Origin of the sequence: Bradyrhizobium sp. NC92 (assembly GCF_025200865.1) — a bacterium.
Taxonomy (GTDB): domain Bacteria; phylum Pseudomonadota; class Alphaproteobacteria; order Rhizobiales; family Xanthobacteraceae; genus Bradyrhizobium.
Window position 1 is genome coordinate 8,120,231 of the sequence record NZ_CP104171.1, and the last position, 115,343, is coordinate 8,235,573.

Annotated in this window: 98 protein-coding genes (2 of these 98 running past the window's edge); 50 read left to right on the plus strand and 48 right to left on the minus strand. The window is 65.0% G+C overall.

Annotation, left to right across the window (positions count from 1 at the left end):
• On the minus strand, positions 1 to 132 hold the start of the coding sequence (locus N2602_RS37765) for a (2Fe-2S)-binding protein (RefSeq protein WP_260381244.1). Its footprint begins 192 nt before the window's first position; only the first 132 of its 324 coding nucleotides appear in the window; its start codon is at positions 130 to 132; the stop codon falls past the left edge of the window.
• Positions 133 to 144: 12 nt separating this feature from the next.
• Positions 145 to 1,353, minus strand: a complete 1,209-nt coding sequence (locus tag N2602_RS37770; protein ID WP_260381245.1) for a cytochrome P450 — start codon at positions 1,351 to 1,353, stop codon at positions 145 to 147.
• Positions 1,354 to 1,436: 83 nt separating this feature from the next.
• Here N2602_RS37770 and N2602_RS37775 point away from each other — a divergent pair, with 83 nt between their 5' ends.
• A complete protein-coding gene (locus N2602_RS37775) occupies positions 1,437 to 1,943 on the plus strand; it encodes a MarR family winged helix-turn-helix transcriptional regulator (RefSeq protein ID WP_260381246.1) in 507 nt (168 codons plus the stop codon).
• 351 nt (positions 1,944 to 2,294) lie between these two features.
• Here N2602_RS37775 and N2602_RS37780 read toward each other — a convergent pair whose 3' ends face one another.
• Complete coding sequence (locus tag N2602_RS37780) at positions 2,295 to 4,142, minus strand: feruloyl-CoA synthase (RefSeq protein WP_260381247.1); 1,848 nt, start codon at positions 4,140 to 4,142, stop codon at positions 2,295 to 2,297.
• A 156-nt stretch (positions 4,143 to 4,298) separates the two neighbouring features.
• On the opposite strand from N2602_RS37780, the gene N2602_RS37785 reads away from it, so the two are divergent.
• Together N2602_RS37785 and atzF are read left to right on the plus strand one after the other, a co-directional pair.
• The gene (locus N2602_RS37785) at positions 4,299 to 4,805 is read left to right on the plus strand and encodes a MarR family winged helix-turn-helix transcriptional regulator (protein ID WP_260381248.1); all 507 of its coding nucleotides are present in this window, start codon (positions 4,299 to 4,301) and stop codon (positions 4,803 to 4,805) included.
• 194 nt (positions 4,806 to 4,999) lie between these two features.
• Complete coding sequence (gene atzF / locus N2602_RS37790; protein ID WP_260381249.1) at positions 5,000 to 6,817, plus strand: allophanate hydrolase; 1,818 nt, start codon at positions 5,000 to 5,002, stop codon at positions 6,815 to 6,817.
• 94 nt (positions 6,818 to 6,911) lie between these two features.
• Here atzF and N2602_RS37795 read toward each other — a convergent pair whose 3' ends face one another.
• From N2602_RS37795 to N2602_RS37835, 9 genes are all read right to left on the minus strand, one after another.
• Positions 6,912 to 7,634: a GntR family transcriptional regulator gene (locus N2602_RS37795; protein WP_260381250.1), complete on the minus strand. Its 723-nt coding sequence runs from the start codon at positions 7,632 to 7,634 to the stop codon at positions 6,912 to 6,914.
• On the minus strand, positions 7,631 to 8,026 hold the full coding sequence (gene hpxZ, locus N2602_RS37800; RefSeq protein WP_260381251.1) for an oxalurate catabolism protein HpxZ: 396 nt from the start codon (positions 8,024 to 8,026) through the stop codon (positions 7,631 to 7,633). Before hpxZ ends, N2602_RS37795 begins: the two co-directional genes overlap by 4 nt.
• A 1-nt stretch (position 8,027) precedes the next feature.
• Entirely contained in the window at positions 8,028 to 9,422 is a 1,395-nt protein-coding gene (locus N2602_RS37805) for an AtzE family amidohydrolase (RefSeq protein ID WP_260381252.1), read from the minus strand.
• Between the two features lie 4 nt (positions 9,423 to 9,426).
• Complete coding sequence (locus tag N2602_RS37810; protein WP_172786172.1) at positions 9,427 to 9,606, minus strand: DUF4089 domain-containing protein; 180 nt, start codon at positions 9,604 to 9,606, stop codon at positions 9,427 to 9,429.
• A 26-nt stretch (positions 9,607 to 9,632) separates the two neighbouring features.
• A complete protein-coding gene (locus N2602_RS37815) occupies positions 9,633 to 11,369 on the minus strand; it encodes an ABC transporter ATP-binding protein (RefSeq protein ID WP_260381253.1) in 1,737 nt (578 codons plus the stop codon).
• Between the two features lie 94 nt (positions 11,370 to 11,463).
• Complete coding sequence (locus tag N2602_RS37820) at positions 11,464 to 12,363, minus strand: ABC transporter permease (RefSeq protein WP_172786174.1); 900 nt, start codon at positions 12,361 to 12,363, stop codon at positions 11,464 to 11,466.
• A gap of 167 nt (positions 12,364 to 12,530) precedes the next feature.
• Entirely contained in the window at positions 12,531 to 13,544 is a 1,014-nt protein-coding gene (locus N2602_RS37825; RefSeq protein ID WP_260381254.1) for an ABC transporter permease, read from the minus strand.
• 236 nt (positions 13,545 to 13,780) lie between these two features.
• The gene (locus N2602_RS37830) at positions 13,781 to 15,400 is read right to left on the minus strand and encodes an ABC transporter substrate-binding protein (protein ID WP_260381255.1); all 1,620 of its coding nucleotides are present in this window, start codon (positions 15,398 to 15,400) and stop codon (positions 13,781 to 13,783) included.
• A 218-nt stretch (positions 15,401 to 15,618) separates the two neighbouring features.
• Entirely contained in the window at positions 15,619 to 17,019 is a 1,401-nt protein-coding gene (locus tag N2602_RS37835) for a caspase family protein (RefSeq protein ID WP_260381256.1), read from the minus strand.
• Positions 17,020 to 17,304: 285 nt separating this feature from the next.
• On the opposite strand from N2602_RS37835, the gene N2602_RS37840 reads away from it, so the two are divergent.
• From N2602_RS37840 to N2602_RS37850, 3 genes are all read left to right on the plus strand, one after another.
• The gene (locus N2602_RS37840) at positions 17,305 to 17,844 is read left to right on the plus strand and encodes a hypothetical protein (protein WP_260381257.1); all 540 of its coding nucleotides are present in this window, start codon (positions 17,305 to 17,307) and stop codon (positions 17,842 to 17,844) included.
• Between the two features lie 65 nt (positions 17,845 to 17,909).
• Complete coding sequence (locus N2602_RS37845; RefSeq protein ID WP_172786180.1) at positions 17,910 to 18,344, plus strand: hypothetical protein; 435 nt, start codon at positions 17,910 to 17,912, stop codon at positions 18,342 to 18,344.
• A 45-nt stretch (positions 18,345 to 18,389) separates the two neighbouring features.
• A complete protein-coding gene (locus N2602_RS37850) occupies positions 18,390 to 18,806 on the plus strand; it encodes a hypothetical protein (RefSeq protein WP_260381258.1) in 417 nt (138 codons plus the stop codon).
• A gap of 75 nt (positions 18,807 to 18,881) precedes the next feature.
• On the opposite strand, the gene N2602_RS37855 is transcribed toward N2602_RS37850, so the two are convergent.
• Positions 18,882 to 19,841, minus strand: a complete 960-nt coding sequence (locus N2602_RS37855) for a phosphotransferase (RefSeq protein ID WP_260381259.1) — start codon at positions 19,839 to 19,841, stop codon at positions 18,882 to 18,884.
• A gap of 225 nt (positions 19,842 to 20,066) precedes the next feature.
• Positions 20,067 to 21,449 carry a sn-glycerol-3-phosphate ABC transporter substrate-binding protein UgpB gene (ugpB, locus tag N2602_RS37860; RefSeq protein ID WP_260381260.1) on the minus strand — a complete coding sequence of 461 codons (1,383 nt, stop codon included), beginning with the start codon at positions 21,447 to 21,449 and terminating at the stop codon, positions 20,067 to 20,069.
• 235 nt (positions 21,450 to 21,684) lie between these two features.
• Between ugpB and N2602_RS37865 the strand changes: the two genes are divergently transcribed.
• From N2602_RS37865 to N2602_RS37880, 4 genes are read left to right on the plus strand one after another with little or no spacing between them, the layout of a single operon-like run.
• Entirely contained in the window at positions 21,685 to 22,695 is a 1,011-nt protein-coding gene (locus tag N2602_RS37865; RefSeq protein ID WP_212255976.1) for a TRAP transporter substrate-binding protein, read from the plus strand.
• A 6-nt stretch (positions 22,696 to 22,701) separates the two neighbouring features.
• Positions 22,702 to 24,780 (plus strand): ATP-binding protein, encoded by a 2,079-nt coding sequence (locus tag N2602_RS37870; RefSeq protein ID WP_260381262.1) that lies wholly within the window; start codon positions 22,702 to 22,704, stop codon positions 24,778 to 24,780.
• On the plus strand, positions 24,750 to 26,495 hold the full coding sequence (locus N2602_RS37875; RefSeq protein WP_172786184.1) for a DUF3369 domain-containing protein: 1,746 nt from the start codon (positions 24,750 to 24,752) through the stop codon (positions 26,493 to 26,495). The genes N2602_RS37870 and N2602_RS37875 overlap by 31 nt, the downstream gene beginning before the upstream one ends.
• 10 nt (positions 26,496 to 26,505) lie before the next feature.
• Entirely contained in the window at positions 26,506 to 27,237 is a 732-nt protein-coding gene (locus N2602_RS37880; protein WP_036020286.1) for a response regulator, read from the plus strand.
• A 219-nt stretch (positions 27,238 to 27,456) separates the two neighbouring features.
• Here N2602_RS37880 and N2602_RS39145 read toward each other — a convergent pair whose 3' ends face one another.
• Both N2602_RS39145 and N2602_RS37885 read right to left on the minus strand, forming a co-directional pair.
• Positions 27,457 to 27,858 (minus strand): transposase, encoded by a 402-nt coding sequence (locus N2602_RS39145; protein WP_409241879.1) that lies wholly within the window; start codon positions 27,856 to 27,858, stop codon positions 27,457 to 27,459.
• The gene (locus tag N2602_RS37885; RefSeq protein WP_260379402.1) at positions 27,855 to 28,709 is read right to left on the minus strand and encodes an IS110 family transposase; all 855 of its coding nucleotides are present in this window, start codon (positions 28,707 to 28,709) and stop codon (positions 27,855 to 27,857) included. Before N2602_RS37885 ends, N2602_RS39145 begins: the two co-directional genes overlap by 4 nt.
• A gap of 618 nt (positions 28,710 to 29,327) precedes the next feature.
• Between N2602_RS37885 and N2602_RS37890 the strand changes: the two genes are divergently transcribed.
• The 6 genes from N2602_RS37890 to N2602_RS37915 all read left to right on the plus strand — a co-directional run bounded on the left by N2602_RS37890 (position 29,328) and on the right by N2602_RS37915 (position 34,890).
• A complete protein-coding gene (locus N2602_RS37890) occupies positions 29,328 to 29,939 on the plus strand; it encodes a sigma-70 family RNA polymerase sigma factor (protein ID WP_172786185.1) in 612 nt (203 codons plus the stop codon).
• A gap of 499 nt (positions 29,940 to 30,438) precedes the next feature.
• Positions 30,439 to 31,137 carry a cytochrome c biogenesis CcdA family protein gene (locus N2602_RS37895; protein ID WP_260381263.1) on the plus strand — a complete coding sequence of 233 codons (699 nt, stop codon included), beginning with the start codon at positions 30,439 to 30,441 and terminating at the stop codon, positions 31,135 to 31,137.
• 32 nt (positions 31,138 to 31,169) lie between these two features.
• Entirely contained in the window at positions 31,170 to 31,733 is a 564-nt protein-coding gene (locus tag N2602_RS37900) for a thioredoxin family protein (RefSeq protein ID WP_172786187.1), read from the plus strand.
• A 105-nt stretch (positions 31,734 to 31,838) separates the two neighbouring features.
• Positions 31,839 to 32,810 carry a hypothetical protein gene (locus N2602_RS37905; RefSeq protein WP_260381264.1) on the plus strand — a complete coding sequence of 324 codons (972 nt, stop codon included), beginning with the start codon at positions 31,839 to 31,841 and terminating at the stop codon, positions 32,808 to 32,810.
• Between the two features lie 360 nt (positions 32,811 to 33,170).
• Positions 33,171 to 33,764: a L,D-transpeptidase gene (locus tag N2602_RS37910; RefSeq protein ID WP_260381265.1), complete on the plus strand. Its 594-nt coding sequence runs from the start codon at positions 33,171 to 33,173 to the stop codon at positions 33,762 to 33,764.
• Between the two features lie 88 nt (positions 33,765 to 33,852).
• Positions 33,853 to 34,890 carry an amino acid ABC transporter substrate-binding protein gene (locus tag N2602_RS37915; protein ID WP_172786190.1) on the plus strand — a complete coding sequence of 346 codons (1,038 nt, stop codon included), beginning with the start codon at positions 33,853 to 33,855 and terminating at the stop codon, positions 34,888 to 34,890.
• A gap of 272 nt (positions 34,891 to 35,162) precedes the next feature.
• Here the strand turns inward: N2602_RS37915 and N2602_RS37920 are convergent, their stop codons facing one another.
• Positions 35,163 to 36,302, minus strand: coding sequence for an acyl-CoA dehydrogenase family protein (locus N2602_RS37920; RefSeq protein WP_260381266.1), 1,140 nt, complete (start codon positions 36,300 to 36,302; stop codon positions 35,163 to 35,165).
• A gap of 149 nt (positions 36,303 to 36,451) precedes the next feature.
• Positions 36,452 to 37,666, minus strand: coding sequence for an acyl-CoA dehydrogenase family protein (locus N2602_RS37925; protein ID WP_260381267.1), 1,215 nt, complete (start codon positions 37,664 to 37,666; stop codon positions 36,452 to 36,454).
• Between the two features lie 126 nt (positions 37,667 to 37,792).
• Here N2602_RS37925 and N2602_RS37930 point away from each other — a divergent pair, with 126 nt between their 5' ends.
• Positions 37,793 to 38,338, plus strand: coding sequence for a carboxymuconolactone decarboxylase family protein (locus N2602_RS37930; protein ID WP_260381268.1), 546 nt, complete (start codon positions 37,793 to 37,795; stop codon positions 38,336 to 38,338).
• 89 nt (positions 38,339 to 38,427) lie between these two features.
• A complete protein-coding gene (locus N2602_RS37935; protein ID WP_172786194.1) occupies positions 38,428 to 38,922 on the plus strand; it encodes a VOC family protein in 495 nt (164 codons plus the stop codon).
• Positions 38,923 to 39,216: 294 nt separating this feature from the next.
• Here the strand turns inward: N2602_RS37935 and N2602_RS37940 are convergent, their stop codons facing one another.
• Complete coding sequence (locus N2602_RS37940; RefSeq protein WP_172786195.1) at positions 39,217 to 40,545, minus strand: MFS transporter; 1,329 nt, start codon at positions 40,543 to 40,545, stop codon at positions 39,217 to 39,219.
• Positions 40,546 to 40,727: 182 nt separating this feature from the next.
• On the opposite strand from N2602_RS37940, the gene cyoA reads away from it, so the two are divergent.
• From cyoA to N2602_RS37975, 7 genes are read left to right on the plus strand one after another with little or no spacing between them, the layout of a single operon-like run.
• Positions 40,728 to 41,888 (plus strand): ubiquinol oxidase subunit II, encoded by a 1,161-nt coding sequence (cyoA, locus tag N2602_RS37945; RefSeq protein ID WP_260381269.1) that lies wholly within the window; start codon positions 40,728 to 40,730, stop codon positions 41,886 to 41,888.
• Between the two features lie 11 nt (positions 41,889 to 41,899).
• Positions 41,900 to 43,897 (plus strand): cytochrome o ubiquinol oxidase subunit I, encoded by a 1,998-nt coding sequence (cyoB, locus tag N2602_RS37950; RefSeq protein ID WP_260381270.1) that lies wholly within the window; start codon positions 41,900 to 41,902, stop codon positions 43,895 to 43,897.
• Complete coding sequence (gene cyoC / locus N2602_RS37955; RefSeq protein WP_260381271.1) at positions 43,898 to 44,527, plus strand: cytochrome o ubiquinol oxidase subunit III; 630 nt, start codon at positions 43,898 to 43,900, stop codon at positions 44,525 to 44,527.
• Positions 44,524 to 44,904, plus strand: a complete 381-nt coding sequence (cyoD, locus tag N2602_RS37960; protein WP_172786199.1) for a cytochrome o ubiquinol oxidase subunit IV — start codon at positions 44,524 to 44,526, stop codon at positions 44,902 to 44,904. Before cyoC ends, cyoD begins: the two co-directional genes overlap by 4 nt.
• Positions 44,901 to 45,752 carry an SURF1 family protein gene (locus tag N2602_RS37965; protein WP_260381272.1) on the plus strand — a complete coding sequence of 284 codons (852 nt, stop codon included), beginning with the start codon at positions 44,901 to 44,903 and terminating at the stop codon, positions 45,750 to 45,752. Before cyoD ends, N2602_RS37965 begins: the two co-directional genes overlap by 4 nt.
• On the plus strand, positions 45,724 to 47,127 hold the full coding sequence (locus N2602_RS37970; protein ID WP_260381273.1) for an ATP-binding protein: 1,404 nt from the start codon (positions 45,724 to 45,726) through the stop codon (positions 47,125 to 47,127). Before N2602_RS37965 ends, N2602_RS37970 begins: the two co-directional genes overlap by 29 nt.
• Positions 47,117 to 47,650: a response regulator transcription factor gene (locus N2602_RS37975; RefSeq protein WP_025033366.1), complete on the plus strand. Its 534-nt coding sequence runs from the start codon at positions 47,117 to 47,119 to the stop codon at positions 47,648 to 47,650. Before N2602_RS37970 ends, N2602_RS37975 begins: the two co-directional genes overlap by 11 nt.
• Before the next feature lie 181 nt (positions 47,651 to 47,831).
• On the opposite strand, the gene N2602_RS37980 is transcribed toward N2602_RS37975, so the two are convergent.
• A complete protein-coding gene (locus tag N2602_RS37980) occupies positions 47,832 to 48,536 on the minus strand; it encodes a glutathione S-transferase family protein (RefSeq protein WP_172786202.1) in 705 nt (234 codons plus the stop codon).
• 108 nt (positions 48,537 to 48,644) lie between these two features.
• On the opposite strand from N2602_RS37980, the gene N2602_RS37985 reads away from it, so the two are divergent.
• The gene (locus tag N2602_RS37985; RefSeq protein ID WP_172786203.1) at positions 48,645 to 49,016 is read left to right on the plus strand and encodes a helix-turn-helix domain-containing protein; all 372 of its coding nucleotides are present in this window, start codon (positions 48,645 to 48,647) and stop codon (positions 49,014 to 49,016) included.
• A gap of 30 nt (positions 49,017 to 49,046) precedes the next feature.
• On the plus strand, positions 49,047 to 50,435 hold the full coding sequence (locus N2602_RS37990; protein WP_246570952.1) for an adenylate/guanylate cyclase domain-containing protein: 1,389 nt from the start codon (positions 49,047 to 49,049) through the stop codon (positions 50,433 to 50,435).
• 86 nt (positions 50,436 to 50,521) lie between these two features.
• On the opposite strand, the gene N2602_RS37995 is transcribed toward N2602_RS37990, so the two are convergent.
• The 5 genes from N2602_RS37995 to N2602_RS38015 form a co-directional block, all read right to left on the minus strand.
• The gene (locus N2602_RS37995; RefSeq protein WP_260381274.1) at positions 50,522 to 51,334 is read right to left on the minus strand and encodes a CarD family transcriptional regulator; all 813 of its coding nucleotides are present in this window, start codon (positions 51,332 to 51,334) and stop codon (positions 50,522 to 50,524) included.
• Positions 51,335 to 51,677: 343 nt separating this feature from the next.
• Positions 51,678 to 52,016, minus strand: coding sequence for a ferredoxin FdxA (fdxA, locus tag N2602_RS38000; protein WP_018643465.1), 339 nt, complete (start codon positions 52,014 to 52,016; stop codon positions 51,678 to 51,680).
• Positions 52,017 to 52,146: 130 nt separating this feature from the next.
• Positions 52,147 to 52,371, minus strand: coding sequence for a S4 domain-containing protein (locus N2602_RS38005; protein WP_260381275.1), 225 nt, complete (start codon positions 52,369 to 52,371; stop codon positions 52,147 to 52,149).
• 49 nt (positions 52,372 to 52,420) lie between these two features.
• Positions 52,421 to 55,834 (minus strand): helicase-related protein, encoded by a 3,414-nt coding sequence (locus N2602_RS38010; RefSeq protein ID WP_260381276.1) that lies wholly within the window; start codon positions 55,832 to 55,834, stop codon positions 52,421 to 52,423.
• Between the two features lie 683 nt (positions 55,835 to 56,517).
• Positions 56,518 to 57,330: a DUF3108 domain-containing protein gene (locus N2602_RS38015; RefSeq protein WP_260383807.1), complete on the minus strand. Its 813-nt coding sequence runs from the start codon at positions 57,328 to 57,330 to the stop codon at positions 56,518 to 56,520.
• A gap of 506 nt (positions 57,331 to 57,836) precedes the next feature.
• Here N2602_RS38015 and rpmB point away from each other — a divergent pair.
• Positions 57,837 to 58,145: a 50S ribosomal protein L28 gene (gene rpmB, locus N2602_RS38020; protein WP_260381277.1), complete on the plus strand. Its 309-nt coding sequence runs from the start codon at positions 57,837 to 57,839 to the stop codon at positions 58,143 to 58,145.
• A 105-nt stretch (positions 58,146 to 58,250) separates the two neighbouring features.
• On the opposite strand, the gene N2602_RS38025 is transcribed toward rpmB, so the two are convergent.
• The gene (locus tag N2602_RS38025) at positions 58,251 to 58,562 is read right to left on the minus strand and encodes a DCL family protein (protein ID WP_260381278.1); all 312 of its coding nucleotides are present in this window, start codon (positions 58,560 to 58,562) and stop codon (positions 58,251 to 58,253) included.
• A gap of 458 nt (positions 58,563 to 59,020) precedes the next feature.
• Between N2602_RS38025 and N2602_RS38030 the strand changes: the two genes are divergently transcribed.
• The 3 genes from N2602_RS38030 (at position 59,021) to ftsZ (ending at position 61,141) form a co-directional block, all read left to right on the plus strand.
• Positions 59,021 to 59,227, plus strand: coding sequence for a phospholipase effector Tle1 domain-containing protein (locus N2602_RS38030; protein WP_409241880.1), 207 nt, complete (start codon positions 59,021 to 59,023; stop codon positions 59,225 to 59,227).
• 92 nt (positions 59,228 to 59,319) lie between these two features.
• Positions 59,320 to 59,832, plus strand: a complete 513-nt coding sequence (locus tag N2602_RS38035; protein WP_260381279.1) for a hypothetical protein — start codon at positions 59,320 to 59,322, stop codon at positions 59,830 to 59,832.
• A gap of 52 nt (positions 59,833 to 59,884) precedes the next feature.
• Positions 59,885 to 61,141 (plus strand): cell division protein FtsZ, encoded by a 1,257-nt coding sequence (gene ftsZ / locus N2602_RS38040; RefSeq protein ID WP_260381280.1) that lies wholly within the window; start codon positions 59,885 to 59,887, stop codon positions 61,139 to 61,141.
• Positions 61,142 to 61,339: 198 nt separating this feature from the next.
• Here the strand turns inward: ftsZ and N2602_RS38045 are convergent, their stop codons facing one another.
• Entirely contained in the window at positions 61,340 to 61,888 is a 549-nt protein-coding gene (locus N2602_RS38045) for a hypothetical protein (RefSeq protein ID WP_260381281.1), read from the minus strand.
• Positions 61,889 to 62,247: 359 nt separating this feature from the next.
• Between N2602_RS38045 and N2602_RS38050 the strand changes: the two genes are divergently transcribed.
• The 9 genes from N2602_RS38050 to N2602_RS38090 all read left to right on the plus strand — a co-directional run bounded on the left by N2602_RS38050 (position 62,248) and on the right by N2602_RS38090 (position 73,066).
• Positions 62,248 to 63,588 carry a DUF2235 domain-containing protein gene (locus N2602_RS38050; RefSeq protein ID WP_260381282.1) on the plus strand — a complete coding sequence of 447 codons (1,341 nt, stop codon included), beginning with the start codon at positions 62,248 to 62,250 and terminating at the stop codon, positions 63,586 to 63,588.
• 329 nt (positions 63,589 to 63,917) lie between these two features.
• Complete coding sequence (locus N2602_RS38055) at positions 63,918 to 64,163, plus strand: PilZ domain-containing protein (protein WP_027565029.1); 246 nt, start codon at positions 63,918 to 63,920, stop codon at positions 64,161 to 64,163.
• Between the two features lie 330 nt (positions 64,164 to 64,493).
• Positions 64,494 to 65,648, plus strand: a complete 1,155-nt coding sequence (locus N2602_RS38060; RefSeq protein ID WP_260381283.1) for an iron-containing alcohol dehydrogenase — start codon at positions 64,494 to 64,496, stop codon at positions 65,646 to 65,648.
• 18 nt (positions 65,649 to 65,666) lie between these two features.
• Positions 65,667 to 67,217: an AMP-binding protein gene (locus N2602_RS38065; protein ID WP_260381284.1), complete on the plus strand. Its 1,551-nt coding sequence runs from the start codon at positions 65,667 to 65,669 to the stop codon at positions 67,215 to 67,217.
• Positions 67,218 to 67,397: 180 nt separating this feature from the next.
• Complete coding sequence (locus N2602_RS38070; protein WP_172789682.1) at positions 67,398 to 68,996, plus strand: ABC transporter substrate-binding protein; 1,599 nt, start codon at positions 67,398 to 67,400, stop codon at positions 68,994 to 68,996.
• A gap of 32 nt (positions 68,997 to 69,028) precedes the next feature.
• Positions 69,029 to 69,976 (plus strand): ABC transporter permease, encoded by a 948-nt coding sequence (locus tag N2602_RS38075; protein WP_212255917.1) that lies wholly within the window; start codon positions 69,029 to 69,031, stop codon positions 69,974 to 69,976.
• A 191-nt stretch (positions 69,977 to 70,167) separates the two neighbouring features.
• Positions 70,168 to 71,061 carry an ABC transporter permease gene (locus N2602_RS38080; protein ID WP_260381285.1) on the plus strand — a complete coding sequence of 298 codons (894 nt, stop codon included), beginning with the start codon at positions 70,168 to 70,170 and terminating at the stop codon, positions 71,059 to 71,061.
• Positions 71,061 to 72,068, plus strand: a complete 1,008-nt coding sequence (locus tag N2602_RS38085; protein WP_172789679.1) for an ABC transporter ATP-binding protein — start codon at positions 71,061 to 71,063, stop codon at positions 72,066 to 72,068. Before N2602_RS38080 ends, N2602_RS38085 begins: the two co-directional genes overlap by 1 nt.
• A complete protein-coding gene (locus N2602_RS38090; RefSeq protein ID WP_260381286.1) occupies positions 72,065 to 73,066 on the plus strand; it encodes an ABC transporter ATP-binding protein in 1,002 nt (333 codons plus the stop codon). The genes N2602_RS38085 and N2602_RS38090 overlap by 4 nt, the downstream gene beginning before the upstream one ends.
• Positions 73,067 to 73,574: 508 nt before the next feature.
• On the opposite strand, the gene N2602_RS38095 is transcribed toward N2602_RS38090, so the two are convergent.
• Complete coding sequence (locus tag N2602_RS38095; protein WP_260381287.1) at positions 73,575 to 74,639, minus strand: IS110 family transposase; 1,065 nt, start codon at positions 74,637 to 74,639, stop codon at positions 73,575 to 73,577.
• Positions 74,640 to 74,829: 190 nt separating this feature from the next.
• On the opposite strand from N2602_RS38095, the gene N2602_RS38100 reads away from it, so the two are divergent.
• A complete protein-coding gene (locus N2602_RS38100) occupies positions 74,830 to 75,807 on the plus strand; it encodes an ABC transporter substrate-binding protein (protein ID WP_260381288.1) in 978 nt (325 codons plus the stop codon).
• Positions 75,808 to 75,890: 83 nt separating this feature from the next.
• On the opposite strand, the gene N2602_RS38105 is transcribed toward N2602_RS38100, so the two are convergent.
• The gene (locus tag N2602_RS38105) at positions 75,891 to 76,694 is read right to left on the minus strand and encodes a hypothetical protein (protein WP_260381289.1); all 804 of its coding nucleotides are present in this window, start codon (positions 76,692 to 76,694) and stop codon (positions 75,891 to 75,893) included.
• 299 nt (positions 76,695 to 76,993) lie between these two features.
• Here N2602_RS38105 and N2602_RS38110 point away from each other — a divergent pair, with 299 nt between their 5' ends.
• A complete protein-coding gene (locus tag N2602_RS38110; RefSeq protein ID WP_212257604.1) occupies positions 76,994 to 78,322 on the plus strand; it encodes an IS1182 family transposase in 1,329 nt (442 codons plus the stop codon).
• Between the two features lie 122 nt (positions 78,323 to 78,444).
• Here N2602_RS38110 and N2602_RS38115 read toward each other — a convergent pair whose 3' ends face one another.
• The 7 genes from N2602_RS38115 to N2602_RS38145 all read right to left on the minus strand — a co-directional run bounded on the left by N2602_RS38115 (position 78,445) and on the right by N2602_RS38145 (position 87,277).
• Positions 78,445 to 80,418, minus strand: coding sequence for an acetyl-CoA carboxylase biotin carboxylase subunit (locus tag N2602_RS38115; protein ID WP_260381290.1), 1,974 nt, complete (start codon positions 80,416 to 80,418; stop codon positions 78,445 to 78,447).
• Complete coding sequence (locus N2602_RS38120) at positions 80,415 to 82,031, minus strand: acyl-CoA carboxylase subunit beta (RefSeq protein ID WP_260381291.1); 1,617 nt, start codon at positions 82,029 to 82,031, stop codon at positions 80,415 to 80,417. The genes N2602_RS38115 and N2602_RS38120 overlap by 4 nt, the downstream gene beginning before the upstream one ends.
• A gap of 114 nt (positions 82,032 to 82,145) precedes the next feature.
• Positions 82,146 to 83,015, minus strand: a complete 870-nt coding sequence (locus N2602_RS38125; RefSeq protein WP_260381292.1) for a 3-keto-5-aminohexanoate cleavage protein — start codon at positions 83,013 to 83,015, stop codon at positions 82,146 to 82,148.
• Between the two features lie 189 nt (positions 83,016 to 83,204).
• Complete coding sequence (locus N2602_RS38130; RefSeq protein WP_260381293.1) at positions 83,205 to 84,005, minus strand: helix-turn-helix domain-containing protein; 801 nt, start codon at positions 84,003 to 84,005, stop codon at positions 83,205 to 83,207.
• A 194-nt stretch (positions 84,006 to 84,199) separates the two neighbouring features.
• Complete coding sequence (locus tag N2602_RS38135; protein ID WP_212255900.1) at positions 84,200 to 84,856, minus strand: glutathione S-transferase family protein; 657 nt, start codon at positions 84,854 to 84,856, stop codon at positions 84,200 to 84,202.
• Positions 84,856 to 86,019, minus strand: coding sequence for an acyl-CoA dehydrogenase family protein (locus N2602_RS38140; RefSeq protein ID WP_260381294.1), 1,164 nt, complete (start codon positions 86,017 to 86,019; stop codon positions 84,856 to 84,858). The genes N2602_RS38135 and N2602_RS38140 overlap by 1 nt, the downstream gene beginning before the upstream one ends.
• 121 nt (positions 86,020 to 86,140) lie before the next feature.
• The gene (locus N2602_RS38145; protein WP_260383808.1) at positions 86,141 to 87,277 is read right to left on the minus strand and encodes an acyl-CoA dehydrogenase family protein; all 1,137 of its coding nucleotides are present in this window, start codon (positions 87,275 to 87,277) and stop codon (positions 86,141 to 86,143) included.
• 266 nt (positions 87,278 to 87,543) lie between these two features.
• On the opposite strand from N2602_RS38145, the gene N2602_RS38150 reads away from it, so the two are divergent.
• A complete protein-coding gene (locus N2602_RS38150; RefSeq protein ID WP_260381295.1) occupies positions 87,544 to 89,094 on the plus strand; it encodes a long-chain fatty acid--CoA ligase in 1,551 nt (516 codons plus the stop codon).
• Between the two features lie 119 nt (positions 89,095 to 89,213).
• On the opposite strand, the gene N2602_RS38155 is transcribed toward N2602_RS38150, so the two are convergent.
• On the minus strand, positions 89,214 to 89,984 hold the full coding sequence (locus N2602_RS38155) for a helix-turn-helix transcriptional regulator (RefSeq protein WP_172788914.1): 771 nt from the start codon (positions 89,982 to 89,984) through the stop codon (positions 89,214 to 89,216).
• A 187-nt stretch (positions 89,985 to 90,171) separates the two neighbouring features.
• On the opposite strand from N2602_RS38155, the gene N2602_RS38160 reads away from it, so the two are divergent.
• From N2602_RS38160 to N2602_RS38175, 4 genes are all read left to right on the plus strand, one after another.
• On the plus strand, positions 90,172 to 92,436 hold the full coding sequence (locus N2602_RS38160) for a marine proteobacterial sortase target protein (RefSeq protein ID WP_260381296.1): 2,265 nt from the start codon (positions 90,172 to 90,174) through the stop codon (positions 92,434 to 92,436).
• A 172-nt stretch (positions 92,437 to 92,608) separates the two neighbouring features.
• A complete protein-coding gene (locus N2602_RS38165) occupies positions 92,609 to 93,178 on the plus strand; it encodes a class GN sortase (protein ID WP_260383809.1) in 570 nt (189 codons plus the stop codon).
• A gap of 127 nt (positions 93,179 to 93,305) precedes the next feature.
• A complete protein-coding gene (locus tag N2602_RS38170) occupies positions 93,306 to 95,522 on the plus strand; it encodes an acetate--CoA ligase family protein (RefSeq protein WP_260381297.1) in 2,217 nt (738 codons plus the stop codon).
• Between the two features lie 146 nt (positions 95,523 to 95,668).
• Entirely contained in the window at positions 95,669 to 96,499 is an 831-nt protein-coding gene (locus N2602_RS38175) for an MlaD family protein (protein ID WP_260381298.1), read from the plus strand.
• 188 nt (positions 96,500 to 96,687) lie between these two features.
• Here the strand turns inward: N2602_RS38175 and N2602_RS38180 are convergent, their stop codons facing one another.
• From N2602_RS38180 to urtA, 9 genes are all read right to left on the minus strand, one after another.
• Positions 96,688 to 99,684, minus strand: a complete 2,997-nt coding sequence (locus N2602_RS38180; RefSeq protein ID WP_260381299.1) for an autotransporter domain-containing protein — start codon at positions 99,682 to 99,684, stop codon at positions 96,688 to 96,690.
• A gap of 320 nt (positions 99,685 to 100,004) precedes the next feature.
• Positions 100,005 to 101,045 (minus strand): aliphatic amidase, encoded by a 1,041-nt coding sequence (locus N2602_RS38185; RefSeq protein ID WP_172788866.1) that lies wholly within the window; start codon positions 101,043 to 101,045, stop codon positions 100,005 to 100,007.
• Positions 101,046 to 101,083: 38 nt separating this feature from the next.
• Positions 101,084 to 101,461, minus strand: a complete 378-nt coding sequence (locus N2602_RS38190; RefSeq protein WP_260381300.1) for a zinc ribbon domain-containing protein — start codon at positions 101,459 to 101,461, stop codon at positions 101,084 to 101,086.
• A 109-nt stretch (positions 101,462 to 101,570) separates the two neighbouring features.
• Complete coding sequence (gene fmdA / locus N2602_RS38195; RefSeq protein WP_260381301.1) at positions 101,571 to 102,800, minus strand: formamidase; 1,230 nt, start codon at positions 102,798 to 102,800, stop codon at positions 101,571 to 101,573.
• Between the two features lie 27 nt (positions 102,801 to 102,827).
• Positions 102,828 to 103,517, minus strand: coding sequence for an urea ABC transporter ATP-binding subunit UrtE (urtE, locus tag N2602_RS38200; protein WP_172788869.1), 690 nt, complete (start codon positions 103,515 to 103,517; stop codon positions 102,828 to 102,830).
• 190 nt (positions 103,518 to 103,707) lie between these two features.
• Positions 103,708 to 104,463 (minus strand): urea ABC transporter ATP-binding protein UrtD, encoded by a 756-nt coding sequence (urtD, locus tag N2602_RS38205; protein WP_172788870.1) that lies wholly within the window; start codon positions 104,461 to 104,463, stop codon positions 103,708 to 103,710.
• An 11-nt stretch (positions 104,464 to 104,474) separates the two neighbouring features.
• A complete protein-coding gene (gene urtC, locus N2602_RS38210) occupies positions 104,475 to 105,617 on the minus strand; it encodes an urea ABC transporter permease subunit UrtC (protein ID WP_172788871.1) in 1,143 nt (380 codons plus the stop codon).
• A 17-nt stretch (positions 105,618 to 105,634) separates the two neighbouring features.
• Complete coding sequence (urtB, locus tag N2602_RS38215) at positions 105,635 to 106,561, minus strand: urea ABC transporter permease subunit UrtB (protein WP_172788872.1); 927 nt, start codon at positions 106,559 to 106,561, stop codon at positions 105,635 to 105,637.
• A 125-nt stretch (positions 106,562 to 106,686) separates the two neighbouring features.
• Positions 106,687 to 107,946, minus strand: a complete 1,260-nt coding sequence (gene urtA, locus N2602_RS38220; protein ID WP_260381302.1) for an urea ABC transporter substrate-binding protein — start codon at positions 107,944 to 107,946, stop codon at positions 106,687 to 106,689.
• A gap of 169 nt (positions 107,947 to 108,115) precedes the next feature.
• Between urtA and N2602_RS38225 the strand changes: the two genes are divergently transcribed.
• A complete protein-coding gene (locus N2602_RS38225; RefSeq protein WP_260381303.1) occupies positions 108,116 to 111,487 on the plus strand; it encodes an ATP-binding protein in 3,372 nt (1,123 codons plus the stop codon).
• On the plus strand, positions 111,471 to 112,397 hold the full coding sequence (locus N2602_RS38230; RefSeq protein ID WP_260381304.1) for a response regulator: 927 nt from the start codon (positions 111,471 to 111,473) through the stop codon (positions 112,395 to 112,397). The genes N2602_RS38225 and N2602_RS38230 overlap by 17 nt, the downstream gene beginning before the upstream one ends.
• Positions 112,398 to 112,636: 239 nt before the next feature.
• On the opposite strand, the gene N2602_RS38235 is transcribed toward N2602_RS38230, so the two are convergent.
• Both N2602_RS38235 and N2602_RS38240 read right to left on the minus strand, forming a co-directional pair.
• Positions 112,637 to 114,139, minus strand: a complete 1,503-nt coding sequence (locus tag N2602_RS38235) for an NAD(P)/FAD-dependent oxidoreductase (RefSeq protein ID WP_260381305.1) — start codon at positions 114,137 to 114,139, stop codon at positions 112,637 to 112,639.
• A gap of 125 nt (positions 114,140 to 114,264) precedes the next feature.
• On the minus strand, positions 114,265 to 115,023 hold the full coding sequence (locus tag N2602_RS38240) for a trypsin-like serine protease (RefSeq protein WP_260381306.1): 759 nt from the start codon (positions 115,021 to 115,023) through the stop codon (positions 114,265 to 114,267).
• A 103-nt stretch (positions 115,024 to 115,126) separates the two neighbouring features.
• Here N2602_RS38240 and N2602_RS38245 point away from each other — a divergent pair, with 103 nt between their 5' ends.
• A protein-coding gene (locus N2602_RS38245; protein WP_172788878.1) for an HAD-IA family hydrolase crosses the window boundary here: on the plus strand, positions 115,127 to 115,343 show its start. It continues 419 nt past the right edge of the window; 217 of the gene's 636 nt are visible here — the first part of the coding sequence; the start codon lies at positions 115,127 to 115,129; its stop codon lies beyond the right edge, outside the window.

The window sequence follows — 115,343 nt, forward strand, 5'->3', positions numbered from 1 at the left end:
CGCATTGCCGCCGCATTCGGCCAAAATGCCCTCGACTCCGTGACGGGTCGCAGCCTGCATGGCGCTCTCGCCGCCAGAGGTCTCGACGCGGTCGGGCTTGCCGTCGGCATGGATAAAGATGATGGCAGGCATCAAGACTCCTCGTCAGGCCGGGGTGATGGTGACAGGCAGGCTGTCGAGCCCGCGCAGCGTGTTGTTGAAGCGGCGCTTCGGCTCGCCGGTGATCTCGATCTTCGCGATGCGGCGCGCCAGCGCCGTCAGCATCACCTCGCCCTCGAGGCGGGCGACGAGCTGGCCGACGCACATGTGGATGCCGGAGCCGAAGCCGACATGGCCGGAGGTGCGGCGGGTGATGTCGTAGCGGTCGGGGTCGTCCCAGCGCCTGGGATCGCGATTGGCGGCGGCGAGGAACATCAGCACCTTCTCGCCCTCGCCGATCTTCGCGCCGGACAGCTCGACCTCCCGCGTCGTGGTGCGGAAGAAGGTCTGCACCGGGCTCTCGAAACGCACCGCCTCCTCGAAGGCCCCACGGGCCAGCGAGAGATCCTCGCGTAGGCGCTGCCACTGATCGGGGAAGCGCGCGAGGCAGTAGACGGCCGCGCCAATGCCGTTGACGGTGGTGTCGAGTCCGGCCGACAGCAGCGAGCGCACCAGCAGCGGCGCTTCGGTGGGCGTGATAGCACCCTCGTCGACCTGCGCATGAATGCAGGCCCCGAAGCCGCCGGGTGTCAGATTCTCGCGCTGGCACTGCTCGGCGACATAGGCCTGGTGCGGCATCGAACGTTCGATCGCCTCCTGGCGCAACTGGTTGGGTGGACCAAAGGCGTTGAACACGACGCTGGCATAGGGAATCAGATGCTCGCGCCCCTCCGGCTTCAGGCCGAGCGCATCGGGGAAAATCGACAGCGGATAGGCTTCGGCAAGATCGGTGATCGCATCGAAGCTGCGCTTGTCGAGCAGCGCGTCGACCCGTTCTTCCGCCGCCGCGGCAAAACGATCGCGCACCTGCTTCATCACCGTCGGCGACAGCACCTTGGACAGCACGGCGCGGGTGCGGGTGTGCGCGGGCGGATCGGCCTCCAGGATCAGGCTCGGCGGCCGCCACGGCGTTTCCTTCTTGAAGTCGGACAGCCCGACGCCGCGGCTGGAGCAGAACGTCGCCGGATCGTTCAGCACCGCGTGGACCTCGGCATAGCGCGCCACGCCATAGACCTTCCATTTGTCGAGATGAACCACCGGACCGGCCTCCCGCAGCAGCTCATGGGCGGGATAGGGATCGGCAAAGAACGTCATGTCGAAGGGATCGACGTCGAGATGCGGGACGCCCGATCCCGCGGAGCCGGATGCGGTCATGGAAGACCTCCCTCATTTTGATCTTGTGAAAGGGCAGCGCATGCCCTTAGGTCTTTGGGCCCGCCGCGAGTCAGAAGCCCGATATGCCGCCGTCCTCGACCAGAGCCCGCCAAAAGCCCGCGCCCAATGATGCGGGACCGACGCTCGATCTCGACCGTTACGTCCCGGCGTTCATCACCTTCATCGCCAACAAGCTCTCGAACAGCGCGACCGCATTCTATCAGCGCGAGTTCGGCGTCAACGTCACCGAATGGCGCATCATGTCGCTGCTGGCAATCGAACCCGGCATTCCCGCCTCGCGCATTTGCCATGTCATCGGCTTCGACAAGGGGCCGGTGAGCCGGACCCTGGCCGGCCTCGAAAAGCGAGGGCTGGTGTCGATCCGCACCGACCCGAATGACGGCCGCACCCATTCGATCTCGCTGACGGCAAAGGGCCGCGCTACGCATGACAAGGTGATCGTGGCGGCGTTCGAGCGCGAGCGGCGACTGTTGTCCTGCCTCAGCAAGGACGAGCGCGAGCTGCTGATCGACCTCCTCCGCCGGCTGCACGAAAATCTCGGCGCGGTGACCGACAGCAGCCACAGCTGACGTGCCGCGTGGCGGACACGCCCTGTGTTCCGGCATGCGTCGGCACTTGCCGACGGCACCATTCCTGCCGCGCATTGTTTCCTCCAGAAAATAACGCAGCGGTTCGTCCGCCGTCATCTTCGTCGGGAATGGTTTGCACAAACTAGTTGCCAAGGCAACAAAAGAATCGGCAAGATAATGCGGCAGGGTTGCTGGCCCGGTTTGCGAACGCCCCACTTTTCCCGTCATTGCGAGCGCAGCGACGCAATCCAGATTCCTTCCGCGGGAACGGTCTGGATTGCTTCGTCGCAAGGGCTCCTCGCAATGACGACGTGGACAGAGCGCGCCTGACGTCGCCTTGTCTGTCGCCAGCTACAACCCGATCCACTCCCCCGACGCATCGTCGTTCAGCCGTGCCACCGCCTCTGCGCGGCGCGTCAGCACGGCGCGCTGGTTGATGTAGCCCTTGTCGGTGATCTCGCCGCCGTCGACCGACGGCGGCTCGGCGAGCAGCAGCGCGCGGGTGGCGTGACCGGAGGAGTTGGCGCTCTGCTGTTTCAGCTTCGCCAGACCCTGCGCGATGGCACTGCGGACCTTGTCCTGCGCCAGCACCTCGCTCACGTCCGCCGTCTCGGGCAGGCCGGCATGGGCGCGGCAGGCCGCAAGATTCGGGAATACCAGGAAGCGCACCTCGTCACCGCCGTGACCGGCGACGACGATGTCCTGAGCCAGCGGCGCCAGCGCGGCGATGCCGGCAACGCGCAAGCCGCCGACGCTGACCCATGTGCCTGAGTTGAGCTTGAAGTCTTCGGCAACGCGGCCGTCGAAGAACAGGCCGCGCTCGGGCCGCGCGCTGTCGGCAAGCTTCACGGCATCGCCGATCAAATAGAAGCCCTCCGCGTCGAACGCCTGCTTCGTCAGATCCGGCGCCTTCCAATAGCCGGGCGTGACGTTGGGTCCGCGCACCCGCACCTCGAGCTTGTCGCCGGAGGTGACGAGCTTCAGCTCGGTGCCGGGAATGGGCACGCCGATGTTGCCGGAGCGTTCGGCAAGGAAATGACAGTCGGTGGCGAGCGGTGAGGTTTCCGTCGAGCCCCAGGCCGAGACCATTGGCAGCGCGCGGCCGACCGTCTGATGCGAGAGCTCTTCGAGAGCATCCCACAAATTCTGCGGCAGCGCGGCACCGGCGTAGAAGGCGAATTTCACCTCGCCGAAGAAGCGGCGGCGCAACTCCTCGTCGCTGCGCAGCGCCGCGATCAGCATGTCGAAGCCGCGCGGCACGTTGAAATAGACCGTCGGCATCACGCTTTTCAGATTGGCGAGCGAGGTCGCGAACAGGCCGGGCGCTGGCTTGCCGCCGTCGATGTAGAGCGAGCCGCCGTTGCGCAGCACGAGATTGAAATTGTGGTTGGCGCCGAAGGTGTGGCTCCAGGGCAGCCAATCGAGAATGACGAGATCGCGGCTTTGTTCGACGAAGGTCCAGGTCTGCGCCTTGGCCTGCTGGCTCGACGTCAGCATGCGCTGGGTGTTGATGACCGCCTTGGGCGTGCCGGTCGAGCCCGAGGTGAACAGGAATTTTGCAATCGTGTCCGGCGTGAGTGCAGCGAAGGCTCTTGCGACGTCGGGCGTCTCGGGCGTTGCCGCAATGGCGCGGAACGCCAGCGCGTCGGCATCATCGGCGTTGCCGCTGATGATCTGCGCGTTGTGCAGCGGCTTGATGGCGGCCAGCGCTGGTGCAAACGGCTGGAGCGCAGAGACGTAGATTGCGCCGGGATCGAGCAGCGCAACCATGCTCTTGAGCTTGTCGAAATCTTTCGACATCAGCGAATAGGCCGGCGAGATCGCCGCCGAGGGCACGCCGACATGCTGGGCGGCGAGCGCGAGCAGCGCATGATCGATGCTGTTGTCGGAGAGGATCGCGAGCGGGCGGTCCACGCTGAGCCCTTGTGCCAGGATCCAGGACGCGGCGGCGCGCACCTTCCGCAGCGCCTGCGCATAGGTAACGGTGGTCCATGGCATTTCGACCTTGCCGCGTTCGGCCAGGAAGATCGTATCCGGCCTTTGCTGCGCCCATTGCTCCAGCCAATCGCCGGTGCAGCGCGCAAACTCGCCGAGAGGCTCGGGCGAGCGCAGAACGATGCTGCCGTCGGGCCGATGCTCTGCGACGGTCCTGGGCGTTGCGAACAGGCCTGCAACGTCACCATGTGAGGCGACTGTCATGTGCTTCCTCCTCCATCCCGGTTTTCAGGATCGGCCGCAGCCTCGTTCCGGGCCGCTTTGGCCTATAATGTTGGGCACGCCAATTGTTGTCGTCAACAACAATCTTTCGCTTGTGACCGAGGGGCGCTAGGGTTGCGCGCGACAGGAGACACCGACGTGACAACCACAGCAGCCCGGTCCGACAGCCGCCACTCCCCACGCAAGCGCGCCGGCAACGGCGCAGCACCGCGCGATGTCGCCGACGACGTTGGTCTCGACGCATTGGTCGGCCACGCCGGCTATGCGGTGCGGCGCTTCCAGATCTGGATCTTTCAGGACTTCATCAAGACGCTCGGCAAAGTCGATATCAGGCCGACGCAATATTCGGTGCTGACCGTGATCGGCGCCAATCCGGGCCTGTCGCAGATGGCGGTGGCAAAACGCCTCGGCATCGAGCGCGCCCGGCTGGTGCACCTGCTCGATGCCCTCGAACAGCGCAAGCTGGTGAAGCGGATCAAGTCGAAGGAGGACCGGCGCTCGCATGCACTGCACCTCACCGCGCAGGGCGAGACGGCGCTCGAGAAGTTCAAGCGGCTCGCGGCCGAGCACGAGCGAAACGTCGAGGCGAAGATCGGCAAGGAGAACCGGGCGCAGCTGCTCCGGATCCTCTCCGGCTTCACCTGATCTCGACTGCCCATCATTTGGGCAGATGCACGCAAGAGGTCGCCGGAGCGAGCGGCCGCACGCCGACCGAAATATCCCGCAAGCCACTGATCGCACGATAAGATCCGGCACAATCATCCTGCCCGGATTCTGTACACAATGGCACATCGCTTGCTTCACTCCGGGTGAGGACGAATTGCCGGAGTTTTGCCGCCATGGGGGCCGAGCAGCCTGAAACGATCGCCGCGATTGTGGCCGCGCACTGCGCGGGCACGCTGACGCCGGCAGAGACGGTCGCGCGGACCTATCAGCGCATCCGCGATCACGACGATCCCGCCGTGTTCATCAGCCTGCGCGACGAGAAGGACGCGATCGCGGAGGCCGGCAAGCTCGCGGCCCGGGCGGATGCAGCCAGCCTGCCGCTTTACGGCGTGCCGGTCGCGGTGAAGGACAATATCGACGCGCTGGGCTTTCCGACCACCGCGGCCTGCCCGGCTTTCTCCACCACGCCGACACACGACTCGACCGCCGTCGAGCGCCTGCGCGCGGCCGGCGCGATCATCATCGGCAAGACCAATCTCGACCAGTTCGCGACCGGCCTCGTCGGCGTCCGTTCACCTTACGGCATTCCCCGAAATCCGATCCGCGAGGATCTCATTCCCGGCGGCTCGAGCTCGGGCTCGGCCACCGCGGTCGGCGCCGGGCTGGTGCCGCTGTCGCTCGGCACCGACACCGCCGGCTCGGGCCGCGTGCCGGCGATGCTCAACAACATCGTCGGGCTGAAGCCGAGTTTCGGCATGATCTCGACCGCCGGCCTGGTGCCGGCCTGCCGCACGCTCGACTGCATCTCGGTGTTCGCACTCACGGTGGACGATGCCGCACTCGCGCTGTCGGTGATGGCCGGCCCCGACCAGGCCGATCCATTCTCGCGCGACCGGCCGCTCGGCGCGATCACGCCGATACCGGCAAAGCTGCGGCTGGGCGTGCCGCGCAACGGGCAGCTGATCTTTTTCGGCGACAGGAAAGCGGAAGCCGCCTACAGCGATGCGCTGAAGCGATGGACCGCGCTGGGGGCAACACTGGTCGAGTTCGACCTCGAGCCATTCTACGAGACGGCGCGGCTGCTCTATGAGGGGCCCTGGGTTGCCGAGCGTTACCTCGTGATCAAGAACCTGCTGGCGTCCGCGCCAGACACGATCCACCCCGTCACGCGGGAGATCACCGCGGCCGGCGCGCGGCTCACCGCGGCGGAAACCTTCTCGGCGCTCTATCGCCTGCAGGGCCTGCGCAAGATCGCCGAGCGCACGTTCGCCAACATCGACGCGCTGGTGCTGCCGACGGCGCCGACGGCCTATACGACCGCGCAGGTGCTGGCCAATCCGATCGAGCTCAACAGCCGGCTCGGCACCTACACCAACTTCGTCAACCTGCTCGATCTCTGCGGCCTCGCCGTGCCGGCTTCGATGCGCAGCGACGGCATTCCGTTCGGCATCACGCTGCTGGCGCCTGCAGGGCGCGACGCGCTGCTCGCGAGCATCGGCCGGGTGTTCCATGCCGACACGAAGCTGACGGTCGGTGCGAAGGGGGTGGCGCAGGCCCCGCTCGCGCCACTCCCGACCAGCAGCGACGACGAGATTCCCATCGCCGTGGTCGGCGCGCATCTCTCCGGCATGGCGCTGAACGGCGAGCTGACGGCGCTGAACGCATGCTTGGTCGAGGCCACCAGGACGGCCGCCGACTACAAGCTCTATGCGCTTCAGACCACGCCGCCGAAGCCGGGCATGCTGCGAGTCGAGACCGGCAAGGGCGCTGCGATCGAGCTGGAGATCTGGTCGTTGTCGTCGTCCGCCTTCGGCAAGTTCGTCAACGCGATTCCTGCACCGATGGCGATCGGCACCGTGCGGCTTGCGGATGGACGGAGCGTGAAGGGATTTTTGGTCGAGCCGGAAGTGCTGGGCGATGCGCGGGATATCACCGCCTACGGCGGCTGGCGCGCGTATATGAAGGAAGCTGCGGCAAAGCAGGTCTCGTAGGGTGGGCAAAGGCGCGCTCTTCGCGCGCCGTGCCCACCATCACCATAACGTGGGCACGCTTCGCTTTGCCCACCCTACGGCACCGCGTGCGCGTCTACACCGACACCGCGTAGATCTCGTACTCCCCGCGCACCAGCTCGATGTGCGCGCGCATGGCGGCGGCGGCGCCCTGCTTGTCGCCGCGCATGATGGCGACGACGACGCGGTCGTGCTCGGCTTGCGACTTGGCGAGGCGGCCGAGATTGCGGAACTGGGCGCGGCGGAACGGCTGCACGCGGACGCGGGTCGCGAGCGTGATCTCGGCGATGTAGCCGTTCTGCGAACCGGCATAGATCGCGTTGTGGAAGCGCTCGTTGACCTCGTGGAAACGCTCGGGATTGCCGGCGTAGCTCAGCACTCGCAGCTCCTCGTGGACTGCCTCCAGGCCATGACGCTCGGCCGCCGACATGCGTTCGGCGGCAAGGCCCGCGCACAGGGCCTCGAGCTCCGCCATCGCCTCGAACATGCCTTTCAGCCGCTCGATCGATGGCTGCGCCACCACCGCGCCGCGATGCGGCCGCGCCTCGACGAGGCCGCTCGCCACCAGCTGGCGCAGCGCCTCGCGCACCGGCGTGCGCGAGACGTTGAAGCGCCGCGCGATGTCGGTCTCGTCCAGTGGCGAGCCCGGCGCCAGGGTTCCCCGCACGATCTCGTCGGCAAGCTGCAGCCGCAGCTCCTCGGCGCGCGTGACCTTCAGCAGCGACGGCGATGCACGGTCGACGCGCGGCACCACCGGCTCGGCCGGCAATGTGCCCTGCGGAAGATCATCAAGCGTCATACGGTCTCTTTCGGCTCGTCGATGATGCTGACATGAGCAGCGACGACGCGCCAGCCCTCCGGGAAACGTATCCACGTCTGCATCTGCCGGCCGACCTTGCCGGGAGCCGTATCGCGATAGAACAAGGTGGACGCCACGGCCGTGTCGCGGCCGTAGCTGGTGATCACGGTCTTGGCGGTGCGGCGGTTGAGGCCGACCGGGGAACGGCCGGCGCGGAAGCCGGAGATTGCCTCGTAGCCATAGAGGTTCTCGCCGATGCCGTAGCGCAAGGTGCGGGGATCGTTGCGGAACAGCTCGCCGAGCACGGCAACGTCGTTGTTGACGAGGGCCTGCTCATAGCGCTCGAACGCGGCTTTGACTTCCGCGATCACCTCGGGGAGATCGATCTGCATCTTAAAACCCTCTCGGCGCGGGCGCGGCGACGACGCCCATCTTTTCCAATGCGTGCGCAACGCGTAGCGCGATGTCCTCGCGCCAGGGCGCACAAATGATCTGAACGCCGATCGGCAGCGGCTCGAGCGGCACGGGGACCGCGACCACCGGCAGGCCGATGAAGGAGATCGGCTGGGTGTGGATGCCGATATTGGCGCGCACCGGCAGCTCGACGCCGTCGAGATTGAATTTGACCTGGCCGAGCTTTGGCGCGGTGCAGGGCGTCGCCGGCGCCAGCAGAACGTCGACCGATCCAAAGATCCCGGCAAGCTGCGCGCGATACCAGCGGCGGAATTTTTGCGCGCGATCGACCAGCGCGGCCGGGACCATGGCGCCCGCGATCAGCCGGTCGCGCACCGCCGGGTCAAAGTCGTTCGGGCGCTTGCGCAGGCGATCGAGATGCAGCGAAGCGCCTTCGGTGGTGGTGATGACATAGGCGGCGGCGCGGGCGCGCGATGCTTCGGGGATATCGACCACTTGCGTTGCGCCCAGCGCCTTGGCGATGCGGCTGACGGCTTCGACCGCTTCCGGAAACACGTTCTTCTGGAAGTGCCCGCCGGCGATCGCAAAGCGCAGACCAGAGATGGACTCATCGAGCAGCGGCGTCACGGGCTCCAACCCGCGCGTGGTGCAGGCGCCGTCGTCTGCGTCCGGACCCTGCATCGCGTCGTAGGCGAGCGCGAGATCGGCGACCGAGCGCGCGAACGGGCCGAGATGATCGAGGCTCGCCACGAACGGGAACGAGCGCGCGCGCGACAGCCGGCCGTAGGTCGGCTTCAGGCCGAAGATGCCGCAGAAGGACGACGGCACGCGGATCGAGCCGTTGGTGTCGGAGCCGAGCGCGATCGGCACCAGCGCGCCGCCGACGGCGCTGCCCGAGCCGCCCGAGGAGCCGCCGCTCATCCGCGTGGTGTCGTGCGGATTGCGCGAGGGGCCATCATGGATGTTCTCGCCCGTAAAATCGTAGGCGTATTCGCCCATGTTGAGCGCGCCGACGAGAACGGCGCCGGCCGCTTCCATCCGCTCGATCAGCGTCGCGTCGCGCCTGGCCGGCGCGAGGTCCCGGTTGATCTTCGAGCCGGCACGCGTTGGCAGGCCCGCGACATCGAACAGGTTCTTGACGGCGAAGGGTACGCCGGCGAGCGGGCCGACTTTCTTGCCCGCAGCGATGTCGGCATCGATCGCGCGCGCTTTCGCGCGGGCGCGTTCGGCGGTGACGTCGGTGAAGGAATTGAGGATGCCATCATGCTGCTCGATGCGCGCGAGCGCAGCTTCGGTGGCGGCGAGTGCGGACATCTCGCCGCCCGCAACCGCACTTGCGATGTCGGAGGCCGTCATCTCTGGCTTAGCGGACATGGTGTCAGGCCGTGAAGATCGGTGCCGGCTCGGTCTCGTCCGGCAGCGCGAAGTCGTCGACCAGACGGCCAAGCCGCAGCGAGACCTCGAGGTTGGCGCGCACGGCGGGCCGCCAGCCCTCCTCGATCGGCAGCGCCAGCGCCTTCGATACGGCGTCGATATAGTCGTCCAGGGGTTCGGCCATCACGCTCTCAAGCAATCAGTGCAGTCTTAGTGTATCGGCAACGGCGGATGCGGGATCGCCGTCAGCAGCTCCTTGGTGTAGTCGTCCTTGGGATCGCCGAGCACCTGCTCGGAAGAGCCCTCCTCGACGATCCGTCCCGTCCGCATCACAATGACACGATCGCACAACAAGCGCACCACATTCAAATCATGCGAGACGAACAGATAGCTCATACCTAGCCGCGCCTTGAGGTCCTGCAGCAGGTTGAGGACGACGGCCTGCACGGAGACGTCCAGCGCGGCGGTCGGCTCGTCCAGGATGACGAGCTTGGGATGCAGGGCGATCGCCCGGGCGATGCCGACGCGGGCCTTCTGGCCGCCGGACAATTGGTGCGGGAAGCGGTCGAGCAGATTGTGCGGCAGGCCGACCATGGTGGCGAACTCCTCGCAGCGGGCGCGCAGCGCGTCGCGTCCCCGGATGTCGCCAAAGTGCATGATCGGGTCGGCGATGGCGCGCGCGGCGGTGAAGCGCGGATTGAGGCTGTCGGTGGGGTCCTGGAACACCATCTGGATGCGGCTGCGCTGCGGCAGCCGGGCGAAGGCGGCAGGAGCAATGCCGCCGATGTCCTCGCCGTCGAACTGGATCAGGCCGGAGGTCTGGTCGAGCAGACGCATCACCATCATCGACGTGGTCGATTTGCCGCAGCCGGATTCGCCGACGAGACCGACGCTCTCGCCATGGCCGATCGCAAAACTGATGCCGTCGACGGCGCGGAACACGTCCGGCTCCACCGGCGGCTTGCGGCCGAACAGTTTGCCGAGCGTGGCGGTCGCGCCCTGGCGGGGATATTCCTTGACGAGTTTTTCGATGCGGAGGAGGGGCTGGTCGCTCTTCCCCTCCCTTTGAGAAACGTGCTGGTCAGGCGCGGCGACAACGGATGCAGATGAGGTTGCGCCCTCCTCTTCCGGCAGCAGATCCCGCAAGCTCACTCCGAGCCGCGGCGTCGCGCGCATCAGCTTCTTCGTATACGGGTGCTGCGGGTTCGCAAAAATATCGGCGGCCGTAGCGGTCTCGACGACGCGGCCCTTCTCCATCACGACGACGCGGTCGCAATAGGCGGCGGCCAAGCCGAGATCGTGCGTGATCAGGATGGTCGACATCGCGCGGCGTTTCGTCAACTCGACGATCAGGTCCATCACCGCCTTCTGCGTGGTGACATCCAATCCAGTCGTGGGCTCGTCCGCGATGAGGAGCTGCGGATTGCAGGCGAGCGCGAGCGCGATGACGACGCGCTGGCACATGCCGCCCGAGAGCTCGAACGGATAGGCGTGATAGCGCTCGCGCGGGCGGGCGATCTTGACCTGCTCCAGCGCCTCGATCGCCTTCTCGCCGTGATCGGCAACCTGGGCCTGCTGCACATGGGTGCGCAGCACGTCCTCGATCTGGTCGCCGACTTTCCGGATCGGATTGAGCGCAGCACGCGGGTTCTGGAAGATCATCGAGACTTCGCGGCCGCGCAAATCGCGCATCTGGTCTTCGGTCGCTGCCTTGACGTCGATGCCGGAGAACATCACCGAGCCCTCGGCGATCTTTCCGGCGCGATCGAGGATGCGCATCACCGCGTAGGACGTCACCGACTTGCCGGAACCGGACTCGCCGACGATGGCCAGCGTCTCGCCCTTGGCCACGGAGATGTTGACGTTCTGCACCGCCTTGACGATGCCGCGGCGGGTGGTGAATTCGACCGTGAGGTCCTGGACGTCGAGCAGCGGCTGGGAGGTCATGGACGGCTCCCGTCACTCAAACAATCGAAAACAACCCCATGCACAGTAGAAGCACCATTGGAATCATTGGAGAATTTTGCCCGGAGGTTGGGCATCACGTCCTCCGCTGGGGATCGACGATGTCGCGCAGGCCGTCGCCGAGGAGGTTGAAGCAGAACACGGCAATCATCAGCGCAAGGCCGGGGAAGAGCGCGATCCACCATTCGCCCGACACCATGAAGCCGGCGCCTTCGGCGACCATGATGCCCCATTCGGCGGTCGGCGGGCGGACGCCGAGGCCGATGAAGGAGAGGCCGGCGGCGTTGAGGATGGCGTAGCCCATGGTCAGCGACATCTGCACGATCATGATCGGCATGATGTTCGGCAGGATGTGCACCAGGAGGATGCGGAACTCGCCGTTGCCGGAGAGACGCGCAGCCTGCACGAAGCCGGCGTTGCGACGGACATTGGCCTCGGCGCGCGCGACGCGGGCATAGAGCGGGAAGTTCACGATCGCTGTCGCCAGGATGATGTTCTGCACGGTGTTGCCGAGCGCGGCGACGATGCCCATCGCGAGCACGAACAGCGGGAACGCCATGATGGTGTCGGCGATGCGGCCGACGATGCGGTCGGTCCAGCCTCCGAAATAGCCGGCCGCGATGCCGGCAAGGCCGCCCATCAGGAACACCAGCGCCACCGAGGCGATCGCGATGAAGAAGTCGAGGCGCGTGGCGACGATGACGCGGCTGAAAATGTCGCGCCCGAGCTGGTCGGTGCCGAACCAGTGCGCTGCCGACGGTGCCTTCAGTGCGGCGGCGGTGTCGGAGGCGAGCGGATCGTAGGGCACGACATAGGGACCGAACAGCGCGGCGAACACGATGATCAGGAGCAGCGCAAAGGCGAAGCCCGTGACCTTGTTCTCGCCGAGGACGTAACGGGTCTGCTCGAGGATGGCGACGAGGCCTGACGTACGGGCGGGGCCGACAGGTTCAACAGCAGGCGCAACGGAGCTCATTGTTCGACGCCCTCTTTTCGCGTGATCGTGTTCGGAAGCCGTCTCTCCGTCGTCATTGCGAGCGAAGCGAAGCAATCCAGGCTGCGCATCGCGGCGATAGCCTGGATTGCTTCGTCGCTTCGCTCCTCGCAATGACGAGCTGGGGCACCGATATTCCGGATCATGCGCTAGCCCTCCAACCTGACGCGCGGATCGATCACGCCGTAGAGAATGTCGATGATCAGATTGAGCAGCACGTACATCACGGCCATGGTCAGCACGAAACCCTGCACCGGCGCGAAATCCGAGGAGATCAGCGCTTCCACCGCGTAGGAGCCGATGCCGGGCCAGGCGAACACCTTCTCGACCAGCACGTTGGCGCCCAACAGGAACGAGAACACCATGCTGAGCGTGGTGATGACAGGCAGCATCGCGTTGCGGAACGCGTAGGTGACGATCACGGTCGCCGGCGACAGGCCGCTGGCGCGCGCAGTGCGGACGAATTCGGATGCGAGCACCGCCAGCATCGAGGCACGGGTCATGCGCGCGATCGGCGCCAGCGAGAAGATCGCGAGCGTCGTTGCGGGCAGGATGAGCTGGCTCAGCGCCGAGCGGAACGCCTCGACATCGCGCGCGATCAGCGTGTCGACCAGATAGAAGCCGGTGACCGTCGGCGGCGCGCTGTAGAACACGTCGAGACGGCCGAGGGGCGCCGGTGACCAGCCGAGCCGAAAATAGAAGACATAGACCAGCACGAGGCCGGTGAAGAACACCGGCAGCGACACGCCGGCCGTGGTCGTGACGCGACAAAGATGGTCGATCCATGATCCCGGCCGCGTCGCCGCCAGGACGCCGAGCGGAATGGCGATCGCGATGGACACGAAGAGGCCGAGCAGCGTCAGCTCGGCCGAGGCCGGCAGGCGGTTGCGGATCTCGGTGGCAACCGGCTGGCCCGTCGTCAGCGAGTTGCCGAAATCGCCGTGCGCGAGATCGTTGGCATAGCGGAAGAACTGCTCGATCAGCGGCTTGTCGAAGCCGAGCTTTTTGCGGATCTGCTCGACGGCTTCCTTGGTCGCGGCGGGACCTGCGAAGTAGGCCGCGGGATCACCCGGCAGCGCGCGCGTCAGCAGGAAGGTGACGATGACGACGCCGATCAGCGAGGGGATCGCGAACATCAGGCGCTTGCCGATCATGGTCAGCATGGGATGCTCCGCGGGCTTGCTTCGCCTCTCCCGCTTGCGGGAGAGGCCGACGCGCCCCGGGCGATGCGACAGCATCGTCCCGCGCGCGGCGGGTGAGGGCTCTCGCCGCGCGGGGACACCCTCCGCAATCCCTGCCAACCCCAAAGCGGAGACACCCTCTCCCCAACCCTCTCCCGCAAGCGGGAGAGGGAGCCCAGAGCCGATGCCGATGCGTCGCCGACGATCAGCATGACCTTTTACCCCTTCGCCATCGCGCGATAGTCGAGCCGCCGGTGGAACCAGTATTGATAGCCCGAGATGTTCTTCTGCATCGCGACGTTGACGAAGGGCTGGTACAGCGGGATGCGCGGCACGTCGGCGAAGGCGAGATCGACGAAGCCTTTCACGTCCTTGTCGTAGGCCGCAGTGTCGCCGGTTGCAGCCGCCGTGCGCGCGCCGTCGATGAACTTGTCCATCTCCGCCGACTTGTAGCTCATGGTGTTGAAGACGGAATTGTTGCCGTGATAGCACCAATAGAAGAAGTACTCGGGGTAATCGAGCCAGCCCGAGAACACGTTGGTGAACAGCGGCATCTCCTTCTTGTTGAGCTCGGTGCGCCAGTTGGCGCCGGGCACCTTGTTGATGGTGGTCTTGATGCCGAGCTGGGCGAGGCTCTCTTGCACCAGCACGCACAGCGGCTCGTTGACGCCGGCGAAGTTGAGGTCGAACGAGATCGTGGTCTCGAAGCCGCCTGCGTAACCGGCCTCAGCCAGCAGCGCCTTCGCCTTTTCCATGTCGGTGTTGTATTTGTGCGGCTGCGGCCAAGCGACTTCGGTCGCCTTGTCCTTTGCGCCGAACATGGGATTGCCGAGGCCGAACAGCACCGCGTCCATGATCTTCTGATACGGCAGCGCATAGGCGATGGCCTGCCGCACCTTCACATTGTCGAACGGCGGCTTGGTGACGTTCATGCCGATGTACTGAATGCCGTTGGAGAACGGCAGCGACACCACGTTGAGCTTGCCGTTCGCCTTCATCTCCTGGAAATCCTTGAACGGCAGCTCATAGGAGATGTCGGCGTCGCCGCGCTCGAGCAGCGCGCGGCGGTTGCCGGCCTGCGGCACCATGCGCCAGATCACGCGCTTGATCTTGGGCAGCGGGCCGCCGACCCAATCCTCGTTGCGCTCCATGATGACTTCGGTGCCCGCGGTCCACTTCGTCACCTTGTAGGCGCCGGAGCCCGCGGTCTGCTGTTTTGTAAACTCGAGACCCCACGGATCCTTTTCGCTCGCGTTCTTCTTCACGAGCTCGGAATTGACGATGCAGGGCACGATCACCGCGAGGTCCGGGATCGTCAGCCGATCCTTCTTGGCGAAATCAACGCGCACGGTGGCATCGTCGACCACGACGAACTGCTCGGCCTTGGTCAGCGAGCCCGCGCTCATCTGGAAGGTCGGGAAGCCGCCGACGCTGACGGCGCGATCGAGCGACCATTTCACGTCTTTCGCCGTGACCGGCGCGCCGTCGTGGAATTTGGCGTTCTTCTTCAGCTTGAAGGTGACCGACATGTCGTCGATCTTCATGTCGTCGGCGAGCTCACCCTTGAACTTGTCGCGGTCGTAATAGGGCACGCCGCCGGGGCCGCTCTTCATCTCGTGGCTGATCAGGCGATCGTAGCAATTCCAGGAGACTTCATAGCCGGGCACGTTGGTGCCGACGCCATGAATGTCGAGATTGTTGGGGCCGCCTTCCGAGACGATCAGCAGCGTCTCCGACCGGGCATCGGCCTTGGCCGAGGAGATCACAGACGGCATGGCCGGAAGCGCCGCACCCGCGGCCAACCCGGAAACGGATTTGAGGAAATCGCGGCGCTTCATGAAATCGCTCCAACATAAAAGTTTTTCGTTGGAGCTGGATTCGCAAGGTTCGTGCCAAGGCTTAACGGGAGCTTGCCTTATGCATAAGCGATTGAGATTACGAATGAAAAATTGATGCCAGGGACCAAACGACCGCCGTGGAGACCGCCGACATTGCATACAAAGAGGCGTATTTGCCCAATAAATAGATCATACTCGATGAGAGCTCATTCGATGAGCTACTGGCAAAAATCCTCATTATTGACCCGCAGGCAGCGTGGCGCCGCGACCGCCTTCCGTCCGGCGCAGCCGTCCTTGCCATCCACCTTCTTGAGTGCGCGCAGCGCGGCCATGGTTGGCCGATACCAAAGGAAGTGCTCGTCGGAGAGTTGCGAGGCTCGGCGCAGGCCCTGGATCGTCGCGGCGTCGAATATCCCGCCCTGCTCACCGCCGAAGCAATCAAGCCGCACCAGTTGGGCCTGGATCAGCTGCACCAGCTCGCGGCCTTCATAGGTCGGCCCCGCGCTGTCGAGCACGGTGATCTCGCGCAGGCGCGAGGCCGCGGCCCGCGCCTCATCTGCCTCTGGTGTATCCGGAAATAGCGCGGCGACGAGATCATAGGCCTCGGGCGTCCGCGTCTGCCGCGCGCGATCGAGCACCAGCGAGGCAGAGGATGCAGCCGCGGGGGCCTTGGCGGCAGTACCCTTCCTCAGCTCGGCGGCTGCGGCGCGCGCATCGTTGGCCTCGGGGCTTGCCGGAAAGCGATCGATCAGGAGATCATAGAGCGCGACATTGCCGGTCTCCTTCGCCGCGGCGAGCAATTGCGCGGCCTGGCTCGGCGGAGGCGGCGGCGGCACGAAGAAGAAGTCGAGCTCGAGCGAGGTGGATTCCCAGGGGATCTGCTGCTCGCCGGTCGAAAGCCGCACCTGGCGGCGCACGCTCTTGAACACGTCTTCCAGACGCTCGCCGGGCACGGTTATCGCGTCCGCCAAGGCCTTCGTATAAGGGCTGTGACCGTCCTCGCCGTCGAAGGCGACCTTTCCCGAGCCGGTCGCCGAGGCGATGAATACTCCAAATACCGCGCCCATCGGCACCAGGCCGAGCGTCGCGCTGCCGGAAACGCCAGGCGGAAAAGGATTGTCGCGGCAGGCATCGACGATGAGGATGTTGAGCGCATTGCCGGAAGCGGCGAGGCGATCGGCAAGGCGTTTGACAGGAAGCGATTGCGACACGATGTCGGCGCGTCGCTTGATGTCGGCATTGACGGGCACGAGGTAGTTGACGCCGTCACTCTCGACGCCATGACCGGCGTAATAGAGCACGGCAACGGTCGAAGGGCCGCGGGCCTTCACCTTCTGCGCAAACTCCTCGACGTCCTGCGAAAGGCTCTTCAGGTCGCGGTCGGCGACCAAGGTGACATCGAAGCCGGTCTGCCGCAATCGCTCCGCCATCAACTGCGCATCGTTTACGGGATTGGCAAGCGTGCCGAGTTTTGCGTAACGGGCGTTGCCGATCACCAGCGCGATCCGCGGCGCCGAATCGGCGACCGGTTTTCGCGTCTGTGGCGCGGCGCAGACGGCACTTGCGACCGGGACAATGATCGTCGCAGCCAGGATTATCGCTAGAGCAGTTATTCGCATTACCAGCACACCTGCATGTCCCATCAACGTTACGCAATTGATGTCACGCTGTCATGCCGGGCGCGTGGGATGGCCACCGCTCCTTCACTCCCCGCTACCCCTCCCCGACGGGGTGACCGGCGCGCAGCGGAGACGTGAGGAGATTTGCACCGACAATCGGGAGGGCTGCTCTCGACGAGGAGGCCGTGTCTATCTAGAATTGAACTTTTCAGGAAGCATTTTTTGCCGTCCATGCCGCGCCCAAATCCCCTCTCCCGATCCACCCTGCGATTCATCGCGGCCGGGGTGCTGTTCACCCTTCAAGTGCTGCCGGGATCGGCCGGCGTGCTGAGCGGACGCGAATTCCAGAACCTGATCGCGGGCGGACCCGAAGGCACAACCATCGTGTTTCAGGGCGGCACCGACAAGCTCTTCTACTCGCCGAGTCTGAAGAACCGGCTGCGCCAGAGCAACGAACTCGGCCCCGAATTCCTCAAGCAGAAAATCCTGCAGAACACCGTGACCGAAGGCACGTTCATCGGTGCGACCACCGAGGGCGGCAAATGGCGCACCATCTCGGGAATCGCCGGCATCGCGGCCGATGCCGACAGCGGCCATGGCGTGCTGACGCTGCTGCAAACCTTTCCCGAAGACACCAGCATCAAGGCGTTCCAGAAGCGCGACCGGCTCTATGCCGTCGTGATCGTCGAGGACGCGCCGGGCGGTGTCGTGTGCCGCAGATCACAGTGGGAGCATTTGTTCGCGCTTAAGGGTGAACCGAGACTGACGACGGTGCCGTGCGAATTCACGGTCGGCAACGCGGTGACCCCAACGACACCGCGATAAGGGGGACTTTCATGACGACACTGATTTCCGGAGCCCGCAGGGGCCTCCGACAGACCGGTACGCGCATGCTGGCGCTGGTCATGCTGGCGATTCTGGCCGTGCTGATCCCTAACCGGGACGCATCCGCTTCCACCGTGCTGAATGCTGCGGCGACCACCGCCAATTCCAGCCTCTCGGCCTGCAACGCCAGCCAAGGCAAGGCTCTCTACAATTGCGTCGCTGACGTGCTCGAGCGCATGGCCAACGACGTCAATTCGATCAGAGTCGGGGAGACTCAACGTGCGCTCTTGACGGCCGCCAGCCAGTTGCGCGCTGCGAGCAGCAAGGCGCAGGCGCTCTCCGCCATCACGCAATGCCAGGCCGCCATCGCAGGCGCGCTGCGGCAGGTGAAAGCGACGCCCGGCGGTAAGATGATGGTGCCCGGATGGGGCGACCATGGGCTTGCGTCGATAGCGGGCGTGTTGGCGCGAGCGGCGCGAATGATCCAGGCAAAGGGATAGGACTGACAGGATAGGACAAGGGATAGAACACAGAGAAGGACCACAATGATGGCCAGCGGCCATGACCTGATCAGTTCGACGAAGGCACGCCTTCGCACCATCTTGGTATTGCTGTTGGTTGGAGCTGCCGTGCCGGCGGCAGGCCCTGCCTACGCCGGAGGTGGAGCCTCCGCGGCCGCCGCCGTCGGCAGTGCCGGCCTGCAATCGTGCAGCGCCACCGCCGGCAAGGTGCTCTACGACTGCGTGGCAGGTGTCCTGGATCGCATGAGCGGGACGCTCAACAAGTGGGATCCTCCGGAGGCACGCAGCGCGCTCCAGACCGCGGCCTCGCAGCTGCGCGCCGCGAGCAACAAGGCTCAGGCGCTCTCAGCAATCTCTCAGTGTCGCTCCGTCTTCGCCAGTCTGGTCAAGCAGGCCACCGCTGGTCACGGCTCCGGACTCAGCGCCATTGTCGGGTCTTGACCAAGGCGGTCCAGCTGATCCAGTCCAAGGGCTAGCGGCGGACGCGCCAGGGGAGCCGTGCGGCGCCCCGCGGACTCACTCCGCCCAAATCAATTCCTGCAGCTCGACCAAATCATCCGCCCGCTCCTGCCAGTCCTCGATGCAGATGTGGCTGTTGAGGTCGCTGGCGCGGTGCAGCAGCATCAGGGCCATCAGGCGGCGCTTGAGGGTGAAATCCAGCGTCGTATAGCCAAAGCCTTCGAGCAGGCTCTTCACCCGTCCCGGCCGGCCCGCCGCCATGAAGGCGCTGGGGCCGAGCAGATCGTAGTCGCGCCATCCCGCGAGCACGTCGCCGAAATCGAACAGACCTGCGAGCGACCATTGGCCGTCATCGCAGGCGAGCAGAACATTCTCGGGGATGTATTCGCCGATCAGGGTCACCGGCGGTGCGACCATCGGGATCAGCTTCGCGGCATCGCGCAGGAGGTCGTCGAGACCGGCGAGGAATTTTGGTGCGAGGCCGAGACGCTCGTGCCTGGCGCGGCAACCCTGCATCTGGGCGTGCATGAATGCGTCCCAGCGCGGCCCGATGGACGCGAGCTCTCCGAGCGGAACGCGCTGCACGGAAGCGATGGTTTCGCCGATCTGGCGCAGCAGGCGCTCCTTCTGCGGCTCCGACAGTGAAGGCCAGACCTCCGAGCCGAGCGTGCCGGCGAGGCGCGTCATGACGAGATAGGGCCAGCCGTCGCGCATCCCCTCCGCGACAATCTCGGGAATCGGCAGACCGAGACGGCCGGCGAGCTGCGTCAGCGAGGCGCGCTCCGAGACGAATTGGGCTGCGAGCAGCGGCGGGAAGATCTTCAGGATCAGCTTGTCGCCGAGGCCCACCACGAGATTGGTGCCGGTCGCAAATACATGCGGTGAGCCGGCATCGAGCCCATGGCCGCGCGCGATGTCGAGGGCGATGGGTAGCCAACGTGGGGACGCGGAGCGGAAGGTGCGGAAGCTTGCGGCGTCGACGAGGTGAGGCAGCTGTTGCAATGAGGCGGTGGTCATCTGCACTCGGTCATCGATACAAGTTTGATGGATTCGGTGCGAACCAAGCAGGCGGTGCAACCTCTCCCGCTTGCGGGGGAGGTCGACGCGAAGCGTCGGGTGGGAGCTCTCTCCTCTAGGGGATTGTCCCGTTGTGGAGACACCCTCTCCCCAGCCCTCCCTCGCAAGCGGGGGAGGGAGCGCATCTCGCTTGCGGCTATAGCGATATCCAATCGCGACACACCCCTACCGCTCGGGGCTCGCCCGCTCGAACTGGCGGAGCAGCTTGTTGCCGCGCTCGACGGCGGAATCGAGCGCTGATTGCGCGCTCTTTTGGCCGGCGAAGGCCTGCTCGAGCTCGTCCTCGATCACGCCGCGGATCAGGACGAAGGAGCCGAGCCGGATGCCCTTGGAGTTCTCGGTCGGCGGATTGAGCGTGATCTGCTCGAACGAGATCGCCGAGCCGGGATTGCGCTCGTAGAAGCCTTGCGCGCGCGTCAGCTCGAAGGCGGCGCGGGTCACCGGCAGATAGCCGGTGTTCTGGTGCCAGGCGGCCTGCACGCCGGGCTGGGACAGGTAGGCGAAGAAGCGCGCCACGCCCTTGTATTCCTCGCGCGGACGGTCGCGCAGCACCCACAGCGTGGCGCCGCCGATGATCGAGTTCTGCGGCGCGCCCTTCACGTCGGGCCAATAGGGCATCATGCCATAGCCGATCTCGAACTTCGAATTGGCCTTGATGTCGGCGCGCGTCGCCGAGGAGCCGATGAAGATGCCGCACTCGCCCTTCTGGAAGCGCGGCTCGGCCGACTGGCCGCGGCCGCTGTAGTCGAACAGCTTGCTCTTCTGCCACTCGCTGAGCGCGGCGACGTGATGCACCAGCGTCGGATTGTTGATGGTCAATTCCGCATCCAGCCCGGCGAAGCCATTCGCCCGGCTCGCGACCGCGAGGTTATGGAAGGCGGAGAAATTCTCGACATGGATCCAGGACGGCCAGGACGTGGTGAAGCCGCAGGGAGCGCCGCGGTCGCGCAGGCGCTTCGCGGCCGCTCCCAATTCGGCCCAGGTCTTCGGCGGTACCTCGGGATCGAGGCCCGCGTCGCGGAACATGGTCTTGTTGTAATAGAGGATCGGCGTCGAGGAATTGAACGGGAAGGACAATAGATTGCCGGCCGCATCGGTGTAGTAGCCGGAGACCGCGGGGAGGTAATCATTGAGCGAAAACGGCTCGCCCTGGTCCCGCATCAGGCTGAACACCGGGTAGATCGCGCCCTTGGCCGCGGTCATGGTGGCGGTGGCGACCTCGTTGACTTGGACGATGGCGGGCTGGCTGCGCGAGCGGAAGGCGAAGATCGCGGCCGTCACGGTCTCGGTGTAATTGCCCTTGTAGACGGGCACGATGCGGTAGCCGGATTGCGAGGCGTTGAAGTCGGCGGCGAGCTTTTCCAGCTGCCGGCCGAGCTCGCCGGACATGGCGTGCCACCACGCGATCTCGGTGGCGGCCCGCGCAGGGGCGGCCAATGAGAGGGCCGCAAAGGCGGCGACGAGCTGCAAAAGGCGCAAGGCTGACCTCACGATGGCTCTTCCCGGAACGCACGGCGAAGGCCGGCTGCCCTGCTTAAGGCGCGACATAGCCGGTTTCAACCGGGAATGAACGCCGGCCGCGCCGCACAATCGGTCTTGCGGAACCAGGCGGGATGGCCTTCCCTTAACCATCTGCTAGAGCCCGTTCCGATCGGAACGGGTCTCTAGACCTTAATTTGACGCGTTTTCTTTACGCGAACCGGTATCCACTTCGCTTGAAAACGCTTTAGATTGCATTGAACCTTTTCCTTCCGCCATAGACTCCACCACTGAGGGGTTGAGTGTGCCAGTGTTGAGCCGTGCCGAACTCTCGCGGACCGGGGTGGTCTTCGTTGCGCTTCTGCTTGCCGCAGTCTCGTCGAGTATGTGCGCGACGGGCGCTGTTGCGCGCGAATTTCGCGCCGCCGATACCCAGACCGAGAATTACCCGACCGTCCAGGCGCTGCGCTACATGGGCGCCCTGATCGCCGAGCGCACCGGCGGCCGGCACGAGATCAAGGTGTTCCACTCCCGCCAGCTCGGGGAGGAAAAGGAGACCATTGAGCAGACCCGGGCCGGTGCGATCGACCTCAACCGGACCAACGTGGCGCTGATCGGCAATTTCGTCCCGGCCATGAACGTGCTGGCGATGCCGTTCCTGTTCCGGTCCATCGAGCACATGCAGAAGGTGCTGGACGGACCTGTCGGCAGCGAGATCCTCGGCAGCTTCGAGCCCTACGGCTTCGTCGGGCTCGCCTTCTACGATTCGGGCGCGCGGTCGATCTACAACGGGGTCCGCCCGGTAAAGACCATCGCGGATCTCAAGGGATTGCGGATCCGGGTGCAGCAGTCGGAGTTGATGAGCCAGATGATGCGCGCGCTCGGCGCCGAGCCGGTCGAGCTTCCCTACGGGCAGGTGCTCACCGGGCTTGCCAACCATCTGATCGACGGCGCCGAGAACAATTGGCCATCCTTCGTGACCACGGACCATTACAAGCATGCCGGCTATTACTCGCTCACCGAGCACACGATGAGCCCGGAAGTGCTGGTGATCTCGCTGAAGGCCTGGAAGAGCCTGTCGGCAGAGGAGCAGACAATCTTCAAGGAGGCCGCGCAGCGCTCCAGCCGGTTCATGCGCGAGAAGTGGCGCGACCTCGAGGACCAGTCGCAGCGCAAGGCGCAGGAAGCCGGCGTGACCATCGTCAAGGACATCGACCGCAAGCCGTTCGAGGAGGCGATGGCCGCAATCTATGCCAAGGCCGAACGCGACCCCGCGGCGGCCGCGCTGATCGAACGCATTCGCAAGGTGGAGTGAGGCCTGTTGGCTGCGCTTGGACATAGCGAACACGCGGACAAGCCGCCCGGCCCGATCGGGCAGCTGCGCGCGCGCATCGTCGGCCTGCTGCGGGCGGTGCCGATCCGCTGGCGCATCCTGTCGATCGCCGCGCTGAACTCCGCCGTGGTCGTGGTGCTGGTGGCGATGATCTGGAACGGCGCGCAGGTGCTCGGTTCGGCCTGGGACGACGTGCGCCAGGTGCGCGAATCCGACCGGATCCTGGCGCTGCTCGAAAGCGAGACCGGACGGCTGCAGAACCTGATCCACCGCTACATCAACCAGCCGAGCCCGGACCTGTTCGCCGAGATCCTGTTGCTGCGCGAGGCGGTGCTGGGCACGCTGACGGGTCGCGCCGCCAAGGACCCGATGCTGTCGGGCTCGGTCGAGGAGCTGGAGCGCACCACCGACCGCTTCCTCAACGGCTTCGGCGAGCTGCGCAGCGTGCAAGCCACGATCGCCAAGACTTATGAAGAGCAGGTGCAGGGCCCGGCCAGGGACATGGCCGGGCTCTACTCCATCATCGAGGGCGCCACCGGCCATCGCGACGCGCTGATCTGGCCCTCGCTCGGCAAATCCCGCGAGGCCTTCACCGCGATGCTGGTCGCGGCCAATTCCTATTATCTGTCGCAGTCCTCGGGCGCCGCCGACGACGCACGCCGCAACACCGAGACGATCGAACGGACCATCCCGGTCATGATCGATCTCGCCGACAACGACCTGCAGAGGATGGCGCTGCAGCGGCTCGGCGCCCGCACCGCCGCGCTGCGCGAGGGCTTTGCAAAGCTCTCCGAGCAGCTTGCGAGCCGCACCGAGCTGTTGCGCAACACCATCGACGCCAGCCAGGCCGAGGCGATCGGCGCCATCGACGACCTCTCGACCAAGATGCGCCAGCGCGAGCAGAAGGCGCAGGAGACGTTCGACCGCACGCTGGCGGACATCTCACGGCGCGTGCTGTCGATCGCGGTGATCTTCCTCGGCATCATCCTCACCGCGGGCGTCTTGATCGCGCTGTCGATCCGCCTGCCGCTGCAGCAGATCATGACGGCGATGCGCGCGATCACGCTCGGCGACCTCGACCGCGAGGTGCAGGGCACCAAGGCGCGCGACGAGGTCGGCGCCATGGCGCGCGCGGTGGAGGTGTTCCGCGAGAACGCGATCGCCAAGCGCCGGACCGAGGACGAGCTGCGCGCCTCGAAGGAGAAGGCCGAGAGCGCCCTGCTCGAGCTCAACGCCGCGCAGCAGAACCTGATCGACGCCGAGCGGCTGGCCGCGCTCGGCGGCCTGGTTGCCGGCGTCGCGCACGAGGTCAACAACCCGATCGGCATCAGCCTGACGGTGGCTTCGAGCTTTGCCCGGCGCACCGAGATCTTCGAAGCCCAGCTCAAGGGCGAGGGCGGCCTGCGCCGCTCGCAGCTGGAGGAGTTCGTGCAATCCTCGCGCGACGCCTCGCAGCAGCTCGTCGCCAATCTCCAGCGCGCCGGCGAGCTGATCCAGTCGTTCAAGCAGGTCGCGGTCGACCGTTCCCATGCCGAGCGGCGGCAGTTCTCCCTGAGCGAAGCCACCGACCAGATCATCGCCAGCCTCAAGCCCGTGCTGAAGCGCTCGCCGATCACGCTGGAGGTCGACGTGCCCGAGGGGCTGCTGCTCGACGGCTATCCCGGCTCCTACGGCCAGATCCTGACCAACCTCTTCCTCAACGCCGCCAACCACGCCTTCGCGGACGGCCGCGCCGGCCGGATCGCGATCTCGGCGCGGCCGCGCGGGACCGAGGACATCGAGATCAGCTTCTCCGACGACGGGGCCGGCATGACCCCCGACGTGCAGCGCCAGGCCTTTGACCCTTTCTTTACCACCCGGCGCAATGAAGGCGGCACGGGACTTGGCCTTCATATCGTCTATAACCTCGTCACCCAGCAGCTCGGCGGCCGCATGATGCTGGAATCCAAGCTGGGACAAGGCACTACTTTTCGCATTATCATGCCCCGCGTCGCCAAGGGCGGCGCGCAAAGCACAGAAAGTGACGGATCTTCTCAATGGCCGAACAGGACGATGTCCTCCACCTGATCGACGATACCGGTACCGCGTCGGAGGATAGCAACGCCCGGAAATGGAAGATCGCCGTCATCGATGACGATCCGGCCGTCCATGACGGCACGCGTTTTGCGCTGTCGGACTACAGTCTGAACGGCCAGAGCCTGGAGATCCTGTCGGCCTATTCCGCGGCGGAAGGCCGCAAGCTGATGGCCGAGCACCGCGACGTCGCCGCCGTGCTGCTCGACGTCATCATGGAGACCGACGTCGCCGGCCTCGAGCTGGTCGAGTTCATCCGCAACGAGATCCGGAACGAGACCGTGCGCATCATCCTGCGCACCGGCCAGCCCGGCCAGGCGCCGGAGCGGCGCGTGATCGTTCAGTACGACATCAACGACTACAAGGCCAAGACCGAGCTCACCGCCGACAAGCTGTTCACCTCGCTGACCGCGGCGCTGCGCTCCTATCAGCAGCTCGAGCGCATGGTGCAGACGCGGCGCGGGCTGGAGATCATCATCGACGCCGCATCCACGCTGTACGACTTCAAGTCGATGCAGCGGCTCGCCGAGGGCGTCCTGACCCAGCTCGCTTCGCTGCTCAACGTCGATTGCGCCGGCATCCTCGTGCTGCGCGACAATGGCGGCAACGATCCCGAGCTCTCCGTGCTCGCCGGCAGCGGCTGCTACAGCCGCTTCATCGGCACCACGTCGTCGAAGGCGCTCGACCCCGAGCTGCGCGAGATGGTGGAGGCCGCGTTCCAGCGCCGCAAGAACGAGTTCGCCGACCATCGCAGCGTGATCTATTTGCGCACCGGATCGGGGCGCGAGGTCGTGGTGCTGCTGCAGGCCGAGCGCGAGCTGTCGGAGACCGACCGCTCGCTGGTCGAGATCTTCTCGAGCCGGCTCTCGATCGCCTTCGACAACGTCATCCTCTATCAGCAGCTGCAGGACGCCAACACCCAGCTGGAGGACCGCGTCGCCCAGCGCACCCGCGCGCTGATGCAGGCCAACCGCCGCCTCTCGGCGCAATGGCTGCGGCTGCAACGCGCCAACGGCTTCAAGAACGAGATTCTGGGCACCGTCGCGCACGACCTGAAGAACCCGCTCGGCGTCATTCTCGGCCGCACCGAGATGCTGAAGGAGCTGATCTCGACCGGCGCCTCGGAAAGCGGCGTGGTCGCCCAGGTCGACCACATCCGCGACGCCACCAAGCGCCTGACCACGATGGTCGATCATTTGATCTCGGATGCGATGGCGGATGCCTTCGACATCACCATCCGCCGCGAGCCGGTCGACGTCGCCGCCCTGGTCAAGGAGGTCGCCGAGGCGAACCAGCCGCTCGCCGTCAACAAGCAGCAGGCGATCAGCGTCACGGCGCCGGCCAACATCGTCACCATGTGCGACACCGACCGCATCCGCGAGGCTATCGACAATCTCATCAGCAACGCCATCAAATACTCGCCGATCGGCGGCAAGATCGAGGTGGCCGTCGTGCACGAAGGCAGCGACACCATGGTCCGTGTCAGCGACGAGGGCGCCGGCCTGTCGCCGGAGGATCTCGGCCGCCTGTTCGGCCGGTTCCAGCGGCTGTCGGCCAAACCGACCGCCGGCGAGAGCTCGACGGGACTTGGTCTGTCCATCGTCAAGCGTATCATCGACATGCACGGCGGCGAGGTGACCGCCGAGAGCGAAGGCCCCGGCAAGGGCTCGACCTTCACCATCACCCTCCCCGCGACCGAAATACCATGATGCAAAGACCATGACTCAAAGCCAGCACATCATGATCGTCGACGACGAGGCCCCGGCCCGGGAGATGGTCGGCGATTACCTCAAGATGCACGGCTTCACCGTGACGCTGTGCGACGGCGGCAAATCCTTGCGCGCCGCGATCCAGGGCAGCATGCCCGATCTCGTCGTGCTCGACCTCAACATGCCCGAGGAAGACGGGCTCTCGATCATCCGCGACCTCAAGAGCCGCATCAACGTGCCCGTGATCATGCTGACCGCGACGGCGAGCCCGATCGACCGCGTCGTCGGCCTCGAGCTCGGCGCCGACGATTACGTCGCAAAGCCCTGCGAGCTGCGCGAATTGATGGCGCGCATCCGCTCGGTGCTGCGCCGGAGCGGGCCGGCCAAGGCGGCGGACGCGCCGGCGGCGAAGTCGGACAAGGAGCAGCTGGTGCGCTTCGGCACCAAATGGCTCGATCTCGAAGCGCAGGCCTTGCGCGACGACGAGGGCAACGAGCATCCGCTGACGGCGTCCGAGTTCGGGCTCTTGAAGGTGTTCGCGGCCAATCCGAAGCGCGTGCTGTCGCGCGAGCGCCTGCTCGAGCTTGCCAACGCCCGCGATGCCGAAGCCTTCGACCGCGCGGTCGATCTGCGCATCATGCGCATCCGCCGCAAGATCGAGCCCGACCCGGCCAAGCCCGCCGTGATCCGCACCATCCGCGGCGGCGGCTATCTGTTCTCGCCGCAGGGCGAGAAGGCGTAGGGCGAGCGGCACGCCAGATGCCGTAGGACCTCCTACCCTTGGTCAAGGGGAACGTCCTTATAGGGCAATATGGTAGCGCCGTGCTCGATGCAGTCCAGGACGCTGCGCGCCGGCTTTGCCGGTGCCTTCGGCATCCTGGACAGCATCTGCGGGCGGCGCTCTGGCGCTCGGCAGGTCGGGACGAAGGAATGGTCGCCCGGCCGAACAAAGGAATGGGGCTCACCCGTTCGCGGAGTTCTTTGTGCCGTTATGGTCCGCATCGTATGGGGTCCGTCGCTTGAGCGTCGTGCACAGGGCAAAAAGCAAGCGATCTCCCACGCTGCGCAGAGCCCGCGCGTGACCGTGTCCTTTTCTGCGCAAGGCATCATACCGTCGCCTGCTGGCAGCGTCGTGTTGGATGGCGACACGCGACCAGTGATGGACGGCGCTCTGTAGCCGCCTGTTGCAGGCGAGGCGGCGGATCACGAAGCGTTGTTTGCCGCTTTGCCGCGTCACCGGCGCAGCCCCTGCCAAGGCGCGCAGAGCATGGTAATCTCGTCTGCGCAGGGGCTCTGCGGCCTCGGCGAGCAGTGTGGCGAGATTGATCCTGCCGATTCCTGGCCAGGAGCGTAGGATCGTCACGTCGCACTGCTCCGAGCTCTGCCCCGACGGCTTCTCCTCTCCTTCGAACTCGGCACATAGCCGGTCCAGGTTCTGATGAGCCTCTTTGATCTGCCGATTGACCAGGTGCAGACGTGCCGCCAGGCTGCGGATGTGAGCGCAGGCTGCCTCCGTCGTGCCGGGGCTACGAACAGCGGTGCCTCGCGCAAAGTCCCGAGCACCGTCGCCGCATTGAGACGGCGGATACGATAGTCCCTGAGAACACCTGCGATGGCCTTCTCGCTGGCCTTGACCGCACTGGCGGGGGTCGGCACCTTCTGCCAAAGCGCCAGGAACCATTCGTCGGCGACATCGTCGGTCAACTTGGTGGCCTGGGGATAATATCGCCACAACTGCTGACGCAAGCGGTTGGCAAGCCGCGTGCGTTCCTGCTGCAGTTCGTCCGCCAGGCGCGACCACTCCCGCAGCTCAATCATCGCCGCATCGTCTGCCACAAGCCGACGGAAAGCAGCACGGTCAGTGCGCAGCGAGGCGCCGAGCACATGAGCATCGCGGCGGTCGTCCTTGGCACCGGCCACCGTGAAGCGATCGCGGAAGCGATCCAGTTGCTTGGGATTGATGGCAAACACCGCAAACCCGTGCTCGAGCAGCATCTCCACCACCGGGCCGTGCGGCATCTCGATCGCCACGGCGATCTGTCCCGGTGCGGCCTTGGTCTTCTCCAGCAGCCAGTCACGCAACTCCGTCAGCCCGGCGCCGCCATGGTCGAACTCGTGCTGCGCAACCTGTCTTCCCGCGGCATCCAGCAGGCAAACGCTATGGCTCCGCGTTGCCCAGTCGATCCCGACGAACCAGCGTACATCTTCGATCATTGTTGAGACCTCCTTGCTCGCAAGGCGGGCCACCACGATCCTGATCAGTCCCTGTACCGGCGCTCTTGGCGCGACCTCCTACCGGATCTCGATCGCGGTCGCTCCGCCGGGGCGCGGTTCCTACGTCGGTGCTCGAGGCACAGGTGGACAAGGCTGCTCCCGGCGGATCGGCCCGGACGGCCAGTCTACATCCGAAGGCCGCCACGAACCCCACAAGGGTACAGGGTGGATTAGCGAAGCGTGCCCACCATTCCTTCGATAATTGCGAGAGATCGTGGGCACGGCGCTTTGCGCCTTTGCCCACCCTACGAGACCGGCATCTTGACTGCGCGCGCCCCGGGACGACGGCGGTGGGAGCGGGTCAATCAAACGCAAATCGCCGGGATTCGTTCCTCGGCGCCCCCGTCCGCCCCCGAATCCCCGCCCCCGTATTTTCCGTACATTGAAATCACACGGTTTTTTGCCCCGAATGTTTCGTCGCGGCCATGGCGGCGAAACAATTTGACGGCGCACGAAACCATTTTCCGCTTTTCGTGCAGACGTCCCGAAACGTTGGCTGATTAACACTTTGACCCAAGGAAACGCCGCTCGGTTGCGGCGCTACGGGGAGCCAAGTCCATGCCGAACGTCATTGCCATCAACGCCCAAGCCAGCCAGAGCATCATTGCCGCTCAGGCGACCTCGGACGACATGCTCCTCGAAAGCATTGCCGGCGGCAACCGGACGGCCATGCACATCCTTTATTGCCGGCACAATGTGCGGGTGTACCGCTTCATCCTGCGCATCGTGCGCGACGCCACCACGGCGGAAGATCTGGTCAGCCAGGTGTTTCTGGACGTGTGGCGGACCGCCGGCCAGTTCCAGGGCCGCTCGCAGGTGTCCACCTGGCTGCTCTCGATCGCCCGCTTCAAGGCGCTGACCGCAATGCGCCAGCGCCGCTTCGAGGACATCGATCAGGAAGACGTGCGCCAGATTCCTGATGATTGCGACACGCCGGAGACCTCACTCGACCGCAGCGACACCAGCGCCATCCTGCGCGCCTGCGTGCAGAAGCTGTCGCCGGCGCACCGCGAGATCATCAACCTCGTCTACTACCACGAGAAGTCGGTGGAGGAGGTCGGCCAGATCATCGGCATCCCGCAGAGCACGGTGAAGACGCGGATGTTCTATGCCCGCAAGCAACTCGCCGATTTGCTTAAGGGCGCCGGCGTCGACCGTTTCGCCGCGTAAGCGCAATGATTTCAAGGGGATAGGTCCGCGATATTGACCCTGTCCCCGGACACGGAAGCGTTACCACTGATGAAACAATTGAAACAAACGACAACATCAGGCGGAAAAACTTCCCCTCTATAAAGCTCCCATACAGTTTCGTTAAACCTCCCAAGACCTCCAGCGACCCGGACGATGCCCCGTCCGGGTCGTTTTGTATTTGGGGCCCGCGGCGGCAGCTGCAGGCCCCGCCTCTCCCGCTTGCGGGAGAGGCCGACGCGCCCGGGCGATGCGCAGCATCGCCGGCGCGGCGGGTGAGGGTTCTTTCCTCTGGGGGAGTGTCCCGTTGTGGAGACACCCTCTCCCCAGCCCTCCCCCGCAAGCGGGGGGGGAGCGCACCGATGGCGGAGCCGGCACCGGGCTCTGCAAAGCGATAGGCTCCGTCACGAAGGCGTGACGCTGCGTAACGACCGTCGCATCCATCCCGAACATCCCTCGTGACCACCACCACGAGTGCGCCATGCTCGAACTCCTCTTTGCTCTCCTCGCCGGAATCCTCACCATCGCCGCGCCCTGCACGTTGCCGATGCTGCCGATCCTGCTTGGCGCTTCGATCGGGCACTCCTCGCAACTGCGCCCCGCGATGATCTCGCTCGGCTTCGTCGTCTCGTTCTCGGCCGTCGCGCTGGCGCTCGGCGCGCTCACGCACCTGTTCGATTTCGATCCGAACGTGCTGCGCGAGGCTGCCTCAATCCTGCTGCTCGGCTTCGGCCTGTTGATGCTGTGGCCGGCGCCGTTCGAGTGGCTGTCGATCCGGCTCAATGGCTGGCTCGCTCTCGGCAATTCGAGCAGCGCGCAGCGCGAGGGCGCGCTCGGCGGGCTCATCCTCGGCACCACGCTGGGTCTCGTGTGGACGCCCTGCGCAGGGCCCGTGCTCGGCTCGATCCTGACGCTGGTGGCGACATCGAAGAATCTCGGCTGGGCCGGCACGCTGCTGGTCGCCTATGCCATTGGTGCCGCGATCCCGATGCTCGCGATCGCCTACGGCGGACAGGCGGCGACCACGCGCGTGCGCAGCCTGGCCCGGATCTCGCCGCGGCTGCAGCAGGGGTTTGGCCTGGTCGTGATCGGCTTCGCGGTCGCCGCCTATTTCCAATACGACACGCTGATCGTGGCGTGGCTCACCGGCTTCTACCCCACCGGCCAGATCGGCCTGTGATCACCCTCATCATCACCGAAAGGACGATTTCCATGACTCTCAAGCTGCTCGCAACCTCTGCTGCACTGATCGGCATCACCGTCACCGGCGCCGTCATCCCCGGCATCTGCGACGAGGCCGCGCGCGCCGCGCCTCTCGTCACCGCCGCCGCGAACCAGCAGGCCGCGCCCGACTTCGCCGGCATCACCAACTGGTTCAACTCGAAGCCGCTGAGCATCGCCGACCTCCGCGGCAAGGTCGTGCTGGTCGACTTCTGGACCTATGGCTGCGTCAACTGCGTCAACACGCTGCCGCACGTCACCGAGCTCTACGCCAAGTACAAGGATCGGGGTCTCGTCGTGGTCGGCGTGCACACGCCGGAATTCCCGTTCGAGCGCTCGGCCGCCAACGTGCAGGCCGCGCTGAAGCGCCACGGCATCACCTATCCGGTGGCGCAGGACAATGAGTCCAAGACCTGGAACGCCTATCGCAACCAATATTGGCCGGCGCAATACATCGTCGACCAGAGCGGCAAAATCGTGTTCCAGCACGCCGGCGAAGGCCGCTATGACGAGATCGATCGCACGGTGGCCAGGCTGCTGAACGCGAGCAGCTGACGCCGCGGGGACCATCGCGCGGCGGGCTGCAATTGTCGCCCTTGTTGCTTGACTCCACGGAGCCGTCCGTGGAGTTTCGCAACCCGACGCAATCAGCCGCCCGCAATGGACGCGACCGCCAGCACCGACATCCGCCTTCGTGAAGGGTCCTCGATCGCACAGCGGCTGGTCGTGTCCGGCTCGGCGGCGGCCGTCGCGCTCTGCTTTACGCCGGGACTGTTCACGCAGGACGTCCTGGAAATCCTGATATCGGCGGTCGCGCTGCTGGTGGGAGCCGGATTCGTCGTCGGCATCATGATGGCGCCGGCAGTGGTGTGGATCATCACGCCGGACGAGATCCTGATCGGCCGGCAGCGGCCGTTCGGAAAGCTCCAGACGCGCCTCGTCGGGAAGGACGAGATCACGGCGCTACAGGTCCCCGGCAGCAAGAGGGTGAAGGCCCGTTTCCAACTCGTCTTCACGCTTGCCTCGGGCGAGCGCCTGACCTCGCCGCCGATTCCCGATGTCACCCATGTTCGTGACACCGTGGCGTGGATCGCGGCGCATTTCGACGTTCCCAATGTCGAGACGCCGAGCAACCCGCTCGATGCCAGCAATCCCGAGATGCATCTCGGCGAGCCGCTCGAGGCGTTTTCGGCGCGGGACATCCGGATCGTCGCACTGATCGCGGTGGCTCTGTCCGCGGTCCCCTATGCCTATAAGCTGTGGCGCGGCCTGTCCCCCAGCCATGTCGATATCCTGCTGCTGCCGCTGGGCGCGATCGCGGCATTCGCGGTCTATCGCTATGCGAACCTCGCCACCGGCGCATTCTGGGTCATCGGAGCGAACGATATTCGCGTCGAGCGCCTGTGGGGCGACGGCAGCTTGCGGGCCGACCATATCGCCGGGCCCGACGTCAAGTCGATCACGGTCGAGCGCCGCGGCCGCTCCGAGGACGAGCATTGCATCGTGGTGATCCGGCTGCATTCGGGCCGACGCTTTCGCAGCCCCCGCATCGGCTCGCGGGTCGAGGCCCGCGCCGTGGCGACGGAGATCGTGCGGCGGCTCGGGATCGCGGCGGAGAGCAACCGGATTTAGCTTGCGCCTCGTGCCCACTGTCGGCGCTGATCTCACCGCGGGTTCGGTCTGTGCCTCTCCCGCTTGCGGGAGAGGTCGCGCCGAAGGCGCGGGTGAGGGTTCTCTCCCCTGGGAATGTCCCGTTGTGGAAGCACCCTCTCCCCAACCCTCCCCCGCAAGCGGGGGAGGGAGCTCACCTCCCGAGCGGCAACACCTATGCTTTTCGCGCCATCCCCTGTTCGTGGCATTGCGCTGGGCCCGTCAAAAAACCAAAGCATTCTCGTGACATGCCAGGACGGCGCGCCATCAACTTGCCATGAACTTGCCCCTCAGGTTTGATGGTTCCGAATGATTTGCGCTGTGGCAGCGGGGAGAGCTTAAATGATGGATTTTCGTCGCCTGACCGGGATTTTCGTGACTGCGATGGGACTGGTCCTGTCCACGCCGCACGCCTTCGCCCAGCAGCCGGACCGCGGCGACGAGCCGGGCCTGATCGCGGACGATGCCTACCAGCTCGAGCCGGAATGGCAGAAGCAGGTGGTGTACTTCCGAACCACGGAAGCGCCCGGCACCATCATCGTCGCGACCGCCGAGCGCCACCTCTACCTGGTGCAGCCGGGCGGGCGCGCCATCCGCTACGGGATCGGCGTCGGCCGCGACGGTTTTCAGTGGCAAGGACTGGTGACCATCACCAACAAGAAGGAATGGCCGGACTGGACGCCGCCGCCGGAGATGATCCAGCGCCAGCCCTATCTGCCGCGTTTCATGGCCGGCGGCCCCGGCAATCCGCTGGGCGCCCGCGCCATGTATCTGGGCACCACGGTCTATCGTATCCACGGCACCAACCGCCCTGATACGATCGGCACCAAGGTGTCCTCAGGCTGCTTCCGTCTCGTCAACAACGACGTCGCCGATCTCTACGATCGCGTGCCTGTCGGCACCAAGGTCGTGATCCGGCAGAAGCCCGAGCTCTGAAGGCTCTTAGATTCGAGCATGATCCCTCGGGATCATGCTCCATCCCCTCCTCCGCTTCCTATTCCGATACTTTCGAGAGAGAGACATCATGCGCACTTTTCGTGGCGGCCTGCTGATCGGGCTCGCGGTCGCCGTGCTGGTCGGCGTCCTCGCCATCATCTATGAATTCTACGACACCCGCACCCTGAAGCGCACCGTGCGCCGCGGCGAAGTGCTGTGCGGCGTCAACAAGGGCCTGCCAGGCTTCTCGTATTCGGAAGACAACAAGAACTGGAGCGGCTTCGACGTCGATTTCTGCCGCGCGGTGGCTGCTGCGATCTTCAACGATCCCGGCAAGGCGAAGATGATTCCGCTCGACGCCAGCGAGCGCTTCAGGGAATTGCAGAGCCGGAAGATCGACATCCTGTCGCGCAACACCACCTGGAGCATGGCGCGCGAACTCGAGTATGACCTCTATTTCCCTGCCATCGCTTATTACGACGGCGCCGGCTTCATGCTGCCGCGCTCGCGCAACAAGGAGACGTCGCTGGATCTGACCGGCAGCAAAGTCTGCGTGCAGGCCAACACCACGACGGCGCTCAACGTCGCCGACTACTTCCGCGTCAACAACATGAAGTATGAAGAGGTGAAGTTCGACAACCTCGCCGACGTGGTCAAGGCCTACGACACCGGAAAGTGCGACACGTTCTCCGCCGACGTTTCTCAGCTCTATGCTCTGCGGCTGAACCTGACGAAGCCCGGCGACCACATGATCCTGCCGGACATGATCTCCAAGGAGCCGCTCGCCCCCGTCGTGCGCCAGCGCGACGACGACTGGATGATGATCGTGAAGTGGACGCTGTACGCGATGATCAACGCCGAGGAGCTCGGCGTGTCCTCGGAGAACATCGACGAGGCTCTGAAGTCGAAGAAGCCGGAAGTGATGCGCCTCGTCGGCACCGATGGCAATTACGGCGAGCAGCTCGGCCTCACCAAGGACTGGGCCGCGCGCATCATCCGCCACGTCGGCAATTACGGCGAGATGTATGATCGCAACATCGGCGAGAAGTCGAAACTGAAGATCCCGCGCGGCATGAACCAGCTGTGGAACGCAGGCGGCGTGCAATACGCGCCGCCAATGCGGTAAGGCGGTCTAACCACCGTCATTGCGAGGAGCGCAGCGACGAAGCAATCCAGACTGTCTCCACGGCAAGATTCTGGATTGCTTCGCTGCGCTCGCAATGACGAGATTGGGGCAAGCGCTCTCTACACTCTCAACTGTCATCGCCCGGCTCGACCGGGCGATCCAGTATTCCAGAGACTTCAAACGTATGCGGAAAGGCCGCGGCGTACTGGGTCGCCCGGTCAAGCCGGGCGACGACACCGAGGGTGTGGCGCGCCTCGCGCCCCAACCCCGCCTCAATACCCCCGCGACCGTGCCAGCTGCTCGGTGTGGTAGTTCGCGTCGCCGAACAGCTCCTCGCAGACCCGCGCGCGCTTCATGAAGAAGCCGATGTCGAACTGGTCGGTCATGCCCATGCCGCCGTGCATCTGCACGCCTTCCTGCACCGCGCGCGTGGCGGTGGTGCCTGCGCGCGCCTTGGCGACGGCGACGGCGGGCGTGGCCTTGGCGACGTCGGCGTCCAGCGCCTGCAGCGCCTTCATGGTGGCGGCGCGGGTGATCTCGATGTCGATATAGAGCTCGGCGGCGCGATGCTGCAGCGCCTGGAATTCGCCGATCAGCTTGCCGAATTGTTTGCGGCTCTTCAGATACTCGACGGTGCGGTTGAACACTTCATCGCTGAGGCCGACCATTTCGGCGGCGACCGCGCCGCGGCCGATATCGAGCACGCCATCGAGCAGGCCGGCCGCCTGGTCGACCTCGCCGAGCACGCTGTCGGCATCGACCTCGACATTGGCGAATTCGATCCGCGCCGCATTGTGCGCATCGACCATGATGGTGCGCTCGACCGCAACGCCCTTGGCTTTGGGATTGACCAGGAACAGCGTCAGGCCCTCGCGCTCGCCGGCGGCGCCCGCGGTGCGGGCAGCGACGATCAGGAGATCGGCGACGTGGCCGTCGACCACCAGCGCCTTGGCACCGGAGAGCTTGAAGCCGTTGCCGGCGCGCACGGCCTTAAGGCTGGTCTGCAGCGGGCGATGCTTGGCGCCCTCGTCGATCGCCAGCGTCGCGAGCAGCGAGCCGCTCGCGATCTCCGACAAATATTCCGATTTTTGCGCGGCATTGCCGCCGCGGGACAGCACTGATGCCGCCACCACTGACGTCGCGAGGAAGGGCGATGGCATCAAGGTGCGGCCGATCTCCTCCATGATAATTCCGGCCTCGACGAAACCGAGACCGCTGCCGCCGAACTCTTCCGGCACCAGCAAGCCGGCGAAACCCATCTCGGCAAAGGAATGCCAAAGCTCCTTGGAGAAACCGGTGGGGTCCTTGCTGTCGCGCAGGTGCCGCAGGTGCGACACCGGCGCCTTGTCGCTGATCAGCCCGCGCGCGGAGTCGCGGAGCATGGATTGTTCTTCGGTGAGGACGAGGGCCATGGGCGTGTTTCCGATTCGTAATCTATTTGGTAGTTCGTCATTCCGGGATGGCCCGAAGGGCCAGGCCCGGAATCCATCGAGCGGCAGAGTTGGTGGATAGATGGATTCCGGGCTCGCGACTTCGTCGCGCCCCGGAATGACGGAAAGCCTTACGCCCCCGGCAGGTCCAGGATGCGCTTGGCGACGATGCCGAGCATGACCTCGCTCGTGCCGCCCTCGATCGAATTGGCCTTGGTGCGCAGCCAGGCGCGCGGGCGGGCGCCCTGCCTGGAGCGCTCGCTTTCCCATTCCAGCGCATCGACGCCGCCGGCCGACATCAGGATCTCGTGGCGGCGCTTGTTCAGCTCGGTGCCGTAATACTTCATCGCCGAGGAGAACGCCGGATGCGCCTGCCCCGCCTTGGCGAGATCGACCGCGCGCTCGGCGCAGGCAGCCAGCGCGGCCTCATCGACGTCGAAGCTGGCGATCTGGCCGCGCAGCATCGTATCGTCCAGCCTGCCTTGCCCATCGGTGCCGACCGAGTCGGCTGCGATCTGGCCGAGCGGACGGCCGACGCCGCGCTCGCCCATGCCCGAGATCATCGCACGCTCGTGCTGGAGCAGATATTTCGCGACGTCCCAGCCGCGGTTGATGGTGCCGACCACATGCGACTTCGGCACCCGGACATTGTCGAAGAAGGTCTCGCAGAACGGCGAATAGCCGGAGATCAAGAGGATCGGCTTGGTCGAGACGCCCTTCGAGGTCATGTCGAACAGGATGAAGCTGATGCCGTCATGCTTCTTCGCGGTCGGATCGGTGCGGACCAGGCAGAAGATCCAGTCGGCGTAATTGGCGTAGGACGTCCAGATCTTCGAACCCGTGATGATGAAGTCGTCGCCGTCGCTCTCGGCGCGGGTCTGGAGCGAGGCGAGATCGGAGCCGGCGTTCGGCTCGGAATAGCCCTGGCACCAGCGGATCTCGCCGGCCGCGATCTTCGGCAGGTGCTCCTTCTTCTGTGCGTCGTTGCCGTATTTGAGCAGCGCCGGCCCGAGCATCCAGATGCCGAAGCTCGACAGCGGCGGCCGCGCGCCGATCCGCGCCATCTCGGCGCGCAGCACCTTGTGCTCGGCCGCGCTTAAGCCCCCGCCGCCATATTCCCTCGGCCAATCCGGTACGGTCCAGCCCTTGTCGCGCATGCGTTCGAACCAGATGCGCTGCGGCTCGGACGAGAATTTTGCGTTGCGCCCGCCCCAGAACACGTCGGCGTCCGAGGTTGCGGGCTTGCGCATCTCCGGCGGGCAATTGGCTTCCAGCCAGGCGCGTGTCTCGTTGCGGAATGTGTCGAGATCGGCGGCTTCAGTATCGCTGGCTTTGAGATCGCTCATGATCGTTTCCATCACCCAAAATTCGAATTGTTGTCGCCGAGTCTGGGCCAAGCCCCCGCGGAATTCAACCACTTATCGGTTATAGTCGCCGCTGCGGCGAGCCTTGAAAACAAAGAGGAAACGACAATGCGCCTAAAGCTTCTTTCGCCTGGCGAAATGAACGAGAGCCAGCGGCAGACCTATGACGAGTCGATCGCCGGCAAGCGCGGCAAGCCGCCGGCGCCGATGATGGCCTGGCTGAACAGCCCCGAGATGGCGCGACATGCCACGCGGCTCGGCGAGGTGCTGCGCTTCGACACGATCTTCCCGGCGAAGCTCTCGGAGATCGCGATCCTGGTGACGGCGCGGCACTGGACCGCCCATTACGAATGGTATGCGCACAAGCGTCTGGCGCTTGCCGGCGGCATGAAGCCTGAGATCATCGCGGCGATCCGCGATCGCCGCACGCCTGACTTCGACGATCCCAAGGGCAGAATGATCTACGATCTCGCAAAGTCGCTGCATGAGGGTCACGGCGTCGAGAAGGGCCTCTACGACGAGGCGGTGAAGCTGCTCGGCGAACGCGGCGTGGTCGAGGTGATCGGGCTGTGCGGCTATTACACGCTGGTGTCGATGACGCTGAACACGTTCGAGTTCGGCCTGCCCGAGGGTGAGGTATCGGAGCTGGCATAGTTTCCCATTCGGAAACGATGGGTTTCGCGTTTGGCCGTAGCACCGGCTCGGGGCCGGGCTTACGTGCATGTTTTCGATGGAGCATTCACATGTCGCAAAGCCCGACCATTCCTGCCGGCACCAGGATCGGCCATGTCCACCTCAAGGTCGCCGACCTCGATCGTGCGCTCGGCTTCTATTGCGGCGTGCTCGGCTTCGAGCTGATGCAGCGGATGGGCTCGGGCGCGGCCTTCATCTCGGCCGGCGGCTATCATCACCACATCGGGCTCAACACCTGGGAGAGCAAGGGCGGCTCGCCGCCACCGCCAGGCACGACCGGGCTCTATCACACCGCGATCCTGTTTCCGACGCGCCCCGCGCTGGCGGATGCGCTGCATCGGGTGCTCACGGCCGGGATTGCGCTCGATGGCGCCAGCGACCACGGCGTCAGCGAGGCGCTTTACCTGCGCGACCCCGACCAGAACGGCGTGGAGCTGTATTGGGACAAGCCGCGGGAGCAATGGCCGTTCGGGCCTGACGGGAAGCTCGCGATGGTCACCAAGCGGCTGGATGTCGAAGCGCTGCTGAGGCAGCGGCAGGGGTGAAATGCCTAGAGCGGAATGGCTTTAGGTTGAATCGATTGCCACGGGCTCGGTGCAACCTCTCCCGCTTGCGGGAGAGGTCGGCGCGTCCGGGCGATGCGAAGCATCGTCCCGCGCGCCGGGTGAGGGCTTTCTCCTCTTGGAGATTGTCCCATTGCGGAAGCACCCTCTCCCCAACCCTCTCCCGCAAGCGGGAGAGGGAGCGCACCTCCGTCATTGCGCGATCAAGCCTCATTTCGTCGCGCTGATGGGCACGGCGCGACGTGCGCCGTTGCCCACCCTGCATGCGCCGAGCGATCAGCGTCCGGCGTCCATGTCGCCCGCCTCGCGCTGGCCGCTGAGCCAGAGCGCGAGCAGGGTCCAGAACGCGCCCGACAACAGATACGCACCCGAGGCGATGACGCCGAGATTGGTGGCGAGCAGCAGCGCGACCAGCGGGGCGAAGCCGGCGCCGAACAGCCAGGCCATGTCGGAGGTCAGCGCTGACGCCGTGTAGCGGTACATCTGCCTGAAGTTCGAGGCGATCGCACCCGACGACTGGCCGAACGACAGCCCGAGCAGGATGAAGCCGATCACCATGTAGATGGTCTCGCCGAACGCGCCGGCGTCGAGCAGCTGCGGCGCGAAGCCGCTGTAGACCGCGATCGCGATCGCCGATCCCATCAAGAGCGACTTGCGGCCGACGCGGTCGGCGATGATGCCGGAGGCCACGATCGCGGCGACGCCGAACACGGCGGCGACGATCTCGATGATCAAGAAGCGCACCGGGCTTTCGCGGGTGAACAGGAACACCCAGGACAGCGGAAACACCGTGACCATGTGGAACAGCGCAAAGCTCGCCAGCGGCGCGAAGGCCCCCAGCATGATGTTCTGGCCTTCGCGCGCAACCGTCTCGGAGATGCGCGCGGGCTGCAATTCGCGGCTCTCGAACAGCGAGGCGTATTCTTCCGTCGTCACCATGCGCAGGCGCGCGAACAGCGCCACGACGTTGATGGCAAAGGCAACGAAGAACGGATAGCGCCAGCCCCAGTCGAAGAAATCATCGGCCGAGAGCAGACCGGCAAAATAGGCGAACAGCGCGCTCGCCACGATCAGCCCGAGCGGCGCCCCGAGCTGCGGCACCATCGCGTACCAGCCGCGCTGGGAGGCCGGCGCATTCAGCGCCAGCAGCGAAGCCATGCCGTCCCAGGCGCCGCCCCAGGCCAGACCCTGCGCGATGCGCGCCAGCGCCAGCAGCCAGATCGCGGCGACGCCGATCTCGTGATAGCCGGGCAGGAATGCGAGCGCGACGGTAGCGGTGCCGAGCAGGAACAGCGCCGACACCAGCTTGGCCGTCTTGCCGTATTCCCGGTCGATGGTCATGAAAATGACGGTGCCGATCGGACGGGCCATGAAGGCCAGCGCGAACACCATGAATGAATAAAGCGTGCCGGTCAGCTCGCTCGCGAACGGGAACACCAGGCGCGGAAACACGATCACCGAGGCGATCGCGAAGACGAAGAAGTCGAAGAATTCCGAGGTGCGGCCGATGATGACGCCGATGGCGATCTCGCCGGGACTGGCCTGGTCGTGGCCGTGCTCGCCCGTGTGGAGGTCTGCCATTGCGGGGGTCTGTGCCGTCGCCATTCGTGCGCCCTTAACGTCCTGAAAACCAAAGCCGACCGCCCGGCGGGACGCCAGGCAATCTGCCCCTGTCTGACCCAACCTCCCGCACTGCAACATTGGACAAATTGTCCAATGTCCGGATTGTTGCGCCGCAGCTACCCGTTGGCCCCGCAAAGGAAACTCATTCTCATAAGGCTCGGCCCGTGTCTCGTCTCAAGATCCTGGCGCTACTACCTCTGGCTGCCGCGCTCAGCGGCTGCGACTACGTCGTGCTGGCGCCAGCCGGCGATATCGCCGCGCAGCAGCGCGACCTCGTCATCATCTCCACCGTCCTGATGCTCCTGATCGTCGTGCCCGTGATGGCGTTGACGGTGCTGTTCGCCTGGCGCTACCGCCAGTCCAACACCGAGGCCCGCTACGAGCCGGACTGGGATCACTCGACCAAGCTCGAGCTGGTGATCTGGTCGGCGCCGCTCTTGATCATCGTTTGCCTCGGCGCGCTGACCTGGATGGGCACGCATCTGCTCGACCCCTATCGCACGCTCGGCCGCATTCATGCCGAGCGCGCCGTGGACCAGTCCAAGGCCCCGCTCGAGGTCGACGTGGTCGCGCTCGACTGGAAGTGGCTCTTCATCTATCCGGACTACGGCATCGCCACCGTCAACGAGCTCGCAGCTCCGGTCGACCGCCCGATCACCTTCCGCATCACCGCGTCCTCGGTGATGAACTCGTTCTACATTCCCGCGCTCGCCGGCCAGATCTACGCGATGCCGGGCATGGAGACCAAGCTCCACGCCGTCGTCAACCACGCCGGCACCTACAAGGGCTTTTCGGCGAACTATAGCGGCGCCGGCTTCTCCGGCATGCACTTCAACTTTAGGGGACTCGACGACAAGGGCTTTGACGCCTGGATCGCGAGCGCCAAGTCCGCCGGCGGCTCGCTCGGCCGCGCCGAATATCTCCAGCTGGAGAAGCCCAGCCAGAACGAGCCGGTGCGGCGCTGGGGCACCGTCGATGCCGATCTCTACCGCCTGATCCTCAACATGTGCGTCGAGACCGGCAAGATGTGCCAGAGCGAGATGATGGCGATCGACGCCAAGGGCGGCAACGGCCATCAGGGCCTGAACAACACGCTGCCGCTCACCTACGACAAGCATGCCCGCCGCGGCGCCCCGCTCGGGCCCGAGCCGAGCTTCGTCGCCGGCACCTGCACGCCGGATGCGCCGCAGGGCAAGACCACCGCGTCGATCACGGCGCCCGTGGACACCGCGCCGTTGCTCGGCGCCGGCCTGAAGCGGCCGACCTTCACGCCGCTGAAGTCCTCGTCCTTCTTCCTCGGACAGCGTCCGAAGTCTGATTCCTAAAGAGAACGCGCATGTCTCCTGATCTTCTCAAGCTCATCTTCGGCCGGCTCGGCCTCGAATCGCTGCCGCTGCACGAGCCGATCGTCGTCGGCACCTTCGTGGTGGTGGCGCTCGGCGGCGCGGCACTGCTCGGCGGCCTCACCTATTTCCGCCTCTGGGGCTATCTCTGGCGCGAATGGTTCACCACGGTGGACCACAAGCGCATCGGCATCATGTACATGATCCTCGGCATCGTGATGCTGCTGCGCGGCTTTGCCGACGCGCTGATGATGCGCGGCCAGCAGATGCTCGCCTTTGGCGGCTCCGAGGGCTATCTCAACGCCCATCACTACGACCAGGTCTTCACCGCCCACGGCGTGATCATGATCTTCTTCGTGGCGATGCCGCTGGTCACGGGCCTGATGAACTACGTCGTGCCGCTGCAGATCGGCGCGCGCGACGTCTCGTTCCCGTTCCTGAACAATTTCAGCTTCTGGATGACGGTCGGCGGCGCGGTGCTGGTGATGGCCTCGCTGTTCATCGGCGAATTCGCCCGCACCGGCTGGCTGGCTTATCCGCCGCTGTCGAACATCGGCTACAGTCCCGACGTCGGTGTCGACTATTACATCTGGGCGCTGCAGGTCGCCGGCGTCGGCACGACGCTATCAGGCATCAACCTGATCTGCACCATCGTCAAGCTGCGCTGCCCCGGCATGACCATGATGAAGATGCCGGTGTTCACCTGGACCTCGCTCTGCACCAACGTGCTGATCGTCGCCTCCTTCCCGGTGCTGACCGTGGTGCTCGCGCTGCTGTCGCTCGACCGCTATGTCGGCACCAACTTCTTCACCAACGATTTCGGCGGCAGCCCGATGATGTACGTGAACCTGATCTGGATCTGGGGCCACCCCGAGGTCTACATCCTAGTTCTCCCGGCGTTCGGCATCTTCTCCGAGGTCACCTCGACCTTCTCGGGCAAGCGGCTGTTCGGCTACACCTCGATGGTCTACGCCACCGTCGTCATCACCATCCTGTCGTACCTGGTGTGGCTCCACCACTTCTTCACGATGGGCTCGGGCGCCAGCGTCAACTCGTTCTTCGGCATCACCACGATGATCATCTCGATCCCGACGGGCGCGAAGATGTTCAACTGGCTGTTCACGATGTATCGCGGCCGCATCCGCTACGAGCTGCCGATGATGTGGACCATCGCCTTCATGCTGACCTTCGTGATCGGCGGCATGACCGGCGTTTTGCTCGCGGTGCCGCCGGCCGACTTCGTGCTGCACAACAGCCTGTTCCTGATCGCCCACTTCCACAACGTGATCATCGGCGGCGTGGTGTTCGGCGCGTTCGCCGGCATCAATTACTGGTTCCCGAAGGCGTTCGGCTTCAAGCTCGATCCGTTCTGGGGCAAGATGTCGTTCTGGTTCTGGGTCACCGGCTTCTACCTGGCCTTCATGCCGCTCTACGTGCTCGGCCTGATGGGCGTGACCCGTCGCCTGCGCGTGTTCGACGATCCGTCCTTGCAGATCTGGTTCGTCATCGCCGCGATCGGTGCCGTGTTCGTCTTCATCGGCATTCTCTCGATGCTGATGCAGTTTGCGGTCAGCCTGCTCAAGCGCGAGCAGCTCAAGGACGTCACCGGCGATCCCTGGGATGCCCGCACGCTGGAATGGGCGACCTCCTCGCCGCCGCCGGACTACAACTTCGCGTTCACCCCCGTCGTTCACGATAATGACGCGTGGTGGGACATGAAGCGGCGCGGCTATCAGCGTCCGCTCACCGGGTTCAGGCCGATCCATATGCCCAGCAGCACCGGCACCGGCGTCATCCTCGCCGGCCTCGCCACCGCGATGGGTTTCGGCCTGATCTGGTACATCTGGTGGCTGGCGGCCGTGAGCTTCATCGCGATGCTCGCCGTCGGGATCGGCCACACCTTCAACTATCACCGCGACTTCGACATTCCGGCTGAAGACGTCATCCGGACCGAGGACGCGCGCACCAAACTGCTCGCCGGAGCCAAGTAAATGACCGTTGCCGTCAATCCCTCGCAGACCGGCGAGCCGGTCTTCTACCTCGCCGACGAGCATCCGCATCCGGAAGGCTGGAGCACGTCGCTCGGCTTCTGGATCTACCTGATGAGCGACTGTCTCATCTTCGCGATCCTGTTCGCCACCTTCGGCGTGCTCGGCGGCAATTACGCCGCCGGGCCCGCGCCGAAGGACCTGTTCGAACTGAACCTGGTCGCGGTGAACACCTCGATGCTGTTGCTGTCGTCGATCACCTACGGCTTTGCGATGCTGACCATGCAGCAGAACAAGGTCGCGCAGACGCAAGTCTGGCTCGCGATCACCGGTCTGTTCGGGGCCGCGTTCATCGGCATCGAGCTCTTCGAGTTCGCCCACATGATCCACGAGGGCGCCACGCCGCAGCGCAGCGCCTTCCTCTCCGCCTTCTTCACCCTGGTCGGCACCCACGGCCTGCACGTCACCTGCGGCCTGATCTGGCTGGTGACGCTGATGGTGCAGGTCGGAAAGCTCGGCCTGATCGAGGCCAACCGCCGCCGCCTGATGTGCCTGTCGATGTTCTGGCACTTCCTCGACGTGGTCTGGATCGGCGTCTTCACCTTCGTCTATCTCCTGGGAGTTCTGCGATGAACACCGATACCCACGCAGCCGGCGCGCACGACCATCACCACGAGGGCGGCCACGCCCACAGCACGTTCTCGGGCTACATGCTCGGCTTCGTGCTCTCGGTCGTGCTCACCGCGATCCCGTTCTGGCTGGTGATGAGCGGCGTACTGCCGAGCAAGCAGATCACCGCGCTGGTGATCATGGCCTTCGCGGTCGTGCAGATCGTCGTGCACATGGTCTACTTCCTGCACATGAACACGACATCCGAGAACGGCTGGACCATGATGGCGCTGATCTTCACTATCGTGATGGTGGTGATCGCACTGTCGGGTTCGCTGTGGGTGATGAGCCACCTCAACAGCAACATGATGCCCATCCACCAGATGAGCGGCATGAAGTGAACGATATCGGGACCGTGACGGGCAAGGACGTAGATGCGCGCAGCGAGGCTGCGCGATCCCCGTCCTTGTGGCTCACGGTCCTCTCGCTCATCGCTTTTGTGCTTCTGATCGCGCTCGGCGTCTGGCAGGTCGAGCGCCGCGCGTGGAAGCTGGCGCTGATCGACCGGGTCGAGCAGCGCGTCCACGCGCCGGCGCAGCCGATCCCCTCGCCCGCGGCGTGGCCCGCCGTCAGTGCCGCAAGCGACGAATACAGGCACGTCAGCCTCAGCGGGCGCTTTCTGCATGAAGGCGAGACACTGGTTCAGGCCGTCACCGAGGAAGGCCCCGGCTATTGGGTGCTGACGCCGCTTCAGCGCGACGACGGCACGCTGGTGCTGATCAACCGCGGCTTCGTGCCGTCCGAGCGGCGCGACGCATCGACGCGCCGGGACGGCAATCCCGAAGGTCGGGTGGAGATCACCGGCCTCCTGCGCGTCACCGAGCCGAAGGGCGGCTTTCTCCGGAATAACGTGCCCCAGCACAACCGCTGGTACTCGCGGGACGTCGCCGCCATCGCGGCGGCACGCGGCCTTCGCGAGGTCGCGCCCTTCTTCGTGGATGCCGACGCCGGATCACAAATTGCCGGCGGCCCAATCGGCGGATTGACCGTGATCCGCTTTCCCAATAACCACCTGATCTACGCGCTGACGTGGTTTGCCCTGGCTTTCATGCTGGCCGGCAGACTTTTCGTCACATTCGGCGGCGGGCTGTTCCGCCGCAGGCGCTTCGTCCACGACAAGGCCGGCGGCTCGGATGCCGTCGCCCGCAGGACGGGATCAGATGCTGGAACGATCGTCGAGCCGACCTGACGACGGGAAAACGCTTTCCCAGACGCTTGGGCGTGACGGGCAAGCCGTCACGCTGCAATCGAAGGCCGACGCGCGCAGCGAACTGATCGGCACCACGCCGACCGACGACGAGACCAACCGCAAGAACATGGCGCTGCTGATCCAGCTGCGCTGGACCGCGGTGGTCGGCCAGATCGTGACCATCGGTGCCGTGCATTTCGGCTTGGGCATCCCCCTGCCGCTGGAGCGGATGGGCGCGGTGATCGGCGCGCTGGTGCTGCTCAACGTCTCCAGCCTGGTCTGGGTGCGCCATCGCGCCGCGATCACCAACAACGAGCTGTTGGTCGCCTTGATGCTGGACGTCGCCGCGCTGACCGCGCAGCTCTATCTCTCCGGCGGCGCCACCAATCCCTTCACCTCGCTGTTCCTGCTCCAGGTGACACTCGGCGCGGTGCTGCTCGATGCCCGCTCGACCTGGTCGCTGGTGGCGCTGACCTGCGCGAGCTTCGTCTGGCTGACCCTGGCCTACCGGCCGCTCGATCTGCCACCCAATCCATTGAGCGAGACCTATACGCTCACGGTGCTCGGCATGCTCCTGGGCTTCGTGCTCAACGCCGTCCTGCTCGTCGTGTTCGTCACCCGCATCAACCGAAATTTGCGCGAGCGCGACGCCCATCTGGCGGCGCTGCGCCAGCATGCCGCCGAGCAGGACCATATCGTGCGCATGGGCCTGCTCGCCTCCGGCGCGGCCCATGAGCTCGGCACGCCGCTCGCCTCGCTCTCGGTGATCCTCAGCGATTGGCGCCGCATGCCGGATCTTGCCGCCGATCAGGAGCTTGCCGAGGACCTCGCCGAAATGGAGACGTCGCTGCAGCGCTGCAAGTCGATCGTGACGGGCATCCTGGTGTCGGCGGGTGAGGCGCGCGGTGAGGGCTCCTCGCCGACGACGGTGACGGCCTTCGTCACCGCGCTGGTCGACGAATGGCGCAATGCGCGCTCCGCCCGCACGCTCTACTTCGTCAACACCTTCGGCGAGGACGTCGCGATCGTCTCCGACGTCGCACTGAAGCAGGTGATCTTCAACGTGCTCGACAACGCCTATGAGGTCTCGCGCGAGTGGGTCGAGCTCGTCGCCGAGCGCGAGGGCGACAATCTCGTGCTGTCGATCTCCGACCGCGGCCCGGGCTTTGCGCCGGAGATGCTGGCGCAGCTGGGCAAGCCCTACCAGTCGAGCAAGGGCCGCGCCGGCGGCGGGCTCGGCCTGTTCCTGGTGGTGAACGTCGTGCGCAAATTGGGGGGCACCGTGACTGCCGAGAACCACAGGAAGCGCGGCGCCACCGTGCGCCTGACGCTGCCGCTTGCAACATTGGCGATCGGAGGGAATTTTGACGCCTGACCGTTCGCTCATCGTCGTCGAGGACGATGCGGGCTTTGCGCGCACGCTGAAGCGCTCGTTCGAGCGCCGCGGCTACGAGGTCGTGCTCGCCGCCTCGATCGAGGAGGTGCGCCAGGTGCTGGAGGAACGCTCCTTCGGTCATGCCGTCGTCGACCTCAAGCTCGGCGGCGCCTCGGGACTTGCCTGCGTTGAGCTGTTGCACACGCACGATCCCGACATGCTGATCGTGGTGCTGACCGGCTTTGCCAGCATCTCCACCGCCGTCGAGGCGATCAAGCTGGGGGCCTGCCACTATCTGGCAAAGCCGTCGAACACCGACGACATCGAGGCCGCCTTCCACAAGGCCGAAGGCAACGCCGAGGTCGCGCTCGATACGCGGCCGACCTCGATCAAGACGCTGGAATGGGAACGCATCCACCAGACCTTGATCGAGACCGAGTTCAACATCTCGGAGGCGGCCCGCCGGCTGGGCATGCACCGGCGGACGCTGGCGAGGAAGCTCGAGAAGCGGCCGGTGAAGTAGGCGGGCTATCGGATTTGAGAGCATTCCCTGCGGCCATCCTTCGAGACGCCCGCTTTAGGCGGCTCCTCAGGATGAGGACGGAGTGCGTGGCTGCAGTTTCAACGAGCACTGAAACTGATTAGCCCCATCCTGAGGCGGCGCGTCAGTGGCGTCCCGAAGGACGAGGCGTGCGCTCCGGCCCTTATTTGCCGAACCGCGCGATCAATTCGTCAAGCGCGACGTGGCCTTTGCACGATCCCGTTCCCGGATCAGAGCCGCCGTCCTCCAGAGCGGTGGCGTAGAGGACCGCGGGATCGGCTTCGAGGCGAGCCCGCAGTGCCGCCAGCTTCGGCCAGCGGCTCCTCTCCGCAACCGCGTGGAAGTCGAGCCAGCGCGCGACGCCGACAAGCACGGCGTCGGCCAGCGTCGGCCGCTCCCCGATCAGAAATTGCCGCGATTCGATCATCGCTTCGAGTTTGTCATGGCGCTCGATGACCCTTGCTGTGCCAAAGGCGCGCAGGGCGGACTTCGTCGCGGGCTGCATGGCTTCGGCTTCCAATGCGGCCCACAGCGGCGCGAAGGCGGCGGTGAAACCGGTATTCACGAACGCCATGAGCTGATGCATGCGATCGGCTTGCCGCGACGAGGGATCGAAGCTGATGCGCCGTTCGACATCCCTGGCCTCTAACCAGGCCGCGATCGCCATCGTTTCCGTCAGCACCTCGCCCTGCTCGGTGACGAACACCGGCGTCTCATGTCGCGGATTGATGCGGGCGTATGACGGGCTTCGCATCTCGCCCATCATGTCGACCCGGCACATCCGATATGGCTTGCCCAGCCATTCGAGCGCCGCGACGAGCCCCATGGAGCTTCCCTTCGGGAAGCCGTAGAGTAGAATTGGGTCCATGATCCATTCTCCGTGATTTCTGATGATCACGCTGCGCAGCGGTGATGCGACCCTAGTCGCTCGCCGCGTCGAGTAAATTACGAACTTTTTTGTAACCTGGAGGCGCCGATGAAGGATCTCGTGTCGAGATGCCCCATCGAGGAAGTGATGCAGGTCCTGAGCGGTCGCTGGCCGACGCTGCTCATCTATTATTTGAAGCAGGGCACCAAGCGCTTCAGCGACTTGCGCCGCGACAATCCGACCATTTCACACAGAATGCTCGCACTCGAGCTCCGCAAGCTGGAGGACGCCGGCATCGTAAGCCGCACTGAATTCGGCGGATATCCGCTGCGCGTCGAGTACGATCTGACGTCCGCCGGTCATGCGCTCGTGCCATTGATCGATGCCTTGGGCAACTGGTGGACGTCGGTTGCGGCCGCGGCTGACGGAGAAGGCCGTCCCGGCGAGATCGGCGTCTCGGCAAGGACGCAGCGGACTTGAAAAGGCCCAAGTGAGGAGACTGCCGTGACAATGCTCGTCGAGCGATTCAACCTGCCGGCTGCGCTTTCGTCGGCGCCGAGCAAGCGCGACGCCGAAACAGTTCAGTTCGCGCAGGCCGCGCTGACGTCCGCCAAGCGGGAAGGCCTGCAACTCGCGGTACGGGCGCGCTATGTCGCCCTCGTCGTCATTGCCTGCCTGCTGCTGATGATCAACCCGGCCTGGGAGCAGCTCTATTACGTGGCGCTGCTCGGCTTGTTCGCGCTGATCGGCTGGGCCCAGGTCAGGGTTGGACGGGTGGGCGTGTCACGGCCGGAATTGGCACTCCTGTTTTGCGACTTGGCGCTGCTGACATGCGTCATCGTGATTCCCAATCCGTTCGGAGCCTCGCATTGGCCGGTCGCGATGCAGTACCATTTCGGTAACTTCATCTATTTCTTCGTGCTGCTCGCAGGCGCCACGCTGGCCTATACCTGGCGGACCGTCATTGCGGTCGGCGGCTGGACGGCTACGCTCTGGATCATCGGCATGGCCTGGGTGTGGTGGCAACCCGATCGCGATCCTGCGCTGACGGCCCGCATCGCGGCCGCGGCAGGCAGCGATCAGCGCTTGTTGGCGATGATCTCGCCCAGCGAGATCGGATTCCACATTCGCATCCAGGAGATCGTCGTATTCATGATCGTGGCCATGACGTTGGCGCTCGCGGTCCGCCGCAGCAACGACCTCTTGATCCGCCATGCCGCGGTGGAGCGCGAGCGCGGCAACCTCGCACGCTACTTCTCGCCCAATGTCGTGGCGGAATTGTCGCAGCAGGACGAGCCGCTGAAGCAGGTGCGCACGCAACACGTCGCGGTGCTGTTCGTCGACATCGTCGGCTTCACCGCCTTTGCCGACGCGCGCTCGCCGCAGGAGGTGGTGCGAACGTTGCGCGAATTCCACGGATTGATGGAGCAGGAGGTTTTCCGCCACAGCGGCACGCTCGACAAATATCTCGGGGACGGATTGATGGCGACGTTCGGCACGCCCTTCGCGGGCGAGCGCGACGCCAGCAACGCGCTGCGATGTGCCCAGGCGATGATCGCCGCGGCGGACCGTTGGAGCGATCGGCGCGCAGCATCAGGCGAGCCAAAGCTGCGCGTGAGCTTCGGCTTGCATTATGGGCCGGTGGTGCTCGGCGACCTCGGGCAGACCTGTCTGGAATTCGCCGTGATCGGCGCGACCGTCAACGTGGCCAGCCGTCTCGAAGCCCTGACCCGCACCCTCGATTGCGCGCTGGTGGCAAGCGACGATCTCGTCAGCCAGGCGAAGGCCGAGCTTGGCGGCGCGGCCGCAACGTTTCAGTCATTGGAGGCGCGAGAGCCGCAGGCGGTGCGCGGAATTCAGCAGCCGATCTCGATCTGGACCCAGCCGCGCGGCGCGTAGAGCGAACTCCCCGCTGCGGCAGGAAGCCAAACAAAAAGCCCGGCCATTCGGCCGGGCTTTTGATGGCTTGCGCAGAACGAAGCTGCTTACGCGGCCTCGTCGGCGACGGTGCTGTCGTCGCCATCGGTATCGTCGGTATCGCCCTCGGCATCCGTGTCGGCTTCGCCGTCAGCGGCTTCCGCCTTGGCGTTGGTGCGCCGCGGGCTCTTGGCAAGCTGGGCCTCGATCTCCTTGACCGCTTCGGTCTCGGTCGAGTGCTGCACCACCGCGATCTCGCGGGAGAGGCGGTCGAGCGCCGCTTCATAAAGCTGGCGTTCCGAGTAGGACTGCTCGGGCTGCGATTCCGAGCGATAGAGGTCGCGCACGACTTCCGCGATCGCGACGATGTCGCCCGAGTTGATCTTCGCTTCGTATTCCTGGGCGCGGCGCGACCACATGGTGCGCTTGACGCGGGCACGGCCCTTGAGCGTCTCCAGCGCCTTCTTGACCAGCGCCGGATCGGACAGCTTGCGCATGCCGACATTGGCGACCTTGGCGGTCGGCACGCGCAGCGTCATCTTGTCCTTGATGAAGTTGATGACGAACAGCTCGAGCTTCGCACCGGCGATCTCCTGCTCCTCGATGGCCAGGATCTGGCCGACGCCGTGAGCGGGATAGACCACGAATTCATTGGCCTTGAAGCCCTGACGCTGGGTCACGACCTTCTTTTCCTCGACCTTCGGCGCAGCCGCGGGCTTGGCGGCCGGCTTGGCGGCGACGGGAGCCTTGGCGGGCGCAGCAGCAACGGGAGCCTTCGGCGCGGCGGGCTTGGCAACGGGGGCCTTGGCAGTCACAGGCTTGGCGGCAGCAGGCTTGGCAGCGGTCGCTTTCGCGGCCGGTTTGGCAGTCTTGTTAGGCATTGCGCTTCTTTTGTTCTTCGAGGACTTTGCAGCCGGCGCCTTCGTCGCGGTCCGACCCTTGGATGCGCTACGGCTGGCCGCGGCGACTTTTTTGGCCTCCTTATGGGAAGCCCTCGCTGAAGTACTCTTTTTACGCGTTTTCTGTGACACAGCCTGCGCGCGGAAACTGCCACGCCCCTGTTCGACATTTGGTTTCACGGGAACCCAGAGGGGCCAACGGGCTGACGGGGTTCGGCTTAATGTGCCCAATATAGCACATTTCCCGCAAAAATCAATGATTTAGGGGTCTTGAGGGCTGGTTTTCGGCGGCAGCGCCGCTATTAGGGTTAAGTTTGGGCGCGAATTAGTCTCCGGAGCCCGGGTTCGGAGAAAAATATTTCTCGAACTTGCCCTCCATGCCGTCGAATTCCTTGGCGTCGGCGGGTGATTCTTTCTTCTGGGTGATGTTCGGCCAGCTCTTGGCGTAATCGGCGTTGACCTGGAGCCACTTTTCCAGCCCCGGTTCCGTGTCCGGCTTGATCGCGTCGGCGGGGCATTCCGGCTCGCACACGCCGCAATCGATGCACTCGTCGGGATGGATGACGAGCATGTTGTCGCCTTCGTAGAAGCAGTCGACCGGGCAGACCTCGACGCAATCGGTGTACTTGCACTTGATGCAGTTTTCAGTGACGACGTAAGTCATCCAACGCTCCGAAAAGCTCTTAAAAGTCGCGGCTTGCCTAGCGCGGATGGCCCGGCGCCGCAAGGTCGGGAAGGCCCGATCATGACGGCTTTGTGTGTTTGACCGATCAAGAAATGAATACCAGGCGCAATTAATTGCGCGTCCCGAGCTCCTCGTAGAGCACGCGAGCCGAGGCGGCATCGCCACGGCGCTCGTTGAAGGCGGTGACCTTCAGCACGCGCACCGTGCGATCGAGCGCGATGGTAAGGACATCACCGGCCTTGATCGCGTGGCCCGGCGATGTCTCGCGCACGCCGTTGACGCGGACATGGCCGGTGACGACGAGCTCGGCCGCGGAGGTGCGCGCCTTCACCACCCGCGCGTGCCACAGCCATTTGTCGATGCGCTGCCGCTCTGTCGTGGGGTTACTCCTTGCGCCCCAGCTGCTCTTTCAGCGCGGCGAGCTTGGCGAAAGGCGAGTTCGGATCGATCGGACGATCGCGCTCGCGCGGGTTCGCGCTCGAGGCGTAGGGACGCAGCGACGGACCGGACTCGCGATCTCGGCGGTCACGGCCCTTGTCACGGTCGCGGCCACGATTGTCGCGGCCCTTGTCGCGATCTCCGCCGAACTTCTTGTTGTCGCGGTTGCGATCGCGATCCTTGTCGCGGTCGCCCTTGCCCTGGAAGCTGCGATTGCGGTCGTCGCGGCGCTCACCGCCCTCGCCGCCTTCACGCGGCTTGCGGAAATCGCGGCGATGGCCGCCATGACGATCGCGTTCGCCGCGCTTCTCGCCGTCGGCCGACTGCGCAGCCTCGCCTTCAGCAGGCGCACCGGCGGCCTCAGCGCCGGCCTGCGGACGCTGGTTGTGGTGGCGCTGGTGACGATGGCGCTCGTGGCGCGGCTTGCGATCCTCGTGACGGCCGCCGGGACGCCAGACCTCGACGAGCTCGGGCTCGGCGGGTGTCGCCGCGGCTTCGACCGGCGCGGCAGCATCGGGCGAAGCGGCAGCTTCGGTGGCTGCGGTCTCGGCGGCAGCGGCTTCGAGCCCGACAGCCTCGACGGACGTTGCAGCCTCTTCTGCAGGCGGCGCGATGCCGGGGGCGTCTTCGGGCGTGACGGGCGCTTCTGAAGCTTCCAGCGCCGGCTCCTCTTGGGCCTCCTCAGGGGCGGGCTCGTCGTGCGGCTCCATGCCGGGCGCGTCTTCGACCGTGACGGCTTCGGCGGCGGCCTCAGCGGCCGGCGCTTCAATCGGCAGGCCGGCAACGGCTTCAGCCGCAGCCTCGGTCGAGGTCTCAGCACTGCCTTCAACGGGCGGCGTCTCGGCCGCGACGGTCTCGGTGACGACCTGCTCGGTCACGACAGGCTTCACCGGCAGCGGCGGGCGCTTCTCCATGCGATAGCCGAGCGCGCGCAGCACGGAGGCAAAATCCTCGCCGGCAGATCCCGTGAGCGAGGTCATCGCCTGCGTCACCACGAAGCTGCGGCCGTCGAACGCGCCGGCGGGCTTTTCGCCCGGCGAATTCTCGCGCCAGGCCAGCGCCGGGCGGATCAGGTCGGCGAGGCGCTCCAGGATGTCGACGCGCACGGCGCGCTCGCCGGCCTGCTTGTAGCCGAGCACGCGATAGGCATCGCGCGGCAGCGCCTTGTCGACCGGGAACGAGGTGCGCCCCGAGGAGGCCAGATGCTGCGCGCCCGAGAGCGCGGACAGATCGACATTGTCCTGCTTCAGCGCCCAGAGCAGCGCGGCGAGCGCACGCGCGGCGGGCTTGAGCAGGCCGGGGAAATAGAGGTGATAGGCGCCGAAGCGGACGCCGTATTTGCGCAAGGTCGCGCGCGAGGGCTGATCGAGATCCTTCAGCTCGCTGGCAATCTTCGGACGCTCGAGCACGCCGAGCGCCTCGACCAGCTGATAGGCGATGCCGCGGGCAATGCCGGTGACGTCCTCGGCCTTCGACAGCTCGAACATCGGCCCGAGCAGCTTTTCGATATGGGTCTTGAGCCAGAGCTCGAGCCGCGCCTGCACCTTGTCGCGGGGGGCGCCGGTCAGGCGCTCGTCCGAGATGATGCGGATGCGCGGATGCAGCGCGTCGTCTGCGGCGGCGAGCCGCGCCACCGCATCGCCGGTCCAGCGGATGATGCCTTCGGACGTCAGCACGAACTGCTCGTCCGGCGCATTGCCCAGCTTTTCGGCGCGCGCGTTGATCTCGCCGGCGAGCACCGCTTGCGCTGCAGCCTGCAAGGCTTTCGCATCGGAGCCGGCTTCCGCCGCATCCGGTGCAAAGGTGAAGCCATCGAGGCGGCCGATGACATGGCCTTCGACGATGACTTCGCCGGTCTTGCCGATTTCAGTATTCAAGCTCGTGTTCTCCCGCAGGCGGCGCATCAATACACTGGTCCGGCGATCAACGAAACGCTCAGTCAAGCGTTCATGGAGCGCATCCGATAATTTATTTTCGACCTCCCGCGTGATCCCCTGCCAGCGCTCGGGGTCTTTCAGCCAGTCCGGGCGGTTGGCGACGAAGGTCCAGGTGCGGATCTGGGCGATTCGGGCCGACAGCGTGTCGATATCGCCGTCGATGCGGTCGGCCTGGGTGACCTGGGACTCGAACCAGGCATCGGGAATGCAGCCCTTGCGCATCAGGAAGCCGTACAGCGTCGTCACCAGCTCGGCATGGGCGGCCGGCGACAGCTTTCTGTAGTCCGGGACCTGGCAGGCTTCCCACAGGCGCTCCACGGCGGCCTTGCCATGCGCGATATCGCGCACCTCGCCGTCGCGGGCGGCGTGATCGAGCACGCGCATGTCCTCCGCGATCGGCGCGCGCGTCAGCGTCTCGTGGCCGGGGGCGAGGTTCAGCGAGACCTGGAGTGCGCCGAGCGAGGAGAAATCCAGCTTCGAATTGCGCCATTGCAGCACCTTCACGGCATCGAAGGTGTGGTTCTGCAGCGCATTGACGAGCTCGGGCTCGAACGGCGCACAGCGGCCCGTGGTGCCGAAGGTGCCGTTGCGGGTGGCGCGGCCGGCGCGGCCCGCAATCTGCGCGAACTCGGACGGCGTCAGGCGGCGGAACTGGTAGCCGTCGAACTTGCGGTCGGAGGCAAAGGCGACGTGGTCGACGTCGAGATTGAGGCCCATGCCGACGGCGTCGGTGGCGACGAGATAATCGACGTCGCCGTTCTGGAACATCGCGACTTGCGCGTTTCGTGTGCGCGGCGACAGCGAGCCCAGCACCACGGCGGCGCCGCCGTGCTGGCGGCGGATCAGCTCGGCAATCGCATAGACTTCATCCGCGGAGAACGCGACGATGGCGGTGCGGCGCGGCTGGCGCGTGATCTTGCGGTCGCCGGCGAACTCGAGCTGCGACAATCTGGGCCGCGTGATCATGGAGACGCCCGGCAACAGGCGCTCGATGATCGGGCGCATGGTGGCGGCGCCCAAGAGCAGCGTCTCGTCGCGGCCGCGGCGGTTGAGGATGCGATCGGTGAAGACGTGGCCGCGTTCGAGATCGGCGGCGATCTGGACCTCGTCGACGGCGAGGAAGGAGACGTCGAGATCCCGCGGCATCGCCTCGACGGTCGAGACCCAATAGCGCGGATTCTTCGGCTTGATCTTCTCCTCGCCGGTGACGAGCGCGACGCTGGCCTCGCCGGCGCGGTCGGCGATCTTGTTGTAGACCTCGCGCGCGAGCAGGCGCAGCGGCAGGCCGATCAGCCCTGAGGGATGCGCCAGCATCCGCTCGATGGCGAGATGGGTCTTGCCGGTGTTGGTCGGACCGAGCACCGCAGTGACGCCCGCACCGGGTGCGCGCTCGGAGGCGAAGGGAGAGGAGGAAAAAGCCATGTCTGGGGGATTAGGTAATGGCGATTGGGGCGAATGTCAGTGCTGTATGGGGCGGTGAGGGGGCTTGCTCTTCGTTCCTCATCCTTAAGGAGCGCGTCAGCGCGTCTCGAAGGATGAAGGCCCGGCTGGTGCTGCTGGGCAAGCCAAGCCCCTCGCCCTTCGAGACGGCCGCTTGCGCGGCCTCCTCAGGGTGAGGGGCACACCGAGGGTGTGGGAGCGCCCTCCCCAAATCCCGCGCAACTGTTTCACTTTGCGACGCTTTTCCCGTTCGCTTTAAGCTTCGGAACGACTCTAGAACGAATCGCGGCCGAATCGCTGACTCCCTATTGAGTCCCGTTCCGTTCACGCAACATGTCGCGGGACTCGTGTTGGTTGCGCACTAGATGGAGTTTTGCGGAGGCGCACAAGCGACCGGGGTGGTTAAAGCTGGGGATGAGGCTGAGTCGAATCAGAATCGGGGAGGAGTCAAATGGATTCCCGGATGAGGGCCGTCAAAACACAAAGTGCGAAAACAACCCCATGCACAGTAGGTAAGTGATTGATATTGCTTAGCCTCCGCCGAACCCTCGTCGTTCCGGGGCGCGACGCAGTCGCGAACCCGGAAATCCATCGCGCAACCGTCTCTGCGGCCTGATGGATTCCGGGTTCGCGCCAAGGGGCGCGCCCCGGAATGACGGAGAAACTTACTGCGTCTTCGCCACCCTTGGCGGCTGGGGGGCGGTGATGAAGCTCGTCGCTTCCAGCATGGCCGGGCCGAGCGGGGTCGGCACTTTCAGCCAGAACGGGACCAGGATGCGCGTGCCGGCGATGGGGGCGAACGCGATTTCCATGTTGCGCTGGGCGGCGAGGTATTTGATCACGGGGCGATCGGGGATGTAGCCGGCGATCGGCACGAAATAGATCGCGCAGACCACGACCGGGCCCTTGTACCCCTTCTCCGCCTTCACGGTCTCCATGCGCTTGAAATCGAGCTTGAGCTCGTAGCGCATGCGGCCGTCGAACACGGGCGCGGCGTTGTGGCAGGCCTCGGGCGCAACGGGATCGCCGGTGCCGGGCACGCGCAGCAGCGAGGCCGTCATCGGATCCCACACGCCGCGGCGATGCGCCTCGGTGACGACGATACGATCAGGATCGACCGGCGGCTCCGGCAGAATGGCAAAATCCTTCACATTGCCCTTGTCGAGGGTGATGCGGATCTCTTCGGTCTTCTTCTGGGTGGTGGTGGAGGCCTGGTAGCCGGTCGCAACCAGCGCGCCGTTGACCACGCGCCCCTGGCTGGCGCCGGTGCCGGACCCGCCCGTGAACGACTTCAAAAGCCCGCTAGTGCCGCCGGCGGCCGCCGCCGAGAACACGTCGTCCTGAATATCGATGTTCCAGGCGCCCTTGCCGACGGAAATGCCCGCCAGCGTCGCCTCATATTGCGCCTCGAGCTTGCCCTGCGCCGCCGCCGGCGTCGCGCCCGCCGCCAATGCCAGCACCAGGCCGCAAAGCGCCATCAGCCGGCCGGCCAGACGCGGTCGGGCGAAGCGCAGATTCTGCGCAAAATGAAGCGTTATCGGCACGAAACAATCCAATCGGGGCGCGATGCGCAGTTACTTAAGCCAAAAACGGCGGCAAACAATGTGTCGGGGCATCCCGCCCCGGGAACTCCACCGGACTCTTCGACGGCGAATACGCCCTTTATGTGATGGTAAGGCGCGACAATCATTGCCGTTTTGGTGATCGGGCGGTAACGGGGGCCGCTGTCATGCCCCGCGAAGGCGGGGCATCCAGTACGCCGCAGCGCCTCTGGTCAGCCGCGCCGCCGCGGGGTACTGGATCGCCCGGTCAAGCCGGGCGATGACACCTGTTGTGGGGCACGAGATCGCCACCCAAAAACTTGACGCAGGGCCCCTTCCCCCCTATACGTCCGCCCGCTCCCTGCAAGGACGAAAGAATTTGCCCCCGTGGCGCCTGAATGGCGGCCGCACTCGTTGGGGGTTCGAACTAAAGGATTTATGCCATGTCTCGCCGCTGCGAACTGACGGCCAAGGGCCCCCTCGTCGGCCACAAGGTCAGCCACTCCAACATCAAGACCAAGCGCCGCTTCCTGCCGAACCTCGTCAACGTGACGTTCATCTCGGAAGCGCTGGGCCGCAACGTGCGCCTGCGCGTCTCCACCAACGCGATCAAGAGCGTCGACCACAATGGCGGCCTCGATGCCTACCTGCTCAAGGCCAATGCCGATGCGCTCTCCCCGCGCGCGGTCGAGCTGAAGCGCGCCATCCAGAAGAAGGTCGGCGACACGGCGCCGGCGAAGCAGGCGAGCTGAGATTTTTTAGAATAAGGGCGGGGGCTAAGTTGCGTCGCGTGGCGTAGGCTTAGCCGAGTAAGAGTTTGAGTAGCGGCCGGATCGGAAGATCCGGCCGTTTTTGTTTTAGCCGTCCCTACTTTCTGCGCCTAAACACGCCACGAAAGAGAAGCGCTCGATTGTTTCGTCTGATCTAACGACCCAAAAGCACTGGGTGTTGTAGTCGGCCGACATGACCTCGAAATGATTGATACCCGGACCGATCTTATCCTCGGCATCTGGGTGTCGTCTGAGCAGGGCGGCCAAGTCTTTGCCGTCCTCATCGCTCACACGTTCGCCCGGCTTGTAGCGATTCAACATGGCCCTGAAAAAAGCGACCGCATCACCCTTCTTCGTAAACTGTCTAGTCGCAATCTTGATCGGCTGGCCCTTCGACACAGTATCCTCTCGTCCAAATGTCTACACAGCTTATTAGAGAAATATCCATTATAGTCTCCCTTTAAGCGAAATGTTTCAATTATGAATACGGTTGATTAGAAGGCCGCTCCGCCCGGCCGGGTATTGATATGCCGATTTCTATGAAGTTTGCGAAATGCTACCCAACCCCAGACGAACCGACTTGGCGCGGCTTACAGCTGCTGGAAGTCGAGGAGTTTGACATATTTCTCAGCGGCCCTGTCAGAGACCGCGTTACGGATGCAGCATTTGAGCAAGAGCTGGCAGATGACTTGGCCGCCTTGGCGAGTGATCGAAGGACGCGAGTAATATCGGCACCTCGCTATTGGAAGGTTTGTTGGGTAACCGAATTCTCGGACGATGGTCCCTGCACCTCTTTTCCGCCATACTCGCTTTTTCCGCTATACTCGCTCCGGTAGCATCTCCAGGAGGCGCATCCCATGGAGACCGCAGCCAAGCCCGACCACAAGAATCTCGTCATCTGCTGCGACGGGACCGGCAACGAGACCTCGCAGAACATCTCCAACGTCCTGAAGCTCCATCGCTGCCTGCGTCAGCCGGACAAGATGCAGCCGCGGCAGATGGTGCCCTACGTCTCCGCGGCCGGCACCGCAGCCCCACCCGTAAACACCCCCCGCGCGCGTTAACCGTCCATTAACCAACGCACCCTAGCCTGCGGTAATCGTCCAGCCATCATTAGCTCGAAATGCCTTCCCGGTTCGCTCCAGGAGAAGCGCCGATGTGCGTTGAGTTGTTGACGTATGCCGATCTCGGTGCCCGCCTCAATGTCTCGCGCGAGGCCGCGCGGGCACTGGCGCGGCGTCGCCGGTTGCCGCGCTCGCGGTCGGACGACGGCAAGGCGGTGGTGAGCGTCGATCTCGCCGAGCTCCGCTACACGCCCCGCCCGCGACGCGCCCGCCGGGCAGATCCCATCGCGGCCTCCCTGGCCAGGATCGAGGCGGTCAAGACCGAAGTCTTCAAGGCGGAGATCGCGCGGCTCGAATCCGTCGCAACCGCCTACAGGGTCGTGTTCGAGCGCGAGCGCGAGCGTGCCGATCGCCTCGCCGTCGAGCTGACGCAGGCGGCCGCCGAGACGACGGCCGCGAATGCATGGGCGGCACGACTGGAAGACGAAGTGGCGGCGCTGCGGAGCGATCGCCGCCCTGGCGGCTCGATCGCGGGACACGCGGCGCGCCGGTTGGGGCATCTGGCCGCCTTCATCGTGCAAGCAGACCGGGCGGCCCGCAGCTAGCACGCGAGACTTTCTTTAACCCCCGGCTTGCCGGAGCAATCGCGAGGGAAGCATGACTGGCAATACCGATATCCATGAAATGAAGGCCCGCATCGTCGTGTTCGGCGTCGGCGGCGCCGGCGGCAATGCCGTCAACAACATGATCACGGCCGGGCTGCAAGGGGTCGAGTTCGTGGTCGCCAACACCGACGCGCAGGCGCTGGCGATGTCGAAGGCGAAGCGCCTCATCCAGCTCGGCACGAAGGTGACCGCGGGCCTCGGCGCCGGCTCGCAGCCGGAACTGGGACGCGCCGCCGCCGAAGAGGCGATCGACACGATCCGCGAGCAATTGACCGGCGCGCACATGGTGTTCGTGACTTCAGGCATGGGCGGCGGCACCGGCACCGGGGCTGCACCCGTCGTCGCCAGAATCGCGCGCGAGCTCGGCATCCTCACCATCGGCGTGGTCACGAAGCCGTTCTACTTCGAGGGCCAGCGCCGCATGCGCTTTGCCGAAGCCGGCATCGAGGAGCTGCTGAAGACGGTCGACACCCTCTTGATCATCCCAAACCAGAACCTGTTCCGGGTGGCCAGCGAGAAGACCACGTTCGCCGATGCCTTCGCCCTTGCCGACCAGGTGCTTTATTCGGGCGTGGCCTGCATCAGCGACCTCATCGTCAAGGAAGGCCTGATCAATCTCGATTTTGCCGACGTCCTCTCCGTGATGAAGGAGAAGGGCAAGGCCATGATGGGACGGGGCGAGGCCTCCGGCGAGAAGCGCGTGCTCGCCGCCGCTGTCGCCGCGATCTCCAATCCGCTGATCGAGAACCCCTCGATCAAGCGTGCCAGCGGCCTCATCATCTCCATCACCGGCGGCAAGGATCTGATGCTGTACGAGGTCGACGAAGCCGCGACCCGGATTCGCGACGAGGCCGATCCGGATGCCAACATCATCGTCGGCGCGTCCTTCGACGAAAGCCTAGAGGGCATCGTCCGCGTCTCGGTGGTGGCGACCGGTATCGACAATCTCGACCCGGCGCAGGCGCAGCCGGTGGAAACCGCCCTCACCCAGCTCGCCGGCAGGCTGCGCAACGACGGCCGCCGCATCGCCGATCGCATCGAGCGCAGTGCCCCCCTTGCGCTAGCGGGCAGCCCGCCACTGCGCCCGCAGCCACACCACCCGGTGGGACCGCCGGCACGGCCGGGTCTGGACCATGCGCCGCAGGCGGCGCTTCAGCCGCTTGATCCTTACGGCCGCGCCCCTGCGCGCAATCTGCCCGACGAGGCCGCTCTCGATATTCCGGCTTTCCTGCGCCGCGCGGCGAACTGAGCGGTGGCCCAACAATAGATCGTCATCCCGGGGCGCGACGAAGTCGCGAGCTATGATGCGCAATTGCGCATCTGAGGATCCATTTGGCCGCAGTGGCGGTTGAGGGATGGATTCTCAGGTGCGCAATTGCGCACCGTAGCTCGCGCCAAGAGGCGCGCCCCGGAATGACGGCGTAGAGCGTGCGCAGCCGCCGAGGCTTCACGCTGCCGTGCTGTGCGGCTTCTCCGCTGCTTCCTTCTTGTCCGTTTCCTTGTCGCGGGACAGCCAGGCCGGAAAGCGAAGCAGGCGTTCGTTGGTGTCCTTCGGCAGCTCGACGGGCGGCGCTTCGACGGCCGAACTCGGCAAGTCCAGCGCTGCGTGGCCGGATCGCACCGCATCCGCGCGCTGATCCAGTTCACGGAGCAGGGGATCGAGCACGCTGTCGATCTCGGTCGCCACCGACACCAGGAAACTGTTGAGCTCGCGCGCCTCGGGCACAACTGCCGCAGCCTGCTCGACCGCCCTGGAGAGACCGTCGACGACAGGTGCGAACGCGCCGGCGGCTTGCTTGATTCGCGTCTTGATCAGTTCGATCTCGGTCAGGACGCGCTCACGCTCCCGCCTTTTCTTCTCCTCCGAAAGGCGGGCTTCGATTTCGGCGATCTGGGCCGTCAGGGTCGTGGCTTCGGATGCGAGCGCATCGCGTCTGCCGCGCGCGCGATCGAGATCGCGGCTGAGATTGTCCACTAAGTCGTCCCTTGCGAACATGGCTTTGCTCCATAGGACAGGCGTTCTGCCCTGTAGGACGGCCTTGGCGCGAACCGCCAGCCTCGCCGCCGACCGGATGGCCGGATCGGCCGAAACAGGCATCAATTTCCGTCGCGTCACATGGGCCGACATGGTGATCCCCCATCGTCAGCATTAGGCGACCGCATGGTTAACAAGGGGTTAATGTCAACAGACGATGCGGCCATGGGGCTGCATGCGGGCGGCGTCGCCCGCCGGTCGGCTGATCGATGCCAAAGCCTTGCCGTCCGCGACATATTTCCCGGACAGCCCTTCCTCTCCTCGCTGCCGCACATTTTCCGCTATACTCGCCCCGGTAGCATTCCCCGGAGGCGCATCCCATGGAGACCGCAGCCATTTCCGACCACAAGCCCGCCGGCAAGAACCTCGTCATCTGCTGTGACGGCACCGGCAACGAGATCTCGGAGAACATCTCCAACGTCCTGAAGCTCTATCGCTGCCTGCGCAAGACGGACAAGACGTCGCCGCGGCAGATGGTGTTTTACGATCCCGGCGTCGGCACCATGACGGAGCCGTCGACCTGGGGGCGCTGGAAGGCCAACATCAAGCTGGTGCTGGGGCTCGCCACCGGCTACGGGCTCGATGACAACGTGCTGTCGTCCTATTGCTTCCTGATTCAGCATTACGCGCCCGGCGACAGGATCTACCTGTTCGGCTTTTCGCGCGGCGCCTACACGGTGCGCGTGCTGGCGGGGCTGATCCACAAGGTCGGGCTGATCTCGCCGGAGCAGGCGAACCTCGCCGGCAGCGGCCTCATCGCCTACAAGCAATATTCCGGCAGCGGGCGCGGCAACGACGTCGAGGACCTCAAGGGCATCGTGTTCGACGAGAGCGGGCCGCTGCCGAAGGACGAATTCGACCTTGCCGCGCAATTCGCGCGCATCACCTCGACGCGCTGGCCGACCATCCATTTCGTCGGCGTCTGGGACACGGTGGCGAGCGTGATCGTGCCGCGCGCCGACCGCTTCTACCTGCCGAGCCTGGAGGAGCTCGCCTTCACGCTGCGCGATCCGAGCGTAAAAATCTTCCGGCAGGCGATCGCGATCGACGAGCGGCGGCGCATGTTCCGCCTGAAGCCGTACGCGGAACCGCAGGAGTTCTGGAGCAACCGCTACGTGCCCGACGAGAAGAAGGTGCCGCAGGACATTTTGCAGGTCTGGTTCGCCGGCGTGCATTGCGACGTCGGCGGCGGCTATCCGGAGGCCGAGAGCGGCGAATCCAAATATCCGCTGCTGTGGATGATCGACGAGGCCGAGAAGGCCGGGCTGAAGTTCAACCCGCGCACGGTGAACCAGCTCGCCTGGGGCATCCAGCGCAAGAACTCGCCGTTCAGATACGTCGAGCCCGCCTATACCGGGACAACCGGCATGCTGCACGATTCCATGACGGCGCTCTGGCGCGTGCTGGAGCTCTTGCCGAAGAGCGCGAAGTATAGGGAATGGCCGGCGCGGAAAGTCTGGTTCGGCTTCTACATCCCCGATGGCGAGCCGCGCCTGATCCCCGAAGGCGCGCATGTGCATGAGAGCGTGCTGAAGCGCATGGCGGTGGAGCCGGATTACCGGCCGGTGAATTTGCCGAAGGATTACGTGACGGTGCCGATGCCGGTGCCGCCGGGGGTGGATCTGGCGGCGGGAGCGGAGGTGGAGGGGGTGACGGGGTGAGTGGCGGGGGCGCGCCGCTCTTACCCTCCCCTGGAGGGGGAGGGTCGGCACGCGATCGAGCGAAGCGAGATTGCGTGACGGGGTGGGGTGACGGTCTCTCAGCGGATGCACTGCCCGTGTTGAGAGATCACCCCACCCCGCTCGCGCTGCGCGCGATCGACCCTCCCCCTCCAGGGGAGGGTGGGCACTCCGCTACCGCTAGTTTTGCCATTCGCCGACACTTTTCGTTAAAATTCTCGGGCGCGGCTTAGGGGGATCGCATCATCTCTTTTCCATGATTGGGACAGATCACCCGCCGCGAGACCTGCGGAGTTGGAGGAGACGTGCCAATGCATCCGCGCAAGTTTGTTCGTGTGAAGCCCGCAGGCCTGGTGTCACGCCAGGCCAAGATCATCACCGACCCGCGCGCGCCGGTAATCCCGTGCACGCTGATCGACTATTCGCCCGGCGGGGCCTGCGTCGATCTCGGCGGTCAGGTGAAGATTCCCGATCGCTTCGAGCTGCTCCACGTCAACACCAAGAAGCGCTGCCGCATCGCCTGGAAGCGCGGCACGCGCGTGGGCGTGGTGTTTTGAGGGAATAGCGGCGGGCCGTCCCTGCCTTTGTGGCAGGAATCGCATTTGAGAGACTTTCCCTTGCCGCCATCCTTCGAGACGCCCGCTTTCGCGGGCTCCTCAGGATGAGGGCGGAGTGTGCGGCGGCCGTTTCGATGGGCACCGGCGCTGATGAGCCTCATCCTGAGGAGGCGCGTAGCGCCGTCTCGAAGGACGAGGCGTGCGCGCCGGCGCCGCCACGGCCCTGCCCCCGCGCTGCAAACCGGCCAGCGTCTTCGCGCATGACTGACGTGGCGGGCTCGGCTAGATTGCCTCCCAACAACAAGAACGATTTGTCCGGGGAGGACAGGCGTGCACCAGGGACGTGTCGTTTTCGGCGCGATCGAGGAGGTCGTGTTCGGCCATCCTGCGGCTGAAGCCATCGTCGCGCAGATGGACCGGCTGGGAACAAGCCGCGCCTTCCTGATGGTGTCGGGCACGCTGAACCGGCAGACCGACGAGATCGAGAAGATCAAGCACGCGCTCGGCCGGCGCTGCGCCGGCCTGTTCGACGCCATGCAGGCCCATACACCGCGCGAGGCGGTGATCGCGGCCACTCAAGCGGCTCGCGAGGCGGGCGCGGACCTGATCGTCACCGTCGGCGGCGGTTCCATCACCGACGGCGCCAAGGCGGTGCAGCTCTGCCTGGCCAACGGCATCGACGACATCGGCGGCATCGACCGCATCCGCGTGCGCAAGGGCGTCGCGCCCGAGATGAAGGCGCCAATCGTGCGGCAGGTCAGCGTGCCGACCACGATCGCCGGCGGCGAGTTCTCATCGATCGCGGGTGTCACCGACCGCGCCGCGCAGGTGAAGCAGATGCTGCGGCATCCGCTCACGGTGCCGCGCGCGACCATCCTCGATCCTGCCATCACCGTGCACACGCCGGAATGGCTGTTCCTGTCGACCGGCATCCGCGCCGTCGACCATTGCGTCGAGGCGATCTGCTCGCGCGAGACGCATCCTTATGCCGATGCGCAAGCGGTGAAGGGCCTCGCCATGCTCGCCGACGCGCTGCCCCGGGTGAAGGCCGACCCATCCGATCTCGATGCGCGGATGGACGCGCAGATCGGCACCTGGCTGTCGATGGGCGCGCTCGCCGCCGGCGTGCCGATGGGCGCGAGCCACGGCATCGGCTACGTGCTGGGCGGGGCCTTCGACGTGCCGCACGGCTACACCTCCTGCGTCATGCTGCCGGCAGTGATGCGCTGGAATGCGCGCGACAATGCCGAGCGGCAGATGATCGTCGCGGCCGCCATGGGCTATCCCGGCCGTGACGCCGCCGACGTGCTCGATGCCTTCATCCGTTCGCTCGGCATGCCGCGCAGCCTCAGCGACGTACGCATCGCGCCGGAGCATTTCGATGCGATCGCAGAAGCTGCGATGCGGACCAACTGGATCCCGCGCAACCCGCGCAAAATTTCAGGTCCCGCCGATTTGCGCGAGATCCTGCTCCTTGCCGCCTGATCGAAAGCCGGAGGATCGATGTACACAGGTACACACGCCCGCCTGCGCCCGCTGCAGCCCGCCTTCATCATGGCGGCGACGGGCGAGGCCGTCACCTATCGCGAGCTCGACGCGCGCAGCAATCGGCTGGCGCATCTGTTCCGCAAGCACGGCTTGAAGCGGCTCGACCATTATTCGATCTTCATGGAGAACAACGCGCGCTATCTCGAAGCCTGCGGCGCGGGCGAGCGCTCCGGGCTCTACTACACCTGCATCAACTCGTTCCTGACGCCGGGCGAGCTCGCCTATCTGCTCGTCAACAGCCAGTCGAAGATCCTGATCACGTCGATGGCCAAGCTCGCCATCGCGCGCGAGGCGATCCAGGCCTGCCCCGACATCAAGCTCTGCATCGTCGCCGACGGCCCCGGCGAGAGCGAGCGCATCGTTGGCCTATCGGAGGTGACCGCCGGTCTGCCGGCAACGCCGATCGAAGGTGAATGGCTCGGCACCGCCATGCTCTATTCCTCCGGCACGACGGGACGGCCCAAGGGCATCTTGCGCCCGCTGCCGGAGGAGCCGCCGAAGCACAATCTGCCGCTGTTCGATTTCCTGTTGAGGCTCTGGCACTACCGCGAAGGCATGGTCTATTTGTCGCCGGCGCCGCTCTATCATTCCGCGCCGCAGGCTGCCGTGAACCTCACGATCCGCATGGGCGGCACCGTGATCATCATGGAGAGCTTTGATCCCGAGCGTTACCTGCAGCTGGTCGAGCAATGGGGCATCACCCACACGCAGCTGGTGCCGACGATGTTCTCGCGCATGTTGAAGTTGCCGGAGGAGGTGCGCAAGCGCTACGATTTGTCCTCGCTGGAGATCGCGATCCACGCCGCCGCGCCCTGCCCGCCGCAGGTCAAGGACGAGATGATCAGATGGTGGGGACCGATCATCCACGAATATTACGGCGCCACCGAAGGCCTCGGCTTCACCGCCTGCAACAGCGAGGAATGGCTGGCGCATCGCGGCACCGTCGGCAAGGTGCTGCTCGGGGATTTGCATATCCTCGACGAGAACATGCGGGAATGCCCGACCGGCACGCCCGGCCAGGTCTGGTTCAAGACGGCAACGCCGTTCGAATATTTCAACGACCCGGAGAAGACCAAGGAGGCGCGCTCTGCCGATGGCAGCATGAGCACGGTCGGTGACGTCGGCTATGTCGATGCCGACCGCTTCCTGTACCTGACCGACCGCGCCACCTTCATGATCATCTCCGGCGGGGTGAACATCTATCCGCAGGAATGCGAGAATCTCCTGATCACCCACCCCAAGGTCGCCGACGCCGCCGTGTTCGGCGTGCCCAATGCCGATCTCGGCGAAGAGGTGAAGGCGGTGGTGCAGCCGATGCCGGGCGTGGTGCCGGGGCCGGCGCTCGCCGAAGAGCTGATCGCGTTCTGCGCCAAATCGCTATCGCGGCAGAAGGTGCCGCGCTCGGTCGATTTCGAGAAGGAATTGCCGCGGCTGCCGACCGGCAAGCTGTACAAGCGGCTGCTGCGGGACCGGTACTGGGGGAACAAGGCCTCGCGGATCGTGTGACGGCGCTCGGCGCGCGCGCTCTTCGCAACCGCACTCTCATCGTGAGACGATGAACACCCTGCGGCCTTCCGTCATCCGAATTGTCGAGGCGGCATGTGGCCTTAGCGGTTGCCTCCGCCCGCTTGCGTGCTATCGTCCGGACAAACAGGCCGCAAAGGCCGAGGTCCAGGGAGGATGAGCATGCGGAGCGTGTGGGCGCTCGCCGCAATGGCGGCGCTATCTGTGCTGACGGCCTCGACCGTCACGCTCGCCGGCGAGCCCAAACAGGGCGGCATCTTGCGGATGTATCACCGCGACAGCCCGGCCAACGCCTCCATCCTCGAAGGCGCGACCTATTCGATCAACGTGCCGTTCATGGGGGTGTTCAACAATCTCCTCATCTACGATCAGCACATCGCGCAGAACAGCCCCGATACTTTGCGGCCGGAGCTGGCCGAAAGCTGGTCCTGGAGCAGCGACAACAAGAAGCTGACGTTCAAGCTGCGCCAGGGCGTGAAATGGCACGACGGCAAGCCGTTCACCTCGGCCGACGTCAAGTGCAGCTTCGATTTGCTGATGGGCAAGTCGCAGCAGAAGCTGCGGCAGAATCCGCGCAAGGCCTGGTACAGCGAGGTCAACGAGGTCACGACGAACGGCGAATTCGAGGTCACCTTCGACCTGAAGCGGCCGCAGCCTTCGCTGCTGGCGATGCTCGCCTCCGGCTACACGCCGGTCTATCCCTGTCACGTCTCGCCGGGGGACATGCGCACCCATCCGATCGGCACCGGGCCGTTCAAGTTCGTCGAGTTCAAGGCCAATGAATCGATCAAGCTGACGCGCAATCCGGACTATTGGAAGAAGGGCCTGCCCTATCTCGACGGCGTCGAGTACACCATCATCACCAACCGCTCGACCGCGATCCTGGCCTTCGTCGCCGGCAAGTTCGACATGACCTTTCCGACGCACATCACGATCCCGCTGCTGAAGGACATCAAGTCGCAGGCGCCGAACGCGACCTGCGTCGTCGAGCCGACCAACGTCTCGACCAACATCATCGTCAATTCGACCTCGGCACCGTTCGACAACATCGACATCCGCCGCGCGATGTCGCTCGCGCTCGACCGCAAGGCGTTCGTGGACATCCTGTTCGAAGGCCAGGGCGACATCGGCGGCACCATGCTGCCGCCGCCGCAGGGCATCTGGGGCATGCCGAAGGAGAAGCTGGAGACCATTCCGGGCTATGGCCGGGACATCAACGCCAACCGCGAGCAAGCCAGGAAGCTGATGCAGAAGGCGGGTTACGGTCCGGACAAGCACCTCAACGTGAAAGTCTCGACACGCAACATCGCCGAATATCGCGACCCCGCCGTGATCCTGATCGACCAGCTCAAGACCATCTATATCGACGGCGAGCTCGACGTCGTCGAAACCGCGAACTGGTTCCCGAAGGTCGCGCGCAAGGATTACATGCTCGGCCTCAACCTCACCGGCAATTCCGTCGACGATCCCGACCAGTCGTTCTACGAGAACTATTCCTGCGGCTCGGAACGGAATTACACCAATTATTGCAACAAGGAGATCGAGAAGCTGTTCGACGTGCAGTCGCAGGAGACCGACCTCGCCAAGCGCAGGCCGCTGGTGTGGGACATCGACAAGAAGCTACAGGAGGACGTCGCCCGCCCGATCATCTTCCATGCACGCGCCGGCACCTGCTGGCAGCCTTATGTCAAGGGCGTCACGATCATGTCGAACAGCTCCTACAACGGCTTCCGCTACGAGGATGTGTGGCTCGACAAGTAAGCCAGGCTGACGACTAGCGCGGAGGGCGATGCATGTTTGCCTATCTGGTGCGGCGCCTGTTCCTGATGCTCGTGACCCTGTTCGGGATCTCGGTCGTCATCTTCTTCCTGCTGCGCATCGTGCCCGGCAACATCGTCGACATCCTGTTCGCCGCCGCCGGCTACGTCGATCCCGCCGACAAGGCGGAGCTGGAGAAACAGCTCGGCATCGACCAGCCGCTGGTGACGCAATATCTGCACTGGATCGGCGGCTTCCTGCGCGGCGATTTCGGCTACTCCTATGTCTCGGAGAAGCCGGCGCTGCAGGAGATCCTGCCGCGGATTCCGATCACGGCGCGGCTCGCCGGCCTCGCACTATTGTTCTCGGCGTCGATCGGCATTCCCTTGGGCGTCATCAGCGCGGTGAAGCAGGGGACGAAGCTCGACTACGCGCTGCGCGTCGTCAGCCTCAGCGGCCTGTCGCTGCCCTCGTTCTGGCTCGGCCTTCTGATTCTCACCGCGTCGGTGGCGATGTTCGGCCAGATGCCGATCTTCAATCCGAATCCGAAGACCTGGCTCGAGGCGTTCGCGACCTACGCCGTGCCGGCCGCCGCCGTCGGCTTCCGCAGCGCGGCGCTGACCATGCGCATCACGCGCTCCTCGATGCTGGAGGTGCTGCGGCAGGATTACATCCGCACCGCCCGCGCCAAGGGCGCCTCCGATGCGGCCGTGAACTATCACCACGCGCTGAAGAACGCGATCCTGCCGGTGATCACCGTGATCGGCATCGAGGCGGCGTTCCTGATCGGCGGCCTGATCGTCACCGAGACCGTGTTCAACATCCCCGGCGTCGCGCGCTTCCTGGTGGAGGCGATCCGCTGGCGCGACTATCCGATCGTGCAGAACCTCGTGATGTTCATCGCGGTCGTGGTGGTGTTCGCCAACTTCACCGTCGACATGCTCTATGCGGTGTTCGATCCGCGGATCAGGTACACGGATTAAAAGCATGAGGTTGGAACAATCTGACGCGACGGCGGTGCTCTACCTCTCCTATAGGGAGAGGTCGGATTGCATCGGAAGATGCAATCCGGGTGAGGGGTTACACTCCGTCTTGAGACCTGAGCCCCCTCACCCGGCGCTACGCGCCGACCTCTCCCCGATGGGGAGAGGTGTTTCTCCCCGCGGAGAGGCATATGGCCGCCATTGATTTCGACGTTGAACTGAGGCGGGCCGGGGCGCATGCGACCGGGGGCTGGCGGCGCGTGCTGTTCATGGCGCAGCGGCACGTGCTGGGCGCGGCCGGGCTCGTCATCATGACGGCCTTCGTGCTGACGGCGATCTTCGCCGATGTCATCGCGCGCTACGATCCGCTGACGGTGGATTCCGCCCGCGCGCTGGCGCGCCCGAGCCTGGCGCACTGGATGGGCACCGATTCGTTCGGCCGCGACGTGTTCAGCCGCATCATCCACGGCGCGCGGATCTCGCTCGCAGTCGGCATCGGCTCGACCTTGCTCGGCGGCACCATCGGCGTGATCGTCGGCCTCACCTCCGGCTATCTCTCGGGCTGGGTCGATCTGGTGTTCCAGCGCGTCTCGGACGTGCTGCAGGCGCTGCCACTGCTGGTGCTGGCGCTGGTGATGACGGCCGCGCTCGGGCCGTCGCTGCCGAACGTGATCATCGCCATCGCCATTCCGCTGATCCCGACGGTGGCGCGCGTCATCCGCGCCAATACGCTGGCGCTGCGCGAGCAGCCATTCGTCGAGGCCGCCAAGTCGATCGGCATGAGCGAGATGCGGATCGCGCTGCGCCACGTGCTGCCGAACACGCTGGCACCGCTGATCGTGCTCGCCACCGCACAGCTCGGCTCGACCATCCTGACCGAGGCTTCGCTGTCCTTCCTAGGCCTCGGCATTCCCGAGCCCTATCCGTCCTGGGGGCGTATGCTGTCCGAATCCGCCGCCGAGTATGTCCGCACCGCGCCGTGGCTGGTGATCTTCCCGGGCATCGCGATCAGCCTCGCTGTGTTCGGCGCCAATCTGTTCGGTGACGCCCTGCGCGACATCCTGGATCCGAGGCAGCGCGGCTGATGGCAGACAAGACCGATCTCGTGCTCGATGTGAAGAACCTGAAGACGGTGTTCTTCACCAATTCCGGCCTGTTCAAGGCGGTCGACGACCTCTCCTTCAGCGTCAAGCGCGGCGAGACGCTGGCGATCGTCGGCGAATCAGGCTGCGGCAAGAGCGTCACCGCGCTGTCGCTGATGCGCCTCGTGCCCGATCCGCCCGGCCGCATCGTCGGCGGCTCGGTCTCGCTCGAAGGCACCGACCTGCTGGCGCTGGATGAATCAGAGATGCGCGCGGTCAGGGGCAACCGCATCTCCATGATCTTTCAGGAGCCGATGACCTCGCTCAATCCGGTGATGCGGATCGGCGACCAGATCGTCGAGGCGGTGCGGCTGCACCGGAATATATCGTCCAAAGAGGCGCAAGGCATCGCGGTCGAGATGCTGCGGCTGGTGCGCATTCCCGAACCGGCGCGTCGGGCGCGCGAATATCCGCATCAGCTCTCCGGCGGCATGCGCCAGCGCGCGATGATCGCGATGGCGCTCGCGTGCCGGCCGGCGCTCCTGATCGCGGACGAGCCGACCACCGCGCTCGACGTCACCATCCAGGCGCAGATCCTGGCTCTGATCCTCGACCTCCAGAAGGAGCTCGGCACCGGGCTCGTGCTGATCACGCACGATCTCGGCGTCGTCGCGCAGACCGCGCAACGCGTGATCGTGATGTATGCGGGGCGGAAGGTCGAGGAAGCCGGCGTCGAAGCGCTGTTCGCCGCGCCGAAGCATCCCTATACGCGGGGACTGATGGCCTCGATCCCGGCGGTGCCGGCCTCCGGCGTCGCCGCGCCGGCGCGGCTGAACGAAATCCCGGGAACGGTGCCGTCGCTGGTGCGCCTGCCGCAAGGCTGCGCCTTCGCGCCGCGCTGCAAGCTCGCCATCAAACGTTGCGAAGCCGAATATCCGCCGCTGGCGGATTGGGGCGGCGGCCATCTCGCCGCCTGCTGGCGCGCCGAAGAAGTCGCGGAGGTGGCATGACCGAGGCGCTGCTCGAAGTCACCGACCTCAAAAAGCACTACCCCGTGCGCGCCGGCGTGCTGCGAAGGCAGGTCGGCACCGTGCATGCGGTCGATGGCGTCTCGTTCGCGCTTGGCACCGGCGAGACGCTCGGCCTCGTCGGTGAATCCGGCTGCGGCAAGTCCACGGTGGCGCGCAGCGTGCTGCGGCTGGTCGAGCCGACCTCGGGTCAGATCCGTCTCGACGGTGAGGACATCACGCATCTTTCCAAGACGGCGCTGCGCCCGCACCGCCGCTCGATGCAGATCGTGTTCCAGGATCCTTTCGCTTCGCTCAATCCGCGCATGACCGCGGGCGACATCGTCGGCGAGCCGCTCGCCGTGCACGGGCTCGCCACCGGCAAGGAGCTGGAGACGCGGGTCGCAAGACTGTTCGAGCAGGTGGGGTTGCGGCCCGACCAGATGCGCAATTTCCCGCATCAATTCTCCGGCGGCCAGCGCCAGCGCATCTGCATCGCCCGCGCACTGGCGCTGGGGCCGCGCCTGATCGTCTGTGACGAGCCGGTCTCCGCGCTCGACGTCTCGATCCAGGCCCAGGTCATCAACCTTTTGATCGACCTGCAGCGGCAGCACGGCTTCTCCTATCTCTTCATCGCGCACGACCTCGCCGTGGTCGCCCATATCAGCCACCGCGTCGCCGTGATGTATCTCGGCCGCATCGTCGAGATCGCCGACAAGGACGAGCTGTTCCGCAATCCCAGGCATCCCTACACGCAGGCCCTGCTCGCCTCGGTGCCGATCGCCAATCCGCTGGCGAAGAAGCTCGCGCCGCTGGTCGACGGCGACGTGCCGAGCCCGGTCAACCCGCCCTCGGGCTGCGCATTTCACACCCGCTGCCGGTTTGCGATGGAGCGCTGCAAGACGGAGCGGCCGGCGCTGCTGGATGCCGGCGCTGGGCATCAGGTGGCGTGCCTGCTCAATGACGGGACGGGACGGAGCCAGCAGGGCGTGTCCTCATAAAAGCAATGTCGGCTCCGAAGGGAAGAGTGGAAGTCTTCTGCTGGGCAGAGCGTTAGCGCTTTTGACCCGTTTGTATGGTCCGGCCGTGCGTAGCAAGAGGTTCGTCGATCAGGTGGTGAGTGGTCTTGCATCAATGTATCCGGCCTTTGATTGGAGCATTTTCTCCGGGCCACCATGGATATCAGCGCGCGTGCGTTCTTATTAGCGGACAGGCCTCGATTGGGCCATTTGGGTCACCAGTGTTCGCATGCGCCGGGAAGACCGAACCTCCATCTCGTCTCATCCTCTCGCAGACCTCGGCTGGAACGTGTTGATGGGGTTACGTCATGGCTTGCTCCTCGTACCTCGTAGTTCCTTTGTTCGAGCCAGGGGCCGTTCCTTCGTCCCGGCCCGCAGGACGGCGTCGCGTCGCGCGCAGGGGCGGTCAAGGCCGGCCGTCGCGCTTGGCTTGCGGCTGGCTCCGGCGTTTCCAGGCCGCGCCTTGACCGCGCCGAGCACGGCGCGAGGATCAAGCGGGTCGGACGCCTGCATCGGTGGTCCTTGTCAGTTCGAAGGCGCGCCCTTTAGCCAGCACCGCCCAGGCGATGCGGGCGAGCTTATTGGCGAGCGCGATCGCCAGCACGTTGCGGTGCAATCGCCTCTTGGCGGCTTCGATCCAGGATCCGAGCCCGTAGCGTTCCCAGTTCTTTATCCTGACCAGCACAACCCATGCCGCCTGCACGAACAGAACACGCAGATAGCGATTGCCGCGCCTTGAGATTTTGCCAAGGATCGTGCGATCTCCCGTCGAGATCTGCTTGGGCACCAGTCCGAGCCACGCGCCAAAGTCACGGCCTTTGGAGAAGACGTCTCCAGTGCCGATCGCGGCCACCATGGCGCTCGAAATGATCGGCCCGATGCCGGGCACCGTCATCAGGCGCGAACATGCCTGATCTTGACGGGCCAGGGCTTCGATCTCGCGGGATAGGCCATCGATGCGCAGATCCAGCCGACGCCAGTCGCCTGCCAACTCCTCGATTACACGCAACATGCGTGGCGACAGGGCATCGGTGCGCGTCGCAAGGATGGTGGGCAGTTCTGTGCGCAGGAAGCCGATGCCCTGGCGCACCGCTATCCCGCGTTCCAGCATGAAGGAGCGAATCTGGTTGATGATGCCGGTGCGTTGCGACACCAGCCGCTCGCGCACCCGATGCAGCGCCTGCAGATCCAGTTGCTCCGCGGTCTTGGTTGCTACGAACTTCATCGTCGGGCGCTGCACGGCTTCGGCAATCGCTTCGGCATCATTGAAGTCGTTCTTCTGTCTCTTGCTATAGGGGCGGACATATTTGGCCGGCATCAACTTGGCATCGTGACCAAGCGATGCGAGTTTGCGGCTCAAATGATGTGCGCCGACGCAGGCTTCCATGCCGATCAGGCAAGGCGCCATATTGGCGAGCCGCGCTTCCACTTGGCCACGCGACCACTTTTGCCGTAGCACAATGGCGCCGCGTGCATCGTGGCCCACCACGTGAAACGAGCTTTTGCCGATATCGATGCCGATCACGGCGATCGCAGTACTGGGTGTCTTGGACATGGCGTGCTCCTTGTCTTGGCGCCCCTGGCCAGCTTATCGCTGGCGGGGCAGGAGCACGGCCGGACCATCCCATTAGCGGATATCACGGCTGACCTCCTCCTCGCTGCGACCTTGTTTCGCGGGTCACGGGCGGCGTAAGCGAGTATCCTGCCGTTGCAAAGGCGTAACGCACCTTCAGGGGGAGCGTCGCATGATCGATAGACGAGGCCTCGTTGCAAGCGGAATTGTCTCGGTGCTTGCGCCGCGATCGGTTAGGGCGCAGAGATCAGGAAAGGGATGGCGAGTTGTTTTCTTTTCGGTTGCGGCTGGCCCGAACCCTCTTGCCGAGTCCCTCAGGCAAGGATTGAAGGAGTTAGGTTATAGTGAGGGGCGCAACATTTCTATCCAATACCGCTGGATGGCGGGGCATGAGAGCGAATATGACGACGTAGCGCGCGAGTTGGTCCAGAGTGAGCCCGACGTGATTGTCACGGCTGGCCATCCGCCAGCTGTTGCTATCAAGAAGGCTACGGCACAGATACCAATCGTCGCGCTTGCCGTCGTTAATCCCGTAGGAGGTGGACTCGCTGCCAGCATCTCTCATCCGGGTGGCAACTTGACTGGCTTTTCTTTGGAGGTCACGCCGGAAACAAACGCTAAAATGCTCGAGCTTCTGCACGAAGCAGCCCCTAAACTCACTCGAATTGGCGCGCTTTGGAATTCTGGCAACCCCGGCAGCCGTTTCTATCTTGATGCGGTAAAGCAGGCAGCACAACTGCAAAAGCTTACTCTCAACGCTTATGATGTGCGCCGAGCGGAGGAGATCGACACTGCATTCCGTTCACTTCGCGGAAACGTTGAGGGACTCATTGTTTTTCCAGAAGGGCTACTTTGGACGTATCGGCGCAATATCGTTGATGCTGCGCGGGAGGCACAACTAGCGGCAATTTTTGGTTATCGCGATGCGGCCGAAATGGGAGCGCTCATGAGCTACGGCCCCGACCTCGTCGACCTGTTCAGGAGAGGCGCAGCATACGTCGATAAGATCATCAAAGGCGTCAAACCTGCTGAGCTTCCGATTCAACAGCCGGCAAAGTTCGAGTTGGTGGTCAATGTCAAGACCGCTACTGCCTTGAACATCGTGATTCCACCAACGTTGCTCGCCCGTGCGGATCAGGTGATTGAATAAACGTATTGTCGTGCCGTCGGACTAGTCCGCTTCCTCAGCGAGATTGCCGCTTCTCCGAAAGTATGGGGCCGGCGGCCAGCCGCTTAGTGCGTACACGGCCTAGGTCCCAGCGCCCGGATCACCGGCCAGGCCGCGAGCGCGGCGGCGAGATGCTTGAGCGTGTGGCCCGAGACCATGTGCCCGGTCGCTTCGAACACGGTCACATCACCCAGCTCGAGAAGCTTGGCGAGCACATAGAAGACGATCACGCCGCCGAGCGGCACGCCAAGCGCGCCGGGCCGGGGACGCGTCAACGCGAGCCCCACGGCGAGCGCCATGCCGCCGAACTGCACGATCACCCATGGCGTGAGATTCTCGCGTGCGACCCAGGCAGCTAACAGGCCCGTGATCATGGTCAGCACCAGCACCGCTTCGCCTGCGCGCGTGCTGATCCGCTCGCTGGCGGCGATGCCGAGAAATCCTGCAAACGCGACCGCCATGCCCAGACGATCGGCGACGAGCCGCTGCGGCATGTCGGGATCGAGATGATAGAAGCCTGAGCCCAGGCACGTGAGGATCAGGCCCACGAAGAACCAGCTGGCACCCACCGGCGCATCATTGCGGGCACGCAGTCGTTCCGAGCCCCACACACCCATCGCGAGGAAGGCGAGATTGCTCAGCACATCGCCGGCGTTGGGCACGCCGAGCCAGGTGCGGTCGTCGACGAAATGCGGGATGTGCCAGGCGGAGGCGGGCAATGCGGGCGCAAAGAGCGCAGCCAGGATCAGGATGATGAATGCAGCAAGCAGGTATTTTTCGCGGGCTTGCAACGCGCCCAATACAAAACGGCGGGACACTGAAGGCAGCCTGGCAGTGGCCGCTTGGGCGGGGTCATCGGCGTGCAACATGCGAGGCTCCAAGTTGATTGAACAAAGTTCATTATTTGTAGTCCAGGAATGAACAATGTTCAATAGAGATTGTGCGCAAGCTCTTGTGATGCAATAACTCTCTTGAAATCATTTGTAATTTGGCTTTCGAGAGGTGCCGTAGGGTGGGCAAAGCGAAGCGTGCCCACCACCTCTTTGCCGATCGAAACGAATGGTGGGCACGGCGCTTTGCGCCTTTGCCCACCCTACGAGACTGTGAATCTTTTGTACCGCGCGTCAGACGAATGTGATTCTCTGGGCAGACTGATCTGCTGGAGAGGATGATGGCTGACGACGGACTTTTTGGTGAATTGCCGGAGCAGTCGGCACGAACCGAAGCGGTGCCGCAAGGCGCACCTCGGCTGCGCGAGCCTGTGCGCAATCAGGTCGAATTGCGAGCGGTCGATATCGACAGCCTGATCGGGCAGGATCATCCAGCGCGGGTGATCTGGGCTTATGTCGAAGGGCTGGACCTGAGCGAGCTGGAAGATCGCGTCAAGGCACGGGAAAACAGGCCGGGCCATCCGGCGCCATCGCCACGGTTGTTGCTGGCGCTTTGGCTGTACGCCGCGAGCGATGCCGTTGGCAGCGCGCGGGCGCTGGACCGGCTCTGCGACAGCCACGACGTCTACCGCTGGCTCTGCGGTGGCGTGTCGTTGAACCATCACGGGCTGTCGGACTTCCGGGTCGGCTGTGCCGACTTGCTCGACCGTTTGCTGGTTGAACATCTGGTGGCCCTGAACGAGGCAGGGCTGGTCGATCTGGAGAAGCTGACCCAGGACGGGGTGCGGATACGAGCGAATGCCGGGACCGGATCTTTCCGGCGGGAGGCGACGCTGGATCGGCAGATGGCGCAGGCCGAGGCCATTGTGGAAGAGCTCAAGCGCGAGGTCGATGCGGACCCGGAAGCCAGCAATCGGCGGATCCGGGCCGCCAAAGAGCGGGCGGCGCGCGAACGCAGCGAGCGGGTGCAAGCCGCGCAGGCCGCGCTGGCCGAGATCAAGCGCAAGCGAAAACAGCTCGACGACAAGGGCGGCAATGGCAAGAAGCCGAAGGAGCCTCGGGCCTCCACCACCGACCCGCAGGCCAGGGTGATGAAGATGGCCGATGCCGGCTTCCGTCCGGCCTATAATGTGCAGGTGGCTAGCGCGGCTGGCGAACTGATCGTGGTCGCGATCGATGTCGACAACAGCGGCTCAGATCGTGGCTTGATGCGCCCGATGCTGGAGCGAACGCGCGCTCGGCTGAAGCGCTTGCCACGCCGCTACCTCGCCGATGGCGGGTTCTGCACTGGCGACGACATCGAATGGGCGCATGGCGAGGGCATCGAGGTTTACTGTCCACCGCCCCAATCCAGGAGCGGTGTCGATCCCTTCTTACCCCGGAGCAGCGACGGTCCTGGCATAGCGGCCTGGCGTGCTCGCATGGCCAGCGAAGCCGGCAAGGCACAGTACCAGGCCCGTACCATCTGCGAATGCATCCATGCCCGCTGGCGCAACTGGGACCTCAGGCAACTGACCGTGCGCGGCATCGAGAAGGTCCGTGCCGTCGTGCTCTGGTACGCCCTCACCAACAACATCCTGCAAGGGCATCGTCTCGCAAAAGCATAGATAACCAACAGCCTGACGCCGCCGGCTTCCCCCATCAAGGGGCGATACCACCCCTTGATGCCGAAGCCGAAACAAAACGAATTGGCTCACAGGCTCTACGATTGCGGAGCTCGCGGTGCCGACTAAGCCCCGATCTCCGCGACGATCCGTCCCGTCGTCACCTGCTCGCCTTCGGCGACGTCGATCGCGCTGACCACGCCGTCGATGCCGGCCTTGTGGACGTGCTCCATCTTCATCGCTTCCAGCGTCAGCACCGGCTGGCCGGCGGTGACGCGGTCGCCGGGCTTGACCAGCACGGCGACCACGCGGCCGTTCATGGCGGCGCGGACCTTGCCGTCGCCGCCATTGCTTGCGGCCGCTTTTGGCGCGGCGAGGGTGAGATCGGTGACCGCGAGCGGGATGCCGCGGTGCTGCAGGTAGAGCCGATCGCCGTCGCGCAGGAATTTGGCGCTGTCCATCACACCAGCGTGGCGGAAGCGGATGACGTCGGGATCGAGTTGATCAATTTCGAACTTCTCCTGGCGGCCTTCGGCGGCGACGGTGTAGCTGCCGTCGCGCTCGCGCGTGATGTCGAGCTCGTGCGCGTGGCCGGCAATCTCGATTTTCGCCGGCAGCGGAAAAGTGGCGGCGAGGCTCCGCCCGTCCTGCCAGGACGGTGCACGCGGGTTGGTGACGTAGAGCAGCAGGCCCGCCAGCGCGGTCTCGAATGCCGCGTCCGCGCGCGGCGCCAGCAAGTCATCGCGATGCGTGCCGATGAACGCCGTCGTCGCCTCGCCCTTGGCAAAGCCGGGATGACGCAGGCAGGACAACAGGAACGCCTGGTTCGTGGTTACGCCGAACGCGGTGAGCTGCTCCAACCCGACGATCAGCCGCCCCCTCGCCTCCTCGCGTGTGGCGCCGTGGCTGATCACCTTGGCGATCATGGAATCGTAGAACGGCGGGATCTCCGAGCCCGATTGCAACGCGTGCTCGACGCGGATGCCCTCTGGCACGTGCCAGCGCGCCATGTGGCCGGACTGCGGCATGAAATCATGCCCGGCATCTTCCGAGCACAGCCGCACCTCGATGGCGTGGCCGGAGAACTTGATGTCCTGCTGCTTCACCGGCAGGGGTTCGCCGCGCGCCACGCGCAGCTGCAGCTCGACGAGATCGAGCCCGGTGATGGCCTCGGTCACGGGATGCTCGACCTGGAGTCGCGTGTTCATCTCCATGAAGTAGAACGCACCGCCTTGGTCGAGCAGGAATTCCAGCGTGCCGGCGCCCTCATAGCGCAACGCCCTAACCGCTGCGACCGCAACCTCGCCCATCTTCGCACGCAGCTCCGGCGTGACGGCGGGCGATGGCGCCTCCTCGATCAGCTTCTGGTGCCGCCGCTGCACCGAGCAATCGCGCTCGCCGAGATGGATGGCGTTGCCGTGGCTGTCGCTGAACACCTGGATCTCGATGTGGCGAGGGTTCTGGATCGCACGTTCGAGGATGAGTGTGGCATCGCCGAACGCGGCCTTCGCTTCCGACCGCGCGCTGCGCAGCGCATCGGGGAATGATGCCGCATCGGTGACGAGCCGCATGCCGCGCCCGCCACCGCCGGCGACCGCCTTGATCATCACGGGAAAGCCGATCGTTCTGGCTTCCGCGAGCATGACCTCGTCGCCTTGGTCTGCGCCCTGATAGCCGGGCACGATCGGCACGCCGGCTTTCTTCATGATCTCCTTGGCGCCGGCCTTGTTGCCCATTGCCTCGATCGCCTGCGGCGACGGGCCGATGAAGACGAGGCCGGCTTCCTTGCAGGCGCGCGCAAACTCCTCGTTCTCGGCGAGGAAGCCATAGCCGGGGTGAACGGCATCCGCGCCGCTGGCCCTGGCCGCGGCAATGATCGCGGGAATGTTGAGATAGGATTGCGCCGGCAGGGCTTCGCCGATGCGCACGGCCTGATCGGCCTGCTTCACATGAAGCGCATCGCGATCGGCATCGGAATAGACCGCGACGACGCCAAGGCCGAGCTGCCGCGCACTGCGCATCACGCGCAGCGCGATCTCGCCGCGGTTGGCGACCAGGATCTTGAAGAACGGCCGCTGCTGCACTGATCCGTTCCTCATGGGCGCGCCACCGAGAATTGCATACGCTGGGGCGTGCGCGCATCGCCCTCGCGGCAGATCGCGAGCACCTCCGACAGCACGGCGCGGGTGTCGCGCGGATCGATCACGCCGTCATCGAGCACGCGGGCGCTGGTGGAGAACACATCCATCTGCCCGTCGAACACGCCGATGATCTGCGCCTTCATCGCGTCCAGTTTGTCTTTCTCGATCGGCTTGCCGCGGCGCGCCGCGGCGGCCTCGGTCACGATCGCCATGGTCTCGGCCGCCTGCTCGCCGCCCATCACCGCGGTCTTGGCGTTGGGCCAGGAGAAGCAGAAGCGCGGATGGAAGCCGCGGCCGCACATGCCGTAATTGCCGGCACCGAACGAGGCGCCGCAATAGATGGTGATCTGCGGCACCGTCGCCGACGTGACCGCCTGGATCATCTTGGAGCCGTGCTTGATCATGCCGGCCTCTTCATAGGCCTTGCCGACCATGTAGCCGGTGGTGTTGTTGAGATAGAGCAGCGGCGTGCGGGTCTGGCAGCAGGCCTGGATGAAATGCGTCGCCTTGTTGGCGCCGGCGGGATCGAGCGGGCCGTTGTTGGTGATGATGCCGATGGCCTGGCCCTCGATGCGGGCATGGCCGCAGACAGTGGCCGGGCCGTAATTCGGCGCCATCTCGGTGAAATCGGAATCGTCGATGATGCGCGCGATCACCTGCTTCATGTCGACCGGGCGCTTGTGGTCCATCGGCATGATGCCGAGCAGCTCGTCCTGATCGTAGCGCGGCGGTTTGAACTCTGGAGCCGCCCTGCCCGGCCGCTCCCATTCCATCGCCGCCATGATCTCGCGCGCGATGCGAAGCGCGTCGCGATCATCCTCGGCGAGATAATCGCCGAGGCCGGAGATTTGCGTGTGCATCTCGGCGCCACCGAGCTCCTCCTCGGTCGCGATCTCGCCGGTCGCGGCCTTCAGCAGCGGCGGCCCGGCGAGGAAGGCGCGGGTGCGGCCGCGGACCATGACGATGTAGTCGGAGAGGCCGGTCTGATAGGCGCCGCCCGCGGTGGAGGAGCCGTGCGTGACGGTGACGACCGGCAGACCCGCAGCGGAGAGCCGCGCCAGATTGCGAAAAATGTTGCCGCCGCGAACGAAATCCTCGACGCGGTAGCGCAGCAGATTGGCGCCGGCGCTTTCGACCAGCTGCACATAAGGCAGCTTGTTTTCCAGCGCGAGCTCCTGCACCCGCAGCGTCTTGTCGAGGCCATAAGGCTGCAGCGCGCCGGCGTCGATGCCGGAATCGCTGGCGCTGACCATGCAGCGGATGCCCGAGACGAAGCCGATGCCGGCGATGACGCCGCCGCCCGGCACGCTCTTGCTCGCATCCGGCACGTCGAACATGTAGCCGGCGAGCGTCGACAGCTCGATGAAGGGCGCGCCGGGATCGAGCACCAGCGCGACGCGCTCGCGCGGGAGCAATTGGCCGCGCTTGTGGAAGCGGTCCTTCGCCGCGGCCGAGGCCGCGCGCGTGCGCCCTTCCAGCGCGCGCATGCGATCGATCAGCCCGAGCATGCCGTCGCGATTGGCGCGGTAGCTGGCGCTGCCGGGGGAGATGGTGTTTTCGAGAATGGACATGACTTGATCCTGCTCGTCATTGCGAGGAGCGAAGCGACGAAGCAATCCAGGCTGCTTCCGCGGAGAGATTCTGGATTGCTTCGCTTCGCTCGCAATGACGGGTGAGGCGATACCTTACCTGTTCGTCCCAAAGATCTTCCGCGCCTCGGCCGGTGACGCGATCTCGCGGCCGGCGCGCCTTGCGCAGGCGGCGACGGCTTCGATGAGCTGACCGTTCGACGTCACCTTCTTGCCGTCGGCGAGGTAGAACGTGTCCTCAAGGCCGGTGCGCAAGTGACCGCCGAGCTCGGCGCAGCGCTGGTGCAGCGGCCAGATCTCCTCGCGGCCGATGGCGGTGACCTGCCAATGCGCCTCGGGACGCTTCAGCTTGATCAGGATCGGCAGCAATTCAGGGTCGGCCGGCATGCCGGAGGCGACGCCCATCACAAAGTTGTATTCAAGCGGGCCCTTGTACATGCCGACTTGGGTGTACATCCCGACGCAACGCACGATGCCGACGTCGAAGCATTCGAACTCGGGAATGGTGCCGACGGCGTTCATGACGTCGAGATAGTCCTTCACCTTCTCGACCGAATTGTCGAACATCATCGGCGGCCAGGCCCAGCTGTTGTCGGCCTTCACCTTCAAATAATTCAGCGAGCCGGCATTGCAGGCGGCGATCTCCGGCCTGGTCTCGCGAATGCAGTCGAGCGCGCCGGAGTAGTTCGGCCCCGACACGCCCGAGGTGTGGTTGATGATCACGCCCGGGCAGGCTTCGCGGATCGCCTGCTGGATCTCCTTGCTGACCGCGACCTCCCAGGACGGCAGATGCCCCTTGCCCGGCCCCTGCTGGCGCAGATGGATGTGCATGATGGACGCGCCGGCCTCGAACGCAGCCTTGGCCTCGCGCGCCATCTGCTCGGGCGTCACGGGCACGTTGTGCTGCCTGGGGTCGGTGAGCACGCCGTTCAGCGCGCAGGTGATGACGGCCTTGTCGTCGCTCATGCGTTCAATGTCTCGCACGTTGAGAATTCAACGCTTGCGATCATGTGCCGCGCGACATGCGGCTTCTTGCGCGGAGAAGCTGGGAAAGGAGATCCGTAGGGTGGGTTAGCCGAAGGCGTAACCCACCTCTTTGATCTTCGCAGAGACAGAATTGGTGGGTTACGCCTTCGGCTAACCCACCCTACGAAGCTACGATGCCTCCGCCATCCGCACCGTCTCGGTGCTGCGATAGATCGCGAGATCCCGCGAGCCGACGAAGATCGCGCGCGGCTTGAGGCCGTAGAAGCGGCGGATCGAGTGGCTGAAATGCGTGGAATCGGGATAGCCGATGTCCTGCGCGAGATGGGCGAGGTTGAGGTCCTGGTTGGCGAAGTGCAGCAGATGCCGCGCACGCTTCCAGGCCCGGAAGGAGCGGAACGAGATGCCGGTCTCCTCCTTGAACAGATGCAGGAAGCGCGAGGCCGAGAGGCCAGCTTCCGCGGCGCAGGTGTCCGCCGTCACCGGCTCGCCGGAGAAGCGCTCGATGCGGGCCACGGCGCGCGAGATGCGCGGGTCGAGCACACGGCGCGGCAGCGCCTCGCCGAAGCACATCTCGTCGAACTCGGCGGTGGTGATGTCGCCATAACGGCGCTGGCGCAGCAGCGCATAGGCGGCGAGGATCTTGCGGGCATAGGCGGCCCTGTCAGGTCCGGTCAAGCGCGCGGCCAAGGCCTCGATCACGCCATCCGGCATGCTCTCCGGCTCCAGCGTCACGCTGATCACGGTGCGGTAGTCGCTGGCGATGGAATGCCGCTGGTTCGGCAGGGTGACGAACAGCTCGCCGGTGGCGAGGACGTCGTCGATGGTGAGGTGCAGATTGCCCTTCACCGCGACATAGACGTGGCAGCAACCGGGGGTCCGCTTGCGCGGACGGCCGAGCAGGCCCGCATAGAACACGCGCTCCGGCGTGATCAGCATCAGATGGTCGGATTCGCGACCGTTATATTCCATTGGGTTCCTCCTCGCGCGGCTCTCTGGCCGCTGCGGACGGAGGTCACCTTAGCGGAAATTTGGGCGCTGTCACGGTAGGATAGCGCTGTCATGAAAACATGCGCTGTCGTTCCGGGGCGCGCAAAGCGCGAACCCGGAACCTCGAGATTCCGGGTCGATGCTGCGCATCGCCCCGGAATGACGGCCACAGGCCCTTACGCCCTCGCGCGAGGCGCGACATTCTGCTCTTCCCCGGCCTTTTGCTCCGCAGCAACGGCGCGCTTGTAGCCGTCGCGCTGCTGCAGGCGCGCCCAATAGGCTGCGACGTTTGGCCCGAAATCCTTGGCAAGCCCGATATTGCTCGCGAGCCGAAGCGCGTAACCGATGACAATGTCCGCAGCGGTGAAGCGGCCCGCGCACAATGTTTCGGCATTCGCCGTCGCTGCCTCAACGGCGCGCAGTCTCCCCAAGAACCATTTCGCGTAATCGGTGGCGACCTGCGGGTTGCGGCGCTCCTCCGGCTCGAGCTGGGTGTATCGCAGCACCAGCGTCTGCGGGAAGGTTAACGTGGCGTCGCTGAAATACATCCAGTTCAGGAACGTGCCATAGGCGGGATCTTCCAGGCCGACCATCAACGGCGTCGGGCCGTATTTGGTGCCGAGGTAATGGCAGATGCCGGAGGATTCCGTCATCCTGGTCTCGCCGTCGATCAGGAAAGGAATCGTGCCGAGCGGATTGATGCCGAGATAATCCTTGGCGAAGACGCGCGGCGGGAACGGCAGCATCTTCAATTCATACGGCAGCCCCATCTCCTCCAGCATCCAGAGCGGACGGAACGAGCGCGCGGCGTCGCAATGATACAGCGTAATCATCAGGAATTTCCTTTGCTGCCAGGCAGCGTACCCATCATCTTGCACAGGACCATCAGCATGACCTCGTCGGCGCCGCCGCCGATCGAGGTCAGGCGGCTGTCGCGATAGGCGCGGCTGACCGGCGTCTCGTTGGTAAAGCCCATTCCGCCCCAATATTGCAAGCAGGCGTCGGTGAGCTCGCGCCCTAGCCGGCCGGCCTTCAGCTTGGCCATGGTCGCGAGCCGCGTCACATCCTCGCCGGCGACCAGCTGCTCGCCAGCACGATAGATCAGCGCGCGCAAGAGCTCGACCTCGGTCTGCATCTCCGCGAGCTTGAAGTGCACCACCTGGTTGTCGAGGATCGACTTGCCGAATGCTTTCCGGTTGCGCGTGTACGCGATGGTCTGGTCGATGATGTATTCGTGCGCCTTCAGACAGGCGGCCGCGCCCCAGAGTCGCTCCTCCTGGAACTGGATCATCTGGTAGGTAAAGCCCTTGCCCTCCTCGCCGATCCGGTTGCGCTTGGGCACACGGACATTGTCGAAGAAGATCTGCGCGGTGTCGGAGGAGCGCATGCCCATCTTGTCGAGCTTTCGCGCAACGGTGACGCCCTTGCTCTTCATGGGCACGCAGATCAGCGATTTGTTGCGGTGAACGGGACCGTCGCCGGTGTTGGCGAGCAGGCAGATCCAGTCGGCCTGGGTGCCGTTGGTGATCCACATCTTGCCGCCATTGATGACGTAATCGTCGCCGTCGGAGCGTGCCTGGGTCTTGATCGAGGCGACGTCCGAGCCTGCGCCCGGCTCGGAGACGCCGATGCAGGCGACGTAGTCACCGGAGATCGAGGGGTTGAGGAATTCGCGCCGCACCTCGTCGGAGCCGAAGCGCGCCAATGCCGGCGTTGCCATGTCGGTCTGCACCCCGATCGCCATCGGCACGCCGCCGCAGGTGATGGCGCCGAGCTCCTCGGCCATCATCAGCGCGTAGGAATAGTCGAGGCCGGAGCCGCCGAACTCGACCGGCTTGTTCAGGCCGAGGAAGCCGAGGCTGCCCATCTTCTTGAACAGCTCGTGCGCCGGGAAGATGTCGGCCTTTTCCCACTCATCGACGTGAGGATTGATCTCGTTGGCGATGAACTTTTGTAGGGAGCGGCGGATGTCGTCGTGGTCGGCGGTGAATAGCATTCTTTCCCCTTTGTCATTCCGGGGCATCGCGCAGCGATGAGCCCGGAATCCATTTCTCCACGGTGCATGCGGCCTGATGGATTCCGGGCTCGCGCTACGCGCGCCCCGGAATGACAGAAAGTCACAACCCCATCTGCCTGGACGCCAGATCCTTCATGATCTCCTCGGTGCCGCCGCCGATGGCGTTGACCTTGACCTCGCGGTAGATGCGCTCGGCCTTGATGCCGCGCATGAAGCCGGCGCCGCCGAAGATCTGCACGGCCTCGGAGGCGCAGAACGCCATGGTCTGGGTCGCCTGGTTCTTCATCATGCAGATTTCGGCGACCGGGCTCTCGCCCTGCTCGAGCCGCCAGGCCAGCATCTCCAGCATCGCTTGCGAGGCTGCCACCTTCTGCGCCATATCGACGATCTTGTGGCGGATGACCTGGTGCTGCGCGAGCGGCTTGCCGAAGGTTTTGCGTTCCTTGGCATAGGCGATCGCCTCGTCGAGGCAGACCCGCGCGAAGGCGGTGCAGCTCGCCGCCATGCCCATGCGCTCGCTGTTGAAATTCTGCATGATGATCTTGAAGCCCTGGCCCTCCTCGCCGATCAGGTTCTCGGCGGGCACGCGGCATTCGTCGAAATGCAGCGTCGCGGTATCGGAGGCCCACCAGCCCATCTTCTTCAGCTTCGTCCTGGACAGGCCGGGCGTGTCGCCCTCGATCAGGAGCAGGCTGACGCCGCCGGCGCCCTCGCCGCCGGTGCGCACCGCAACGGTCAGATAATCGGCACGCATGCCTGACGTGATGAAGGTCTTCTCGCCGCTCACGACGTAGTGATCGCCGTCGCGCCGCGCGCGGGTGCGCAGGTTCGCGACGTCGGAGCCGCCGCCCGGCTCGGTGATCGCCAGTGCGGAGATCTTCTCGCCGGACAGCACCTGCGGCAGTACGCGCGCCTTTATCTCGGCCCGTGCGGCCCGCGCGATCGGCGGCGAGCCGATGGTGTGGCTCATCAGGCTCGCGCTGACACCGCCCGCGCCAGCGCGCGCAAGCTCCTGGCTCGCCACGATCTTCATGAACTGGTCGGCGGCGATGCCGCCATATTCTTCCGGGAATCCAAGTCCCAGCAGGCCGATTTCGGCCGCCTTGCGATAGAGCTCGCGCGGGAATTCGCCGGCTTCGTCCCATTCATGGGCGAAGGGCGCGATCTCCTTCTCGACGAAGCGCCGCATCACGTCGCGGAACGCGTCGTGCTCGGCGGTATAGAACGGGCTCTTCATCGCGGGACTTGCCTCGAACGGATTCGTCCCGGCCACCATGGCTGGAACCTTGGCCGGTCACTTGCGCGGAGTGGCTGATTGGAGCGGACGCTTCAAGCAAGGCAGCAAGCCAGCAACTCAACGCAAGACGATTTTCACCGCTTGCAGGCCAACTCTGGCGCAAAAAAACGTTGCTGCACAGACTCCGGCTGGCCCCAGGGCCAGGCCGGGCATGGTGCGCAAGCAGCAAGAAAGCGGGCGGCACGAGGCCGTCGAGGGAGACATCTTTGGCCGTTCGCTATTACGACTGGATCGCCCATCATGCCCGCCGCGCGCCTGACAAGGTCGCGGTCGTCGACCTCGCGAGCGAGCGCCGCTTCACCTATTCGCAGCTCGATGCCCGCGTCTCACGCCTCGCCTCGTTGCTGCGCCACACGCTCAACGTCTCGCGCGGCGACCGCGTCGCGGTGCTGGCGCTGAACACGACCGATACGCTGGAGGTGCAGTTCGCCTGCGGGCGGCTGGGGGCGACCTTCGTGCCGCTCAACACCCGCCTCACGGTACCCGAGCTTCAGTTCATCACCTCCGACTGCGCGCCGAAGGTGATGATCCACGATACTGATCTGGCCGAGACGGCGCTCAGCGTGGCGAAACTCTGCAACGTTGCGACCAGCCTGCTGCTTGGTCCGGGCGGCAGCTATGAAGCCGGTATCGCCGCCGCAAAGCCGCTGGCGCGCGCCGAGGACGTGACGCTCGATGATGTCTCGACCATCATGTACACGTCAGGCACGACGGGCCATCCCAAGGGCGCGACCATCACCCATGGCATGACCTTCTGGAATTGCGTCAATCTCGGCGGCCCGGCCTGCATCGGGCCGACCTCGGTGCTGCTCACCGTGCTGCCGCTGTTTCACACCGGCGGACTCAACTGCTACACCAATCCCGTGCTGCATGCCGGCGGCACCGTGATGATCATGCGCGCCTTCGATCCCGGCACGGCGCTCGGGCTGATCAACGATCCCGCGCAGGGCATCAACGTGTTCTTCGGCGTGCCTGCGATCTATCAGTTCATGGCGCAGCACCCCGCCTTCGCGACCACCGATCTCAGCCGGCTGGTCGTCGGCGGTGTCGGCGGCGCGCCGATGCCGGTGCCGCTGTTGAAAGTGTGGGAGGCGCGCGGCGTCGCGCTGCAGCAGGGCTACGGCATGACCGAGACTTCGCCGGCTGTGCTGGTGCTCGACCGCGAGGATGCAGCGCGCAAGGCCGGCTCCGCCGGCAAGCCGGTGCTGCACACCGAGGTGCGTATCGTGCGCCCCGACGGCAGCGATGCCGATGTCGGCGAGCTCGGCGAACTCTGGGTCAAGGGCCCCAACATCACGCCGGGCTACTGGAACAGGCCGGAGGCGAACAAGACCTCCTTCACCGACGGCTGGCTGCACACGGGCGACGCCACCCGCGTCGACGAGGAAGGCTTCTACTACATCGTCGATCGCTGGAAGGACATGTACATCTCGGGCGGCGAGAACGTCTATCCGGCCGAGGTCGAGAACGTGCTGCACCAGCTCAACGCCATCGCGGAAGCTGCCGTGATCGGCATTCCAGATGCGCAATGGGGCGAGGTTGGCCTTGCCATCGTCGCGATCAAGCCGGGACACGAGCTGACGGAAACCGAGCTGTTCGCCCATTGCGCGGCCAATCTGGCGCGCTTCAAATGCCCGCGCCAGATCCGCTTCGTCGATGCGTTGCCGCGCAACGCCACCGGCAAGATCCACAAGCCGACCCTGCGCAAGGCGTTCTCGGCGGCGTCCGAAATCGACAAGAAGGTCGCCAACGCCTGATCGAAGCGCCCCTTGCGGGCGCTTTCTTGAGCGCATGTGGTGATCGACGTCTCGAGCGGCGCTCGACGATGCCCGCAAGCCTCAACGCGTCGGAAGGCGGCTGAACGAGATCGAAGCGGTTATGCCGGCAGGAAGAGCGCGAAGGGCTCTTCCACCGTGCGACGCAGGTGCTTTCGGTACAGCTCATAGTTGGCATCGCCGGACGCGACCCGGCCCAGAGACGGCTTCGCAACGTTCCTGAGCGGCACATAGGCGATCGGCGCCGCGATCGGCGTGAGCTGCGACCCGGGCCCGGCGCGCAGCGTCGAGATGATGCCATACATCTCGCCCGACACCGTCGGCCGCGACACCGTGATCACGCGGTGCTGGCCATGCTTGATGATGACGAGGTAGATGAAGCCGGACTGATGCGGGACGGCGACCTCGCCGGTATGTTCGTAGGCGGCATCGGTCCGATCGCCCTCGCGAAAGACCAGCGACGAGACCTTCGGCTCCCACGCGATCTCGGTGCGATAGGCGAAAATCGCATCCTTGTCGCCGAACGACGGCCGCAAGGTGATGTAGACGTCCTCGAGCCAGGTCACCGCGCGATGGGCATAGGAGCCGAGGCTGTCGGGCGCGACGTCGCTTGCGGCCGCAGGCGTCGCCACGACAACACTTTTGCGCAAGGAGACGCCGAGCGCCTGCTCCAGCCGGACGGTCGTCGCCAGCGTGAACGGGCGCCGGCCGCCGAGCACCTTCTCCAGCGTCGACAGGCTCAGCTTGGCCTGCTCGGCCAGCGCCTGCCGGGAGATGCGGCGCCGGGCGAGCTCCTCGCGAATGGTCTCGGCGATCTCGCGGCTCTGCTCGTCCGAAAGCTGCTTGTCGGTGAGTTTGTCCTGCGTCTGCATCGTCAGCCCCGCTCCAGGATGGTCACTCTAGCAGGGCGGACAAACCAGCACAAAACCGCACATGACCGCCCCGGCCGAAACGAGCCGGGGCCGGCCGCGGCGGAACATTGCCGATCATTCTGCTCGCGAAATGCCGCCCCGCCGGCGGATGCTGAAGGCTAGCAAACATGCTGCGGGAGCAACCCAAATGGACGCCTACGACACGGCCGACAGCGACGAACACCCCCTGTTGAGCCGCCTCATCAAGGTCGGACTGTTCCTTCTCGCGCAAGGCATCGCAGTGATGCTGGTCGCCTTCCTGGCCCTGCTGGTGAGTTTTGGCGCGAGTTGGTCGGCAACGACTGAACAGGCAGGCCTGCTCCAGCCCGGCGAAGCACGCTCGGGCAGCCTGCTGCTGAAGCAGGACGGCGCCACCCTAGAGGCGATCCGCCTCGGGACCGATGTCGACATCACGGTGTCGGGCCCGACCTTGCGCGCCCGCGTCACGCAAGCATTCCGCAACCCGAGCAAGGATTGGGTCGAGGCCACCTATGTCTATCCGCTCGCGCCCGGCGGCGCCGTCGACACGCTGAAGATGGTGGTCGGCGACCGCGTCATCGTCGGCGACATCAAGGAGCGGCAGCAGGCGCGCGTGATCTACGAGGAGGCGCGCCGCGCCGGCCAGAAGGCCGCGCTCACCGAGCAGGAACGGCCGAACATCTTCACCAACTCGGTCGCCAATATCGGTCCCGGCGAAACCGTGCTGGTGCAGATCGAGTACCAGGAGCCGGTGCATCAAGTCGGCAACGAGTATTCGTTACGCCTGCCGCTCGTGGTCGGGCCGCGCTACAATCCCGTGCCGATCGTCCAGAGCGTCGACTTCCGCAAGGATGGCTCGGGCTGGGGCGCCGCGACGTCGGACCCGGTGCCGGATCGTGAGCGCATCTCGCCCCCTGTGCTGGATCCCGCCAAGAATGCGCCGGTGAATCCGACCAGCATCACGGTACGCCTGCAGGCCGGCTTCGCGCTCGGCGAGGTCAAGAGCCACCATCACAACGTCAAGACGGAAAGCCCGGACAATGCGACGCGCGTGGTGACGCTCGCCGACGGTGCCGTGCCCGCCGACCGTGACTTCGAGCTGACCTGGAAGCCGGCTGTGGAGAAAGCGCCGTCGGTCGGCCTGTTTCGCGAACGTGTCGGCGATGCCGATTATTTGCTCGCCTTCGTCACCCCGCCGAGCGCCGAGCAGGCGACGCAGAAGCCGCTGCCGCGCGAGGTCGTGTTCGTGATCGACAATTCCGGCTCGATGGGCGGCACCTCCATCGTGCAGGCCAAGGCGAGCCTGCTCTACGCCCTCGGCCGCCTGCAGCCGAATGACCGCTTCAACGTGATCCGCTTCGACGACACCATGGACGTGCTGTTTCCGGCCTCCGTCCCGGCCGATGCCGCGCATGTCGGCGAGGCGACCTCCTTCGTCGGCGCCTTGCAGGCGCGCGGCGGCACCGAGATGGTGCCGGCGATGCGCGCGGCACTGACCGACAAGCTCGGCGACACCGGCATGGTCCGCCAGGTCGTGTTCCTGACCGACGGCGCGATCGGCAACGAGCAGCAATTGTTCGATGCGATCACGACGATGCGCGGCCGCTCGCGTGTCTTCATGGTCGGCATCGGATCTGCGCCCAACACCTATCTGATGACCCGCGCCGCCGAGCTCGGCCGCGGCGCCTTCACCCATATCGGGTCCGTCGAGCAGGTCGAGGAGCGCATGCGCGGCCTGTTCGCCAGGCTGGAGAATCCGGCCGTGACCGGCCTCACCGCAAAATTCTCCGACGCCAAAGCCGACGTCACTCCGGCGATCATTCCCGACGTCTATCGCGACGAGCCCCTGGTGCTGGCGGCCAGGCTCGACAAGCTCGCAGGCGCACTCGAGATCAAGGGCCGCGTCGGCGACCGTCCGTGGTCGGTGACGCTGCCGCTGCAAAACGCCGCCGAAGGCAAGGGCCTGTCGAAACTCTGGGCCAGGCGCAAGATCGCCGATGCGGAGGTGGCACGCACCCTGCGAGAGATGACACCCGAAGACTCCGACAAGGCGATCCTGGCGCTGGCGCTCGACCATCAGATCGTCACGCGGCTGACCAGCCTCGTCGCGGTCGACAAGACGCCAAGCCGTCCCGAAGGCGCGCCGCTGAAGCTCAGCGAGCTGCCGATCAACCTGCCCGCGGGCTGGGAGTTCGAGAAAGTGTTCGGCGAGCGGCCGCATCTGACGCCGACACAGCTGCGCGAACGTCACGCCGATGCGCGCAATCAGCCGGCGGCGCGACGGCCGACGCCTGCCGCGCCCGACGCGATCCGCCTGCCCAAGACCGCAACCTCGGCCGAGCTGAAGATGATCGCGGGTTTCATCCTGATCGTGCTCGCCCTGGTCCTGTTCGTGTTCAACCGGCGTCAGCCCTTGCTCACTGACACCGTTTGAGAGAGGAGCCCCCCGAACTCCTCTGTTAGCGCGCGCGGCTGCCCGTCCCCTCCAAACGGCCGCGCGCGCCTTTTTCTTACGGTCATTGCGAGCGCAGCGAAGCAATCCAGGCTGCCTCCGCGGAGAGACTCTGGATTGCTTCGCGGAGCTCGCAATGACGATCGTGGATAAAATGCCCCGCCTCATCTCTCCGCTGATCCTGGCGTTGATCGGCCTCATCCTGTTCGGCGACGGCGCCTACATCCATGCCAAGGCCTGGCTGGCGCAGGTGCTGCTGGAGCGGGCATTCGACCGAAGCGTTGCGACAAGGCAGGCGGTGAAGCCCTGGTCATGGGCCGACACCTGGCCGGTCGCGCGGATCGAAGTCAAGCGGATCGGTGCCAGCGCGATCGTGCTGGAAGGCACGAGCGGCCAGGCGCTTGCTTTCGGGCCGGGCCATGTCCAGCACACGGCTGAAGCGGGCGAGCGCGGGATTGCCGTCTATGCCGCCCATCGCGACACTCATTTTCGCTTCCTGAAAGATGTTGCCATGGGTGACGTCATCGATGTCACACGCAGCGACGGTCGACATTTTCGCTATCGCGCAGATTCCTCGGCCGTGGTTCGCTTCGATGCGTCGGGCATCGATCCCATGGCACAGGGTTTCGAGCTTGTTCTCGCGACTTGCTGGCCCTTCGATGCCGTCACATCCGGCCCCGAGCGCTACACCCTGCATGCAACATTGATTAACGCCGACGGATAGATCGGACTGACACGCACCGATGCGCACTTCATTCCACCACACGGCATACCAGCCACACAGTTGCCAAAGGACTCGCCATAGAACAGAGTGACGCGACACCAATAAGAACAACAGGTGAGGTCACGCCATGGAAGCCCATGTGTCTGCTGCATCCGCGTCCCGTCCATGGTCTCCGCCGCCCGATGCCAGCGACATCATCAAGGGCATCCATGCCATGCTGCACCCGCACAACATCGTGCTGGTGGGCGCGACCGACAAGCCCGGCAATTATGCCGAGCGCATCTGGAACAATCTGATCAAGTACGGCTACGAGGGCGGCCTCTATCCGGTCAATGCCAAGCGCGACGCCATCTGGGGCGTTCCCTGCTACAAGGACTTTGCGAGTCTTCCGGAGAAGCCCGATCATGTCCTGGTGCTGGTGCCTGCGCGCTTTGCCGTGCAGGTGATCCGCGACGCCGCCGCGGCCGGCGCGCGTTCGGCCACCATCGTCACCTCGGGCTTCAGCGAGCTGCAGGATGACGAAAGCCAGAAGCTCGCTGCCGAATTGCAGGCGGCCGTGCGCGAGACGGGGCTCGCCGTGACCGGCCCGAACTGCCTCGGCAATTTAAGCGCCGGCGAAAAGCTCTTCACCAATATCGACGATCGCATCGTCACCATGGAGCAAGGCGCAGTCGCGATCGCCGGCCAATCCGGCGCCATCGTCATGGCGATCCGCCAGGCGCTGGAAGACCGCGGCGTCGGCGTCGGCTACATGGTGACCACAGGCAACGAGGCCGGACTCGAGACGCCGGATCTGATGCGCTATTTCGCCGAGGATCCGAGCATCAAGGTGATCGTCGTCTACCTCGAAGGCGTGCGCAACACCAAGGCCTTCCGCGACGCCTGCAAGGCAGCACGCGCGGCGAGCAAGCCCGTGATCGCGCTCAAGCTCGGCGCCTCCGAAGGCGGCCGCGCCGCGGCGATGGCGCATACCGGCGCGCTCGCCGGCTCGATCGAGACGTTCGACGCGATCGCGACGCGCGAAGGGGTGATCCGGGTCGGCGGCCTCGACGAGCTGATCGAGACCACCGAGTGCTTCGTCCACGCTGGCTTGCCCAAAGGCGACCGGCTTGCCGCCGTGACGCTGTCCGGCGGCAAGCGCGGCATGCTGATCGACGCCTTCTACGCCGCAGGCCTGAACTTCGCGCCGCTGAGCCCGCATGTCAGTGCGGAGCTCGCGAAGATGCTCGGCCCCGGCTCGATCGTCGGCAATCCGCTCGACGCCGGCTTCGCCGCGGTGGTCGATCCCTCCGTCTACATGAAGTCGATCAAGCTGATGATCGACGACCCCGATATCGACATCGTCATCGTCGACGCCGAGCTGCCGAAGGCGCCGCACGAGCTGCGCGAGCGCAACTTGCGCATCGTCAACGAGATGGCGAGCAGGGCGGGCAAGCCGGTGATCTATATCAGCGCGATGTCGATCGGCTTCACCGAGCACACCAAGGACTTGCGGAAGTCGCTGCCACATCTCGCGGTCATGCAGGGCATGGACCGCGCGGTGACCGCGATCAAGTCGCTGCTCGCTTACGCCAAGCTGCGCAAGGAGGTGCCCGACATCGTCTCGAGCTCGAAGCCCGCCGCGCGCGCCGTGCTGGAGAAAACGCTGACATCGGCAACCGGCGCCGCGCTCGACGAGGTCGCCTCGAAGAGGTTGCTCAAGGCCTATGGCATCCCGATCTCGCAGGAGACGATCGCACAGACCGCGGCGGACGCGGTGAAGATTGCCAAGCAGATCGGTTTTCCGGTCGTGGCCAAGGTCGTCAGCGCCGAGATCCTGCACAAGTCGGACATCGGCGGCGTGGTGCTGAACCTCAACAGCGCGGCCGAGGTGAAGAAGGCGTTCGCCGACATCACAGCGCGGGTCGCGAAACTCAAGGGCAAGCCGAAGCTCGACGGCATCCTGATCGCACAGCAGGTCAAGGCGGAGCTCGAGCTGGTGGTCGGCGCCTCGCTCGATGCCGAGATGGGCCCGGTCGTGCTGTTCGGCACCGGCGGCATCGACATCGAGCTGATGAAGGACGTCGCGCTCGCCGGCGCGCCGCTGGACGCAAGCGAAGCACGGCTCCTGATCGGCCGCACCAAGGCCGGCATCAAGATGCGCGGCTATCGCGGCAGGCCGGTCTTGCACGAGGCCTCGGCGGTGAAGGCGCTGGTCGGGCTGTCCAATTTGATTGCGGATGCGGGCGATCGCATCGCCTCGATCGACATCAACCCGTTCCTGATCAATGCCAGGACGGGCGTCGCCGTCGACGCGCTGATCGTGCTGAACAACGCCGCGGCAAGGCGGGCGGCGGGACACTGAGGTGCGTAGGGCGGATTAGCGCCAGCGTAATCCGCCAATCTACACGACTGCTGAGGCGAAAGCGGCGGGTTACGCTTCGCTAACCCGCCCTACGTACCATCGCGGCCTTCTTCCAACCATCCCGCTTTGGCCCTAAACTCAGCCTCATGGCACGCGCGAGCAATCTTGTGATCGGAACGGCGACGCTGGCGGCGATCGCCGTGGCGTTCGGCGGCCTGCTCGGCGTGCAGAAATGGCGCACCATCCAGAGCCGCAGCCAGTTGCGCGTGGTGTTCGAGGGCGGCTCCGCCAGCGGCCTGCGCCGCGGTGGGCCGGTCAATTTCGACGGCGTGCCCGCCGGCCAGATCCTGTCGATCAAGCTGGAGAGTCCCCGCAGGATCGTGGCGCTCGTCATGCTCGACAATGCCGCGCCGATCCGCAAGGACACCGTGGCAGGCATCGAGTTCCAGGGTCTCACCGGCGTTGCCGCGATCTCATTGATCGGCGGCGTCCCCTCTGCACCGCCGGTGCCGCTGGACGCGGACGGCATCCCGGTGCTGACGGCCGATCTCAGCGACGCCGAAACCATCGTCGAAACCCTGCACAGCGTCGACCGCACCATCGTGAACAACGCCCCCGCGATCAAGGAGGGCCTGCACACGTTCGAGGCCACCACCGCCGACCTCAGGAGCAAGGGCGGCGAGATCGACTCCGTCATGGCCAAGGTGGACAGCGCCTTTGCGGGCTTCGACAAGGCGGTCGGGAAGATCGAAGGCGCGGTGCCGGGCTTCGTCGACGGCAAGGCGGACGAGCTGTTCGAGAAGATCCAGGGGCTGCACGAGCTTGCCGGCACCATGAAGAAAAAGTCGGCAGCCTATCTCGACGACATTCGCCGCTCGCTGCTCGACGTCAGCGAGGCCGCCAACAAGATGAGCGGCGCGCCGGCGCCTGCATCCCCGCGCCCACCGCGCAAGCCCGAGCAGAAGAAGCAGTCCTGACCCTCCCCTGGAGGGGGAGGGTCGATCGCGCGGAGCGCGAGCGGGGTGGGGTGATCTCTCAACGCGGGCAGTGTGTACTGCGGATAGACTGTCACCCCACCTCGGTTCGCATTGCGCTTCGCTGCATGCGAACCGATCCTCCCCCTCCAGGGGAGGATGGCAATCCCGCCGTGGCCTATCAATCGAGCTTACCACGCGTAGCGCACGAGACCCTTGCCGGCGTAGGACCGCGTGAGGTTCGAGAACTCGCCCTCGAATGTCGCCGACGCGGACCAGCCGTTCATCCAGTTCATCTGCACCGATGCCGTGGTCAGCGCGGAGTCGCGCGCCTGCGCGGCGCCGTTCACGACGAAGGCCGATCCCGGCAGCGTCTGGAACACCGCACCGACCGTACGGTCCGGATTGTAATCGTGCGCCCAGGCGAGGCGGCCGCGCAGGGTCATCAGGCCGCCGGCCGCGGCAAAGGACCGGTCGGCGCGCAGGCCGAGCTCGGAGCGGGTGCTGGTCACGTCCTTGGCGGCATAGTTGAGCGCGAAGACGTTGCTGCCGACCACCGCCGACTCTGCATAGGCGGGAAGGCCGAACAAGGTGGCCTGGAGCGCGGCGTAGGGCGTGACGCCGGCCCATTGCATGGCGTAGCGATAGCCACCCTCGATGCGGCCCGAGACGGCGTTGGCGTTGAACTGCGCCCGCAACTGGTCATAGCCGGCGGCCGTCACGACGCGGTTGGTCGTGACGTCCTGCCAGCCATAGGCGAGCGCCGCCGTGACGTAGGCCGGTCCGGCCGTATGACGCACGAAGGCGCCGGCCTGGAACAGTTCGGAGCGCCCCCAACCGAGCCCGCTGACGTTGAATCCGGTCCCGCCGCCTGCGAGGGCGAAGCCCGCAATCGTCGACGGCGAGAAGCGGTAGTCGAGGCCCACTGCGGTGCCATAGACGCTGCTGGTGGTGTTGTTCGAGCCGAGGCCGGCGTTGCCGTCGGTGGTCTGCGAGCCGCCATAGCCGGCCGCCCACACGTCCCAACGCTGCTCGAACGTCGCAGCCGGCGCCTTGCGGTCGATCGCGGCGAACGCGTCGCGCGCGGTCTTGCCGCGCGCTTGAGCATCGGGGGCAAAGGGCGTTGCGCCAGGCGTGCCGCTGCGTCCTGAGCTGAAGACGTCGGTCAACAGGCCGAGGAACAGGTTCATCGCGTTGAAGGTCGTCTGCTGCGCCCCCGTCGCCGGCTCGCCGGAGGCCTGCGTCAGGCCGTTGGGCCCGAGGCCTGCGAATTCGGCTTGCAGGAAGCCGTTGCTGTTGAAGAAATTCTGAAGCGTCGTCGCGACGTTCTTCTGGTTGACGTTGAGAGCGTATTTCGCGCCATAGTCGAGCGCAAAATCGAGAAAGACCTCGTTCGATCCGACAGTTGTCGTGCCGATGAGGCCGCCCGGCGCGGCAACCCCGGAAAAATTGCCGCTGGAGCTGCCGAAGAACTGCATGATGGAGTAGTGCTTCATCACCGCAGCGCCCGGATACAGCGCGACACCGACCGTGCCGTTCAGCACGACATTGCCGCTGACGCGTGCGTGGCTCGTGCTGGATCCGCTACCGACCTGCACGACGTAGACCGAGCCGGAGTGGAAGGCGAGATTGCCCTGGACCTGCATGCTCGAGCCCGGCCCCCCGTCACCCGGCGCATAGATGCCGCCGCTGGCGATGATGGTATTGCCGACCCTTCCGGCGCCGAACAGCGCGCCGCCCGAATTGACGGTCGTCAGGCTCGACGGGGAGATGTCGCCGTCAACCCGCAGGATGCCACCATTCACATTGGTGCTGCCGGTATAGGTGTTGGCGCCCGAGAGGATCAGCGTGCCGCTGCCGACCTTCTCCAGCGAGCCCGGCCCGATCGGGCCGCAACCGCAGGGATCGTAATCGCCGATGACGCCACTGACTTCGGTCGAACGGTTGTTGCTCCCGACGGCGAGCGTATTGCCGCCGCCGATATAATAGAAGCCGCTGCCTTCGATCGAACCCGCGGTGATGCGGCCGTCGCCGTTCGGGCCAATGCTGACCCCGAAATCGACGATGCCTGTTCCGGTGGTGATGAAGCGGGCGTTGCCGCCGGTGGCATTGTCGAAGAACTCGGTCTTGCCGCCGTCCTTGGTGATGATCGTGGCATTGCCGGCCGTCGTGAACGCGCCGAAATTGGTGAGACCATCAGCTTCATTGATGATGGTTGCATTGCCGGCGCTCGCCGTATCGGAGCCGGCCAGCGAGCCGAATATGGTCCCGCTGAAATCCTTGTTCACGATCGTTGCCGAGCCCGCCGAGGCCTGTTCAAGAAAAGCGATGCCGCCGCCGTTCTGGTTGGTGATGTTGGCCGTGCCGGCATTGGTCCGCCCGAAGAAGCCGACCAAGCCGCCGTCATTGACGATGGTGGCACGACCGGCCGTCGCGGTGTCGGAGCCGCCCCCGTTCGGATCGCCGAAATACAGCTGGCCGCTGTTGGTGATCGCGATCGAGCTGGCGGAGCTGGCGTTGAGAAACAGCGTCGTGCCGGAGAAGGCATTTTGGATCGACGTGATCCCCGACGTGTCGGCATTGACGACGCTGAAGAGGCCCTCATTGGTGACGGCGCCGACAATGCTCGCGGTATGGGTCGCGTCGCCGAGTTGCAGGGATCCGCAATTGCAGATGAAGGTGCCACCGGCATAGGTGTTGGCGCCGAGCAGTGCCAGGGTCCCCGAGCCCTGGACGTTGATCCCGCCGCTGCCGACGATGCGCGAAACGATGATGGCCGACGGGTCGCTGGTGCCGGTCACGTCATTGGTGACGAATGTGGTGCCGCCCGAGGCCAGCCTGAGATCGCCGCCCTGGATGGTGTAGACCGAACCATCGGCGGTGAGGTCGAAACCCACGAGACCGGTGAGCTGAACACCTCCCGGTGTGACCGTCACCGTGCCGCCGGTGGCCGGAATCGAAGGACCGCTGCTGCCGAATAGCGTGCCGACCGACGCGGGATCATAGGTGGTGCTGACCGAGCCGACGGCGTCCGTCCAATTGGTCGTGGTGTTGTCCCAAACGCCGCCGCCGCCGTTGACGGCGCCGTTCGGCGTGGTCTGTGATCCGTTGAAGACCTGCTGTGCCTGGACCGGACTGACGAGGGCGATCGCACCCAAGACGAGGCCCGCACCGGATGCCGCGCGCACGGCCGCGGCTCTCCGAAGCGGGCGACCCCGCCCGCTCGATCGCAACCAGCCCCCCAACGCTCGTCCTCCAACCTGCGGCGCTCCCCACTGGCGCTGCGGGAACTTAGGCGATGAGGAGGGGCAGTAGAACTACGGGGGCCCGAGAATCCGCCGATGCGAGCGCGACTCGGGCAGATTCAACCGCCCATGTTGCAGCCGCGCCACGGTTTTGCCGGGCGCCATTCCCATTCCGCGCATCAGCGGATGCGTCAGAACGACCGTCGTTATGGATCGCCATTCATATCCCTGGCTGGTCGGCCAACTCGTAGGCCCTCAAGGGCTCAATAGTTGCTGGCCGCCGAACCGTTCGGAATGCCCTCGATCGGACACTCATCGGTGCCCGGCGTCGCGCGGGTCATCGCCTCGACCATGTCGCGGGTGCCTTCGGGGTCTTTGATCCAGTTCTTGTAGAAATCATACGGGCACGCCGCGACGCCGCGCGGGCTGTCGCCGGAATTGATCATGCCGGTGTAGCCGCGATGGACCAGCTTGTAGAGATGGTTCTGCGACTGGCCGTTGCGGCGCGCATCGCGGATCAGATGCTTCGAGAGCTGGGCGTACTGGATGCCGTAATCCTCCTCGCCGCATTCGCCGAGAGTGCGGCCGTCGAAGCCGATGATCGCGGAGTGGCCGAAATAGGAATAGACGCCGTCGAAGCCGGCGGCATTGGCGACCGCGACATAGACGTTGTTGGCCCAGGCCATGGCCTTGGAGATCATGACCTGCTGCTCCTTGGCCGGATACATGTAGCCCTGGCAGCGCACGATCAGCTCTGCGCCCTTCATGGCGCAGTCGCGCCAGATCTCCGGATAATTGCCGTCATCGCAGATGATCAGGCTGACCTTCAGCCCCTTCGGACCCTCGGAGACATAGGTGCAGTTGCCGGGGTACCAGCCTTCGATCGGCACCCACGGCATGATCTTGCGGTACTTCTGCACGATCTCGCCCTTGTCGTTCATCAGGATCAGGGTGTTGTAGGGCGCCTTGTGCGGATGCTCTTCGTGGCGTTCGCCGGTGAGCGAGAACACGCCCCACACTTTTGCCTTGCGGCAGGCTTCCGCAAAGATCGCGGTCTCCTCGCCCGGCACCATCGAAGCCGTCTCGTACATCTCCTTGGAATCGTACATGATGCCTTGCGTGGAATATTCCGGGAAGATCACGAGATCCATGCCGGGCAGGCCGAGCTTCATGCCGACGATCATGTCGGCGATCTTGCGGGCATTGTCGAGCACCTCGGCCTTGGTGTGCAGGCGGGGCATCTTGTAATTGACCACCGCGACGCCGACCGTGTCGTTGCTGCTGGAAATGTCACCGTGAAGCATGTTGAGCGCTCCTGTCTTCTATTCGTGGGAGGCGTGAATTAGTGGCTGATCATCCAGGGGCGTGCGGTCGGAAAGCCCTTGGCACCGCTCCTGGTCTTGGTCATCAGCCGCGCCGGCTTTTTCCTGTCGGTCGGGCTCTTGTCCTTCACGGTCTTGCCCGAGGAGCAGCAGCCGCAGCCCGGGCCATGCGAGGCCTTGTATTGCGCCAGCGTCTGCGGCGCGTGGGTGCTGCGCTCGTTGACGGCGTGCGCCTTGCGCTTCTCCGCCGGCATGCAGAAGAAGTTCGGCGCGGTCAGGATGACGCGCGGCGCCATGGTCTCGCAATGGGGACAGCTTTGCGGATCGTCGCATTCCGCCATCGGGCGCAGGTCCTTGAAGGGACCGCAATCGTCACAGAGATATTCGTAGACCGGCATCGCATCACCTACGCTCTTGCCTGTTCACACAACTCGCTGCCACCGTGCGCGTGGCGACAGCCCCTCACCCCGACCCTCTCCCCGTAAGAACGGGGAGAGGGGCGCGGCGTCATTTGTCCGGCGAGATCGGCATCTGGATATCGCCGGTGATGTGCTTGATGGGTCCGGCCGCCGACGGCATCACGTCGAAGTCGAAGATCTCGGTCGGCAGCCACAGCGTGGCGCAGGCGTTGGGCACGTCGACCACGCCGGAGATGTGGCCCTGGCACGGCGCGGTGCCGAGGATCGAATAGGCCTGGGCGCCGGAATAGCCGAACTTCTTGAGATACTCGATGGCGTTGAGGCAGGCCTGACGATAGGCGATGTGGACGTCGAGATAATGCTGCTTGCCGGCCTCGTCGACCGAGATACCTTCGAAGATCAGATAGTCCTTGTAGTTCGGCGTGATCGGCGACGGCTTGAAGATCGGGTTCTTGATGCCGTATTTCGACATGCCGTCCTTGATCACCTCGACCTTGAGGTGCAGCCAGCCGGCCATTTCGATGGCGCCGCAGAAGGTGATCTCGCCGTCGCCCTGGCTGAAGTGCAGGTCGCCCATCGAGAGACCGGCGCCGGGGACATAGACCGGGAAGTAGATCTTCGAGCCGCGCGAGAGATCCTTGATGTCGCAATTGCCGCCATGCTCGCGCGGCGGCACGGTGCGCGCACCCTCTGCACTGATCTTGGCTTTCACATCGCCCTTGGCGCGGCCGCCATGGGCGGTCGGCGCGAACGGCGGATTGGCAAGGCCGGGCACGCGGGTCGGGTTGGTCGAGATCAGCTCGGCCTCGCGCTTGTTCCAGGTCTCCAGCATCTTGGGATCGGGCAGGCACCCGATCAGGCCGGGATGGATCAGGCCGGCAAAGTTGACGCCGGGCACGTGACGCGACGAGGTGTAGAGACCCTTGATGTCCCAGATCGACTTCTGCGCCAGCGGGAAGTGGTCGGTGAGGAAGCCGCCGCCATTCTGCTTGGAGAAGAAGCCGTTGAAGCCCCACAGGCTCTCCTTGAGCGGACCGACGTCGAGCAGGTCGACGACGAGGAGGTCGCCGGGCTCTGCGCCCTTGACGCCGATCGGGCCGGACAGGAAGTGCACGATCGACAGGTCGATGTCGCGCACGTCGTCGGCGGAATCGTTGTTCTTGATGAAGCCGCCGGTCCAATCGTAGGTCTCGATGATGAAATCGTCGCCGGGATTGACCCAGGCCACGATCGGGATGTCGGGGTGCCAGCGGTTATGCACCATGTCGTTTTCATAGGCCGATTTGGTGAGATCGACCTTGATCAGTGTCTCTGGCATCGAGATGCTCCCCTTTTACACGGTTGGTTAGACGGACAGATATTTCGAGACCTGCGCGGCATCGACGGCATCGCGCGGATCGTCGCGCACGATCTCGCCGTTCTCGATCACCAGCACGCGGTCGGCGATGTCGAGCGCGAAGCTCAGGACCTGCTCGGAGACGACGATCGAGAGTCCCTTCTCGTCGCGGATGCGCTTCAAGGTGCGCGCCATCTCCTTGATGATGGAGGGCTGAATGCCTTCGGTCGGCTCGTCCAGCAGCAGCACCTTCGGCTTGGTGGCGAGCGCGCGCGCGATCGCCAATTGTTGCTGTTGCCCGCCGGAGAGATTGCCGCCGCGGCGGCCCTTCATCTCCAGCAGCACCGGGAACAATTCGTAGATGTCGTCAGGCACCTCCGAGCCGCCGGACACGACCAGCCCGGTCTCGATGTTCTCCTTCACCGTCATGGTGGAGAAGATCATGCGGCCCTGCGGCACGTAGGCGAGGCCCTTGGCGACGCGTTCGTAGCTCTTGAGGTTGCCGAGCTCGGCGCCGTCCATGCTCACCGAGCCGCTTCGAGCCGGCAGGATGCCCATCAGCGACTTCATCAGCGTGGTCTTGCCCATGCCGTTGCGGCCCATGATCGCGACGATCTCGTTCGCCGCGACCTTGACGTTGAGCCCGTGCAGCACCTCGCTCTGGCCGTAGGCGACGTGGAGATCGGAAATAGCCAGCATGATGCGCTCCTAGGCTCGCTGTTGCTTCACCTCTCCCCACCGGGGAGAGGTCGGCGCGTAGCGCCGGGTGAGGGGGCGCAAGCCTATCGAGGGACCGGAACCCCTCACCCGAATGGCTGCGCCATTCGACCTCTCCCTACGGGAGAGGTGAACGGAGTGCGCAGCGCTCGTCCGCCCCGTACGCACCATCTCAGTGCCCCAGGTACACTTCAATGACCTTGGGATCGTTCTTGACCTTCTCCATCGTCCCTTCCGAGAGGATCTGGCCCTGGTGCAGCACGGTGACCTTGTGCGCGATGTCCTCGACGAACTTCATGTCGTGCTCGATCACCAGCACCGAACGGTTCTTGATGATGCGGTTGAGCAGCTCGGCGGTCTTGACGCGCTCCGAGACGCTCATGCCGGCGACGGGCTCGTCGAGCATCAACAGGTCGGGATCCTGGATCAGCAGCATGCCGATCTCGAGCCACTGTTTCTGGCCATGGCTGAGCTCGTCGGCATAGGTGTTGAGCTTGTCCTTGAGGAAGATCATCTCCGCGACCTCCTCGACCCGGTCTTTGACCAGCTGATCGCGCTGAAAAGTCAGCGAGCCGAACACGGTGCGGCCGCGCGGGAACGAGATCTCGAGATTCTCGAACACGGTGAGATCCTCGAACACCGACGGCGTCTGAAACTTGCGCCCGACGCCGGTCTGCACGATCTCGTTCTCCTTCATCTTCGTGAGCTCCTTGCCGCGAAACTGAATCGAGCCCGAGGTCGCCTTGGTCTTGCCGCAGATCAGGTCGAGCACCGTGGTCTTGCCGGCGCCGTTGGGGCCGATGATGACGCGGATCTCGTTCTCCTCGACATAGAAGGAGAGGTCGTTGACCGCCTTGAAGCCGTCGAACGAGACGGTGAGGCCGGAGACCGCGAGCAGGAAGTCCTTGGGCTGGTGTCCAATGAGCATGATCTACCCCCTCACTCTGCCGGCGCGCCGTCGGCGACCGAATTGTCGTTCCAGCCCGCCTTCGCCTTGCGCGAGGCGAACAGCCGGTCGATGCGCGGCTGCACGTAGTCGGCCCAGAGCCCGGACAGGCCGTTCGGGAAAGCGAGCACGACCGCGATGAACAGCGCGCCAAGGCCAAACAGCCAGAGTTGCGGGAAGGATTCCGACAGGCTGGTCTTGGCGAAATTCACCAGGATGGCGCCCCAGATTGCGCCGAAGATCGACATCCGTCCGCCGACCGCGGTGTAGATCACCATTTCGATCGACGGCACGATGCCGACGAAGGACGGCGACATGAAACCGACATTGAGCGCGAACATGGCGCCGCCGATCGCGGCGAAGATCGCGGCCATGCAGAAGGCGAAGATCTTGAAGTTGGCGACGCTGTAGCCGGAGAAGCGGACGCGGTCCTCCTGCTCGCGCATCGCCACCAGGATGCGGCCGAGCTTGGTCAGACGGATGAACTGCGCGATGCCGATGCAGGCGAACAGCAGCACCACCTCGACGAAGTACAGGATGATCTTGGCGTGGTCGGGCCGGATGTCCCAACCCTTGAGCGTGCGCAGATCGGTCATGCCGTTGATGCCGCCGGTATAGCCCTGCTGTCCCACGATCAGGATGGTGAGGATGGCGGCGACGGCCTGGGTGATAATCGCGAAGTAGGTGCCGCCGACGCGGCGCTTGAACATCGCGGTGCCGATGATCAGGGCGAACAGGCCGGGGACCAGGATGATGGCGAGGATGGTGAAGGTGAGGCTGTGAAACGGCTGCCAGAACAACGGCAGCGCCGTGATCTGATTCCAGTCCATGAAATCGGGAATGCCGGGCGTCGACTGGATCTTGGTGTTCTCGACGCTGGAGGCCTCGAGCTTGAGAAACATCGCCATGCAATAGCCGCCGAGGCCGAAGAACACGCCCTGCCCCAGGCTCAGGATGCCGCCATAGCCCCAGCACAGCACGAGGCCGAGCGCGACAAAGGCGTAGGTCAGATATTTCGCGACCAGGTTGAGGCGGAATACATCCAGTGTCAGCGGCAGGATCACGAACAGCACGGCGGCGAGCGCAATGAAGCCCATCAGTTCGGATCGGTTGAAGAAGCGTGAGTTGATGATCATGACTTGCCTGCTTCTCGTTATTTGCGGACCTTGAGGGCGAACAGACCCTGCGGTCGCAGCATCAGGATGCCGACGACGGCGAGCAGCGTGAGCACCTTGGCCATCGAGCCCGACATGAAGAATTCGAGCGTCGATTGCGTCTGCGAGATCGAGAACGCGGAGGCGATGGTGCCGAGCAGGCTGGCGGCGCCGCCGAACACGACGACGAGGAACGTATCCACGATGTAGAGCTGGCCCGAGGTCGGCCCGGTCGAGCCGATCATGGTGAAGGCGCTGCCGGCGACACCGGCGATGCCGCAGCCGAGGCCGAAGGTGTAGCGATCGACCTTCTCGGTGTTGATGCCGACCGCGCCGGCCATGATGCGGTTCTGTACGACCGCGCGCACCTGGCGGCCCCAGCGCGACATGTAGAGAACGTAGGCGACGCAGATGGTGATCAGCACGGTGAGGCACATCACGAAGACGCCGTTGATCGGCACCTCGATGCTGTCGGTGACGCGCAGCGAGCCCAGCATCCATTGCGGCAGCTCGACGCCGACCTCGCGCGCGCCGAACACCGAGCGATAGGCCTGCTGCAGCATCAGGCTGAGGCCCCAGGTCGCGAGCAGCGTATCGAGCGGGCGCTTGTAGAGGTGCCGGATCAGCACCCATTCCACCAGCATGCCCAGCGCGCCGGATGCGAGGAAGGCCAATATCATGGCAAGGAAGAAGTAGCCGCTGAACAGGCTCGGCAAATAGGCCTGAAAGAGATTGGAGGTCATCCAGGTGACGTAGGCCCCGAGGATCATGAACTCGCCATGCGCCATGTTGATGACGCCCATCTGGCCGAAGATGATCGCAAGGCCGAGCGCCATCAGGACATAGACGGAGAACAGGATCAGTCCGGCAAACCCCTGCATGACGAAGATCGAGCCGAGGTCGCCAATCGAATAGTCGCCGAACATCCATGTCCTCCGTCGGGAAAGGGTCCCGCGTCGCGAGCAGGTTCGCGACGCGGGGGCTTGAGGCATGGACTTGCGATCCACGCCAGGGAGCGGTTTTGCCTTGCGGGGAAAGCGCGACGGGCGACTTACTGGTAGCCCTTCGGGAACGGATCCGGCTCGACGAGGTCGGCGGTCTCGAAGATCAGCTCGAACTGGCCATCGAGCTTGGCGCGCCCCACCCGGGTCTTCGACCAGAGGTGATGGTTCTCGTGGATGCGCACATAGCCTTCCGGCGCGCCCTTGAACTCGACGCCCGGCGAAGCCGCCGCGATCTTGTCGACGTCGAAGGAGCCGGCCTTCTCGACCGTCAGCTTCCACAGCCACGGGCCGAGATAAGCAGCCTGGGTGACGTCTCCGATCACCGTCTTCTCGCCCCACATCTTCTTGAACGCGGAGACGAAAGCCTTGTTGTTCGCATTGTCGAGCGACTGGAAATACTTCATGCAGGCATAAGCACCCGCGATGTTCTCGCCGCCGATACCGTCGATCTCGTCCTCGGTCACCGAGATCGTGAGCAGCGGCTGCTTGGCGAGATCGACGCCGGCCGCCTTGAGCTGCTTGTAGAAAGCGACGTTGGAACCGCCGACGACGTCGGTGAAGATGACGTCCGGCTTGGTCAGCTTGATCTTGTTGATGACCGAGTTGAACTGCGTCGAGCCGAGCGCATAATATTCCTCGCCGACGACCTTGCCCTTGAGCACGTTTTCGACGTGCTTGCGGGCGATCTTGTTGGAGGTGCGCGGCCAGATGTAGTCGGAGCCGATGAAGAAGAAGGACTTGGCGCCCTTCTCCTTGGCGATCCAGTTCAGGCCGGCGAGAATCTGCTGGGTCGCTTCCTGGCCGGTGTAGATCACGTTCTTGGACTGCTCGAGGCCTTCGTAGAAGGTCGGATAGTAGAGCATGCCGTTATACTGCTCGACGACCGGAAGCACCGCCTTGCGCGAGGCCGAGGTCCAGCAGCCCATGATCGCCGCGACCTTGTCGTTGACGAGGAGCTTCTTCGCCTTCTCGGCAAAGGTCGGCCAGTCCGATGCGCCGTCCTCCTGGATGAACTTGATCTTGCGGCCGAGCACGCCGCCGGCCGCGTTGATCTGCTCGATCGCGAGCTTTTCGGCCTGGATCGATCCGGTCTCGGAGATCGCCATGGTGCCGGTCGCCGAATGCAGGATGCCGACCGTGACCTCGGTGTCGGTGACGGCTAGGCCCGTGGTATTGACTGCCGAGGTCGCCGGCGCCTGCGCAAAGGAACCCCGCGGCAGCATCGTGATGGCTGGCACGGCCGCCATCCCCATCAACAATTTGCGCCGCAGCGGCGACAACAGGCCCTTGTTTGCTTCGTCTGACATGAGCACCCCACTTTTGTTCGAGAACACGCGATTGGTGCCCGTGAGGATGGCTCGAATTTATGCAGCGCACGCATACGCAAGATCGCGTATACTGCACCGCAAAATGCCGACGTAGGCTTCTGGTACGGAATTTGCGAGGGGTCCGGATCCGTATCGGGAGTGGGGTTAAGTGGCAGGGCGGCAGCGAATAGACCGCGTCAGGCGCCAGTACAATCAATGGGTCGCCAACCAGACGCTGGAAGATTACGCCCTGCGCTTCACCGCCAAGAGCGCGCGGCGCTGGTCCGCCGCCCGCGTCGCCAACACGGCACTGGGCGCGATCTCGTTCCTGGCGATGGAGGCGATCGGCGGGACGATCACGCTGAACTATGGCGTTACCAACGCGACCGCGGCCATCGTCGTGGTCTCCGTCATCATCTTCGGCTGCGGGGTGCCGATTGCATATTATGCCGCCAAATGCGGCATCGACATCGACCTGCTGACGCGGGGTGCCGGCTTCGGCTACATCGGCTCGACCGTCACCTCGCTGATCTACGCGTCCTTCACCTTCATCTTCTTCGCGATCGAGGCCGTGATCCTCGCCTCCGCGCTCGAGATGTGCTTCGGGATTCCGCGGCCGGTCGGCTATCTCATCAGCGCCGTCGTCATCATTCCGCTGGTGGCCTATGGCATCACGCTGATCAGCCGCTTCCAATTATGGACGCAACCCCTGTGGGTGATCCTTCACATCATTCCGTTCGCCGCGATCGCCTGGCACAACCCGCACTCCTTTGCGGAGTGGCACAAATTCTCCGGCGAGCACGGCGACCTCAACGGTCATTTCGATCTCCTGCTGTTCGGCGTTGCGGCCTCGGTCGTGTTCTCGCTGGTGGCGCAGATCGGCGAGCAGGTCGACTTCCTGCGGTTCCTGCCGCGCGACCGCCGCGCCTCCAGGGCCTCCTGGTGGATGGCGCTGATGAGCGCCGGGCCGGGCTGGATCGTGCTGGGCGCGCTGAAGCTGCTGGCGGGCTCGTTCCTCGCCTTCTTCGCGCTCAGCCATGGCGTGCCGCCCGAGGAGGCCGCCGAGCCGGCGCACATGTATCTCGAAGCGTTCCGCTATGTGCTGTCGCAGCCTGACCTCGCTTTGGCCTTGACCGGCACCTTCGTGATCCTGTCGCAGGTCAAGATCAACGTCACCAACGCCTATGCCGGCTCGATCGCCTGGTCGAACTTCTTCTCGCGTTTGACCCACAGCCATCCCGGGCGCGTGGTCTGGTTGGTCTTCAACGTCATCGTGGCCCTGCTGCTGATGGAGATCGGCGTCTACAAGGCGCTGGAGCAGACGCTGGCGCTCTATTCCAACGTCGCGATCGCCTGGGTCGGCGCGCTGGTCGCCGACCTCGTCATCAACAAGCCGCTCGGATTGCGGCCGCAGCAGATCGAGTTCAAGCGCGCGCATCTCTACGACGTCAATCCGGTCGGCGTGGGAGCGATGACGATCGCGACCATCGTCTCCATCAGCGCCTTCTACGGCCTGTTCGGGCCGACCGCGAAGGCGCTGTCGGCCTTCATCGCGCTCGCGGCGGCCTTCCTCACGGCACCGTTGATCGCCTGGGCCACGGACGGCAAGTACTACATCGCGCGCAAGCCGAAGCGGAGCTGGCAGAACATCGAGGCGATCCAGTGCTGCATCTGCGAGCATTCGTTCGAGCCGGAGGACATGGCTTCCTGCCCCGCTTACGCGGGTCCGATCTGCTCGCTGTGCTGTTCGCTGGACGCGCGCTGCCACGATCTCTGCAAGCCGCACGCGAGATTCCAGGCGCAGGTGTCGGAGACGCTGGGCAGGCTGATGCCGCAGCCGATCTACGCCCGGATCAACTCGCAAGTCGGCCACTATATCGGCGTGTTCGTGATCTCCGCCGGCCTGATCGCCCTGGTGCTGGGACTGATCTATCTGCAGACGTCGGCGAGCGTGCACGGCGACAACGAGCTCGTGTCCGACGTGCTGTGGAAGGTGTTCTTCTCGCTCAGCATCATCATCGGCGTGGTGGCGTGGCTGTTCGTGCTGGCGCAGCAGAGCCGCCGCGCCGCCGAGGCCGAGACGCGGCGTCAGACCACGCTGCTGATCCAGGAGATCGATGCGCACAAGCGTACCGACGCCGAGCTCCAGCGTGCCAAGGAAGTTGCCGAATCCGCCAACCTCGCCAAGAGCCGCTATGTGGTCGGGTTGAGCCACGAGCTGCGCTCGCCGCTCAATGCGATCAGCGGCTACGCGCAGCTGCTCGAGCAGGACACGAGCCTTGGCGCCAAGCCGCGCGACCAGGTCCGCGTCGTCCGCCGCAGCGCCGACCATCTCTCCGGCCTGATCGACGGCATCCTGGACATCTCCAAGATCGAGGCGGGGCGGCTGTATCTGTCCCGCGACGAGGTGCGCCTGAGCGAATTCCTCGACCAGCTCGTCGGCATGTTCCGCCTCCAGGCCGCGGCCAAGGGCATCGACTTCGTGTTCAGGCGGCCGGCAACGCTGCCGCGCGTCGTCTATGCCGACGAGAAGCGGTTGCGTCAGGTGCTGATCAACCTGCTCTCGAACGCCATCAAGTTCACCCAGTCCGGCAGCGTGCAGTTCGTGGTGCACTATCGCAGCCCCGTCGCCGAGTTCGAGGTGACCGACACCGGCCCGGGCATCCAGGGCGACGACCTCGAACGCATCTTCGCGCCCTTCGAGCGGGGCGCGCTCGGCGCCTCGCAGCCGCAGACCGGCACCGGCCTCGGGCTCACCATCAGCCGCCTGCTCGCCGGCGTGATGGGCGGGGACATCAAGGTCGCGAGCACGGTCGGCACCGGCTCGACGTTCAAGGTCAAGATCCTGCTCTCGGAGGTCACCAATCCCCAGCGCATCGCACCGGTGGAGGCGCCGGTCTCCGGTTATCACGGCGCGCGCAAGACCATCCTCGTCACCGACGACGATCCCGTGCATCGCGACCTCCTGCGCGAGGTGCTGACGCCGCTCGGCTTCATCCTGCTGAGCGCGCCCGACGGCGCCGGCTGCCTTGCACTGGCGCAGCATTGCCGGCCCGATCTGTTCCTGCTCGACATCTCGATGCCCGCCATGGATGGCTGGGCGGTCGCCGAGGCCTTGCGCGCCAACGGCCATCATCAGGCGCGCATCCTGATGGTATCGGCAAGCGCGCTCGAGGCCCATGGCACGCCGTTGGCGCAGCCCTTCCACGACGGCTACCTGATGAAGCCGATCGACATCCCGCGGCTGCTGGCGACGATTCGCCAGCTCCTCAAGATCGAATGGCAATACGGCTCGGACGAGGTCGCGGTGCCGTTATGGCATCCGGAGACCGGATCGAAGCCGCCGCTGCGGCATATCGAGGCGCTGATCGGGCTCGGCCAGATCGGCTACGTCAAGGGCATCCAGCTGAAGCTGGACGAGATCGGCAGCGAGCACCCCGAGCATGCCGACTTCGTCGCGCAGATGCGATCGCTGGTCGACCGCTTCGATCTCGACCAGTACATGGCCACATTGAAGACGTTGCATGCTTATGAGCATTGAACCCAAGAAGCGCGACGTCGCGCTGGTTGTCGACGATTCCCCGGAGACGCTGCGGCTGCTCACCGACGCGCTCGACGGCGCCGGCATGACGGTGATGGTGGCGCTCGACGGCGCCGCGGCAATGCGCATCATCGACCAGATCACGCCCGACATCATCCTGCTCGATGCCGTGATGCCGGGGATCGACGGGTTCGAGACCTGCCGCCGGCTCAAGCGCGATGCGGGCCTCGCCAATGTCCCGGTGATCTTCATGACGGGCCTCGCCGAGACCGAGCACATCGTGCGTGGACTGGAAGCCGGCGGCGTCGATTACGTGACCAAGCCGATCGTAATCGAGGAGATGCTGGCGCGGATCCGCGTCCATCTCGGCAATGCCCGGCTGACCCAGAGCGCGCGCGCCGCGCTCGACGTCTCCGGCCGCTTCCTGTTCGCGGTCGATCGCCAGGGCAATTTGCTGTGGGCGACGCCGCAGGCGCAGAAGCTGCTGTCCGACCATCACGGCGCACACCCCGACGACTTCGTGCTGCCGCCGGCACTGCTGCAATGGCTCGAGCAGGCGAAGGCCAAGAGCGGCTCGAGATCCCAGGCCGCGTCGCTGCCTGACAATCCGCAGCTCCGCTTCTACTACATGGGCGAGACCGCGCCGAACGAATTTTTGCTGCGGCTGTCCAAGGAAGCCGGCACCGCGCTGCCGCCCGAATTCACCAGCGAGCTAGGCCTCACCACGCGCGAGGGCGAGGTGCTGGCCTGGCTCAGCAAGGGCAAGACCAACCGCGACATCGCGCAAATTCTGGGCCTCAGCCCGCGCACCGTCGACAAGCACCTGGAGCAGATCTACGCCAAGCTCGGCGTCGAGAACCGGACCGCCGCAGCGGCGATCGCGGCGAATGCGACGAGGCGGAATTCGTGAGCGGCGTGTGAATGCGTTGGAACGCCGCCAGCCCAGTAAACAGCGTCGTCCCGGACAAGCGCAGCGAAGCGGAGCGCCGATCCGGGACCCATAGCCACAGGGAGTAGTTTGGCGAAGACTCGGAGTAGCCAGCTCGCTCTATAACCACCGCCTCGGAGTATGACTCCCGGGCTCGCTTCGCGCCCCGGGACGACGGTGGAGTGTGTGGCGATCGCTAACCGCCCCTTACATCGGAATCTTCAACTGTAGACAAACGCCTTGTCGTCCAGGTCCGTCTTCGGGATCTCGTCCTTCTCGGTCCAGTAATCCTGGCTGTGCTGCCATTCCGGCTTGTCGCCGCGCTTGGGCAACAGGTTCATGTTGCGCATCATGTAGCCGGGGTTGAAGTTTTCCGGGTCGATCCATGGCAGGATCGGCATGTTGTGGTCCTCGGGGCGCAAGCTCACCTCGACCTTCTTGGCACCCTTCGCCTTCATGTGCCCGAGCAGCCGGCAGACGAAATCGGCGACGAGATCGACGCGCAGCGTCCAGCTGGCGCGGAAATAGCCGAACACCCAGACCATGTTCGGCACGCCCGTGAACATCATGCCACGATAGGTGACGGTGTCGCCGAAGGCGAGCGGCTTGCCGTCGATCTCGAAGGCGATGTCGCCGAGCGCGGCGAGATTGAAGCCGGTCGCGGTGACGATGACATCGGCCTCGAGCAGCTTGCCCGACTTGAGCTGGATGCCGTTCTCGACGAAGCATTCGATCTCGTCGGTGACGACGGAGGCCTTGCCGCTGGCGATGCCCTTGAACAAATCGGCATCCGGCACGAAGGCGATGCGCTGCCGCCACGGCCGGTATTTTGGCGTGAAGTGGGTCTCGACGTCGTAGTCGGGACCGAGCACGGCGCTGATCTGGCCGATCAGCTCCTTCTTCACCTGCTCCGGCTTGGACACGCAGAGCTTGGTGAAGGCGTCCTGCTCGAACAGGATCTTGCGTCGCACGATCTCGTGGATCCAGGCTTCGTCGACCTGCAGCCGTCGCAGCTCCTCCGCGATCTCGATGGCGTTGCGGCCGAGGCGGAAATAGGTCGGCGAGCGCTGCAGCATGGTGACATGGGCGCATGTGTCGGTGATGTTCGGCACCAGCGTTGCCGCGGTGGCGCCCGAGCCGATCACCACCACCTTCTTGTTCGCGAGATCGATATCGTCGGGCCATGTCTGCGGATGGACGATGCGGCCCTTGAAGCGATCCATGCCCTTCCATTCCGGCGTGTAGCCTTCGGAATGGCGATAATAGCCCTGGCACATCCAGAGGAAGTTGGCCGTGAACGTCCTGGGTTCGCCGGTGTCGGTCGTCACCGCCTCGATGGTCCAGAGATTCTGCTCGCTCGACCAGCTCGCGGAATTGATCTTGTGCTGGTAGCGGATGTGCCGCGCAATATCGTTGTCGTCGATCACCTCCTTCATATAGGTGAGGATCTCCTCGGCGGTCGCAATCGGCGGGCCGACCCAAGGCTTGAAGCTGTAGCCGAAGGTATGGAGATCACTGTCGGAGCGAATGCCGGGATAGCGATGTGTGCTCCAGGTGCCGCCGAACGTTTCCTGCGTCTCCAGGATGACGTAGCTCGTGCCCGGAAGCTGCTTCTGGATGTGATAGGCGCTACCGATGCCGGAGATGCCGGCGCCGACGATCAGCACGTCGAAATGTTCAGAAGCCTGTTTGGCCGTGGCGTGACTGCGAACAGCGACATTCATTGTTGCTTCTATGCCTTGCTTGTCTTTGTGGCCGTCCTTGACCAGACGGCGCGTTTCCTCCGCGACGGGCATGATCACCCGCCGCGCCTCCGCTTCAAAATGACATAGATCAAGTCGCGGTCAAATCACAGTGCCGCACCCCAGCTCCGCGCAGTCTGCAAGATCCAGTCGCGATAGAGCGTCAGCGGCGTCACGCCGGTCAAGCCGCCGCAACCGTCGGCGCCGTTCGGTCCTGTCGACCAGCTGATGAGGCCGACGAGCGCGGGACCGTTCGGCCTGTCCTCGAACACGGGGCCGCCGGAATCGCCGGTGCAGGCGCCAATTCCGTCGCGAACACCGTTGGTTACGGGATCGACCAGGCGAATCTGCAGCGTGCCGGGCTGTCCTGTTGCAACGAGGCCGGCCACGCGCGTGGTACCGCCGCTCTTGCCTTCACCGCGAACCGTGACGCCGATGCCGGCGATGACGAAGCGGCTGCCGACCTGAATTGGAATCGTGGGCATGCCGACCGTCACCGTGGATTTTCCCTTCAATGGAATTTCCAATTGCAGCAGCGCCACGTCGGCGGTGGCGCGATGCGCCTGCATCGCCTGCATGTTGAAGTTCGGATGGATCGCGACGGTGCGCACGTTCAGCAATTGCGGCTGGCCGTCGCCGCCGCGATCGACGACCTTGTAATCCGCGCCGGGCTGAACACAGTGCGCGACTGTCAGGATTACCCGTGGCGCAATCAGGCTGCCGGTGCAGAAATTGCCGCGCGAGCCGACGATGGTGACGACGGCGCGGGCGACGCCATCGGCCTGCGGCGTGCCGCCGCCGACGATGGCGTAAGCGGGCGTCGCGAGCAGCAGCGCAGCTGCGATGAAGGCGGCAGGCTTCGTCATGGGAACACGCATCGGCATCGGTGAGGGCGGCGATTGCTTCAGGGTGGCCCTTGCCGATAGCGCATGCTAGCCCTCTTGGGAAGGAATTGACGAGGGCAGGATAGTGGCGATCGAGGCGGTGATCTTTGATTTTGGCGGCGTGCTGACGAGTTCGCCCTTCGAGGCGTTCACGCGGTTCGAGACCGAGCGCGGCCTGCCCGCCGATATCATCCGGCGCACCAACGCCGCCAATCATCTGGAAAACGCCTGGGCCAGGTTCGAGCGCGCCGAAGTGGACATTGAGACGTTCGACCAATTGTTCGCCGCCGAATCGCTCGCCC

What these genes read in the sequence shown, in the direction of transcription:
- N2602_RS38050 (WP_260381282.1), top strand. Translation starts at nt 62,248, where the DNA reads ATGGAGACCGCAGCCATTTCCGACCACAAGCCCGCCGGCAAGAACCTC.
- N2602_RS37875 (WP_172786184.1), top strand. Translation starts at nt 24,750, where the DNA reads ATGGCCGAACAGGACGATGTCCTCCACCTGATCGACGATACCGGTACC.
- cyoC (WP_260381271.1), top strand. Translation starts at nt 43,898, where the DNA reads ATGACCGTTGCCGTCAATCCCTCGCAGACCGGCGAGCCGGTCTTCTAC.
- atzF (WP_260381249.1), top strand. Translation starts at nt 5,000, where the DNA reads ATGGGGGCCGAGCAGCCTGAAACGATCGCCGCGATTGTGGCCGCGCAC.
- N2602_RS37830 (WP_260381255.1), bottom strand. Translation starts at nt 15,400, where the DNA reads ATGAAGCGCCGCGATTTCCTCAAATCCGTTTCCGGGTTGGCCGCGGGT.
- N2602_RS38135 (WP_212255900.1), bottom strand. Translation starts at nt 84,856, where the DNA reads ATGATTACGCTGTATCATTGCGACGCCGCGCGCTCGTTCCGTCCGCTC.
- N2602_RS38155 (WP_172788914.1), bottom strand. Translation starts at nt 89,984, where the DNA reads ATGCAGACGCAGGACAAACTCACCGACAAGCAGCTTTCGGACGAGCAG.
- N2602_RS37930 (WP_260381268.1), top strand. Translation starts at nt 37,793, where the DNA reads ATGCGCCTAAAGCTTCTTTCGCCTGGCGAAATGAACGAGAGCCAGCGG.
- N2602_RS38100 (WP_260381288.1), top strand. Translation starts at nt 74,830, where the DNA reads ATGATCGATAGACGAGGCCTCGTTGCAAGCGGAATTGTCTCGGTGCTT.
- N2602_RS38165 (WP_260383809.1), top strand. Translation starts at nt 92,609, where the DNA reads ATGCCCCGCCTCATCTCTCCGCTGATCCTGGCGTTGATCGGCCTCATC.
- N2602_RS38095 (WP_260381287.1), bottom strand. Translation starts at nt 74,639, where the DNA reads ATGTCCAAGACACCCAGTACTGCGATCGCCGTGATCGGCATCGATATC.
- N2602_RS38145 (WP_260383808.1), bottom strand. Translation starts at nt 87,277, where the DNA reads ATGAAGAGCCCGTTCTATACCGCCGAGCACGACGCGTTCCGCGACGTG.
- N2602_RS37835 (WP_260381256.1), bottom strand. Translation starts at nt 17,019, where the DNA reads ATGCGAATAACTGCTCTAGCGATAATCCTGGCTGCGACGATCATTGTC.
- N2602_RS38120 (WP_260381291.1), bottom strand. Translation starts at nt 82,031, where the DNA reads ATGTCCATTCTCGAAAACACCATCTCCCCCGGCAGCGCCAGCTACCGC.
- N2602_RS37895 (WP_260381263.1), top strand. Translation starts at nt 30,439, where the DNA reads ATGCTCGAACTCCTCTTTGCTCTCCTCGCCGGAATCCTCACCATCGCC.
- N2602_RS37920 (WP_260381266.1), bottom strand. Translation starts at nt 36,302, where the DNA reads ATGGCCCTCGTCCTCACCGAAGAACAATCCATGCTCCGCGACTCCGCG.
- N2602_RS38010 (WP_260381276.1), bottom strand. Translation starts at nt 55,834, where the DNA reads ATGGCTTTTTCCTCCTCTCCCTTCGCCTCCGAGCGCGCACCCGGTGCG.
- N2602_RS38185 (WP_172788866.1), bottom strand. Translation starts at nt 101,045, where the DNA reads ATGCTTCACGGTGACATTTCCAGCAGCAACGACACGGTCGGCGTCGCG.
- N2602_RS38235 (WP_260381305.1), bottom strand. Translation starts at nt 114,139, where the DNA reads ATGAATGTCGCTGTTCGCAGTCACGCCACGGCCAAACAGGCTTCTGAA.
- ugpB (WP_260381260.1), bottom strand. Translation starts at nt 21,449, where the DNA reads ATGTCGCGCCTTAAGCAGGGCAGCCGGCCTTCGCCGTGCGTTCCGGGA.
- N2602_RS38065 (WP_260381284.1), top strand. Translation starts at nt 65,667, where the DNA reads ATGTACACAGGTACACACGCCCGCCTGCGCCCGCTGCAGCCCGCCTTC.
- N2602_RS38230 (WP_260381304.1), top strand. Translation starts at nt 111,471, where the DNA reads ATGCTTATGAGCATTGAACCCAAGAAGCGCGACGTCGCGCTGGTTGTC.
- N2602_RS37855 (WP_260381259.1), bottom strand. Translation starts at nt 19,841, where the DNA reads ATGACCACCGCCTCATTGCAACAGCTGCCTCACCTCGTCGACGCCGCA.
- N2602_RS38055 (WP_027565029.1), top strand. Translation starts at nt 63,918, where the DNA reads ATGCATCCGCGCAAGTTTGTTCGTGTGAAGCCCGCAGGCCTGGTGTCA.
- N2602_RS37990 (WP_246570952.1), top strand. Translation starts at nt 49,047, where the DNA reads ATGCTCGTCGAGCGATTCAACCTGCCGGCTGCGCTTTCGTCGGCGCCG.
- fdxA (WP_018643465.1), bottom strand. Translation starts at nt 52,016, where the DNA reads ATGACTTACGTCGTCACTGAAAACTGCATCAAGTGCAAGTACACCGAT.
- N2602_RS37810 (WP_172786172.1), bottom strand. Translation starts at nt 9,606, where the DNA reads ATGGCCGAACCCCTGGACGACTATATCGACGCCGTATCGAAGGCGCTG.
- N2602_RS37925 (WP_260381267.1), bottom strand. Translation starts at nt 37,666, where the DNA reads ATGAGCGATCTCAAAGCCAGCGATACTGAAGCCGCCGATCTCGACACA.
- N2602_RS38090 (WP_260381286.1), top strand. Translation starts at nt 72,065, where the DNA reads ATGACCGAGGCGCTGCTCGAAGTCACCGACCTCAAAAAGCACTACCCC.
- N2602_RS37775 (WP_260381246.1), top strand. Translation starts at nt 1,437, where the DNA reads ATGCCGCCGTCCTCGACCAGAGCCCGCCAAAAGCCCGCGCCCAATGAT.
- N2602_RS38045 (WP_260381281.1), bottom strand. Translation starts at nt 61,888, where the DNA reads ATGTTCGCAAGGGACGACTTAGTGGACAATCTCAGCCGCGATCTCGAT.
- N2602_RS38035 (WP_260381279.1), top strand. Translation starts at nt 59,320, where the DNA reads ATGTGCGTTGAGTTGTTGACGTATGCCGATCTCGGTGCCCGCCTCAAT.
- urtE (WP_172788869.1), bottom strand. Translation starts at nt 103,517, where the DNA reads ATGCTGGCTATTTCCGATCTCCACGTCGCCTACGGCCAGAGCGAGGTG.
- N2602_RS37795 (WP_260381250.1), bottom strand. Translation starts at nt 7,634, where the DNA reads ATGACGCTTGATGATCTTCCGCAGGGCACATTGCCGGCCGAGCCGGTG.
- N2602_RS37940 (WP_172786195.1), bottom strand. Translation starts at nt 40,545, where the DNA reads ATGGCGACGGCACAGACCCCCGCAATGGCAGACCTCCACACGGGCGAG.
- N2602_RS38105 (WP_260381289.1), bottom strand. Translation starts at nt 76,694, where the DNA reads ATGTTGCACGCCGATGACCCCGCCCAAGCGGCCACTGCCAGGCTGCCT.
- N2602_RS38175 (WP_260381298.1), top strand. Translation starts at nt 95,669, where the DNA reads ATGGCACGCGCGAGCAATCTTGTGATCGGAACGGCGACGCTGGCGGCG.
- N2602_RS37850 (WP_260381258.1), top strand. Translation starts at nt 18,390, where the DNA reads ATGATGGCCAGCGGCCATGACCTGATCAGTTCGACGAAGGCACGCCTT.
- N2602_RS37815 (WP_260381253.1), bottom strand. Translation starts at nt 11,369, where the DNA reads ATGACCTCCCAGCCGCTGCTCGACGTCCAGGACCTCACGGTCGAATTC.
- N2602_RS38170 (WP_260381297.1), top strand. Translation starts at nt 93,306, where the DNA reads ATGGAAGCCCATGTGTCTGCTGCATCCGCGTCCCGTCCATGGTCTCCG.
- N2602_RS37780 (WP_260381247.1), bottom strand. Translation starts at nt 4,142, where the DNA reads ATGACAGTCGCCTCACATGGTGACGTTGCAGGCCTGTTCGCAACGCCC.
- cyoB (WP_260381270.1), top strand. Translation starts at nt 41,900, where the DNA reads ATGTCTCCTGATCTTCTCAAGCTCATCTTCGGCCGGCTCGGCCTCGAA.
- N2602_RS37805 (WP_260381252.1), bottom strand. Translation starts at nt 9,422, where the DNA reads ATGTCCGCTAAGCCAGAGATGACGGCCTCCGACATCGCAAGTGCGGTT.
- N2602_RS38015 (WP_260383807.1), bottom strand. Translation starts at nt 57,330, where the DNA reads ATGGCGCTTTGCGGCCTGGTGCTGGCATTGGCGGCGGGCGCGACGCCG.
- urtC (WP_172788871.1), bottom strand. Translation starts at nt 105,617, where the DNA reads ATGATCATCAACTCACGCTTCTTCAACCGATCCGAACTGATGGGCTTC.
- N2602_RS37970 (WP_260381273.1), top strand. Translation starts at nt 45,724, where the DNA reads ATGCTGGAACGATCGTCGAGCCGACCTGACGACGGGAAAACGCTTTCC.
- N2602_RS37885 (WP_260379402.1), bottom strand. Translation starts at nt 28,709, where the DNA reads ATGATCGAAGATGTACGCTGGTTCGTCGGGATCGACTGGGCAACGCGG.
- rpmB (WP_260381277.1), top strand. Translation starts at nt 57,837, where the DNA reads ATGTCTCGCCGCTGCGAACTGACGGCCAAGGGCCCCCTCGTCGGCCAC.
- N2602_RS38085 (WP_172789679.1), top strand. Translation starts at nt 71,061, where the DNA reads ATGGCAGACAAGACCGATCTCGTGCTCGATGTGAAGAACCTGAAGACG.
- hpxZ (WP_260381251.1), bottom strand. Translation starts at nt 8,026, where the DNA reads ATGCAGATCGATCTCCCCGAGGTGATCGCGGAAGTCAAAGCCGCGTTC.
- N2602_RS38160 (WP_260381296.1), top strand. Translation starts at nt 90,172, where the DNA reads ATGGACGCCTACGACACGGCCGACAGCGACGAACACCCCCTGTTGAGC.
- N2602_RS38075 (WP_212255917.1), top strand. Translation starts at nt 69,029, where the DNA reads ATGTTTGCCTATCTGGTGCGGCGCCTGTTCCTGATGCTCGTGACCCTG.
- N2602_RS37985 (WP_172786203.1), top strand. Translation starts at nt 48,645, where the DNA reads ATGAAGGATCTCGTGTCGAGATGCCCCATCGAGGAAGTGATGCAGGTC.
- N2602_RS38080 (WP_260381285.1), top strand. Translation starts at nt 70,168, where the DNA reads ATGGCCGCCATTGATTTCGACGTTGAACTGAGGCGGGCCGGGGCGCAT.
- urtD (WP_172788870.1), bottom strand. Translation starts at nt 104,463, where the DNA reads ATGCTCATTGGACACCAGCCCAAGGACTTCCTGCTCGCGGTCTCCGGC.
- ftsZ (WP_260381280.1), top strand. Translation starts at nt 59,885, where the DNA reads ATGACTGGCAATACCGATATCCATGAAATGAAGGCCCGCATCGTCGTG.
- N2602_RS37880 (WP_036020286.1), top strand. Translation starts at nt 26,506, where the DNA reads ATGACTCAAAGCCAGCACATCATGATCGTCGACGACGAGGCCCCGGCC.
- N2602_RS37845 (WP_172786180.1), top strand. Translation starts at nt 17,910, where the DNA reads ATGCTGGCGCTGGTCATGCTGGCGATTCTGGCCGTGCTGATCCCTAAC.
- N2602_RS38190 (WP_260381300.1), bottom strand. Translation starts at nt 101,461, where the DNA reads ATGCCGGTCTACGAATATCTCTGTGACGATTGCGGTCCCTTCAAGGAC.
- N2602_RS37980 (WP_172786202.1), bottom strand. Translation starts at nt 48,536, where the DNA reads ATGGACCCAATTCTACTCTACGGCTTCCCGAAGGGAAGCTCCATGGGG.
- N2602_RS37910 (WP_260381265.1), top strand. Translation starts at nt 33,171, where the DNA reads ATGATGGATTTTCGTCGCCTGACCGGGATTTTCGTGACTGCGATGGGA.
- N2602_RS37770 (WP_260381245.1), bottom strand. Translation starts at nt 1,353, where the DNA reads ATGACCGCATCCGGCTCCGCGGGATCGGGCGTCCCGCATCTCGACGTC.
- N2602_RS37995 (WP_260381274.1), bottom strand. Translation starts at nt 51,334, where the DNA reads ATGCCTAACAAGACTGCCAAACCGGCCGCGAAAGCGACCGCTGCCAAG.
- N2602_RS38030 (WP_409241880.1), top strand. Translation starts at nt 59,021, where the DNA reads ATGGAGACCGCAGCCAAGCCCGACCACAAGAATCTCGTCATCTGCTGC.
- N2602_RS38110 (WP_212257604.1), top strand. Translation starts at nt 76,994, where the DNA reads ATGATGGCTGACGACGGACTTTTTGGTGAATTGCCGGAGCAGTCGGCA.
- urtB (WP_172788872.1), bottom strand. Translation starts at nt 106,561, where the DNA reads ATGTTCGGCGACTATTCGATTGGCGACCTCGGCTCGATCTTCGTCATG.
- N2602_RS38240 (WP_260381306.1), bottom strand. Translation starts at nt 115,023, where the DNA reads ATGACGAAGCCTGCCGCCTTCATCGCAGCTGCGCTGCTGCTCGCGACG.
- cyoD (WP_172786199.1), top strand. Translation starts at nt 44,524, where the DNA reads ATGAACACCGATACCCACGCAGCCGGCGCGCACGACCATCACCACGAG.
- urtA (WP_260381302.1), bottom strand. Translation starts at nt 107,946, where the DNA reads ATGTCAGACGAAGCAAACAAGGGCCTGTTGTCGCCGCTGCGGCGCAAA.
- N2602_RS37915 (WP_172786190.1), top strand. Translation starts at nt 33,853, where the DNA reads ATGCGCACTTTTCGTGGCGGCCTGCTGATCGGGCTCGCGGTCGCCGTG.
- N2602_RS37820 (WP_172786174.1), bottom strand. Translation starts at nt 12,363, where the DNA reads ATGAGCTCCGTTGCGCCTGCTGTTGAACCTGTCGGCCCCGCCCGTACG.
- N2602_RS37825 (WP_260381254.1), bottom strand. Translation starts at nt 13,544, where the DNA reads ATGCTGACCATGATCGGCAAGCGCCTGATGTTCGCGATCCCCTCGCTG.
- N2602_RS38125 (WP_260381292.1), bottom strand. Translation starts at nt 83,015, where the DNA reads ATGAGCGACGACAAGGCCGTCATCACCTGCGCGCTGAACGGCGTGCTC.
- fmdA (WP_260381301.1), bottom strand. Translation starts at nt 102,800, where the DNA reads ATGCCAGAGACACTGATCAAGGTCGATCTCACCAAATCGGCCTATGAA.
- N2602_RS38070 (WP_172789682.1), top strand. Translation starts at nt 67,398, where the DNA reads ATGCGGAGCGTGTGGGCGCTCGCCGCAATGGCGGCGCTATCTGTGCTG.
- N2602_RS37935 (WP_172786194.1), top strand. Translation starts at nt 38,428, where the DNA reads ATGTCGCAAAGCCCGACCATTCCTGCCGGCACCAGGATCGGCCATGTC.
- N2602_RS37900 (WP_172786187.1), top strand. Translation starts at nt 31,170, where the DNA reads ATGACTCTCAAGCTGCTCGCAACCTCTGCTGCACTGATCGGCATCACC.
- N2602_RS38140 (WP_260381294.1), bottom strand. Translation starts at nt 86,019, where the DNA reads ATGCTATTCACCGCCGACCACGACGACATCCGCCGCTCCCTACAAAAG.
- N2602_RS38130 (WP_260381293.1), bottom strand. Translation starts at nt 84,005, where the DNA reads ATGGAATATAACGGTCGCGAATCCGACCATCTGATGCTGATCACGCCG.
- N2602_RS38115 (WP_260381290.1), bottom strand. Translation starts at nt 80,418, where the DNA reads ATGAGGAACGGATCAGTGCAGCAGCGGCCGTTCTTCAAGATCCTGGTC.
- N2602_RS37890 (WP_172786185.1), top strand. Translation starts at nt 29,328, where the DNA reads ATGCCGAACGTCATTGCCATCAACGCCCAAGCCAGCCAGAGCATCATT.
- N2602_RS37905 (WP_260381264.1), top strand. Translation starts at nt 31,839, where the DNA reads ATGGACGCGACCGCCAGCACCGACATCCGCCTTCGTGAAGGGTCCTCG.